Origin of the sequence: Paraburkholderia sp. Ac-20340 (genome assembly GCF_017104965.1) — a bacterium.
GTDB lineage: Bacteria > Pseudomonadota > Gammaproteobacteria > Burkholderiales > Burkholderiaceae > Paraburkholderia.
Window position 1 is genome coordinate 1 of record NZ_JAAGPR010000027.1, and the last position, 115,343, is coordinate 115,343.

Below are 115,343 nucleotides of genomic sequence, written 5' to 3' on the forward strand. Positions count from 1 at the left end.
CGAGCGCCGCCGCACCGGGCCGGTCGTGCGCACGGCGCTGGCCGTCGGCCACGAAGCCGTCACCGCGAGCGGGCGCGACGCCACCACGCTCACCGCCGTGTTCGCAGCTTCGGGCGGCGACGGCCAGAACTGCCACGCGATCTGCGACACGCTCGCGGGCGACGACCGCCAGCTTTCGCCCACGCGCTTTCATAATTCCGTGCACAACGCGCCGGCGGGCTACTGGAGCATCGCGGCGCGCGCGCAGGCCGCCTCGAACGTGCTGTGCGCGCACGACGGCAGCTTCGGCGCGGGTTTGCTGGAAAGCCTCTGCCAGGTGGCCGTGGACGGCGTCCCGAGCCTCTTGATCGCCTACGACGCCGATTACCCCGAACCGCTGCACACGGAACGCCCGATCGCCGACGCATTCGGCGTGGCGCTGGTGTTCGCGCCGCTGAACGCAGGCGGCGCGCCAACGCCGGGCCTCGCGCACATCGAAGCGCAAATCACCGACGCACCGGCCACCAGGCTCGCCTCGCCGGAACTGGAGGCGTTACGCGTCGATAACCCGGCGGCGCGCGTGCTGCCGCTGCTCGAAGCAATCGCGGCGCAACGCCCGGCGAGCGTGGTGATCGACTACCTGCCGGAAACGCGCGTGCGTATCGACGTGAGTTTTCCGCACCCGGGCGCGGCGCAGACGCATCACGCGGAGCCCGCGCCATGACCGCCGCCGTGCCGCACGACCTGTTGCACGCCGCGCCGCTCGACCGCGCGTGGATCGAGGCGCACATTCCGCACAGCGGGACGATGTGTCTGCTCGACGGCGTCAATGCCTGGGACGACCTGCATATCCGCTGTACGGCCACGAGCCATCACGATCCGCACAATCCGCTGCGCTCGCGCGGGCGGCTCGCTGCGGCCTGCGGTATCGAATACGCAGCGCAGGCGATGGCCGTGCACGGCGCACTGGTCGGCGCCAATGGCCCGGACGGCGCCGTGCCGCGCGTAGGCTTTCTGGCCAGCGTGCGCGGCGTGGAAGCCCACGTCGCGCGCCTCGACACTTTCACCGCGCCGCTCGCGATCGAAGCCGATCGTCTGAGCGGCGATGCCAACACCGTCCTCTACGCCTTCACGGTGCGCTGCGGCGCCCAACTGCTGCTTTCGGGCCGCGCCGCCGTGATGCTGGACGCTTCGGCGCGGCTGCCCGGCAGCGGCGCCGAAGCCATCACCAAGGGAGCATCATCATGAAAAACCGTTCGATCGTTTTCGCCGCGCTGCTGCTCGGCCTCGTCAGCTCGGCGGCGCACGCCGATCTGCATGAAGTGAAGGAAGACATCAAGCACGATTCGAAGGAAGCCGCCCACAAGACCGGCGAGGCCGCGCGCGACTTCGGCCATGCGACCGCACATGCGGCAAAAACGGTGGGCCACGGCATCGCGCACGCCTCGCGCGAAGGCTACGACGCCACCAAACGCGCGACCAAGCGCGTGTTCCACAAGGACGAAAGCCGCGACGACGCCAAAACCGACACCCATCGCGACGATGCCTGAGGCGGTGCCGAAGTAGACGTTTGAAGGCGCGCCGGCCAGTCGCTCTGCGGACTGGCCGGTGCGCCGCTTGTTGATGATTGCGGCTGTTTTCTCCCTCATCGCGCCCGAGGCGCACCCATTGCGCGCCCAACTGGCGGGTTTTCGGGCCCGAATCCCTCTGCCGAACGGCCAATTTGCCCGTCTCGCGCTCACAACAAGGCAAAATACGGGTTTTCGAGCCCGTGCCGGCTCCTCTTTTTCCCGCCGGTTGCGCCTAAGCCCTTAGCAGACGCCGCCCGAGGACGTATCATCCGGGCCTCGACGCGCGGCCGGCCGGACCGTTGACCCGGGCTGACCCGGCGTTTTTTCCGGCGCTCCTTTCGGCGCTTTTTCCGGATTAACCGCGCGTGAGCCTCATGGAGTTGTTTTGATGACCGAACCCAAAATTTCATTCGCGGGCCGCGTTTCGCTGGCCTTCGGATCGTTTTTCGCCATTCTCGGCAATGCCGAACTGGCCGCCGACGTGCGCCGCCTGCGCAATGGCGAAACGTTCGCCGCCGCTGCGGTTGCGCCCGCTGCTGCGCCTGTTGCACCCGTTGCACCCGCACCGGCTCCCGTTGCCGCGCCGGTCGCCCCGGCGCCCGCAGCAAGCACCATCGAAGAAGCCAGCCCGCAATCGGCGCTGCAACTGCTCGGCCTGCTCCAGCGCAACGCGCGCTTCGTCGATTTCGTCGAGGAAGACATCGCAGGCTACGCGGACGCCGACATCGGCGCGGCCGCGCGCCTCGTTCACGAAGGCTGCCGCGCCACGCTGCGCGAGCACTTCACGATCCGCCCGGTGCGCACGGAAGCCGAAGGCAGCCGCGTGACCATCGCCGAAGGCTTCGACGCCACGGCCATCCGTCTGACCGGCAATGTGGTGGGCGCAGCGCCCTTCAACGGTACGATCAGCCACCGCGGCTGGCGCGTCGAAGACGTGAAACTGCCCAAGCTCGTCAAGTCGCACGACGCCAAGGTTCTCGCACCGGCCGAGGTGGAACTGTGAGCGAAGCCCGTTATTCCATCGGCGTCGATCTGGGCACCACGCATTGCGCCCTCTCTTATGTCGATCTCGCCGGCAGTGACGGCGAGAAGGCCGTGCAGGGCGTGCTGCCCGTCACGCAACTGACCGCGCCCGGCGCGATCGAATCGCCGGAACTGCTGCCCTCGTTCCTCTATCTGCCCAATGCAGGCGAGCTGACGCCGGGCGACCTGACGCTGCCGTGGACCGCCTCGCGCGAGTACGCCGTGGGCGAAATGGCGCGCAGCCGTGGCGCGGGCACGCCGATCCGTCTCGTGTCGAGCGCGAAAAGCTGGCTCTGCCACCCGGGCGTCGATCGCCGCGCGGCCATCCTGCCGAACGACGCACCGCCCGAAGTGGCGCGCGTCTCGCCGCTCGAAGCGTCGATTCGCTACCTGACGCACCTGCGCGAAGCGTGGGACCAGGCGCACCCGGACGCACCGCTGCGCGACCAGGACGTAACCGTGACGATCCCGGCCTCGTTCGACCCGGCCGCGCGCGAGTTGACCGCCGAAGCCGCGCAGGCGGCGGGCTACACGCGCATGACGCTGCTGGAAGAACCGCAGGCGGCGCTCTATAGCTGGATTCAGAAGAGCGGCGGCGGCTGGCGCAAGGACGTGAAGGTCGGCGACATCATCCTCGTGGTGGACGTGGGCGGCGGCACGACCGACCTTTCGCTGATCGCCGTGGTCGAGCGCGAAGGCAATCTCGAACTGCATCGCGTGGCCGTGGGCGAGCACATCCTGCTCGGCGGCGACAACATGGATCTGGCGCTGGCCCACGTGGTCGCGCGCAAGCTCGCGGCGCAAGGCACCCAGGCCGATCCGTGGCAACTGCGCGCGCTCACCTATGCGTGCCGTTCGGCCAAGGAAACGCTGCTGAGCGATTCCAGCGTGGACACGGTGCCGCTCGTGGTGCCCAGCCGCGGCTCGAAGCTGATCGGCGGTTCGATCCGCACCGAACTCACGCGCGCGGAACTCACGCAGATCATCCTCGAAGGCTTTTTCCCGCAGGTGGATGCGGCCGCGCGTCCGGCCGTGCGCACCCGCGCCGGTCTGACGCAACTCGGCCTGCCCTACGCGCAGGACGCGGGCGTCACGCGCCATCTCGCAGCCTTCCTCGGCCGTCAGGTCGCCGCGCTCGCGGAAGTCGAAGGTTTCGGCGCACCGCCTGAAGGCGCAAGCTTCCTGCACCCCACGGCCGTGCTGTTCAATGGCGGCGTGTTCAAGTCGGAACTGCTGGCGGGCCGCGTGCTCGACATCGTCAACGGCTGGCTGGCGGCCGAAGGCGCGCCCGCCGCACGACTGCTGGGCGGCGCGGATCTCGACCTCGCGGTCGCGCGTGGCGCGGCCTATTACGGCTATGTGAAGCAAGGCAAGGGCGTGCGCATTCGCGGCGGTACGGCGCGTGCGTACTACGTGGCGGTGGAATCGGCCATGCCTGCGGTGCCGGGTCTGGAGCCGCCGGTGTCGGCGCTGTGCGTCGCGCCGTTCGGCATGGAAGAAGGCACGGACGCGCCGCTGCCCGCGCAGGAATTCGGCCTGGTGGTGGGCGAGCCGGTGCATTTCCGCTTCTTCGGTTCGTCGGTGCGCCGTCAGGATCAGGTCGGCACGATGCTCGATTACTGGTCGGCCGAAGAACTGCAGGAACTCGAAGAAATCCAGGCCACGCTGCCCACCGAAGGCCGCACGCCCGGCGAAATCGTCCCGGTCAAGCTGCACGCGCGCGTGACGGAAGCGGGCACGCTGGAGCTCGAAGCCGTGCCGTCCGGCAGCCATGAGCGCTGGAAGGTCGAGTTCGACGTGCGCGGCGGCGCGAGCGCTTAACGCGTCGTCTGTCGCACCGGGCGCATTTGGCGCCTGTCCATTCGGGCGCCGCCGCACGGTTCGACCGGGCGGCGCCCTTCCCTTCGCCAAGCGAGTCAGCATTTGAGCGCGATGAAGCCATACGTCGTCGGCATCGACCTGGGGACGAGCAATACGGTCGTGGCCTACGCGCAAGCCGGCGGCGACGACATCCGCGTGTTCGATATCGAGCAGCTCACTGCGCCCGGCGAAGTCGGCGCGCAGCCGCTGCTGCCGTCGGCGCGCTATCACCCGGCGCCGGGCGAGTTGCCGGCGGGCGCCTTGCAGTTGCCGTGGCCCGCGCCTCAACACGCCGATCACGTCGATCACGTCGATCAAGCCGCCGCATCCGTGGTCGGCCGTCTCGCGCGCACGCTGGGCGCGCAGGTGCCGGGTCGACTGGTTGCCAGCGCCAAAAGCTGGCTCTCGCATGCCTCGGTGGACCGGCTCGCGCCGATCCTGCCCTGGGGCGCGCCCGACGACGTCGGCAAGATTTCGCCCGTGGACGCCAGCGCGAGCTATCTCGCGCATGTGCGCGCCGCGTGGAACCATCGCTTTCCGCATGCGCCGCTCGAACAGCAGGACGTGGTGCTCACCGTGCCCGCTTCGTTCGACGACGGCGCGCGCGCACTCACGCTCGAAGCCGCGCGCCGCGCGCAGTTGCCCAGGCTGCGTCTGCTCGAAGAGCCGCAGGCGGCGTTCTACGACTGGCTGTTTCATCATCGCGATTCGCTGCAGGCCGAACTCGCGCGCACGCGCCTCGTGCTCGTGTGCGACGTGGGCGGCGGCACGACCGACCTCACGCTCATCAAGGTCGAGATCGACGATCGCGGCGAGCCGCGTCTGACACGCATCGGCGTCGGCAATCATCTGATGCTCGGCGGCGACAACATGGACCTCGCGCTCGCGCATCTGGCCGAAAGCCGGCTGGCGGGCACGCAGGATCAACCGGGCAGACTGTCCGCCGCGAGCCTGTCGCAACTGGTCGAGCGCTGCCGCGTCGCGAAGGAGCAACTGCTCGACGCACAGGCGCCCGAAGCCGTGGGCGTGACGCTGCTCGGCGCGGGCTCGAAGCTGATCGGCGGCGCGCGCACCACGCAACTCACGCGCGAGGAAGCCGCACGCATCGTCGTCGACGGCTTTTTCCCCGCTGGCAGTGCCAACGATCTGCCGCGCCGCTCGCGCGCCGCCATCGTCGAATTCGGTTTGCCGTACGCCTCCGATCCGGGCATCACGCGTCATATCGCGGCCTTTCTGCAACGCTTTGCGGCGCAGTCGCGCGAGGCGCTGGCGACCGGCGAGGCCGCGCATTCAAGCGGCGAAGCGCTCCCCGTGCCCGACACGCTGCTGCTCAACGGCGGCGTATTCAACGCGCCCGCGCTGTCCGCGCGTCTGCGCGATACGCTCGGCGCGTGGCGCGACGCGCCGCTCACGGTCCTGCAAAACGATCACCCGGACGTTGCCGTCGCGCGCGGCGCCGTGGCCTTCGCGCTCGCGCGTCAAGGCCGCGCACCGCGCATCGGCGGCGGCTCGCCGCGCAGTTATTTCCTCGTGCTCGAAGAAGGCCATAACGAAAACGCCAGCGGCGACGCGCAGCAACGCGGCATCTGCCTGCTGCCGCGCGGCACCGAGGAAGGCCACGAAGTTCGGCTCGACGAACGCACCTTCGGCTTGCGGCTCGGTCATCCGGTGCAGTTCCACCTGGTCTCGACGGTCGCCGATACGCCCTGGAAAGCCGGTGAAATCGTCGATATTGGCGGCGCGCAAGGCAGCGATTTCGTGCGCCTGCCGCCGCTCGCCACCGTGGTCGCCGGTGACAAAAACGACAAGAACGGCCGCGAGCGCCCCGTCAGACTCACCGCGCAACTGACCGAAGTCGGCACGCTGGAGGTGCGCTGCATCGCCACCGACGATCCCGCGCAGCACTGGCTGCTCGAATTCCAGTTGCGCCGCGACGAACATGCGCGCCCCGACGCGGGCGCGCGCGTGCGTCATCCCGCGCTCGACGAAGCCATCGCGTTGATCGATCGCGTGTTCGGCCCGAAGTCCACCAAGGTCGATCCGAAGGAAGTGAAGCGTCTGCGCGCGCAGCTCGAACACACGCTCGGCGCGCGCCAGAATTGGGACAGCCCGCTGCTGCGCGAACTGTTCGGCGCGCTCTGGGACCGTGCCGGGCGGCGGCGGCGTTCGGCCGATCACGAGCGGCTGTGGCTCAATCTCGCCGGTTATTGCGTGCGGCCGGGCTTTGGTTATCCGCTCGACGAATGGCGCGTCGAGCAGCTATGGACCTTGTTCGACGATGGCATCCAGCATCTCAACGACAGCCAGGTCTGGTCCGAGTGGTGGACGCTCTGGCGCCGCGCGGCAGGCGGCCTGAACGGCGAGGCGCAGGCGCAGGTGATGGAAGCGATGCGCTGGCTCGAGGAAGCGGCCAGCGCGAAACAGCACAAACTGCCCTTCGATCCGTCGAAGCTCGGTCACGCGGATATGGTGCGGCTCTACGCCTCGCTCGAACAGATCGATGCGGCCAGCAAGATCGAGATCGGCACGCAACTGCTGGAGCGCCTGCAAAAGGCGTCGGAGAATCATCAAAGCTGGTGGGCGATGGGGCGCATCGGCGCGCGTCTGCCGTTCTATGGCAGCACGCACGGCGTGGTGCCGCCGGAAGTCGCGCAGCAATGGCTCGAAGCGATACTCGCGCTCGACTGGAAGAAGGTCGAACCGGCGATGTTCGCCGCCGCGCAGATCGCGCGCATGACCGGCGACCGCTCGCGCGATATCGCGCCGGCATTGCGCGAGACCGTGGTGAAGCGGCTGGAAAACGCGAACGCGCCGCATACGTGGATCGAGATGGTGCGCGAGGTCGTGGAACTCGATACCGCCGATACCGGGCGCGTGTTCGGCGAAGCGCTGCCGGCCGGGCTGACCTTGATGGGGGCGTAGCGCGCGAACGTCACAGCACGCGCGTGGGTGAATCTACGCGCCGCTGGCCAGACGCTCGTGCAGCGCCTGCGTCACCCGCTCGACAACTTCCGTCCAGTCGCCCGCGCTGCGCTGCCGGAAAAGACGCGCCGACGGATACCACGGCGAGTCGTCGCGATGTTCGAGCCAGCGCCAGCAGCCGTCGAATCGCGACAGTATCCAGACCGGGCAGTTCAGCGCACCGGCCAGATGGGCCGTCGACGTATCCACCGCGATCACCAGATCGAGACACTGGACGATGGCGGCCGTATCCGCGAAATCGGCCACCTCGCCCATCGGGTCCAGCGGACGCCATTGCGGATCGATCGCCTCGATTTGCGGCCGCGACAGGCGGCCCAGTTGCAGACTGACAAACGTTGCGCCCGCAACCTTCAGCAAGGGCGCGAAGTCATGGGCATGCAGCGATCGGCGTCGATCCACGATGCGGGCATCCGCCTGTCTGATGCGGGAATCGCCTGCCCAGACCAGGCCCACCTTGAAACCGCCGGACGGCAACCACGCTCGCCATCGCCTCAGCGCGGCTTCCGGTGCCTTCAGATAAGGGCTTGCAGCAGGAATCGACTGCAGTGTCGTGCCGAATCGCAACGGCAGGCTCATCAGCGCGCACCAGAAGTCGTGATCGACCGCATCGTGCCGATCGCTCGTGAGCACCCACGATGGCGCGCCGTCCATCGTTTCCAGCAGCCGCGTCAAGGACGCCGGGCACACGATCGTCAGTCTGGCGGGCCCAAGCCGCCACAACATGGGGAGATAACGGCAGAACTGCAACATATCGCCGAATCCCTGTTCGCAAAGCACGACGATCGACTTTCCTTGCAGCGGCTCGCCGTGCCATTCGCTCCGGTTGCCGTCGAGGGGCTGATCCACGCGCACGTCAGGCGCCAGACGCGCCTCGTAGAGACGCCAGCCTTCCTCATAGCGCCCCTCTTTGAGCAGAACAGCGCTCAGATTGAATTGTGCAATCGCGTGGCCCGCGTCCACTTCGAGCGCCGCGCGCAACGCATGCTCCGCTTCGGACAAGCGCGAGGCGTTCAACTGTATGAGTCCCTGATTCACAAGCGCATCCACGCACTGCGGATCGATTGCGAGCGCCGTCGTGCAGGCGCGCTGCGCCTCGTCGTCACGGCCCTGACTGACGAGCGCGGCGGCCAGACCCGCGTGCGTGCGGGCGTCGTCAGGTCTCAATTCGATAGCTCTGCGAATCAGCGGTTCTGCCTCGGCAAAACGGCGCTGCAGAACCAGCGATCTGCCGAGATGCCGATACGACCCGGCGCGCGCCGGGTCGAGCGCAAGCGCATGCCGCAGCAGCGCTTCACCCTCGTCCCAGCGGCGCGCATTCGTGAGCAGCACGCCGAGCTTGAGGTTTGCATCGACATCATCCGGGTTCAGTTCGATGACCCGGCGATAGGCTGCTTCGGCTCCGGCGGCATCGTCCATCGCCGAGAGAACGTTGCCGAGGCTGCCCAGAAACATCGGCGAGGGATGGATGTCGATGGCCTGTCGAATCCATTGCGCGGCACTGTCAGCCTTGCCGCGTTTGAATTCGATCAGTCCGAGCAGATACAGGGCATCGGCATGGTGCGGCTCATGCTCGAGCACACGCCGATATCCGAGCGCGGCCTCGTCGAGCCGCCCCGCCCGGTGGTCATCCAACGCGCGCTCGAACCACTGCATAGAGGACATTGCCCAAGTGAGGAAACTTGACTGGCGCACCGTTGAGGCGGCCGAAATTCATTCGGTTTACAAAGGAATGGGCTGGCGCGGCCAGACCGTAACAAGCATAGTCGATCTTGAAAAATCACGAAGTCGGAATGGGGCGCGATCGCACCTGGATGGGCGAAATCTGTCGCACATCAAGGAATCAAGCCGTCCGGCCAATGTGTCTGTCGCAACGATTTCATAATCGCCGCTTTTCTGGAGACGAGCATGTCTAGCCGAATTTCAGCCTCAGTCCCAGCCTCAGTCTCATTCTCAGTCGCCGTCGCCACGCCATCGCATCGCGGGCTTTTCTCCACCGCTTATGTGCGCAGCGTCTGGGGGCTGCAGAGCGCCTGCATCGCGCGCGGCGTGCCGGTCGAATTGCTGACGTTACCGAACCAGAGTCTCGTCGATCGCGCGCGCAATCTGCTCGCGAGTTTCTTTCTGCACAAGACTTCGCTGAGCCACATGCTGTTCGTCGACGACGATATGGGTTTCGACGTCCCCGACATCATGCGCATGCTCGACTGGCACGCTTACGACGTGGTCGCGGCCATGTATCCGCGCAAGGAAATCGACTGGGCGCAGGTCAAGCGCGCCGTGCTCGCGCATCCCGATATCGATCCTTCGACGTTACCGCAGGTGGCCGGCCAATATGGCGGCATGCAGACCTTTTTGCACGAAGCCGATACACCGGCGGCGGCGCTGCAAGCGCCCATGCCGGTCGCGGAAACCGGCACCGGCATCATGTTGATCGCGCGCGACTGCCTGCAACGTCTCGTGGATGCCGGCGTGCCGCGCGCCATGCCCGATGGCGCAGCGGACTTTCCCATCTACGAATTCTTTTCGCAGCGCGTGATCGATGGCCGCATGCTCGGCGAGGATTTTTACTTCTGCAATCTCGTGCGCAAGCATGGCGGCGAGGTGTATGGCTGCGCGTGGCCGGGCGTGGTGCACAGCGGTCAATACGATTTCATCGGCAATCTTGCGGCCGTTCAGGCGTTGAAATAAATCGTCGGCAAAGCTCGTGCGCGCTGCAGTACGCGCGCGCACGAGAGTCATCCGAATCGATTCAGCGCCCCGCTTCCACTGCCTGCGAGATCGGCTGAACCGCGGGCTGCAACACCGGCTGGGGCATCAGCGCTTCCTGCGGCAGCGCCCATTCCAGCCAGCGCGTGCGATGCACCACCACGAGGCCGAACGCCACGGCCGCCAGCACGCCAAAGGTGGCAAAACCCATCTGATAGCTGCCCGTGCTTTCCTTCGCAATCCCCATGATCACCGGCAGATAGAAACCGCCGATGCCGCCCGCCGCACCCACGATGCCCGACATCAGGCCCGTGCGCCCTTGCCAGCGGCGCGGCACCAGCTGGAACGTCGCGCCGTTACCCAGACCGAAGCACACATACGTCAGCGCGAGCAGCGCGATACCGGCGGCGAACGGCGGCATCCACGCCGCGAACGCAAAGTCGCACAGCGAGATCGCGGCCAGCAGCAGCACCAGCGCACGCACACCCGAAATACGATCGGCGACCAGACCGCCAATCGGACGCACCATCGCTCCCGTGAGCGCCAGCAGCGACATGATCACGCCCGCTTCGAGCTTGGGCACCTGATAAAGCGACACCAGCAGCGTCGTCACATACGAAGACATGCCGACAAAACCGCCGAACGTAATGCTGTACACCAGCATGACGACCCACGTATCGCCTTCCGCCAGCACGCCGCGATAATGACGCGGCAGCACCGCGATCGCCAGCAGCGCGCCCATCACCGGCAGCAGCAGCACGCCGGTCTTGCCCGCGCCGAACACGCCCGCATGCACGGCCAGCACCAGCGCGATCAGCCCGGCCAGCGTGATGAAGAATGCGCGCAAGGCCTTCGGCGCGCTGCCCGACTTCTGGCCGAGATCGCGTGCCCAGAAACTCACGGCCACCGCCGCGATGCCGAGCAGCGGCAAGGCTGCAGCGGTGGCACGCGCCCAGCCGTAACTATTGGCGAGCCCCGGAAACAGGAAGCCGTCGAGCACCGCACCGATATTGCCGGCCGCCGCGAGGCCCAGCACCAGACCTTGCACCTTCGGCGGATAGTTGCTGCCCGCCATCGGCAGCGCCACCGCGAAGCTTGCGCCGCCCACGCCCAGCAACACGCCCAGCACGAGCAGCAGCGTGTAGGACGGTGCGCCCGGCATCAGCAGCAGCACGACCGCCGGAATCGCCGAAAGCGCGATGCCCATCAGCGCGACCTTGCGGCCGTCGCAGGCCTGATAGAGATTGCCGAGCGTCACGCGCAGAATCGCCGCGCCCAGCACCGGCACGGCGACGAGCAGGCCGAGTTCGGCTGGCGACATGTGGATGTCCTTCTGGATGAACGGCGCGAGCGGGCCGAACATCACCCAGACCGTGAAGCCAGTGTCGAAATACAGGAAACACGCCAGCAGCGCGCGCCAGTTGCCGCTCTTCAGCGAACTCAAAAGGTCTTTCACGAGGCACTCCCCAGGTAATGGATCGAATACGCGGATACCGCTCGCGCTTCCCTTCCGTTTAACTTCGCACTCCGATTTATTCGGCAAACCTTGATTCGAACCGGCGCGGCCGCCCTTTTGCATCGATGCAGCCCACAAACGAAAAAGCGTCCCGAAGCGCTTCCGCATGAAGCCATCCGCTCCATGTGGGAAACACGCTTCGGGACGCCGTTGCCCCGCTTCGCCAGGTTCGATCGTCCCGCCCGAAAGCGTGACGACGTTAATTCGTCGAGGCCGTCATTGGCCTCGCTGCTCTATAAGCAATAGGTATGCCATTCGTAATCGGCGTGGGCGGAAATTGGCTGCAAGGCCTTGAAATACAGGGCTCGCGCAGTCGGCCCCGTTTTCGTCGAGACAAAAAGACGGGGCGCATGCTCGCGCATGCGCCCCACCATTCGTGTGCCTTCGTGTCAGCGTCTGGTGCACCGCAGCGAGACGGCGCACCAGACGCGGGCGCACTTAGAAACGGTGCCGCAAGCCCACGCCCACGACGGTCTGCTGATCGCCCGAGGCCACCGACTGGCCGCTCACGTCCGCGGTCAGGCCCGAGCCATCGGCGGAAATATGCTGCCAGCTCACCTGCGTGTAGACGTCGGTGCGCTTCGAGAGGAAGTAATCGGCCTGCACCGACACTTCATGCCATTGCGGATGATGCTCGCCGGTCGACGTCGACAGCGCGCCCTGGGTGTAGGTGTATTCGCCCGTCACGCTGAACGACGGCGTGAAGTGATACGCCACGTTCGCCTCGTAGTTCGAGAAGCTCGCGCCCTGGCCGTTCTGCGTGAGGCCGAGGCTGTTCGCGCCGTTGATCGTGTCGAGGCCGCCCAGCTGCGTGCGCGTCCACACGAGGCCGAAGCGCGCCTTGCCCGCCAGCCAGTTCACGCCCGCGCCGTAGACGCGCTGCTGCGAAGCGATGAAGGTGCGCTCGGTGAGCGTGATCGCGCCGCTGGTGTTGCTGCTGCCGCCGTTATTCGCCTGCAGATAACCGGCGCCGAAAATCAGCGGCCCAGTTTCGTACGATGCGCCCATGCTGTACACGCGGTTGTCGTCGAAGCCGCCGGCTTCGTTCGAGAGGCCGTAGAGCGCGCCGAACTTGAGCCCCGCGTAGTTCGTGCTCGCGAACTTGACCGCGTTGTTGACGCGGAACGAGTTGTTGAGGTTGTCGTTGTCGTATGGATGCGCGCTCAGGTTATTGCCGCCCGGGTGGCGTCCCGTGAAGCTCAGCGGCGCGAGATAGTCGACCACCGAGTCGTACTGGCGGCCGAACGTCAGCGTGCCGTACTGCTGGTTGGTCAGACCGACCCACGACTGGAAGCCGAACAGGCGTCCGCCCTGGCGCAAGGTGCCGTTCATCACCGAAAAGCCGTTTTCGAGCTGGAAGATCGCCGCGGTGCCACCGCCCAGATCTTCGCGGCCGATCAAGCCCCAGTGGCTGCCCGTTACGTTGCCGCTGCCGGCCTGCCACGCTTTTGCGCCGCCGGAATTACTGTTGAAGGAGAGGCCGGCGTCGATGATGCCGTACAGCGTCACGCTGTTCTGCGCATGCGCGCCGCACGCCCATGCGGCCGCGCACGCGGCGACCAGGAAAGTCTTCTTCATGGTTCCCTGCTTGTTTCGTCTGATTTCGAGTTGTTTTGGCGTCACGCGGGCGCGCGCGGGCGCACGGCGCTGCGCGCGAGGCGCGGCGTCGTGTTCCCGGCGCGAACCGGTGCGTGACGGAATGACGGGCGTGGCTGGGACGCGCTACTGGCGGCTGGCTGGGCCCTTCCGATCGGCGAGACCGTCGATCAGAACCTGATGGAAGCCGCGCGAGCATGGCTCGATGCGCGCGCGGACTCCGAATACCTCGGCGAGGCTGGCGGGCGTCACGACTTCGGCGGGGATGCCGAAGTGCGCAATGCGCCCGTCGTGCAGCAGCATGGCGCGATCGCACGCGCGCATGGCTGCGTTGATGTCGTGCAGCACGACCACGGTGGCGATGCCGCGCTCGCGCGTGATCTCGCGCAGCACGGCCATCACGTGATACTGGTGATTGAGGTCGAGCGCGGAAAGCGGTTCGTCGAGCAGCAGCACTTGCGGCTCGCGCACCAGCGCCTGGGCGATGCCCACGAGCTGACGCTGGCCGCCCGAGAGTTCGTCGAGCGAGCGATTCGCCAGCGCGCCGATGTCGAGACGTTCGAGCGCGGCGTGGGCCGCGGCAAGCTGATTTCCGCTCGCCTGCCCCCGCAGCGCCGGATCGCGCCCGGCGCGCGCCGCCACCAGCACCGATTCGAGCACCTGCAAACGCACGCCCGCAGGCAAGGCTTGCGGCAGATACACGACGCTATGCGAACGCGCGCTCGCCACGCCCAGCGCCAGCGGCGCGCCGTCGAGCGTGAGCGAACCCGCGCTGGGCTTCGCGAGGCCCGCGAGCGTGCGCAGCAGCGTGGACTTGCCGCTGCCGTTCGGCCCGAGCAGCGCGGTGATTTCGCCGCGCGGCAACGGTCCTGCACTCAGACCGCGCAGCACTTCGCGGCGGCCGTAACGCACGCCCAGATCGTGAATCGCCAGACCGGGTTTGGGCAAACTCATTGCGATGCCCCCTGCGAACGCACCACGATCGCCAGAAACAGCGGAATCCCCACCAGCGCCGTGACGATGCCCACCGGAATCAGCACGCCCGGCACGATCAGCTTCGAAGCGATCGACGCCAGCGACAGCATCAGCGCGCCCAGCAACAGGCTGCCCGGCAGATAGAAGCGGTGATCCTCGCCGAACAGCGCACGCGCGAGATGCGGCGCGATCAGCCCGACAAAACCGATGGTGCCGACAAACGACACCGCCAGCGCCGAGAGCACCGCCACGCGCAGCAGCGTGGTCAGACGCAGGCGCTTGATATCGATGCCGAAGCTCGCCGCGCGGTCTTCGCCCAGACGCAGCGCCGTGAGCGCCCACGCGTTGCGCATCGACAGCGGCAAGGCAATCGCCAGCGCCGCCACGAGCACGCCGATCTTGGTCCAGTCGGCGCGCGCGAGCGAACCGAGCGTCCAGAACACGAGGCCCTGCAGCGCGTCGGCGGAGGCGATGAACTGCATCAGCTCGACCAGCGCGTGAAACGAGAACACCAGCGCGATGCCCATCAGCACCACGCCGGCCGTGCTCATGCCGCGCCAGCGCGCGACCAGATCGAGCGTCAAGGCCGATGCAAACGCGAACACGAACGCATTGGCCGAGACCACCCACGTCTGCGCCACGCCCGGAATCGCCAGATCGAGCACGATCGCAAGCGACGCCCCGAACGCCGCCGCCGCCGACACGCCCAGCGTGTACGGGCTCGCCAGCGGATTGTTGAGGATGGTCTGCATCTCCGCGCCCGACAGGCCGAGCGACGCGCCCACCGCCAGCGCCATCACCGCATACGGCAGGCGGATCTGCCAGACGATCACCACATTGGCGGGATCGGCGTGCGCGCGGTCGAACAGCGTGTGCAGCAGCGTCGCGAGCGGCAGGCCCGACGGGCCCGAACTCGCGTCGAACAGCAGCGAGAGCGCGATCAGCAAGGCCACCGCCACGAGCAGCAGCGCGCGGCGGCGCGTGAGACGCGCGTAGGCGCGCATCTGCTCCTGCGCCTGCTCATCGCCGGCGCCGGCCAGCGACGCCTGCGCCTCGCCTGCACGCCAGCCGGACCCGGCCGGCATGCGCACATCGTTCATCGCGCGGCCTCTTTCTGCGCCGGCTGCGGCAGCGGCGAGTCGACCCATTCGGTGCCGCTATCCGGCACGGCGAGGAAGCGTCGATCCAGCTCGTCCTGGGTCGCCTGCACGTTCAGCGACTTGAACTGCTGCGGATAGAACCACTTCGCGAACGCCTCGATCGCCACGATGTTGTACGGCGAGTCGTAGTAGTTGTGCGAGATGCCATGCACGCGGCCATCGTGAATCGCCTTGATGGTGTCGAAGCCCGGACGCTCGACCAGTTGCGCGAGGCTCGCCTGCGCATCGTGTTCGCTCGTCAGCGCGCCCACGCGCAGCGAGGCGAGACCCGGCTTGGTGCGGCTGCCGGTGGCGATATACACATCCGGTTGCGAAGCGATCAACTGCTCCATGCTGATGTCGCCGAGCACGCCCGGCAGCAGACCGGCGGCGATATTGCGCCCGCCCGCCGCATCGACGAATTCGCCGAAGTTGCCCTTGCCCGCAGTGTGGCAGCAGCCTGCGTCCCACACACCCGCCAGCATGTCGACGAACACCTTCGGACGCTGGTTTTCAGGAATCGTCTTGACGACGTTTTCGACCGCCGCCAGATGCTGCTGATAGAACTGGATGTACGCGTTCGCCTGCGGCTCGCGATGCAGCACTTCGCCCAGCAGCTTGATGCTCGGCAACGTGTTCTGCATCGGATGCACGCGGAAGTCGATGAACACCACCGTCGTGCCGGTCGCTTCGAGTTGCTTCACGAGCGCGTTGTAGCGGCTCGGGCCGTGACCGGCCACGCTGAAGATCGCCACATCGGGCTTGAGCGCCAGCGCTTTTTCGTCGCTGATGCTGTCTTCGGTGGCCTTGCCGATCAGCGGAATCGTGCGGATTTCGGGGAATTTGCGCGCGTAGGCGTCGTAGGTCTGCGGGTCCATCGTCGGCAGATCGCCTTGCCAGCCGACGATGCGCGCGAGCGGCTTTTGCCCTTCGAGCAGCGCCACGGCGGACAACAGACGGCTTTCGCCCAGCAGGATACGGTGCGGGTTGGCGGGAATCTTGACGGTGCGGCCCGCGAGGTCGGTGACCGTCAGCGGCGCGGCCGGCGCACTTGTTGCGGCAGCGGCCGACGTGGCAACATGCGGCGCGCCCGGAGTTTCAGCGTGGGCGGAAACCGAAGCAGCGGCGGCGAAAGCGAACGCGCCAGCCACAGCGGCGGCACGCGTCAGGTGCGAAGAAAAACGACCCATCGACATGATAGAATTCATAAATGAGAACGATTGCTATTTGCAGCCGACACTTTAGCGGCGCGATGTAATGGCAATGTGTTGAGAAGCGGCCCTTTTGTAATGGAATGTGTTGGCAGGGCCGGAGCAGCAGAGAACAACCTACGATGGACCACATCCTCGTCGTCGACGACGACCCCAATATCCGCCAGCTTTTGCGCGACTATCTGCGCGACATGGGCTACGAGGCGAGCGCCGCCAGCAACGGCGCGCAGATGAAACAGGCGCTGCGCCAGGCGGAACTGCGTCAGTCGCCGATCGACCTGATCGTGCTCGACCTGATGCTCGACGGCGAAGACGGCCTCGACCTCACGCGCGAACTGCGCCGCGAAAACGCCGTGCCGATCATCATGCTTTCCGCGCGCGGCGGCCTGCTCGACCGCATCCTCGGCCTCGAAATGGGCGCCGACGACTATCTGCCCAAGCCCTTCGATCCGCGCGAACTGGTCGCCAAGATCAAGGTGGTGCTGCGGCGCACGCGCGCGGTGCCGGAAGCGGCGAACGCCACCGGCACCGGCCCGCGCGGCCGTCATGCGGATGCCAGCGCCTTCGTCAGCTTCGCGGGCTGGCGTCTGGACACGCGCATGAAGCAGATGCTGTCGCCCGAAGGCGTGGTGGTCTCGCTCGGCGGCTCGGACTACCGCACGCTGCGCACCCTGCTCGATCACCCGAACCGGCCGCTGTCGCGCGAATATCTGCTCGATCAGGTCTTCGATAAAGGCCACACGCCGCTCGACCGCTCCATCGACGTCTGCGTGAGCCGGTTGCGCCATCACCTCAAGGATTCGGCGCGCAATGCCGCGCTGATCCGCACCGTGCGCAACGAAGGCTATATGCTCGTCGCCGACGTCGACCACGAAGCGTGACGATGCCGCGCGTGCTTACCCGCTTGATCGCGCCCGTGCGGCGCCTCTTCTGGCCCGACACGCTGTTCGGCCGTCTCGTGCTGATCCTCGCGGCGGGCCTGTTCGCGGGTCAGTTGCTCACCAGCACGATCTGGTTCGACACGCACGACAACCGCACGCTGGAAATTCCCGCGCGCCTGTTCGCGAGCCGTCTCGCCGATACCGTGCGCCTGCTCCAGCACGCCCCCGACGCCGCCACGCGCGACACCATCCTCGACGAACTGAGCGACGCGCGTTACACGCTGCGCTGGATGGTCAGCCCGCCGCCGGCCTCGCCCGACACGCCGCACTCGCTCACCTTGCGCGCGACGAGCGGGCTGATTTCGGGCGTGATCGAAAAACGGCTTGCCGAGCCCGTCGATGTGCGCCTGCTCGATGCGCAACTACGCGACGACAGCGGCCGCCATCGCGGCATCCTGAGTCTGTTCGACTCGCGCATGCCCACCGGCAACTTCCACGTACTCCTGAACGTTCCGGGGCAAGGCTGGCTCGACGTGCATTCGGCCGAAGGCCAGGCGGGCATGCATTCCGAGCGCGGCGAACTCGTTTTCGACTATCTGTTGCGGATTTATCTGCTGCGTTTTGCGGCCGTCTGTGCGATTGCGTTCGTCGCGGTGCGCTTCGCGCTCGCGCCCTTGCGTCAACTCACGCGCGCCGCCGAAGCGCTGGGCCGCAACATCCATCGCGCGCCGCTGCCCGAAACCGGCCCGCAGGAAGTGCGCAGCGCGGCGCAGTCCTTCAACGCGATGCAGCAGCAACTGATCGACAATTTCACCGAGCGTTCGCGCTTTCTCGCCGCCGTCTCGCACGACTTGCGCTCGCCGCTCACGCGGCTGCGTCTACGCGCCGAAATGCTGCCCGACGCCAGCTGGCGCGAGCGTCTGCGCGGCGATCTCGACGATATGGAAGCGATGGTGCGCGCGACGCTCGACGTCGTGCAGGGCGTGGAGATTACCGAGGCGCGCCAGAAGATCGATCTCGATTCGATGCTCGAAGGCCTCGTTGAAGACGCGCGCGAAGCGGGCCACGAAGCCAGCGTCACGGGCAACACGCGTGCGCCGGTGAAGGGCTTTGCGCGCAATCTCAAGCGCTGTTTGCAGAACCTCGTCGATAACGCGATCCACTATGGCGGCGCGGCGCACATCACCGTGCGCGACGACGGCAGCCTGGTGCGCGTGAGCGTGAGCGACAACGGCCCCGGTATCGCCGATGCCGCGCTGCTCGAACGCGTATTCGAGCCTTATTTCCGCATCGCTTCTGCAAGCGGCGCGCAAACAGGCAGCGGCACGGGTCTGGGCCTGACGATCGCGCGCAGCGTGGCCGCCGCGCATGGCGGCACGCTCACGCTGGTGAATCGTGTGGAAAACGGCCGCATCGCGGGCCTCGACGCCGAACTCGTGCTGCCGCGCGACGATTGAACCCCGCTTACACCTCTTGCCGGCCCGATGCGCGCTCGCGCATCAAACTCCAGCGCACGCCGATATCGCGCAGCGGACGCGGCGGGATATAGCTCGCCGTGCCTTCAATCAGGAAGTCTTCGGCGAGTTCGCTCTGCACGCCCAGCGCATGTTCCGCGATCAGGCGCCCCGCAGCGGTGTGCCGCACGATGCCCGAGCCGTTGCAGCAGGCCGCCGCATAAACGTTCCTGCCGACCTCGCCGAATGCCGGCGCATGGTTGTGCGAGATGCCGAGCCAGCCCATCCAGAAATGCTCGATCGTCAGTTCGCCCAGATGGCCGAAGCGGCCCGCGAGCAGTTGCGCATGCTGGGCGCGCGCGGCGCGGCGGCGTTCGTCGTTGGTGCGCAGCGAAGGCGAATACTCGAAGCCCTGGCGGATCAGCAGACGCTTGTCCGGCGTGAGACGCAGCGTCGATCCCGCCACGCCGTGCGCGGGCGTGATGCCCCAGCTTGGGTCCGCGCCAAGCTTTGCCTGCTGCGCGGGCGTGAGCGGCTGCGTGAGGCTCGCGAACAGCAGCATCGGAATCTGACGGCTTCGGAACACGCCAAACGACTGCGCGAACGGATTGACCGCCAGAATCAGCTTGCCGTAGCGGATGCGCCCGCGTTCGGTGCGCACATACGGCGCCGCGCCATTCGTTTCGATTTCGATGACGGCCGAATGCTCGAAGCGCGCGACTTGCGACGGCAGGCTGTCGGCCAGACCGCGCACGAGCGCGGCGGGATTCATCAGGCAGGTGCCCGGCGTGTAGACGGCCGAGTGGTAATAGCGCGTGCCCAGACGCGCGCTGAGCGCATCGCGCGCGAGCATTTCGTACGGTTCGCCCCAGGCATCGAGGTTGGCCGCGTAGGTGTCGAGCGCGCTCGCCGCCACGCCTTCGGTCACGGCCGCGTGATAGCGCCCGCGCCGCTCCCAGCCGCAATCGATGCCGTGCGCCGCGATCTGCTGCTCCAGATCGGCCATCACGAAACGGTTCACGCGGGTGGCGCGGCGGCCCTGCTCCATCGACGCCGCCGAATCGCCGGGCACGTGCGGCAAGTCGATCGCGAAGCCGGAATTGCGCCCCGAGGCGTTCTCGCCCACCGCACCGCTGTCGAGCAGCGCGATCGCATCGTCGGGACGCAGTTCGGCCAGCCGACGCGCAGCCGCGATGCCCGCATAACCCGAGCCGACGATCACCCAGTCGAACGTATGCTCGCCTTCCAGCGGCGGGCGCGGCGTGCGTTGGGGCAACAAGGCGCTCCAGCCGTTGGTGCGGTCGTCGGCGGGCAGGCGCGTGATCAGGCGGGGCATGGCGAATCCGGAAAGTATGAGGATTGACGGCGAGATCGCTCATGCGGACGCGCCATCGCAGCCCAGACTATACAACAACAATAATTTATTATTGTTAAAGTTAGCGCCAGGCGGGCTTGCCCGCTGCCGGAAGGCTTTATGATGGTTGCCCTATGACCGCCCACGCCAAGCCCAAAACCTCGCCCTCGCGCCGCGCCGGCACACGCGTGCCGCAGGCCGAACGCATCGAAGCCACGCAACGCAAGATCATCGAATCGGCCCAGCGGCTGTTGCGCGAAGAAGGCTTCAAGAGCGCCACACTGCAGGCCATCGCACGCGGCGCGCAGGTGTCGATGGGCGCGCTCCAGCATCATTTCGAAAGCCGCGACGCGCTGATGGAACGGCTCGTCGACGAAGCCCTTGCGCCGCTGGGCGGCCGCGATGGCGCGGGCAATGTCTGGCCCGATCCCGCCCTGCCGCTGCGCGAGCGCGCGCAATTTTTCGTCGAGCAGTCCTGGGCGCACATCTACGGCGCGACAAGCTATGTGACCGCGTGGAGCCTGTTTTTCGGCTGCAAAGGCACACCGTCGATCTTCGATCGCATCGAAACCAAGCGCACCGTGGAAGACGCGCGCTACTTCACGATGTTCGTCGAGGCGTTTCCCGAATTGCGCGCGCATCATCCCTATCCCAAGGGTTTCGCGACTTCGGTGTTCGCGACCTTGCGCGGTGCGGGCGTGTTCGAACTGTTCGATGTGTCGATCACCGAGCGGCACGAAGAATTGCAGGCGCTGGTGGAAACCATCGTGCGCGCGTGTCTGCCGGTTGCTGCGGAATCACGCCCGGCGCCGGCGCGCAAACGCGCCAGCCGCAAGACGACGACGCCCGCTTGAGCGGCGGCTATTCGCGAATTCCGCATAGAGACCGACGGGTTCCGCGTTTGATGAAACGCAAACCTTATTCACAGCGCGAAACCTTACGCCACGCGCTGTGATAGCGCTTTTCGCGCGCCGTCTGCCATCGCGCTCGCGCGCTCGAAAATAAAGAATTCAATATCAACGGCTTAGGCGCGGGCACGATTTTTACGCCTTATCCGCAGCACGCGTCGCCATCAGACAAGTCCGATTTCATCGGCTCCACTCCCCTGATTGACAAGCTCTGGAAGCGATTCCAATAATCGCCCCCGTTCGCCAGATCGGGCTAATTCCAGCGGTCGCTTAAAGCAGCGATCGGAAAATTATTTAATCAGGAGACCACATGAAAACCTTCGCGACTCGTTTCGGAAAATGGAGATCCACACGCTTGATCGAGGCGAGCGGTCTCGCTGCGTTGATTGCGATCCAGGCAGTGCCTGCGCAAGCCGTCGCCATTCCGGCAGGCACACAACTCGCGCCGAAGCAGGAAATCACGCGTCAAATTCAGGCGGAAATCGAATCGCTCGATCCTGCGCGTATCGAATCGACCAATGCAAATCTCGTCGGCCTCGATATCTTTGAAGGTCTCACGCGTATTGACGCCGCAGGCAAAGTCACGCCCGGCGTCGCCGCCTCCTGGACGCGCAGCGCGCCCGACACCTGGGTTTTCACACTGCGCCGCGACGCGAAGTGGAGCGATGGCCATCCTGTCACAGCAGGCGATTTCGTCTACGCATGGCAGCGCGTGGCCGATCCCAAAACGGCTTCGCCCTATACCGTTACGGTTGAATTTCTCAAGAACGCCAAGGCCGTGATCGCGGGCAAGCAGCCCGTTTCGAACCTGGGCGTGCGCGCAATCGACCCGTACACGCTCGAAGTCAAAACCGAAGCGCCCACGCCCTTCTTCACCGAACTCATGGCCAATTCCTCGCTCGCGCCCGTGGATCGCGCAACGGTTGCGAAATACGGCGCAACGTGGACGCGTCCCGGCAATCTGGTGAGCAACGGTCCCTACATGCTCGCCGACTGGCGCCCGAACGACCGCATCGTGCTGGTGCGCAATCCGCATTACTGGAACAACGCGCATGTGCCGATCACCAAGGTCACATGGATCCCGATCGAAAGCGACGAAACCGCCATGCGGATGTTCCAGTCCGGCCAGATCGACATGACGTATCAATTGCCGTCGGGGCAGTATCCGCAACTCGTCAAGCAATTCGGCGCGGAATTGCGGCCCAGCCTGCAGATCGGCACGGTGTATTACGCACTCAACAATACCGATCCCGCACTGCGCGATGTGCGCGTTCGCCAGGCGCTTTCGATGGTGCTCGATCGCGATCTGCTGACCGCGAAAATCACGCAGAACGGCGAAAAGCCCGCTTACGGGCTGATTGTCGAAGGCACGAAGGGCGCGCAGCCGTTCACGCCGGAATGGGCAGCCTGGCCGATGAGCAAACGCGTGGAAACCGCGCGCGGCCTGTTGAAATCGGCGGGTTATTCGGACACCAAACCACTTGCTTTCACGCTGACCTACAACACCAACGAACTCTATAAAAAGACCGCATTGTTCGCGTTGAGCGAATGGCGCACGAAACTCGGCGTCAACGCAAAGATCGAGAATATCGAATTCAAGGTGCTGCTCAAGCAGCGTCACGACGGCGCGTATCAGATCGCGCGCGACGGCTGGTATGCCGATTACAACGACGCAATGACGTTCTTCGCGCTGATCCAATGCGGCAGCCCGCAAAACGACCAGCGTTCCTGCAATCCGAAAGTGGACGATCAGGTTGCCGAAGCCAACCGTCAAGCCGATGACGCACAGCGCAACGCCACGCTCACGCAAGCGTTCGCGCTGGCGATGCGCGACACGCCGCTGTTGCCGCTTTATCAATACTCGGGTGCGCGACTCGTGAAATCGTACGTGGGCGGCTATACGCCCACGAACAATATCGATCAGCGCGCTTCGCAGGACATGTACATCATCAAGCACTGACATGTTCGCCTATACCCTGCGCCGTGTGCTCTGGGCCGTGCCCACCGTGCTCGCCGTCGTGACCGCCTGCTTCCTGCTGCTGCACCTGACGCCAGGCGGTCCGTTCGACACCGAACGAGCGCTGTCGCCCGCCGCGCTCGCCAACCTCAACGCGCGCTATCACCTGAACGAGCCTTTGTGGCAGCAGTATCTGCGCTATCTGGGTGCGCTGCTGCAGGGCGATCTGGGCAGTTCGTTCCGCTACGCCGACTGGTCCGTCAACGAACTCGTGAAAAAGGCGCTGCCCGTGAGTCTCGGGATTGGCGGCGTGGCGATTCCGCTGGCGGTGCTGTGCGGCGTGGCGCTCGGCGCGCTGGCTGCCGTGCGCCGCAACAGTCTGCTCGATCATGCCGTGATGCTGCTCGGCAATCTCGGCAATGTGGTGCCGCCTTTCGTGCTTGGCCCCGTTCTGGTGCTGGTGTTTGCGGTGACGCTCAAGACCCGCGCAGGCGCGGGCTGGCTGCCCGCCGGCGGCTGGGGCGAAGGCGACTGGACGCATCGCGTGCTGCCCGTCGCGCTGCTCGTCATCATCAATATGGCCTCGATTGCGCGGGTGATGCGCGGCAGTCTGATCGAAGTGCTTGCGGGCAACTTCATTCGCACTGCGCGCGCCAAGGGCCTGCCCGCACACACGATCGTGCTGCGCCACGCGCTGCGGCCCGCGTTGATGCCAGTGGTTTCGTTGCTCGGCCCCGTGTGCATTTCGTCGATCACGGCGGCGGTGGTGACGGAATCCGTGTTCGCGCTGCCCGGCATCGGGCAACTGGTCGTGAACGGCGCGGTGAATCGCGACTACACGCTCGTGCTCGGTCTGGTCGTGCTGACCACCGTATGCGCCGTGCTGTTCAACCTGCTCGTCGACCTCGCCTATGCGTGGCTCGATCCGCGCATCCGCTACTGAAGCCCCGGCTAGCTCATGACTACTTTTTCCACCCTGCCGCCGCATGCAGCACCGGGACGGCGCATGCCGCCCGCGCTCGCGCGTTTCGTGCGCCATCGCGCGGCGCTCGCGAGCTTCGCGATGCTCGTGCTGATCGCGCTGGCCTGCTTTATCGGCCCGTTTTTACTGCCGAATTCGCCCACCGATAACGACTGGAGCGCCATCAGCCTTGCGCCTACGCTGCAAGGCGCACACTGGTTCGGCACCGACGAACTGGGCCGCGATCTGCTGGTACGCACGCTCGTGGGCGGACGCGTCTCGCTCGAAGTGGGCTTGCTGGGCACGCTGGTTTCCACGCTCGTGGGCGTGATATACGGCGCGAGTGCGGGCTATCTGGGCGGACGCACGGACGCCATCCTCATGCGTATCGTCGACATGATGTACGCGATCCCGTACATGCTGATCGCCATTCTCATGGTCACGCTGTTTGGTCGCGCATTTTATCTCGTTGTCCTTACTATCAGCGCATTTTCATGGCTCGATATGGCGCGTGTGGTGCGTGGGCAAACGCTCTCGCTACGCACGCGTGAATTCGTCGATGCCGCACGCGCCATCGGCGTGCGGCCCGCCGCGATTATCGCGCGGCATATCGTGCCGAATCTCGCGGGCATCGTCGCGATCTATGCGACGGTCACCGTGCCTGGCATCGTGCTGACCGAATCAGTGCTGTCGTTTCTCGGCCTCGGCGTGCAGGAGCCGATGACCAGCTGGGGCGTGCTGATCCAGGACGGCGCGCAGAAACTCGACGCCATGCCGTGGCTGCTCATCGGTCCTGCCTGCATGCTGTGCGCGACGCTCTACTGCGTGAACTTCGTGGGCGACGGCCTGCGCGACGCGCTCGATCCCAAGGAGCGCTGAAATGGCCCTGCTCGAAGTCAACCACTTGGGCGTGCGCTTCGCGCGCCGCGACGGGCCGCCCGTGACCGTGGTGCATGACGTGTCGTTCGCGCTAGAAGCGGGCGGCACGCTTGGCATCGTCGGCGAATCGGGGTCGGGCAAAAGCCAGACCGTGATGGCGATGCTCGGCCTGCTGGCGTCGAACGGCCGGACCTTCGGTCAGGCGCGCCTGCGCGGCGAAGATCTGCTCGCGATGAAACCCGCCGCGCTCAACCGCATTCGCGGCGACCGCATCGCCATGATCTTCCAGGACCCGATGACCTCGCTCAATCCGTTCCTGACGATCGAACGGCAAATGACCGAGGCCTTGCAGCAACATCGCCGCCTCACGCGCCGCGAGGCACGCACGCGCGCCATCGAGGCGCTCGAACGCGTGCGCATTCCCGATGCCGCGCGCCGTATCGGCATGTATCCGCATGAGTTTTCGGGCGGCATGCGCCAGCGCGTGCTGATCGCCACGGCGCTGATGATGGAGCCCGACGTGCTGATCGCCGACGAACCCACCACCGCGCTCGACGTTACCGTGCAGGCGCAGATCATGGCCTTGCTGCGCGAGATGAACCGCGAGCGCGGCACCGCGATTCTTCTGATTACGCACGACATGGGCGTGGTCGCCGAACTCTGCGACGACGTCATGGTGATGTACGCGGGCCGCGCTGTCGAAAAAGCCCGCGCCGATGCGCTCTTCGCGCGGCCGCAGCATCCGTACACCGTAGGTTTGCTGGGCGCGTTGCCGCGCCTCGATGCGCCCATCGGCGCGCCGCTGCGCACGATTCCCGGCAATCCGCCCTTGCCTGGCGGCGCAGGCATGGGCTGCGCCTTCGCACCGCGTTGCGTGCATGCCTTCGAGCGTTGCCAGCGCGAAGTACCGCCGCTGCACGCCGATGGCGCACGCGCGCGCGCCTGCCATCTGGACGCCGAAATCCTGCTGCAATCCACGCCTGGAGTCGGCCTATGAGCGATTTCACCCTCCCCGCCGTGAGCGAACACACCGATTCGTCTCACGCGCAAACGCTCCTGAGCGTGCGCGATCTCAGCGTGAATTTTCAGGTCGCGCGCGGCGGCTGGCCCTGGCAAAAGGCCACGCTGCACGCGGTCAACGGCGTGTCGTTCGACGTGAGACGCGGCGAAACGCTGGGACTCGTCGGCGAATCGGGCTGCGGTAAATCCACGCTCGCGCGTGCACTGATTGGCCTCGCGCCCGTCGCGGCCGGTAGCGTGAACTGGCGCGGCGCGGAAACGGTATCGGGCACACAACGCCAGCTCGACACGCTACGCCGCGACGTGCAGATGATCTTTCAGGACCCGCTGGCGTCGCTCGATCCGCGCATGTCGATTGGCGAGATCGTTGCGGAACCGTTGCGCACGCATGCATCTCAACTGGGCCGCAAGGAGATCGAGCGGCGAGTGCTGACGATGCTCGAACGCGTCGGCCTCAATGCGCAGCACGCGGGGCGGCGCGCGCACGAATTCTCGGGTGGACAGTGCCAGCGCGTGGGCATCGCGCGGGCATTGATCGGCGATCCGGGTCTGGTGATCTGCGACGAACCGGTTTCCGCGCTCGACGTGTCGATCCAGGCGCAGATCGTCAATCTCTTGCGCGATCTGCAGCGCGAACGCGCGCTTTCGCTGCTGTTTGTCGCGCACGACCTTGCGGTGGTGAAAACCATCAGCCATCGCGTGATGGTGATGTATCTGGGCCGCGTAATGGAGATCGGCGATTGCGAGGCCGTGTATGGCGGTGCGCGTCATCCCTATACGCGCGCGCTGCTCGACGCGGTGCCGGTGCCCGATCCCGCACTGGCGCGCACGCGGCGCAGCGCGGCGTTGACGTTGAGCGGCGAGATTCCCTCGCCGCTCAATCCGCCATCGGGTTGTGCATTCCGCACGCGTTGCCCGCGCGCCAGCGAGACCTGCGCCACGCGCACGCCGCCGCTGCTCCGTGCGAGCGAGGAACAGACGCTGGCCGCCTGCTGGCATCCGCACGGGCGCGGCCTGACCGACTAACCGATTGACTGAAGCGTCCGCGTTTTTCGTCATGCGGACATTCAAACCACCTGGCAATCCTTATCGAATGAATCGATTGCCCATTCTAACGACAACATGAGACGAGACCGACGATGAAGCATTCCCCGATCAACCGCAAGAGCGCCATGGCGCTCGCCACGCTTGCACTGGCCGCGTCGCTGGGCGCGACATCCGCTTGCGCCGACGATACGAAGCCCAGCGCTGCCGCGACCGTTGCGCCCGCAACGACACCCATCGCTACGACGCCTCCAGCATCGAAGCCTGCAACTCGCCACACGCGCAAGAGCAAGCGCAAAACCACACAAAACGCGCAAAAAGCTCAATCGCAAGCCTCGGCCGCCGTCAACAACGTGCAAACGCCGCCGCCCGTATCGAGCGTCGATCCGCTGCTCGCGCCCAACGCCGCTGAAACGCTCGCCTCCGGCATGCCGCAGGAAAGCGCCAACGAGACCGTGCGCGCCGACAATCCGCCGGGCACGCAATCGGGCCAGGCCGCCAGCAAAGGCTTTATCGGCGATAGTCATCTCGCGCTCAATTTGCGCAATTACGCCGATGTGCAGGACGTCGCGGGCGGCCCGCATCGCCACGCGTGGGTGCAAGGCGCGATGCTCGATTACACCTCGGGCTTCACGCAAGGGCCCGTTGGCTTTGGCGTCGACGCGTCGCTCTATGGCGCGTTCAAGCTCGACGGGGGCCAGGGCGCGGGCAATATGGTGCACGTGGGCAAGGATGGCGGCGGCGCGAACCAGCTTGCGTGGGCCTATCCGGGCATTTACGACGTGAAGGCGCGCGTCGCGGATACGGTCGTCAAATACGGCCTGCAGATGACGGACAACAATCCGTTCTTCGAGCCGCACGACAATCGCGCGTTGCCGCCGACGTTTCTCGGCGTCTCGATCGTGAGCAAGGACATCGCCAATATGGTGCTGCAAGGCGGCAGTTTCACGAAAGTCGACCCGCGCGGCCACACCAATCTCGTCGATCTCTCGACGTCTTATGGCGGCGTGACCTTCAAGCGTTTCAGTTTCGCGGGCGGCAGTTGGGATTACAGCCCGAATGGCAGCGTGTCGCTGTACGCGAATCAGGCCGATAGCGTCTGGCGGCAGTTTTATGGATCGGTGCAGCACAGCATCGGCGATCCTTCGACGCTCAAATGGACCGGCTTCGCCAATCTCTATTCGACGCATAGCGTGGGCGGCGGTCTCGAAGGCCATATCAACAATAACGCGTACAGCCTGTCACTGGCGGCGCAGCACGGCGCGCATTCGCTGCTGCTCGGCTATCAGCAGATTCTGGGCGACCAGTTCTTCGATTACGTGAACGAGACCAACGGCATTTATCTCGTGAATTCGATGGACGTGGATTACAACGCGCCGCACGAAAAGTCATTCCAGGTGCGCTATGGATTCGACGGTAAATATTCAGGATTGCCAGGCGCCAAGGCGATGCTCTGGTATGCGCTGGGCTGGGGCGCGGATGGTTCGGCGGGCGCGGCGGCGAATCCCGCTGGCAGCGCGCTGTATGGGCTCTACTGGCGCGACGGTCAGCCCGTGCACGGCTCGCATCATGAATTCGGCTTTATTCCTTCGTACACGATCCAGAGCGGGCGTTTCAAGGATACGAAGATCGCGCTTTCGGCGATGTGGCATCACGGTTCGAAGTACTACTCGGACCCGAACAATATGGAATATCGCCTCGTGATCGGCATGCCGTTCAATCTGTTCTGAAACTGGCGGGCGTAAGGCAGGGTTGGCGTTACTCCAGCCACGCCTTCGCCCGCTCCTCCAGAAAGCGTACGAAGCTGCGGATTTTCGGCAGCGGCTGCCGGTCCTGCCGATACAGCGCATGCACCGGCCGCCCAACCGGCGTCGCCTCTTGCAGCACGCTCACGAGGCGCCCGGCCGCCAGATCGTCGGCGACGAGAATCGCCGGTTGCAGCAGCAAACCCGCGCCGTAAAGCGCCGCCTGGCGCAGCGCGAGGCCATCGTTGCAGAGGAACGTGGTGTCTTCGGGCCAGCGGTTTTCTCCGGCGAGGCCTGCAAGCCGCCAGCCATTGCGCCGGTCCCAGATCGAATGACCGATGCAGCGATGCGCGGCCAGATCGTCGAGCGTGCGCGGCGTGCCGTGGCGCGCCAGATAATCGGGCGAGGCGCAGATCGCCATGCGGTACTGCCCGATCGGCCGCGCCACGAGATTCAGATCCGCGCCCAGATCGCCGATGCGTACCGCCACATCGAAGCCCTCATCGACGAGATCGACCACGCTATTGCTCAGATCGAGGTCGATGCGTACCTGCGGATGCGCGTTCTGATATTCGGCCGCCAGCGGCGCGATCACGCACGCGCCCACCGTGGTCGCCGCGGTGATGCGCAGGCGGCCGCGCGGCTCGGCGCGCAGGCTTTCCACCGAGGCCTCCGCCAGCGCCAGTTGCTCCAGCACCTTGCGGCTTTCCTCGTAAAAGCGCCGGCCCGCGTCGGTCAGGCTCTGCACGCGCGTGTTGCGCTGGAGCAGTTGCGCGCCCAGATGCGTTTCCAGTTGCCGCACGTACTTGCCCACCATCACCGGGCTCAGGTCGAGCTCGCGCGCGGCGGCGCTGAAACTGCCGCGCTCCACGGCGCTCACGAAGACTTCCAGGCTGCGCAGACGATCCATGATTACGAACCCGTAGTTTTAAGTGAACGAAATTATCGTCCATTTATTCTTTCTGGTGTCAGGCGGATAGTGAAGCCCTTCCCTATCCGTTCATGGAGAACATGCAGATGAAGATCATCGTGGTGGGCGCCAGCGGCGCCGTCGGGCGCGCGGTCGTGGAAACCCTCGGCGCAGGCCATACGGTCGTGACCGTCGGCCGTAACAGCGGCGATTTTCGCGCCGATATCACGCGCGACGACAGCGTCGAGGCGCTGTTTCGCGAAGTCGGCAAGGTGGATGCGATCGTGTCGGCGGCAGGACAACTGCATTTCGGGCCGTTCGCGCAGATGAGCACCGCGCAGTTCAATATCGGCCTGCAGGACAAGCTGCTGGGTCAGGTGCGGCTCGCGCTGATCGGCCAGCACTATCTCAACGACGGCGGCTCGATCACGCTGACGAGCGGCATCGTCGGCGAGGAGCCGATTGCGCAGGGTGTGAACGCCACCGCCGTCAACGCGGCGCTCGAAGGCTTCGTGCGCGCGGCGGCGACCGAGCTGCGCGGCGATCGCCGTATCAACGTGGTGAGCCCGACCGTGCTGACGGAATCGCTGCCGTCGTATGGGCCGTTCTTTCCGGGCTTCGAAAGCGTGAGTGCGAAGCGTGCTGCGCTGGCCTACCAGCGCAGCGTCGAAGGCGTGCAGACGGGCCGCGTGTTCAAGGTGTATTGAGCGCGGGCTTACGCCGAAACCCGCACCTCGGCATCCGCGCGCGCGAGCAGGCCACTGCAACGCGGAGACAGATTCGCGAACGCAACGTGTTTGCCCGCGCGCTCGTAGCGCGCCTGCACCGCTTCCAGCGCGGCAATCGCCGAGTGATCGGCCACATGCAGATGCGCGCAGTCGAGGCGCACCTGCTGCGGATCGCGCGCCGGATCGAACAGCGTCTGGAACTGCGCCGCCGAAGCGAAGAACAGGGTGCCGCGCAGCGTGTAGACGCGTTCGCCCGAAGCCTCATCGCGCATGTCGCAGCGGAATTCGCGCGCGTGCTGCCACGCGAAATTCAGCGAGGCGATCACGATGCCGCACATCACGGCCGTCGCGAGATCGGTACAGACGGTGATGACCGTGACCGCGATAATCACCAGCGCGTCGTTGCGCGGCACCTTATGCAGCACGCGCAGCGAACCCCACGCGAAGGTCTGCCCCGCCACCACGAACATCACGCCCACCAGCGCCGCAAGCGGAATCCGCTCGATCAGCGGCGAAAGGCACAGGATGAACAGCAGGATCATCACGCCGCTCGTCACGCCCGAAAGACGGCCGCGGCCGCCCGAACCCAGGTTGATGACGGTCTGGCCGATCATCGCGCAACCGCCCATCGCACCGAACATGCCCGCAGCGATATTGGCCGCGCCCAGCGCCACGCATTCGCGATTGGGCTGACCGGTCGAGTTCGTCACATCGTCGGTGAGATTGAGCGTGAGCAGCGTTTCCAGCACGCCGACCAGCGACATCAGCACCGCATACGGCAGCACGATGCGCAGCGTCTCCAGGTTCATCGGCACGGCCGGCAGGCTGAACGCGGGCAGGCCGCCCGCGATGTGCGCCATGTCGCCGAGCGTGCGCGCAGGCAGGTGCAGCAGCGCCGCCGCCGCGCCCACGCCGACGATCGCCACCAGCGCGGGCGGCAGCGCCTTCGTCAAACGCGGCATGACGAACACGATCGCCATGGTCAGCGCAACGAGACCCACCATCAGCGCGAGCGCCTGGCCGTGCATCCATTCCATGCCGTTCGGACCGGGCGCCTTGAAATGCTCGAATTGCGCGCGCGCGATGATGATCGCCAGGCCATTGACGAAGCCCAGCATCACCGGATGCGGCACCATACGGATCAGTTTGCCCAGACGCAGCGCGCCGAACAGGATCATCAGCAGACCGCCGAGCACGACCGTTGCGAACAGGTATTGCGCGCCGTGCTGCACCACCAGCGCGACGATCACCACCGCCATCGAGCCGGCCGCGCCGGAAATCATCCCGGGCCGGCCGCCGAACAGCGCCGTGATCGTGCAGATAAAGAACGCGCCGTAGAGACCCATCAGCGGATTCAGATGCGCAACGAGCGCGAAGGCGATGCACTCGGGCACGAGCGCGAACGACGAGGTGATGCCGGCGAGCAATTCGCTGCGCAGCGTAGACAGGCGGCTCAGGCCGGAACGGGCGGATTCCATGGTGCGAGTCGGTTGGCAAATAAGGGTCGATTGCGCGGATCGCAAGCAGGCGCAAGCGCGGTGGCGTGAGCCAACGCGAGCGGTAGCAGGCGGGCGAACCGGAAACGACGAGGAGAACCGGAAGAACAGGCGGCGCAGACGGCATCGGCAATGCGTGCGCGGCCTGGACGGACGAAAGCGCGGATGCTACCAGATTCCAGCCTGGCGCGCCGCGCGGCCCGCCGCTCGGGCGCATCAAGTGGCTACCTCGAATAGCCGTGGATTGGTCATTTGACATAGCCGCATCGACGCCTACTATGCATTCCATCGCGCCACGCGGCGCACTCACCGAAAAGGAATCGCCATGCAACAGCGTCTGGACTTCTATCGCGCCAACCCGCACGCCATCAAGGCCATGCTCGCACTGGAAGAGCGCATCGAGAAAAGCAGCATCGAAAAGCCGCTCGCCGAACTCGTGCGCCTGCGCGCTTCGCAGATCAACGGCTGCGCCTACTGCGTCGATATGCACACGACGGATGCGCGCAAAGGCGGCGAAACCGAGCGCCGCCTGGCGACCGTGGTGGTCTGGCGCGAAACGCCCTTCTTCACGGAACGCGAACGCGCGGCGCTCGCCTGGACCGAAGCGCTCACGCTGGTCTCGCACGATCACGTGCCCGACGACGTCTGGGAAACCGTGCAGCCGCATTTCAGCGAAGCCGAGATCGTCGATCTCACGCTGCTGATCAGCGCAATCAATAGCTGGAACCGTTTTGCGATCGCGTTTCGCAAGATGCCGGCGTGAAGGAGCGTGTCATGAAATCACGTTCGATAGTCGTGCGCGCCGCTGCGGCGGCGTTCGGGCTGGCCGCGCTGGCCGGCGGCGGGATCGTGCAGGCGCACGATAGCGACGCGTCGTCGGCCGCTGGCGAGAAAATCACGCCGGTGCTCAAGCAGGCGATTCCAGAGGCGCCAGGCAAGAACGTGCTGATGGCGACCGTGACCTTCGCGCCGGGGCAGAATTCGGACCCGCATATGCACCCGGGCTCGATCTTCGCGTATGTGACGCAAGGTCATATCGAATCGCAACTCGAAGGCTCGCCCGCGCATGTGTATGGCCCGGGTGAGGCGTGGTACGAGCCGCCGGGCGCGCATCATATCGTCGCGCGTAACGCGAGCGCGACCGAACCCGCGCAGATTCTCGTGTTCGCGATCGCCGGCGAACACGATCCGATCAAGAAGCCGCTGCCGCGTTGAGGGGCGGGAGGTTGAGCGCGCGTGCTTCCTGCACGCGCGCTGCTTCGAACAGCCGCTCGCACATGAAGTCGACAAACGCACGCAGGCGCGGCGACGGATGGCGGCTGGACGGCCAGACGATCGAGAACTGGCCGACGGTCGTTGCGTACGCATCGAGTACGCTGGCAAGCTGCCCCGTCGCCAGCGCATCACGCACCAGAAAATCCGGCATATAAGCAATGCCGAAACCCGCCACCACCGCTTGCATCAGCGCTTCCATGTTGTTGCAGACCAGCGCGCTACGCAGCGCGGGCAGCGTTTCTCCGTGCGTCGCGAGCTCCCAAAGCTGCAACTTGCCCGAATCGGGGAAGCGATAACGCACACAGGCGTGTGCTGCGAGATCGCCGAGAATTTGCGGTGTGCCCGCACGCACAAGATAGGCAGGCGAAGCGCACAATACGTGCCGAAACGGCCCCAGACGCCGCGCCACGAGACTCGAATCGCCAAGCGTGCCGCTGCGGATCACCGCGTCGAAACCGCCTTCGACCACATCGACCATGCGGTCATTAAAGTCGAGATCGAGTTCGATCTCGGGATAGCGCGCAGCAAAATCCGGCAGCGCAGGCAACAGAAAGCGATAGCCGATCGCAGGCAGACTCACGCGCAACCGGCCGCGCGGCGTCTGCGCCGACGCCGTGAGCACGGCCTGCGCATCGCTGAGTTCCGTGAGGATATGACTGCAACGCTCGTAGAAGAGCCGCCCTTCTTCGGTAAGCGCGATCTTGCGCGTGGTGCGATGAAAGAGCCGCACGCCCAGCGAGGCTTCGAGCTTCGCAATGGCCTTGCCGACCGCCGATGCCGATATACCCAGCGCGCGCCCCGCCGCCACGAAACTGAGCGCCTGCGCGACCCGCACAAAAGCGACGATTGCGTTGAGATTGTCCATAAGCCTTATTTTCCCGGCCCATCCAGGAATTCGATTCCGCAATGAACGGAACGCTGCCCTGTTTTTCGGGCCGCGCATCGGCATTATCGTTCTTCGCTCCCATGGCGCGCACGCAGCGCGTCACTCACTGACGCGGCCCGCATGCGCCGCGCCTTTCAGGAGCCGTAATGGATCGTTTCGTCGGTCACACTGGCACGCGACACCGTTTTGCCATTCTCGCAGCCGTTTGCGTGGCGGCGCTCGCGCTGCCGCTGGCGTTTTCGGGCGGCGCGGTGGCTACGCCCGCCATTGGCCGCGCGCTCGGATCAAGCGCCAATCCCACAGCGCTCAATTGGATCACCAACGCTTTCATGTTGAGCTTCGGCAGCCTGCTGATGGCGGCGGGCACACTTGCCGATCGGTACGGCCGCAAGCGCGTGTTCATCTGGGGGCTCGCGGCCTTCGTGTTGTGTTCACTGGGTCTTGCCTGTGCGCCCACCTTGCTGGCCGTTGACCTCCTGCGCGGCGTGCAAGGTGCGGCGGCGGCCGCCGCCCTCGCAGGCGGCACGGCGGCGCTTGCGCAGGAATTCGAAGGCCACGCGCGCACGCGCGCCTTCGGCACACTGGGCGCGACGTTCGGGCTCGGTCTGGCGTTCGGCCCGCTGATCGCCGGCGTGCTGATCGAATATGCAAGCTGGCGCGCGATATTTGTGAGTGGCGCGCTCACCTGCATTCTGTCGCTGGTTTTTGGCGCGCGTTATCTGCGCGAATCGCGCGATCCGCACGCACGCGGCACCGACTGGCCCGGCACGCTGACCTTTACACTCGCACTATCAAGCTTCACCTTCGGTGTGATCGAAGCGCCCCTCCACGGCTGGACGAGTTCAATCGTCCTTACGCTGCTTACGGCAAGCGTCGTACTGGCCAGCGCGTTCGTCGTCGTGGAATCGCGCAGCACAAAGCCCATGCTCGACCTGTCGCTATTTCGCTATCCGCGCTTCGTGGGCGTGCAGGTGTTGCCGATCGCCACCTGCTACTGCTATATCGTGCTGCTCGTCGTGCTGCCGCTGCGCATGATCGGCGTGGATGGACTGCGCGAGATCGACGCGGGCTGCCTGATGATCGCGCTATCCGCGCCGATGCTGGTGGTGCCGTTTGTGGCGGCCACGCTCACGCGCTGGTTGTCGATGGGCGTGATTTGCGCAGCGGGGCTCGTGCTGGCCGCCGTCGGTCTGGTCTGGCTTGCCATCGCGCTGCAGGCTGGGCCTTACGCAGCAATGGCGCCGATGATCCTGATCGGTATCGGCGCGGCCTTGCCGTGGGGCTTAATGGATGGTCTATCGGTCAGTGTGGTGCCGAAAGAACGTGCGGGCATGGCAACAGGCATCTTCAGCACGACGCGCGTTGCCGGCGAAGGCGTGGCCCTTGCAACCGTGAACGCCGTGCTGGCAGTGCTAACGGAAACCCATCTGGCGCAGCGCATTCCCGCTGATCGAGCGTCGTTGAATGAAGCCGCCGCGCGACTCGCCAGCGGCGATCTCACACAAGCAGCGCATTGGCTTCCCATTGCGAGCACAACGATACTGCAGCACGCCTACGCAGACGCATTCGCGACCGTGTTAAAAGGCCTCGCAGCGATCACCTTGTTGTGTGCCGCGATCATACTGGTCTTTCTCGGCCCACGCAGGCGAGACACGGAATCTGAAACGGAACACGGCACGCTAGCGCGGCAGCGCCAGCGCGCGTGAAGTTCGCGTGCGCGTACGAAGATTACGCAGGCTGCACTTCCCGCTCCCGCTCCAGTTCACGCACGAGCGGCAACACCTTCTTGCCGAAGTATTCGACCTCTTCGATAAAGTGCAGAAAACCCGTGAGCACGAGATCGACGCCCACGTCTTTCAGCGCGACGATACGCTGCGCGATCTGCTCCGGCGTGCCGATCAGATTGGTGCGAAAGCCATCGTTGTACTGCACGAGATCCTCGAACGTCGACTTCGCCCAGTTGCCCTCGCCTTCGGGCGAGGCCTTGCCCGCCTCCTTCACCGCACTGCCGAACGCCTGCACGGCTTCGACATGCGCATTGCGCACGATATCGTCGAGCACCGCGCGCGCCTCTTCTTCGGTATCGCGCGCAATCACGAAAGCATTCACGCCGATGCGAACCCGGTGATTGTTCTGTGCCGCTTTTGCACGAATATCGTCGATCTGCGCCTTGATGTTCTCGACCGTATTGCCGTTCGTGAAATACCAGTCGGACACGCTCGCGGCATTGTCACGCGCAGCGCGCGAACTCCCGCCCTGGAATATTTCCGGGTGCGGCTTCTGCACTGGCTTCGGGCTCAGCGTGTACTGGTTGAAGCGGTAGAAGTCGCCCTTGAAGGTGTAATCGTCCTGGGTCCAGATGCCGCGCAGCGCGCGAATAAACTCATTCGACCGGCGATAACGTTCGTCATGCTCCAGCCACGGTTCGCCTATCGAGGTGAATTCGTCCTTGAACCATCCGCTCACGATATTGACTGCAATACGCCCGTTGGAAATATGGTCGATAGTCGAAATCTGCTTGGCCACCACGGCTGGATTCCACGGCCCCGGCAGAATCGCGGCGATCACCTTGAGCTTTTCCGTGGCGTGCAATAACGCCTGACTAAACGAAACCGATTCGTGCTGATATTGCGCGCCATAACCGGCGGTAAAGCGAATCTGGCTCAACGCGTATTCGAAACCCGCCGCCTCGGCCGTGCGCGCAAGTTTCTGGTTGTATTCGAGGCTCCAGTCGGTGCGCTGCTCGATCTTGCTGACGACGAGCCCGCCGCTCACATTGGGCACCCAGTAGGCGAACTTGATGGCGTCGGCAGATGCGGCGGCGTTCTGGCTCATGATCGTTTCCCGTGAAAAATGACGAAGTATCGATCACGTCATCTTTCGGGATTTAGCCGCCAGGCTGAACGATTTTGTTCTGCTATGGAAAGCTCGATTTCTGCTATGCAGTGTTAAAGCAGTGACGCCATCGTGACCGCACCATAACATCCGCTTTCTCAATAATCATGCCTGCCTTCGTTCATCGCACAGAAATGTCCTGATTTTCCTGATCGAAACACCGGTTTCGTTGCGCGCTCGGTTGACTAACTATCGCAAAATTTGCACGATGCTTTCGTATTCATCACGCAGTCCTTACTGCATGAATCGCCCGCATGCATCGGTTGCATGAACACAAAAGCATTAGCACGTTTCAGGCAACGGCAAGCGGGGAAAGAAGAGAAGTCGGCTCGACTTTCTCACGGAGTCAACATGTCGTATGCGAAGAAAAATTTCATCATGCTGGTGGCGGCCATCGCCTGCCTGAGTCTTGTTCCGTTTGTGCGCTACGTGGGTCACCCGAACCTGTCGCCGCCCAAAACTGAACTCGTTTGGCCTGTGGGTTTCGATACCGAAAGCGAACACGGCGAACTTTATCAACCCGCCATCGAGCAATGGACCGACAAGCGCATTCAGGCGCATGCCGCCGTTGCAATGAATGCCAAAAACGAAGCCCCCACTTACGGCGACGTGCGATTTTCGGCCCGCACGCAAAGCGATAAGAAAAGCGGCAACGTTCATCTGAGCCAGATCGCCATCGAAGGCGTGGACGTGCCCACCGATCCCAACGCCGCCAGCCGCATCCGCTCCGCGCTGCAAAGGCGCATTCCGCCAGCCGGCCTCACGCTGAGTCAGGACGAACTCATCGCTCAACAACGCATTGCGCAATCGGAACATGTGCCCACGCAAAACGCCGTGCCACAAATCCTGTTCGCCAGTTCGCCGACCTTGCTCGTACTCGTGGATGGCGATCCTGCATGGCGCAAGATCGGCAGCAGTGGGATCGAGCGCGCCATCAACGCGCGCGCGATGTTGTTGCGCGATTCCAATGGCGCGTTCTATCTGCACGCAGCCGGTTACTGGTATCGATCCGATACGGCCGGTTCAAGCTGGGCGCAAAGCGCACACACGCCGCAACCGGTGATCGAAGCCGCCAGCGAAACGGCCACCACCACTGCCGCCGATCCCATGTTGCCCAGCGACGGCGTCACGCCCGCACGCGCGCCAGCCATCCTCATGACGACACAATCTGCCGAATTGATTGTGACGAACGGCGCTCCGCAGTTTGTCGCGCTCGAAGGCACGAAGCTGCTGACGCTCGCGAACGCAGATCATGCGGTGTTTCTCGATCCCGTCACACACACTAACTATCTGCTGCTTTCAGGACGCTGGTTCAGCGCGCCGCAATTATCCGGCCCCTGGCAATATGTGCCCGGCAGCGAGTTGCCGCCGGATTTCGCGAAGATCGCGCAGCAGGATTCCCAGGCGGATGTGCTCGCCGCCGTGCCGGGCACGCCGCAAGCCCGAGCATCGGCGATCGCTGCGACGATACCTAAAACCGCGACCGTTTCGCGAAGCAAAGCGACACTGACCGTGCATTACGACGGCAAACCGGCGTTCGCGCCCATCGCGGGCACGTCGCTTCAATACGCGGTCAACAGCGCAACGCCCATCATCAGGACTGCTGGAGGTTCTTATTACGCTGTGAGTAACGGCGTATGGTTCGTCTCGCCGACGCCTACGGGTATGTGGACGGTAGCCATCTCCGTTCCCGCCGCGATCTATACGATTCCGCCTGGCTCACCGCTCTACTATGTGACTTTCGTGCGTATTTATAAGGTCACGCCTGATGTCGTCGTTATGGGCTATACGCCGGGCTATCTCGGTGTCGTGGTCAGCGCCGATGGCACGGTCGTCTACGGCACCGGTTATGTCTATACGCCTTACGTTGGCGCGGTGTACTACGGCTATCCCGTCACCTATGGATACGGCGCGAGCGTCGCCTGGAGCGCGGTTGAAGGCTTCGCATTCGGTTTCGCAGCAGGCGCGATCTGGGGCGCAGCCGCGCCGTATTGGGGCCCTTACTGGCACTACGGCCCCTACTGCTGGAACTACGCCAATATCAGCCACGCGAACTTCTACGGCCGTTGGGGCGAGGCCAGCGTCACGCACGCAGCGGGATGGAATCCGTGGACCGGCACAAGTTGGGCCGCATCACGCGGATATGGCTTTAATCCGCACACCGGCGCACGTTATTACGGCGGCCGCGCGGGCGCGTACAACCCTTATAGCGGCGATTACGCAGCAGGCCGCCGGGGCGCTTTCTACAATCCGTCGACCGGCATGTCAGGCGTCGCGCGCGGCGGCATCACCGGCAATCGCTACAGCGGCGACTACACAGCCGGCAGACAGGTGGCCGGTTATAACGCGCGAACCGGCCGCGCGGGCGTGGCCGAATTCGACATCAGCGGCAACATTCATAACGGCGACTTCAGCACGAACAGCAAGGGCATTGTGGTGAACCGGCGCACGAATAGTGGTGTGGCGTGGGACAACGGCAAGATCGTCGTCGATCACGACGGCCATATCCATACGCACACGCCTGGCGGCAGCACGGCGCCTGCGCTCAGCGAACAACGCAAAACAGCGTCGGCCAGTTTGCAGCGGCTGGGACAATCGGCGCAACGCAGCCCGGCTCATACGGCTGTCGCCTCAAGCGATCAACGCCGTGCAACCGCCTCGGCCAGCCTGACGCAACTCAGCCACAACCAGCTCAGCCACGATCAGCTCAGCCACAATCCGCCGCGCGCAACAAACGCGGATAACGTGCAACGCCTCGCAGGATCGGCCCAGCATCAGCCGGTTAGAACATCCTTCGATTCGCGCCCCGCTCCGCAAGCCTTTCACGGCTGGCGTCGATAACCCGTGCCGCGCGCCGCACGCTTATTCGCACCCTTGCGGCTTCGCGTTCCAGCGCCGGATCGCGCGGTTTTCGCGATCGAAACCCAGCATGCTGATCGACGCCGTATCCAGATAGAGATGCGCGCCCAGCAACGCCGAATTGCCGATCCAGCAGCCCGCCAGCACGCGCAGAAAATGCGCGTGCGAAAACACCGCAATCCGGCCGCTGTCGCCAAGTATCGTCAGCAGCGCATCGACGACACCACGCGCACGCGCTTGAATCTGCGCGAGATTTTCGCCTTGCGGTATCGGCGATTGCCAGACGCTCCAGTCGGGTTCGGTCTCGCGAATCTCGGCCGTTTTGCGGCCTTCGTAAATGCCGTAATCCCATTCGTGCAGGTCAGCCGACACCACCAGTTGCTCGCCCAGCCCCGCCAGCTTGCAGGTTTCGATCGCGCGCGACATCGGGCTCGTGAGCACCGCGTCGAAATGCTGCGCGCCCAGCGGCGTCGCCAGCGCGCGCGCCTGTTCGCGACCATGTTCGGTGAGTCCGATATCGGTGCGGCCCGTGTGCTGCCCGCTGCGGCTCCACTCGGTTTCGCCGTGGCGGATCAGCCAGATTTCGCGGGTCGTGGAAGGGGCTTTCGATGCTACGGACATGGATGCGCTCCGTGATGGGCAAGGTCGTGCGAAAGCACGCCGTAAGGCCCAACGACATTAACAGGGGAACTCATTCTAAGGCAGGCGCGCGCGGGCTGCGGCCGGCATCGACGTTTTCTGCAGACGAAAAAAACCGGCCCTAAGGTCGATGCCTCAAGGCCGGTACGGAGAGGTTCCATGGCCATGTTGCCGGCGCATGGAACAGAGAGAACCGCTTTTTTACTGCGTAGCGTGTAGTTTTACAGGGTTCTTTGTATCGCTCGGCACGCGCCGGGCTCAGGCCGCCAGCGCCTTGCGGATCGCCGCCGACAATTCCGCCGGCGCGAACTTCGTCACATAGCCATTCGCGCCGGCATTGCGCGCATGCGTTTCGTTTGCCGCGCCCGTGAGCGACGAATGAATGATCACGGGAATATGCTTCAGGCGCGCATCGGATTTGATCTTGCGCGTGAGCATGAAGCCGTCCATTTCCGGCATTTCCAGGTCGGTGATGACGAGGGAAATCTTCTGGCGAACCGGCACGTTTTCATGCGCGGCTTCATCGGCGATCTTCAGCAGCATTTGCCACGCCATTTCGCCGTTCGAGGCGATCACGTGCGGCGCGTCGAGTGCGGTCAGCGCCTGGCCCAGCAGCGCGCGCGCAAAGCCCGAATCGTCGGCGGCGAGAATCCGGCCGCCTTCCGTGCGCAGCGCGTCGCCCACGGCTTCCGGCTTGACGTCCTCGTGCTGCTCGGGGAACACATCGCGCATCACCTGCTCGACGTCGAGCACTTGCGCAAGACGCGTTTGACCGTCGCCCGCGTCGATGCGCGCGATACCCGTCACATAGCCCGACGTACCGCTCGATTCCGCGCTCAGCACTTCCTTCCATTCGAGACGGATGATGTCTTCCACTTCATCGACGGCGAACGCCTGCGTGCCGCGCGAGAACTCGGTCACCAGCAGGATCGCGGGCGGCTTGTCCGAAGGCGAGCCGATCAGCGATGCAATGTCGATCACCGGAATGATCTGCCCGCGAATATCCACGGCGCCCACCAGATGCGCGGGGGAACCGGCGATCGGCGTGACTTCGGGCATCGTCACGATCTCGCGGATCTTGAACACATTGATGCCGTACAGGCCACGCCCGGCGCCGGGACGCGCCTCGCCAAGACGAAACAGAAGGAGTTCTAATCGGTTGTTGCTGGTCAGCGTGGTGCGTTCGTCAACGCCTGGTTGAATCGTCTTCATGGGTTTTGTCTGGTGATTTGCGTCGTCTTGCGCGAGTTTTCCTGTGCGCCTGCGCTCGGCCGCGCCTGAAAGCTGCGCGATCCGTCCCCGTTCAAACTGCGCCCGCTTTCATGCTGCCTCAATTGTGATAACGGCCGGGCGCGGCGAAGCTTGAACGGGATGAACCCTGGTTGCCGCTATTCAGTGCGGCATCAGCCCAGACTGGGCTGCAGGCGCTGGCCGGGCTGGCCATGCGGCGCGCCCGCGAAGGCCTGGCGCGCGGCCTGCGCGAAGCTGAAGACACCCACGGCGCGCTTGAGCGTGTCCGCCTGCTGTTCGAGCGACTGCGCCGCCGCGGCCGCCTGTTCGACGAGCGCGGCGTTCTGCTGCGTGACCTCGTCCATCTGCGTGACCGCCTGGCTGACCTGCTCGATGCCCTTGCTCTGCTCCTCCGAAGCCGACGAAATTTCCGCGACGATATCCGACACGCGCTTGATCGCCTCGCGCACCTGGCCCATCGTGTCGCTCACGCGCCCGGCCTGCTGCGCGCCGCCCTCGATCATCGTCACCGACGAATTGATCAGCTCCTTGATCTCGCGCGCCGCCGTGGCCGAGCGCTGCGCGAGGCTGCGCACTTCGCTCGCGACCACCGCGAAGCCGCGGCCCTGCTCTCCCGCACGCGCCGCCTCCACCGCGGCGTTGAGCGCCAGGATATTGGTCTGGAACGCAATGCCTTCGATCACGCCCGTGATCTCCGAAATCTTGTGCGAGCTGCCGCTGATCTGCCGGATCGTGCCGACCATCTCCTGCACGGCCGAATCGCCGCCGCTGGCCAGCTCGTTGGCATTGCCGGCGAGGCCGTTGGCGGCGCGGGCGTTATCGGCGTTCTGCTTCACGGTCTCGGTGATTTCGGTCATGCTCGCGGCCGTTTCTTCGAGCGAAGCGGCCTGCTCTTCGGTGCGCGCCGACAGGTCGAGGTTGCCGGCCGCGATCTCGCGCGCCGCCAGCGCCACCGATTCGGTCGAATCCTGAATGCCGCGCACGATGCCCGCAAGCTGGCCGTCCATGCGCTTGAGCGCACGCAGCAACTCGCCGAATTCACCGCCCGCGCTGGCGTCGATCTCGCTTTCGAGGCAGCCGCCCGCGATCGTATTCGCCACCGTGATCGCGCCGTTCAGCGGACGCATGATCACGCGCAGCAGGAATACCGAAGCGGCAAAAGCCACCGCGAGGCCCGCAAGCACGAGCGCGACCGCCACCATCAGCGCCACATGGGCGTGGTGCTCGGAGCCGGCGGCGAAAGCCTGCGCTTCGTCGTCGTTGATGGCGATGTCCTGGTTCAACAGATCCTGCAGGTTTTGCGCGAGCGCGGTGTGATCCTTTTCCAGCTGCAGGCCGCCGTCGTAGTCGCCCGCGTTGTAGCGCTGCATGCTCTGGTTCGAGCCGTCGCGGAACGGCGCCATGGCCGCGTCGATCTTGTCCGCAATCGCCCGCTCGTCCGCGCCGCTCACGCGCGCCGGATAGTAGTCCGTCCATGCCTTGCTCATCTGCGCGAGGTCGCGGTCGACGGCCTGGGCCGCCGTGCGGGTCTGCGCCGCATCACGGTTCATGGCGATGCGCGTCAGTTGCAGACGCGCATCGATCGCCGAGGCGCGCACGTCGCCCAGATCGCGGATCGGCACGACCGTGCCGGAATACTCGTCGAGCACCGTCTGATTCAGCCCCGAAATCGTCGAGGCGCTAAAAGCGCCGATGAGCGCGATGATGACGACGCAAGTGGCCATCGCCGCGATGATCTTGAAGCGTACCGTTTGCAGCAAACCGTTCATATTCCTCGCCCTTATTCCGGCAACGTTGCGCCGGTTGTCGACGCACTCCAGCGCTTTATCGACACTTTGGGCGAAACAATTAGGCCTTTTCTTCGAATTTTTATTGCGGCTTTCGGCAGAAGATTACGTTGCTTTCAGAATTAAAAATTAATTTTATTGAAAGCATTTATTAATCAATTGCACAAGCGCGAAGACATTCATTTAATTAGCATTTCGAACTATATAGCGATAAAAAAACGCCACCCCGGAAGGTGGCGTCTATGTGGGCATCACGCGAAGCTCAGGCGGCCAGCGCTTCTGCCTTCGCGGTGGTTTGCCCCGTGCCCGCCAGGCGGCGATAACGCGACAGCGCCCAGAGCGGGAAGTACGCGGTATAGCCGTGATACTTCAGGTAATAGATGCGCGGGAAACCCGGCGCATTGTGCGAGCGATGCCACCAGAAGCCTTCGCCATCCTGCACGGAAAGCAGATAGGCAATCCCGCGCTGCACGGAATCCGACTCGAAATCGCCGAACGCCATCTGCGCGAGCAGCGCCCATGCGGTGAAATTCGACGTGCTTTCGCCGCCGTTCGTGCCGGCGAGGCTGGCATCGATATAGCTGTCGTTGGTTTCGCCCCAGCCGCCATCCGCGTGCTGGCGCGCGCGCAGCCAGGCCAGCGCGCGGGCGATATACGGCTGCGACGGATCTTCGCCAGCCAGCGCGAGGCCCGCCAGCACGCTCCACGTACCGTAGATATAGTTAGTGCCCCAACGGCCCCACCAGCTACCGTCCGGGCGCTGCGTCGTCTTGATGTAATCGATGCAGCGCGCGAGCGACGCCTTGTCCTCTTCGCGGCCGGTCACGCCAAAGCACAGCAGCACGCGGCCCGAAACGTCTTCGGTCGGCGGATCGAGCAGCGCGCCGTGATCGGCGAACGGAATCGCATTCAGATACAGACGGTCGCAATCCGCGTCGAAGGCGGCGAAACCGCCGTTGCGCGATTGCAGGCCGCGCATCCAGTCGAGCGCGAGCGTCACGCGCGCGGCATACGGGTCCGCGCCCGTGATCTGCTTCTGCAGACGGCCACGGCGATGCAGCATCGCCACCACCACGGCGCTATCGTCGATGTCCGGGTAATAAGGGTTCTCGTACTGGAAAGCCCAGCCGCCCGGCGGCACGTCGGGCTTCACGTTTTCGATCCAGTCGCCCTTGATGTCGTCCACCTGGCGCTCGGCGAGCCAGTCGTAGGCCTGACCGATCCTGCGCTCCAGTTCCGCGCGCGCGAGCAGCGGTTGAGCGGCATCGGCGGCGCTTTCGTTCGCCTCGGCATCGGGCACGATCATCGACTGTTCGAGCGCCATCGTGCTCCACGCGGTATCCCACACGGGCGAGAGGCACGGCTGGCAATACACGCTGCCATCCGGGCGCGTCACCAGCAGCTTTTCCAGCGCGTTTTCGCAATCGCGGCGCAGCGGATGATCTTCAGGATACCCAAGCACTTCCATCATCTGGTAGCTATACACGATGGGCGGAAAAATGCCGCCCATGCCGTCTTCGCCGTTCATGCGCTCGGCGCACCAGGCTTCGGCGTGCTTGATCGCGCGCTTGCGCAGTGCGCCCGGAATCAGCGGATCGACATGGCGCAGCAGGCGGTCCATCGCCAGAAACATGCGACGCACGCCCTTGCCGGGCGCGAAATACTGCGTTTCTTCTTCGGGCGGCGTGACGAACAGCTCGGTGATCGACACGTTATGCGGATTCTTCGCGCGCGCCTTGAGCGAGCACAGCACCAGCAGCGGCACCATGGTCGTGCGCGCCCAGTAGGCGACCTTGTACATCGAGATCGGCACCCACTTGGGGAACAGCACGAATTCGATGGGCATGAACGGCGTGGCGCGCCACGGCACCTGGCCGAAGGTCGCCAGCAGAATACGCGTGAATACGTTGGACTTCGCCGCGCCGCCCAGCTTGAGGATCGCTTCGCGCGCACGCACCATATGCGGCGCGGTCACGGGGTCGCCGGCGGCCTTGAGTGCGAAGTACGCCTTCACGCTCGCCGAAACATCGGGCGCGCCGTCCACGTACAGATCCCATGCGCCGTGCGTTTCCAGACGCTGGATCGCGCGCAGATAGCGCGCCATTTTTTGCTGGCGCACGGTATCGATTTTCCCCATGAAATGCATCATGAGGATGTATTCAGCGGTAATCGTCGAATCGGATTCCAGCTCGAAACACCAGCTCCCTTCGGGCTGTTGCCGGCGCGCGAGTGCGTCGCGTCCCCGGACGATAGCGGCGTCGAGCAGCGCCGCGAATGGCAGGTCGGATTTCTTCATGGCGCGAATAATACCATCCGTACGGAATGTTTAGCGCCGACGCCCGCAATGGTAAGATCCCGTTATGAAGAACACTTCCGCCAAAGCCCCAGCCGACGCGGCTGGCCACGCCGAGGCGACGCCGCCGCAGCCTTCGCAAGGCGCCACGCCGGGCAACCCGAGTGCCTCTGAAACGGCCCAAAGGCGGGCTGCGCGGCTGCGAGCCAGCACGCCGGAAACCGGGGCCGCACCCTCCGCTCCCGCATCGGGCACGCGCCGTAAAAAGGCGCCGGTTCAGGTGCGTGCGCAACTATTGCAGGCGGCTTCCGAGATCGCCACGGATCAGGGCGTCCCCGCCGTCACGCTCGACGCCGTGGCCGAACGCGCGGGCGTAACCAAGGGCGCATTGCAATATCACTTCGCCAACAAGCAAGGACTCCTTGACGCCTTGTTCGAGCAGACGCTCGAACGTTTCGAAGGCCAGATGGAAGCGCGTCTTGCGGCAGAAGAAGACAACGCGCACGGCGCGCGGGCGCGGGCCTATCTGCATTCGAGCATCGACGAAATGAGCCCTGCCGCCAGCACCAATGTGCTGCGCGTACTGGTCGCAGCGATGATGACCGACCCGGACATTCGCGAACGTTACGCCGCGCCCATGCGCAAGTGGACGCGCCCCGACCCGCTGCCGCTCGACCAGGCGGCGCGCCTCATGATCTGCCGCCTCGCCGCCGACGGTTTATGGATTTCCGATCTGCTCGGCTATCAGGATATGTCGCCGGAAATGCGCGAAGAAGTCGTGCGCCAGATCGAGAAAATGACCTTGAATGCGGCCTGAAATCAGTTTTGCACGCGCGCAGTCGATGCGCGCACAACCAGATACGGCTCTGAAGCCACGCAGACTTTTGGTTCGCGCTGGCCGTGATCCGCAGTCCTTGCCGCACTCGCAATCAATTCACGCAGCAGCGCCACGCCAAGCTCCGCGGCTTCGACGGTTGGCACCGCAACGGTAGTCAAGGCGGGACGCGATTCGCTCGCCAGTTGAATATCCGTAATGCCGACGACCGAAAGCCGGTTCGGCACATCGAAACCCAGATCGGCCGCGGCCTGCATGGCGCCCAGCGCGGGCAGATCGTTGGTTGTGAACAGCGCCGTGAGATCGGGGTGACGCGTGAGCAGCTCGCGCGCCGCCGCGTAGCCGCCCTGCGATGTATCGATTGCATGCACCACGGGCGCGGCCTGCGCGTCGAGCCCCGCCGCTTCCATCGCCGAAACAAAACCGTCGTAGCGCGCCGCGTGAATGCCATACGCCTTGCTGCCGACAATCGCGCCAATCCGCCGATGCCCCAACTCGATCAGATGCCGCGCCGCCAGTTCGCCCGCGAGATGAAAATCGACCGCCACGCACGGCAAGCCCGGCGGTTCATGCGGCTTTTCCCACATGCAGAGCACCACCGGCGCGCCGCGTAATTCGGTCAGACGCAGATCGTCGAAATCGAGGTTCGCATTCATCACCAGCACGCCGGCGGAGAGCGTGCCCGCCAGTTGTTCGAGGTAGGCGCGGCCCGTTTGCGGATCGCCGTCCGTATTGCAGATGATGAGGAACTGGCCGCTGCTGCGCAGCGCATTTTCGACCGCGAGCGCGAACTCGGGATAGAACGGATTGGCGATGCTCGCCACCATCAGCGCAATCGTGGGCGCACGTCCTTCCGCGAGCGCGCGGGCCGGCAAATGCGGCCGGTAACCCAGCGCCGCAATCGCTTCGAGCACACGTTCGCGCGTGGCCGAACCCACGCGGCCACGGCCGCGCAGCACGTTCGAAACCGTTGCGGGCGTCACGCCCGCATGCCGCGCGACTTCCGCGAGCGTGGGTGTTGAGGAGGATGTGGGCATGGTGTCTCGACATCTCATTATTTGGGAACACGTTTCAACATTTGCCTGATCGGCACATGCAGCGGCACCATTGGCCTCGCATTCCAGCGTTGCGCCCGACACCACGAGCCAACGCCATTAATCTAACGAAATCGGAGACACGCCTTCTGGTAGCCAGCGATCGCGCCCACGATCGCATTTATTTTGGCTACCTGATTAAGCGCTTAATCTCCGCTTCGTGCCGATTAGAACATGGAGACGGGACGAATGGCGAGCATTTCCTTGCGAGCTGTGCAGAAGGCCTACGGCGATAACGCGCCGGTCATACGCAATGTCGATCTGGAGATCGGCAAGAATGAGTTCTGCGTATTTCTCGGGCCTTCGGGTTGCGGCAAATCTACCCTTTTGCGCATGATCGCGGGCCTCGAAGATGTCAGCGACGGCGATGTGTCGATCGGCGGCAAACTGGTCAACGACGTGCCGGCCGCGCAACGCGGCGTGGCGATGGTGTTTCAGAGCTACGCGCTGTTTCCGCACATGACGGTGTACGAGAACATGGCCTTCGGCCTGAAGCTCGCGAAAACGCCGAAAGCCGATATCGATCGAAAAGTACGCGAAGCGGCGCGCATTCTTCAGCTTGAAGCCTTGCTGGAGCGTCATCCCAAGGCGCTTTCGGGCGGCCAGCGTCAACGCGTGGCGATTGGCCGAGCGATCGTGCGCGAGCCTGGCGTGTTTCTGTTCGACGAACCGCTTTCCAATCTCGACGCCACCTTGCGCGGCCAGACCCGCATTGAAATCGCGCGGCTGCACAAGCAGTTCGCCGATGCGAGCGTGGTCTACGTCACGCACGACCAGATCGAGGCGATGACGCTCGCCGACAAGATCGTGTTACTGCACAGTGGTCAGGATACCGAACGATATGGCAGCATCGCCCAGGTCGGCGCGCCGCTCGAACTCTATCACCGGCCTGCGAGCCGTTTCGTGGCGGGCTTTATCGGCTCGCCGCGCATGAATTTCCTGCCTGCCACGGTGACTTCGGTGGACGCGCAAGGCGTAAGCATCACGCTCGACGGCAGTGGCGAATCGCTTCGCTTGCCCTTGCAAGGGCGCACGCTCGCAGCGGGTTCGCCGGTCACGTTTGGCGTGCGGCCGGAACATCTCGAACTGATCACTTCGGGCGAGAACGCTGCGCGCAGCGGCGATTCGCTCACGCTTGCCCGCAAGGTCACGCTGGTGGAAGCGCTCGGCGAACACAGCTATGTGCACCTCGATCAACCGGGCGGCACCGTGCTGATCGCCAAGGCGCCCGGCGACGCGCACTTCTCGCCCGGCGACACGGCGCAGTTTCGCGCTCACGCGGCCCAGTGCCATCTTTTCGCGCAGGACGGCTTTGCAGTCGCGCCGCTCGATGCGCAATCGCAGGAATTCGCCGCGCAACGCGCGTAACCCATGAACGAGGAAACAGGCATGCGTCTTGGAGTCTGCTATTACCCGGAGCACTGGCAGGAAGCGATGTGGAAGGACGACGCCGCGCGTATGAAAGCGCTTGGCATCGAGCAGGTCCGCATCGGCGAATTCGCGTGGAGCCGTATTGAGCCGTCGCCGGGCGAATTCGATTGGGCCTGGCTCGATCGCGCCATCGACACGCTGGGCGAGGCGGGTTTGAAAGTGGTGATGTGCACGCCCACCGCCACGCCGCCGAAGTGGCTCATCGACCGTCACCCCGATATCCTGCCGATTGGCGCCGATGGACGCGAGCGCGCCTTCGGCTCGCGTCGTCATTACGATTTTTCTTCGCCTGCGTGGTACGAGGCTTCGCAGCGCATCTGTGAAGCAATCGCGCAGCGCTATGGCCAGCACCCGGCCGTCGCTTACTGGCAGACCGATAACGAATACGGTTGCCACAATACGGTAGTGAGTTATTCGCCGGCCGCCGTGAAGCGCTTTCGCGAATGGCTTGCGGCGCGCTATGGCAGCATCGGCGCATTGAATGCGGCGTGGGGCACGGTGTTCTGGAGCATGGAATACCGCAGCTTCGACGAAATCGATGCACCCAATGCCACGGTCACGGAAGCGCATCCTTCGCACCGCCTCGACTATCGGCGCTTTGCTTCGGACGAAGTGCGCCGCTATAACCTGATGCAGGTCGAGATCATCCGCAAGCATTCGCCGGGCCGGCCGATCGCGCACAACTTCATGCAGTTGTTCACGGAGTTCGATCACTACAAGGTCGCCGCCGATCTGGATGTGGCGACGTGGGACAGCTATCCGCTCGGCGCGCTCGAAGAACAGTGGTATGCGCCGGAAATCAAGGCGCGTTATCTGCGCACGGGTCATCCCGACTTTGCGTCGTTCAATCACGACGTTTATCGCGGCATGTCGAAACTGCCGTTCTGGGTCATGGAGCAGCAACCTGGCCCGGTGAACTGGGCGCAATGGAATCCCGCGCCGCTGCCCGGCATGGTGCGGCTCTGGAGCTGGGAAGCCTTTGCGCACGGCGCGGGTTGCGTGTCGTATTTCCGCTGGCGTCAGGCGCCGTTCGCGCAGGAACAGATGCACGCAGGACTGAACACGCCCGATAACCGGCTCGATATTGGCGGCAGCGAAGCCGCGCGCGTGGCGGAAGAAATCCGCACCGTGCTGGCCGATTCGCAAGCCGATGCCGATGCACGCGTCACAAGCCGCGTTGCGCTGGTGTTCGACTACGAAGCGAAGTGGCTGTTCGAAGTGCATCCGCAAGGCGCCGATTTCCACTATCCGCGCTTTGCCGTCGAATATTATTCGGCGCTGCGCTCGCTCGGTTTCGATGTCGATATCGTGCCAGTGAATGCGCCGCTCGACGGTTATCAATTGATTGTCGTGCCGCCCTTGCCCGTCGTACCCGACGACTTCGCACAACGGCTGGCCGAATCGGGCGCGCAAGTGATCCTCGGGCCGCGCACCGCTTCCAAGACCGTCGATCTGCAAATCCCCGCGAATCTCCCGCCGGGCCCGCTCGCGGCATTGCTGCCGCTGCGCGTATGGCGTGTGGAATCGCTGCGGCCGAATATCGCCGAAACCGTGACTGTTTCGTCGGACGTCGTGTTCCAGGGCCAGGCGCGTCACTGGCGCGATCTGATCGAAGTCGATGCGGGCGCAACGGAAATTCGCGCGAGCTTCAGCGACGGTCACCCGGCCTGGCTCACGCATGGCAAGGTGCATTACTTCGCCAGCCTGTTCGACGATGCCACGACGGCCGCTCTCTTCGCGCAGGTCGCGCGCGCCGCGGGCCTCGAACCCACGCCGCTCGGCGACGCGTTGCGCGTGAGCCGTCGTGGCGGTCTTACCTGGGTGTTCAACTACGGCCCCGGCTCGCATCGTCTTGCCGCCAGCATCCCCGATTCGGCTATGGTGGTTGGCCAGCGCGAAATCGAGGCGCAGGGCGTCGCCGCTTACCGCACGCAGCACTGATAACGACGTAAAAACGACGTAAAACACAGGAGACAGGTCATGAAAACGAAACCCCGCACCCTGCTCGCCGCTGCCGCGCTCGCGGCGGCTACGCTCACGGGTACGCTCGCCACCACCGCACAAGCCGGTACACTCGAAATCAATATCGCGTTCAAGGGCGCGAGCCAGCGTGCGGTGTGGACGCAGGTTATCGACGAGTTCAAGAAAACGCATCCGGGCACGGACGTCAAGGTTTCGTTCGTCGACGAAGAAGCCTATAAGGTGCAATTGCCCAACTGGCTCACCACCGCGCCGCCCGATATCGTGAACTGGCACAACGGCGAGCGCATGGCCTATTACGCGCAGCGCGGCCTGTTTGAAGACCTGTCGGGCGACTGGAAGAAGAACAACTGGGACAATATGTATGCCTCGACGAAGGAAGCTTCGTCGTACAAGGGCAAACAATACGCAGCGCCCACGGTCTATTACTCGTGGGGCATGTTCTATCGCAAGGACCTGTTCCAGAAAGTGGGGATTAGCAGCGAACCCAAAACGTGGAATGAGTTTCTCGACGACTGCAAGAAGCTCAAGGCCGCGGGCATCGCGCCGATCACCGTGGGCGGCCGCGACGCGTGGACGCTGGCCGGCTGGTTCGATTATCTCGACCTGCGCGTGAACGGCAACAAGTTCCATCAGCAATTGATGGCCGGCGACGTGCCCTACACCGACCCGCGCGTGAAGAAGGTCTACACGACGTGGAAGCAGCTGATCGACGCGGGTTACTTTATCGATAATTCGCTATCCTACGATCTTGATTCGGCACAGCCTTTCCTGTTCCAGGGCAAGGCCGCGATGATGCTGATGGGCACCTTCATCACCGGCGGTTTCAGCCCCACGGTGAAGCAGCAGATGGGCTATTTCCAGTTCCCGATCATCGAGCCGAATGTGCCGACGGCCGAAGACGGTCCGGTGGAATCGCTGCATATTCCGTCGAAGGCGAAGAACAAGGCCGACGCCCATGCCTTCCTCGCTTTCGCGGAAACGCCTGATGTGGGCGCGCAGCTTGCCAAGGGACTCGGTTCGCTTTCCGCCAATAGCAAATCGCCGGAACCGGAAGACGCGATTTCGAAAATCGGCTTCCAGATTCTCGCGAATACGAAGGGTGGGATTGCGCAGTTCTACGACCGCGACATGACCAAGGAAATGGCCGATGAAGGCATGAAGGGCATGCAGCAGTTCATCGCCGATCCGACCAAGATCGACTCGATTCTCGCGCAGCTCGAAGAGACGCGTAAGCGCATCTACAAGAAGTAATCCTGCGTGCGGCGCGATGTTTCGGGCATCGCGCCGCGGATCGCTCTGGAGGTAAGCAGTGACGCCCTCAACGACTCATCCCTCGACCGATCGCAGCGCGGCGCTCGCGGCTCAGGCCGTGGCGCATCGTGCGGATAACGCATCGGGCAACGGCGCGAACCCCGCCAACGATGGCCGCGCCAGCACGCCACGCACCACGCAACCGCACGGCAAACCGCGCCGGCGCGTCACGCCCACGGCGCGCCGCCAGCGCCGCGCCGCCGCGCTCTTTCTCGCGCCCGCCTGCATCATGGTGGCGATCTACGTAGTCTGGCCGATTCTCTCGACCATTCGCCTCTCGTTCTATAACTGGGACGGCATGAGCGACGCGAGTTTTATCGGCTTCGCCAATTACGTCGAACTCTTTCACGCGGCCACGTTTTATACCGCGCTAAAAAATAACGTTATCTGGCTGCTGCTATTTCTGCTTGCGCCGCCGATGGGACTTGCCATCGCGCTGTATCTGAATCAGGCGGTGGCGGGCATTCGCATCGTGAAGTCGCTGTTTTTCGCGCCTTTCGTGCTGTCGGGCGTGGTGGTCGGCCTGATCTATTCGTGGTTCTACGACCCGACTTTCGGCCTGCTTGCCTTGCTATTGGGTCACGGTATTCCGGTGCTGGGCGATCCGCATTACGCCACGCCCGGCATCATTTTCGCCGCGCTGTGGCCGCAGACAGCCTATTGCATGATCCTTTATCTGACCGGCCTGACGACGCTCAACAGCGAGCAGATCGAAGCCGCGCGCATGGAAGGCGCAAAAGGCTGGACGCTGCTCTGGCATGTGATCCTGCCGCAACTTCGGCCCGTGACGTTCATGGCCGTGGTGGTGACGATCATTGGCGCGCTGCGCAGTTTCGATCTGATTTCCGTGATGACCGGCGGCGGCCCATTCGAAAGCTCGACCGTGCTCGCCTATTACATGTACGACCAGGCGATCAAGTATTACCGGCTCGGTTATTCGGCGGCGATTGCGGTTGTGCTGTTCGCGATCATGCTGCTGTATATCGTCTATCACCTGCGTCGCCTGTTGCGCAACGAGCATTGAGGCCATCGACATGTTTCCGATTCCCATCGACAAATGGAAGCCCGCGCCGCGGCGTCTTTACAAGCTCTCGCTGCCGGTTGCGCTGCTGATCTGGCTGCTGCCGTTGATCGCCGTGCTGGTGACATCGATCCGCTCCACCGACGAACTCAGCGAAGGCAATTACTGGGGCTGGCCGAAGCACTTCGCGCTGATCGAAAACTATCGCGAAGCGCTGACCACTTCGCCCATGCTCCACTATTTCTGGAACAGCGTGCTGATCACCGTGCCTTCGGTGGCGTGCGCGATTGCACTTGCGGCGATGGCGGGCTTCGCGCTGGCGATCTATCGCTTTCCGGGCAACTCGGCATTATTCGCGGCTTTCGTCGCGGGCAATTTCGTGCCGATCCAGGTGCTGATGATTCCCGTGCGCGATCTCACGCTCAAGCTCGGGCTGTATAACTCGGTGGGCGGTCTGATCCTGTTTCATCTGTCGTTTCAGACGGGTTTTTGCGCGCTGTTTCTGCGCAACTTCATCAAGCAGTTGCCGTTCGAACTGGTGGAGGCGGCGCGCATCGAAGGCGCGAACGAGTGGACGGTGTTCTTCCGCATCATCCTGCCGCTGATCCGCCCCGCGCTCGCGGCGCTGGCGATTCTGGTGTTCACCTTCGTCTGGAACGATTACTTCTGGGCGCTGTGTCTCACGCAAGGCGATGACGCCGCGCCGATCACCGTGGGCGTGGCCGCGCTCAAGGGCCAATGGACGACGGCGTGGAATCTGGTGTCGGCGGGATCGATCCTGGCCGCGCTGCCGTCAGTCGCGATGTTCTTCGCGATGCAGAAGCATTTTGTCGCCGGGCTGACGTTTGGGGCGACGAAGGGGTGAGGGTTCGGGATTCGGCCCGAGTTCGACCATCACCCTGATGTGAGCGATGCCCGTCCTGGCAGGCGGGCATCGCTCTTTTGTTTTACCCCCGGTTTACCCGCAGCGATCATCTCTAAAGCTGTCAATCTGCATCATCCCCACCCCCACCCCACATAAAAACCCCCTCCCGCGATCTCAAAACCGCGATTCCAGCCGCTGCGCCGTGTAAACTGCTGCCTTTTTTATCTCTTGTGGTATGGTCCATCCCCCGCAGCGGACGGCCCTGACCGGTCCGGCCCTCGTTCGTTTGCTTGCGCGCCTCGGCGAGACCGACGTGCAGGCCTCGCAGCAGCCGCTCGCCGACCGGCTGAGCCAGTGGCTCGGCTGGACGGACGCGATCGCGCTCTCGACGGTGCTCAGCGCGCCTGCGCCCGCCGTGGGCCGCGTGACGCGCAGCGACGGCGAGGATGAAGCGCAGCGCTGCCTGAGCCTGCGCTCGGCGCTCTCGAAGGCCATCGTCACGGACGCCGTGCTGGCCCCGCCGCGCCCGAGCGCGCGTTACGCGCGTGGCCAGCAAGGCGCGCCGGTGCCGGAAGCGCCCGAATTGCCCGCCGACTTCGCCGTCTTCCGCCAGTGCTATCTCGCGCTCCAGCAGAAGATGGAAGCCGATATCGGCGATATGCGCACGCGCTTGCGCAACCGGCTCGCGGGCCAGTCGCCGGAAATGGCGAAGCTCGCCGCGCTGGATGCGTTGATGGAACGCTCGCTTTCCGTGCGCGAGCGCAATCTGCTGAGCACGGTGCCTGGCCTGCTGGCCAGGCGTTTCGCGGCTCTGCGCAAGGCCACGCAGGCGGCCGAAGCCGAAGCTCAGGCTCAAACAACGCAAGCCGAAGCCCAGGCAGAGGCCCAACCCGAAGCCCCGCCCGCAGCAAACACGGAAAATACACCCGGCTCGTGGCTTGCCACGTTCCGCAAGGATATGCAGAGCCTGTTGCTCGCCGAACTGGATGTTCGGTTTCAACCGGTCGAAGGGCTGCTCGCCGCTCTTCGCACCCGCTAACGCAGACACTATGTCCAGACTTCGCATCGATCTCGTGGTTTTCATCGCCGGCCTGCTCGCGGTTTGCTGGATCGGCGCCGCCTATGTCGGCTCCAGTCCGCTCGCGCTCGCCGTCACGGTCCTGATTGGCGCCTGCTATGTGGCCGGCGCGCTCGAACTGCGCCGCTACCGGCAGACGACCGGCAGCCTCGCGCAAGCCGTCGACGCCCTCACGAGCCAGCCCGCCTCGCTCAATGCCTGGCTCGACCGCCTGCACCCGAGCCTGCGCAGCGCCGTGCGCGCGCGCATCGAAGGCGAGCGCGCCGCGCTGCCCGGCCCGGCGCTCACGCCCTATCTGGTCGGCATGCTGGTGCTGCTCGGCATGCTCGGCACGCTGCTCGGCATGGTGACGACGCTGCGCGGCACCGGCATCGCGCTCGACGGCGCGACCGATCTCGACGGTATTCGCACGGCCCTGGCCGGTCCGATCCGCGGGCTCGGCTTCGCGTTCGGCACCTCGATCGCCGGTGTGGCCAGCTCGGCGATGCTCGGTCTGCTGTCGGCGCTGTGCCGCCGCGAGCGCATCGAAGCCGCCCAGCGCCTCGACGCCCAGATCACCACCACGCTGCGTCCGTTCTCGCACGCCCATCAACGCGAGGCCAGCTTCGCGCTGATGCAGCGTCAGGCCGAAGCGCTGCCGCTGCTGGCCGAACGTCTGCAGTCGATGATGACCGTCATCGAGCGCCAGAGCGCCACCATGGGCGAGCGTCAGATCGCCAGCCAGGAAGCCTTCCTCGGCAATGCCGAAGCCACCTACGCGCGCCTCGCCACCACGGTGGGCGATTCGCTGAAGGCCAGCGCCGCCGAAAGCGCGCGCGCGGCAGGCGCGGCTTTCGCGCCGGTCGTCGAAGCGACGATGGCGGGTCTCGCGCGCGAAAGCAGCACGCTGCACAACACGCTCACGCAAGCCGTGGAGCGTCAGCTCGACGGCCTCACGGCGGGCTTCGAGGCCAATGCGACGCGCGTCGCGGGCATCTGGAACGAAGCGCTCGACGAACAGCGCCGCGCAGGCGAAGCGCTCGCCGACGATCTGCAAGGCGCGCTGGAGCGCTTCAGCGCGACCTTCGAAACGCGTTCGGCGCATCTGGTGCGCGATGTCGATGCGCGTCTCGCGGCTTCGGCGGCGGGCGTTTCGCAGTCGTGGCAGGACGCGCTGGCGCGTCAGGAACAGGCGGGCGAAAAGCTCGCGGGCGACAACCAGCGGGCGCTGGCCGCCGCGGCCGCCACGTTCGAACAGCACGCCGCCGCGCTAGTGCGCGCGGTGGGTGAGGCGCAGGCCGATCTGCAGACGCAGCTTGCCGCGCGCGACGAAACGCGCCTTGCGACCTGGCGCGACTCGCTGGACGCGATGAGCACCTCGCTGCGCGACGAATGGCGCACGGCGGGCACGCAAGCGGCCGAACAGCAACAGGCGATCTGCACGACGCTCGCGCAGACGGCCGAGTCGGTCGTCGCGCGCGCCGAAGCGCACGCGAACAGCACGCTCGCCGAAATCACCCGCGCCGCCGAAACCGCGAGCGCCGCGTGGCAGGACGCCAGCACGCAGGCCGCACAGCGTCAGCAAGCCGTGTGCGAAACGCTCGAAAGCACCGCGGGCAAGGTTGCCGCGCACGCCGAAGCGCATACGAACAGCACCATCGCCGAAATTACGCGTGTGGCCGAGGCCTCCTCGGCGGCATGGCAAGCGGCCAGCGCGCTCGCGGCAGAACGTCAGCAGACGATTTGCGATGCGCTTGCGCAAACGGCCACGGATATCTCGAAGCAGACCGAAGCGCACGCGAACGGCACCATCGCCGAAATCGCCCGCGCGGCGCAAGAGAACGCCAGCGCCTGGCAAGCCGCCAGCACGCACGCGGCGGAGCGTCAGCAAGCAATCTGCGACGCGCTCGCGCAGACGGCCACGGATATCTCGAAGCAGACCGAAGCGCACGCGAACGGCACCATCGCCGAAATCGCCCGCGCGGCGCAAGAGAACGCCACCGCCTGGCAAGCGGCCAGCACGCAGGCGGCGGAGCGTCAGCAAGCGATCTGCGATGCCCTGGCGCAAACGGCCACCGCAATTTCGATGCAAACCGAAGCGCACGCCAGCGGCACCATCGCCGAAATCGCGCGCGCCGCCGAAGCGAACGCCACCGCATGGCAAGCCGCGAGCACACACGCCGCAGAACGCCAGCAAGCGATCTGCGACGCACTCGCGCAAACCGCCACGGATATCTCGAAGCAAACCGAAGCGCACGCCAGCGGCACCATCAGCGAAATCGCGCGCGCAGCGCAAGAAAACGCCGCCGCATGGCAAGCCGCCAGCACGCAAGCCGCAGAACGCCAGCAGGCGATCTGCGACGCGCTCGCGCAAACCGCCACGGATATCTCGGCGCAAACCGAAGCGCACGCGAACAGCACCATCGCCGAAATCGCTCACGCCGCCGAAGCAAACGCGGCCTCGTGGCAAGCGGCCAGCACAGAAGCGGCCGAGCGCCAGCAAGCGATCTGCGACGCGCTCACGCAAACCGCCAACGCGATCTCCGCGCAAACCGAAACGCATGCCGTCGGCACCATCGCCGAAATCGCCCGCGCCGCCGAAGCGAACGCAAGCGCCTGGCAAACCGCCAGCACGCACGCCGCCGAACGCCAGCAGGCCATCTGCGACGCGCTCACGCAAACCGCCAGCGCCATCTCCGCGCAGACCGAAGCACATGCCAACGGCACCATCGCCGAAATCGCGCGCCTCGTCGAAGCCGCTTCGGAAGCGCCGCGCGTGGCCGCCGAAGTCGTCGCGGAACTGCGCCAGAAGCTCCACGAAAGCATGGTGCAGGACACCGCGATGCTCGAAGAGCGCGGCCGTCTGCTCGCCACCGTCACCACGCTGCTCGACGCCGTGAATCACGCGAGCACCGAACAGCGCGAGGCGATCGGCGCGCTCGTCGATACTTCGGCGGGTCTGCTCGAACGCGTCGGCACGCGTTTCGACCAGCAGGTCGAAGCCGGTGCGCAGACGCTCGAAGGCGCCGCGGCGCAGATCACCGGCAGCGCCGTCGAAGTGGCCAGCCTGGGCGATGCCTTCGGCGTGGCCGTGCAGCACTTCGGCGCGTCGAACGACAAGCTCATGACGCAGCTCGAACGCATCGAAGCCGCGCTCGACAAGTCGCTCTCCCGCAGCGACGACCAGCTCGCCTACTACGTCGCGCAGGCGCGCGAAGTGGTCGATCTGAGCCTGCTGTCGCAAAAGCAGATCATCGATAGCCTGCAACGTCTGGCCGGAAGCGAAGCCGCATGAACGACGAGATCGACGGCGGCGTAGAGCCCACCGCACCGGTCTGGGCGGCATTCGGCGACCTGATGGCGGCGCTGCTGGGCGCGTTCGTGCTGATTCTGGTCGGCGTGATCGGCATGCAGATGGAGGCGTCCTCGCGCCTCGCGCATGAGGTCAAGGCGCGCCAGCTCGAAGCCAAACGGCGCCAGACGCTCGAACAGGCGCTTGCCGGGCCGCTTGCGGCCGGGCGCGTGACGCTCGTGAACGGGCGCATCGGCATTAGCGGCAGCGTGCTGTTCGCGCTCAACTCCGACCAGTTGCAGCCCGAGGGGCGCGACCTGCTCAAGAGCCTTGCGGGTCCGCTCACGGCGTATCTGCACGATCGCGACGAAATCCTCATGGTCAGCGGTTTCGCCGACGATCAGCAGGTTCACGCGGGCAATCGGCGTTTCGCCGATAACTGGGAACTGTCCGCCGAACGCGCGCTGACGGTGACGCGCGCATTTATCGATGCGGGTGTGCCGGCGGCTTCGGTGTTCGCGGCGGCGTTCGGTTCGGAACAGCCGGTCAGTTCGAACGCCGACGAAGCGGGCCGCGCGAAGAATCGCCGCGTGGAAATCGCGCCCGTGCCGCGTTCGTCGAGCATGAGCAGCGCGGCCGCCAAGGCGCCGAACGCCCATGAGTGACGGCGCGCAAAACGTTGCGGACGCATCGACTGCGCTGAACGCGGCGACGTGCAGCGCGGCGCGTTCGACGCTCGACGCGTGGCGCGCACAAGGCGCGAACAGCATCGACCCCGTGCGCTTCGCCACGCTCGATGCGCTGGAGCGGCGCGCCCAGGCGCAAACGGGCGCGGCGCGCAAGGTGCTGGACGCGCGCATCGAAACCCTGCTGGCAAGCTACGCAAAGCAGATCGATGCCGATGCAACCATCGCCACGCATACGCAAGCACAAGCCCAAACGCCCGCCAGCAACGCATTCGAAGCACTGATCGAAACGATGTCGCGCGACGAACGCGATGGCGCGCCCGCTACGCTGCTCGATTATTTCCGCGACGTCTGGCAAAAGGTCAGCGCCGATCAGCAGGTGCAACAATCGCAGGATCAGGTGCCGAAAAACGCAGGCCCGCTCAATTCGAGCGCCCTCGTGCATCGCGCGCTCTTTCTCATGCGCGATCTGTCGCCCGGTTATCTGCGCCAGTTTCTGACTTACGCCGATAGCCTCGCCTGGCTCGAAGACCTGCACGCCAACGCCGCGCCGCCAGCCGCTCCCGCGCCGCGCGCCAGCGCCGCAAAGAAGCCGCGCCGCACGCGCGCGCAATAGCGCCACGCGCACACCTCCACGACGTCTACCGCGCCTTCCGTGGCATGATCGCAGCGTCCTGCTGCATCTCTCCCGCCATGGTTTTATCGGAGCGCGCAACATGTCACGATCCCCGTCACGCTTCATCGCTGTCTGCGCAGGCGCGCTCGCGCTTGCCGCGCTATTCACCGCCTCGCTCGCCTACGCCTGCACGCGCGCACTGTATGTGGGCGACAGCGGCCTCGTCATCACGGGCCGCACGATGGACTGGTCGGAAGACATGCGCTCGAATCTCTGGGTGTTTCCCGCCGGTATCGAGCGCGACGGCAACGCCGGCCCGAAATCGCCGCGCTGGCGCTCGAAATACGGCAGCGTGATCGTCTCGGGCTACGACATCGGCAGCGTGGACGGCATGAACGAACGCGGGCTCGTGGCCAACGCGCTGTATCTGGCCGAAACCGATTACGGCAAGCCCGACTCGGGCCGCCCGCCGATGTCGATCAGCCTCTGGGCGCAATACGTGCTCGACAACTTCGCGAACGTGAGCGACGCCGTGAAAGCGCTCGGCAAGGAGCCGTTCCAGATCATCGCGCCGCCGCTGCCCAACGGCAAGCCGATCACCATCCATCTCTCGCTATCGGACGCCAGCGGCGACTCGGCGATCCTCGAATACCTCGACGGCAAGCTCGTGATTCATCACGGCAAGCCGTACCGCATCATGACGAATTCGCCGATCTACAGCGAACAGCTCGCGCTCGATGCGTACTGGAAAGGCATTGGCGGGCTCAGTTTCCTGCCGGGCACGAACCGCGCCGCCGACCGCTTCGTGCGCGCCTCGTTCCTGCTCGACGCGATTCCGAAAAGCCCCGATCCGAACTATATGGCCGGCGTGCCGATGCAAAACGGCGCGTATCAGCAGGTCGCGAGCGTGATGAGCGTGATGCGCTCCGTCAGCGTGCCGCTTGGCATTCGCACACCCGAAACGCCGAATCTTTCGTCGACGATCTGGCGCACCGTGGCCGATCAGACCAATCTGGTCTATTACTTCGATTCGGCCACGCGGCCCGATACGTTCTGGGTCTCGCTGCGCAAGCTCGATCTGAAACCGGGCGCGCCCGTGATGAAACTCACGATCGAAGCGGGGCAGATGTTCTCGGGCGAAACCGCCGATAAATTCGTTGCCACGCCGTCGTTCAAGTTTATGCCCGCGCCCGCGCCTTGATCGCCATTTAATTCGGCATCCCAATCATTTTCCTGCGAACGCGTCACCCGAAGCCCGCGCCGCCGCTGCGGGCTTCGGCACTTTATAGACGTCTTTCAGGCTGCGCGCGTATTGCTTGGGCGCCATGCCCGACCAGCGGCGAAACGCGCGAATAAAAGCCTTTTCCGACGCATAGCCCACGCTGGTGGCAATTTCGATCAGCCTGCGCCGCGAATCGCGCAACGCGCCGCTCGCCACGTACATGCGATAGGCCGTCAAATGGCCGATGGGCGTTTCCTCCACCAGTTCGACGAAGCGCGCGCTGAAACGCGATCGCGACATGCCGGCCGTGGCCGCGAGCGATTCCACGGTCCATTCGCGCTCCGGGTAACGATGCAACTGCGCGATGGCGCGGCCAATCTGCGGGTCCATGAGACCGCGCAACCAGCCCGTGTGACTGATCGCCGACGATAGATGCGCGCGCAACAACTGCACGAAAAGCACATCGGCCAGGCGCGCGGCCGCCACGGCCCAGCCAGGCTGGCAGGCCATCGATTCGCGGATAAACGCCATCAACGTATCCGCGAGCCAGGGACCGACGGCCGGGTCGTTGGCGCGCACGTGAATCAGCGGCGGCAGCACGGAGAAAAGCGGGTTGCGCATCGGCTCGCGGTAAAAAATGATGCCGGTGTACAACTCGTTCGCCGCGGCGGCCCCGCCTCCCACCGTGAGCCGCAAAGGCGTATCGAATCGCGGGCTGATGCCCTCGCCCGCCACGAGATCGTCGAATGGCACCGGCTCGACGCCAGGCGCCGATGCCAGCACGTGCGCGTGCCCGTGCGGCAGCAACACGAAGTCGCCGACTTCGACGCGCAACGGTTCCATGTCCTCCACGGCGATATAGAACGGGCCGCCGAAGCCCGTTCTGAACGCCGCGCCTTCGACCGCCGGTTTAGCGATCGCCCACGGCGCGCTGAGCGAAAAGTGCCCGGTCACCACCGCGTCTGCGCGCAGGTCGGCGAGCGCGGCGCTCAAGAGGTCCATCGCCATGTTGTCTCCGTTTTACGTATTGGGGCGATGCGGGCAGCCTGCCCGCCGTGTTCGGACTCAGAAGCCGGCCTGAGAAGCCGGCCTCAGAAGCGCTGCTGGATGCCCATCATCGCTCCGAACTGGTTCGCGCCCGTCGCCACCGTGCCCGCCGCTGCCACGGCGTTGGCCGCGAGCGCGCTATTCATCATGTAACCAAGCGAAGCATAAAGCGTGGTGCGCTTGGAAATGAAATAATTCGCGCGCCCAACCAGCAGGGTCGAATTCGAATGATCGCGCAGGATGTAGCGCAGCGCCTGCGCGTCGAGCGAGAACGTGGGCCGGACGTACCAGTTTGCGCCGAGGAAAAAGATATCGGATTGCGCGTGTTCGGCCGCCGACGTATTGCGCCTGATCCAGCCGCCGCCCAGCTTCGCCGGGCCGTATTTCACGTAGGCATCGACGATGGTGCGCTTGTCCACGTCCGCGCTGCTCGTCAGCGGCGCTGTCGCGCCGGCGCCGCCGTACATCACGTCATACGAAGCCGCCGCGCCGCCCCACGCGTTGTCGTAGGCGAGCATCATCGTGTACTGGCGGCAGGCCACGGCGTCGCCCGCAATCTGGCCCGCGCAGTTGGTCGCCGACGGACCGGCGGGGCCTGCGGCATCGCGCCCGAAGCTATACGTACCGCCCACCGTGAAGCCCTGGAATTTGCCCATATAACCCACGGCGTTGTCGCTGCGCGCGTTGGGCAGATAGCTGTCGAAGCTCGCCATCGAATGAATCGACGGGCCGATCACATCCGCGTTGAGCAGCACATACATCGACATATTCATTTGCCGGCCCAGCGTGAGCGTGCCGAAACTGCTGCTCACGCCCAGGTTCGCCTGACGTCCGAACAGGCGGCCGCCATAATTGAGCGCGCCGCTATTCGATGCAAAGCCGCTTTCCAGCACGAAAAAGGTCTTGTAGCCGCCGCCCAGATCCTCCTGGCCACGCAAACCGAAGCGCGACGGCACCTCGCCCGTGAGCGTGGGCATGCCCGCGAACGAGCCGCCCTTCGCGGCGTTGTTGTAGTACTCGACGCCGGTATCGACGATGCCGTACAGCGTCACATTGCTTTGTCCCCACGCCAGCGCCGATGCGGCAGCCAGCGCTGCAGCCACGAGAGTTTTCTTCATTGCAATCTCCGAACCATTAATCAGTCATGCTTAGTTATTGAAATACCTGCCGATCCGGCAAAGCGGTCCGGCAGGATACTGCGGGGATCAGGTTCAGTCGGTCTTGCTGCCGGCCAGAATCCATTGCACGACGATTTGCGCATCGCCCGCGCTGATGGCGTTAGGCGGCATCGGCACCGCGCCCCAGACACCCGAGCTGCCGTTCTGGATATGCGCCACCAGCGTGGCCGCTGCATTGGGTTTGCCGTTGTAGCGCGTGGCCACGTCTCGATAGGCGGGGCCAACGAGTTTCTTGTCGACGGCGTGACAGCCGAAGCACGCGTGCTGGGTGGCGATCTGGCGGGCGCGCGCAGCGTCCAGTGCAGGTTCGGCGAGTGCATGGGTCGCGCCCGTGATTGCGGCAAGCGCGCCGAAAGCAGCCAGCAACTGGCGAAGTGGGATCATGTTCGATTCCTGTTTTTGTGGGGAATTTGCGGAGAAATAAAGGGATCGCCAGAGACCTGCGTTCAAGCGAGTTCCTGTTCGAGCGGCATCGTGCGCAGGCGCGTGCCGGTCGCCTCGAATAACGCGGCCGCCACCGCGGGCGCAACAGACGGCAACGACACCTCGCCGCAGCCCTGCGGCGAGCGTTCGCTATCGACGATCTCGACTTCGATCTTCGGCATCTGCGCGAGATAGAGCAGCGGGTAATCGGCGAAATTCTGCTGCATCACCGCGCCATCCTTGAACGTGATCTCGCTCTTGAAGGTGTTGGTCAGTGCGAAGCCGATCCCGCCTTCCACCATCTCGCGAATCAACATCGGATTGACGGCCCGGCCGCAATCGATACCGCACACGATGCGTTCGAGTTTTGCCTTGCCGTCCACCATGCGCAGCTCGACGATCGTCGCCACATAGGTCGTGAACGCGCCGCCGCGCCCGGTATAGAGGCAATACGCGAGGCCGCGATAAAGACCCGCTGAAGGCTTGCGCGACCAGCCCGCGCGCGCAGCGGTGCGTTCGAGCACGCGCACCGCCAGCGGATCGCCGCGCAGCAGCGTGCGCCGATATTCGAGCGGATCGATCCGTGCCGCGTGCGCAAGTTCGTTCACGAAACTCTCCAGAAAGAACACGCTGGACGTGCTGCCCACGCTGCGCATGAAGCTCACGGGAATGTGCTGATCGACGCTCACCGAATCGACCAGCAGGTTCGGCACCGCGTAGCCAAGATCGTAGAGACCGTCGAGCATGGTCTCGTCCCAGCCGCCCGCTTTCTCGAAGTAATCGCGCTTGATCGCCCAGTAAAGCGATTGCCCCACCACGCGCAGATGCATCGCGCGCGGATAGCCGTCCGCACCCAGCACCGCGCGCATCCGTGCCGAGGCCGCTGGCCGATAGAAACCGTGCGCAATATCGTCTTCGCGCGAGCGGATCACCTTGACCGGACGACCCACGGCTTTCGAGGCCACCGCCGCATGAATCACGAAATCGGGCACGTATTTGCGCCCGAAACTGCCGCCCAGAAACGTTGTGTTCACAATCACTTTTTCGGGCGGCAGCTTGAAGATGCTGCCGAGCGTCCAGCGCACCTTGTCCTGCCCCTGGATCGGCCCCCACACCTCGATCTCGTGCTCGCGCACGTGGACGGTCGCGTTCACGGGCTCCATCGTCGCGTGGACGATATAGGGCGTGTGGTAATCGGCTTCGATCACCCGGCCCGCCGATGCAAACTGCGCGGGCGCATCGCCGATACGCGTCGCCACGACGGCCTGCTGCGTCATCAGCGCGGCCTTGTTCCGGGCGCGTATCGTCGCGCTGTCCGCGGGCGGCGCAGCGTCCTGCCATTGCACGTCGAGCGCATCGGCCGCCTTTTTTGCCTGCCAGTACGTTTTGGCCACGACGATCACGGCGTCCTTCGCCAGCACCACATCGACCACGCCGGGCAGCGCCCGCACGGTATCGCGATTGCGCACCGCCAGCGGTTTGCCGTTGAGCGTCGGCGCCATCTTCACGAAGCCCGCGAGCATCTCCGGCACCTTGACGTCGATGCCGAACACCGCGCTGCCATTCACCTTGGCGGGCACGTCGAGCTTATGCAGCGGCTGGCCAATCAGATTGCGCGCCGATTCGGGCTTCAGGCGCGGCTGCGGATCGAGCGGCAATTGCACGGCATCGGCCAGCAGTTCACCGTAGCCGAACGAGCGGCCGGTCTGCATGTGAATCACGCGCCCGCTCTTTGTCGTGCATTGCGTGGGCCGCACGCCCAGCTTGCGCGCGCCCGCCGCGAGAAACGCTTCGCGCGCCTGTGCGCCCGCCACGCGCAGACGCGCATGGAACATCGTGATCGACATCGATGCGCCCACGAATTGCTGCGGATGTTCGTTGGCCGCGCTGATGCGATAAGCGTCGCGGCCCGTGACGAATTCCACGCTCACGAGGCGCCAGTCGGCGTCCATTTCATCGGCGAGAATCTGCGGCAGACCGGTATAGACGCCCTGCCCGACTTCGGCTTGCGAAAGCCCGATGATGGTGCGGCCGTCCGGGTCCACGCGCACCCAGTCATTGATCTCGCGATACGGCGAGCCGTCCTGCGCGGCCTGCACGTGCTCGCTCAAGGACAGTGGCAAGACGAAACTGCCCGCCAGCGCGAGGCCGGTTTTCAGAAAGGCGCGACGGTCCGCGCGATGCGGCGCGAGCGCGCGCTCAGTGGTCGGCTGCGACATGCACGGCCTCGCGAATACGGTGATAGGTCGCGCAGCGGCACAGGTTCGTCACGCCCTGATCGATCTGCGCATCGGTGGGATGCGGATGCTGCTGCAACAGCGCGGCCACGGCCATCACCATGCCCGACTGGCAATAACCACATTGCGGCACGTCTTTCGCGATCCACGCGCGTTGCACCGGATGCGAAGTCTCGGGCGCGAGTCCTTCGATCGTGGTGATACGGCGCCCTGCTACCGCCGAAACCGGCAGCACGCACGAGCGCGTGGCCTCGGCTTCCAGATGCACGGTACAAGCGCCGCACGCGCCAATACCACAGCCGTATTTGGTGCCGGTCAGACCGGCCGTTTCGCGGATCACCCAAAGCAAAGGGGTATCCGGGTCGCCATCGAAATCGAATGGCTGGCCGTTCAGTGTGAATTGCATGAGATGTCTCCTCTCGAATCGCCTGGGCACGCGGCGTTAAAACCACCTGCAATGGCTGGCATTCTTGGCCTGGACAAAAAGCCCGGCAATGGCATGGAGACCCAAAAAGGTTGCCGATCGTCTCTTTTGAATAATGTGTTGCGAGAGCGGGTTTGACCGGCTTGATTTTCTTTACACCCTTGTATTTGCTGGATATTTCTCTCTTTGCATGCAACTTTATGGTGTGATAATTCGTTCACATACGATGTTCTGTTTCATGTATGGAATGAAAATGGGATACCTGATGGCGCTGTTTCGCCAAACGTTTGCGCAGCGCAAGCCTCTAAAAAACGCATTCAAGACACGCAATCGATATTCAGGTTTCCCCAATAACAGCCGTTAACCAGCGGCAAGTGCAATCGGCCCAAAACCTGCGCGATAAATTGTTTCGTACGATTAATTGAATCGCAAAGAAAGCCAGCCGAAAGCCAATATTAAAGCTCGCAATTGAAGCGCCTGTTTAAAGCACCTTTTGGCGAGCCAGAAGATTCGACGGTGCAACGTCGGCCGTCATCAAAAATGCGTCCCCGTTCGGTATAAATCGTCCGCCGGTTTTGTCCTGGCCATTGTCGAGGCACGTTTAGCGCGCTCGCGTGGGGAAGGCATGGGATCGGCCAGGCGCTTCGACTCATTAAAACTAAACAGCAACACACACCGCATGCATCCGCAGAACCAACACCCGACTCCGCCCGCGACTGGCGCAGACCGCATCGATCCGTCTTCGCCTGCCGCCACAACGGCGAAACTCTCGCGCGGACAACGCGCCATGTGGTTTCTGTGGAGCCTCAACCCGGCCGGCGCGGAGTACGGCCTGCCGATGGCGTGGACGATACACAGCGCGCTCGATCTGGACGCGTTTCGCGCCGCCTTGCAGGATCTGGTCGATCGGCATCCGGTGTTGCGCACGACTTACGCGGCGCACGGCGGCGAGCCCGTGCAACTGATTCACGCGCAGGGTCAGGCGGATTTCGCGCATCACGACGCATCGCAATGGGATGCGGCTGCGCTGCATGCACGCCTCGCACAAGAGGCCGATACGGGATTCGATCTGAAGCACGGGCCGGTATTTCGCGCGCGCCTTTTCTCGCGCGCGGCCGACACGCACGTGCTGTTTCTGAACAGCCATCACATTGCCGCGGACACATGGTCGCTCATCGTGATGATGGAGGAACTGGGGCTTTGCTATCGCGCGCGCGTTGAAGGCAAAGCGGCGGATTTGCCTTCGACCGGGCTCGCCTATGTCGATTACGTCGAGTGGCAGCAGAACCTGCTGGCGTCGTCCACTGGCGAGAACCATGCGGCCTACTGGAAGCAGCAACTGCAACGCCCGCCGGTACTCGATCTGCCCACCGACCGGCCGCGTCCGCCCGTGCAGACGCATGTTGGCGCGGGCCATGCGTTCGAACTGGATCGCACGCTCACGCAGCAGATCCGCGCGCTTGCGCGTCAGCACGATGTCACGTTCTACACGGTGCTGATGGCCGCGCTTTACGTGCTGCTCCATCGCTATACCGGACAGGACGATATCGTGGTCGGCTCGCCGCGTTTCGGGCGGCCGCCACAAGGTTATGCGCGCACCGTCGGTTACTTCGCGAGCCCCTGCGCGCTGCGCGCGAACGTGAATGGCGAAAGCACTTTCGAAGCGTTCTTGCAGCACATGCGAGCGGTGCTGGTGGGCGCGAAAGAACATCAGGACTATCCGTTCCCGCTGCTGGTGGAACAACTGGGCATTGCGCGCGACGCCAGCCGCAGCCCTGTTTTTCAGGTTTCCTTTACGTATCAGAAGGCCCATCTCGACAATATGCGCGGCGTCGCGGCAGCGCGTATGGGTTTAGGCGGCGCGACGCTCGACCTCGCCGGTTTGCCGCTCGCGTCGTATCCGCTCGAACAGCATGGCGTGAAATTCGATCTCGACTTCGTCGTTGAAGAAGTCGATGGCCGTCTGCGCGCGGTGTGCTGGTACAACACGGCGCTGTGGGACGCGCAAAGCATCGGCTATCTGGTCGATCACTACCGCACCTTGATCGCGGGTGCAGTCGAAGCGCCGCAAACGGCGCTCAGACATCTGCCGATGCTGACCGCACGAGAAAGCACCGATTACGCCGCGTGGAATGCCACCGAAAGCCGCTTTCCGCAATCGCCCGCACACCGGCTCGTCGAAGACTGGGCGCAACGTCAGCCGCACGCCGCTGCGCTTGTCTGCGATTCGCAGACAGTCTCCTATGCCGAACTCAATGCGCGCGCCAACCAGCTCGCGCATCATCTGCGCCGTCTCGACCTGAAATCAGGCCAGTTGGTGGGCGTCAGCATGGAACGCGGCCCCGGTCTGGTGATTGCGATTCTCGCGGTGTTGAAAGCAGGCGGCGCCTATCTGCCGCTCGATCCGGGCTATCCCGCAGACCGTCTTGCATACATGCAGGACGACTCGGGTTTGAATCTGCTGCTGACGGACCGTGGCGCGAATGCCAGCGTGTCCTCGGCGAGCGTGCGCCGCCTGTGTGTCGATACGGACGCCGCCGCCATCGCGGACGAATCCACGCACAACCTGGATCTGGCCTCGAAACCGGACGATCTCGCCTACGTGATCTACACCTCCGGTTCGACCGGCCGTCCGAAGGGCGTGATGCTCGAGCATTACGGCCTGTCGAACATGGTGCATACGATGGCCGAGCGCTTCGCCATCGGCACCGAAAGCCGCCTGCTGCAATTCGCATCGGCGAGCTTCGATTCGTCGGTCGCGGAAATTTTCAGCACGCTCTGCGCGGGCGCGGCGCTGTGCCTCGCCTCGAAGGCGGACATGATGCCGGGATCGGCGCTGATCGGCACCATCGCGCGCCTTGCCGTGACGGTCATCACCTTGCCGCCTTCGGTACTCGCGCTGATGCAGCCCGACGATGTGCCGACGCTGCGCACCGTCGCGGCCGCCGGTGAAGCGTGCAGCCTCGACATCGTCAAACGCTGGGCGCCCGGCCGACGCTTCCTCAACGCCTATGGCCCGACCGAAGCCACCGTTTGCGCGACCGTCGCGCCTCTGACTGCGGATTCGCGACGCGTGTCGCTTGGCCGCCCCATCGCGAACACGCGCATCTATTTGCTCGACGCGCAACTGCAGCGCGTGCCGGTGGGCATCGCCGGTGAAATTCATATAGCAGGCGTTGGCCTCGCGCGCGGCTATCTGAACCGCCCCGACCTCACGGCCGAGCGCTTTATCGCCAATCCGTTCGAAGGCGCGCAGGCGCGCATGTATAAAACCGGCGACCTCGCGCGCTTTCTGCCCGACGGCAGCCTCGAATATCTGGGGCGTATCGATCATCAGGTGAAGATTCGCGGCTTTCGCATCGAACTGGGCGAAGTCGAAGCAGTGATCGCCGCTTGCGCCGGCGTTCGCGAAGCGCTGGTGATTGCGCGCGCAACGAATGGCGGCGCGCCTTCGCTGCTCGCCTATGCGATCGCCAGCGAGAAAGACAGCATTAGCGTTAGCGACATTCGCGCCCACGCGCAAGACAAGTTGCCCGAATTCATGCTGCCCTCGGCGATCATGTTGCTGGACGCCTGGCCGCTCACGCCGAACGGCAAAATCGATCGCGCGGCCTTGCCCGATGCCAGCGAACGCGTGACAACACACAACGTCCTCGCACCGCGCGACACGCTCGAACAGCAGATCGCCGATGTCTGGAAAACCGTGCTGAAACTCGACGTCGTCGGTATCGACGATAACTTCTTCGAAGTGGGCGGCCATTCGCTCGATCTCGTGCGTGTCGAGATCGAACTCGAGCAGGTTCTGGGGCGACATGTGCCAACCATGGACCTGTTCCGCTTTCCGAATATCCGCGCGCTGGCCGCGCATCTGCGTGGCGCTCAGGCATCACCGGCCGATGCGTCGCCCAACGCCCAGCGGCAAGCCGCGCCCAAAGTAGCGCCCATACCTGGCAATACTGATCATTCCGATACCGACATCGCCATCATCGGCATGGCGGGCCGCTTTCCCGGCGCGCAAAACGTCGACGATCTGTGGCGCAATCTGGTCGCGGGCGTCGAATCCGTGCAGGATCTCAGCGATAGCGAACTGCTCGCGGCCGGTGTCGATCCCGCCCTGCTCGCCGATCCGCGTTACGTGAAGCGCAAAGGCCTGCTCGACAACGTCGATCAATTCGACGCCGCGTTCTTCGGCTATCCGCCGCGCGAAGCCTTATTGATGGACCCGCAGCAGCGCCTCTTCCTCGAAACCGGCTGGCAGGCGCTCGAACATGCGGGCTATGCGAACGCCAGCTACGCGGGCCGGATTGGCGTGGTGGGCGGCGTGGGCCGCTCCGCCTATCTGCTGCATTACCTCGATACGCACCCCGAAAGCGCGGCCGAGTTGTTCCAGACCACCATCCTCAACGAGAAAGATTTTCTTTCCACGCGACTGGCCTACAAACTCAATCTGCGCGGCCCGGCGCTGACCGTGCAGACGGCCTGCTCGACGTCGCTCGTGGCCGTGCATCTGGCCTGCCAGCAACTGCTGCTCGACGAATGCGAGATCGCGCTGGCCGGCGGCGTGTCGATCGAAATCCCGCACGGCACCGGTTATCTGCATCAGGAAGGCCATATTCTTTCGTCCGATGGCCGTTGCCGTCCGTTCGATAGCCGCGCGCAAGGCACGGTGCGCGGCAGCGGCGGCGCAATTGTCGTGCTCAAACGGCTCGCCGCTGCGCTCGCCGATGGCGATCACGTCTGGGCCGTCATCAAGGGTTCGGCGATCAACAACGACGGCAACGCGAAGGTGGGCTTCACCGCGCCCGCCGCCGACGGCCAGGCCGATGTGATCGATCAGGCGTTGCAGCGCGCGGGCGTCGCGCCGGACAGCATTGGTTTCGTCGAGGCGCACGGCACGGCCACGCCGCTGGGCGATCCGATCGAAGTGCACGCGCTCACGCGCGCGTGGCGCCGTTATACCGGCGAGCGCCAGTTCTGCGCGCTCGGCTCGTTGAAGTCGAACGTCGGTCACCTCGACGCGGCCGCGGGCGTCGCCGGTCTGATCAAGGCCGCGCTCGCGCTGCATCACGGCAAGATTCCGGCGACGCTGCATTTCGCATCCGCCAATCCCAGGCTCGAACTGGAAAGCAGCCCTTTCTGGGTCAACAACACGCTCACCGACTGGCCCAGTGCCGCGACGCCGCGCCGCGCGGCCGTCAGTTCGTTCGGTATCGGCGGCACCAATGCGCATGTGATCCTGCAGGAAGCGCCGCCAGCCGCTGCGCGATCGGGCGAAAGCGATCAGGCGTTTCAGGTGCTGACCTTGTCGGCGAAATCGGCAAGCGCACTCGATGCGATGACGAACAATCTGGCCAGCTATCTGCGCGATCATCCTGACGCGCGACTCGCCGATATCGCCTGCACGCTGCAACTCGGCCGCACGGATTTCCCGCATCGACGCGTGGTGGTGAGCGACCGCGTCGCCGGCGCGCTCGAAGCGCTGACGACGCTGCCCGCCACGCGCAGCAGCACTGGCATGCCCGCACCGGCCGCGCGCATCAACTATCTGTTCCCCGGCCAGGGCCTGCAGCAAGTGAACATGGGCCGCGATCTCTACGAGTCCGAAGCCGTGTTCCGCGATTGCGTCGATCACTGCGCGCGTCTGCTGGAGCCGCTGATGGCGCTCGACGTTCGCATGGTGCTGTATCCGCACGCCGATAACACCGATGCCGCGCGCGAGCGTTTGATGCAGACGTCCGTGACGCAACCCGCGCTCTTCGTCGTGGAATATGCATTGGTGCAGCAACTGGCGCATTGGGGCGTGCGTCCGCATGCCATGATGGGCCACAGTCTTGGCGAATACGTCGCGGCCTGCGTGGCCGGTGTCATGTCGCTGCCCGACGCGCTGAAGCTGGTCTGCATGCGCGGTCAGTTGATCCAGGCATTGCCCGGCGGTTCGATGCTGGCAGTCGAAGCTTCCGCACAGGAACTGGCGCCGTACCTCGCGGGCGCGGTCGATCTTGCCGTTGTCAACGCGGCACGCGCGTGCGTGCTTGCGGGCCCGGCCGAACACATCGACGCCGTGCAAACGACACTGGAAAACAAGGGCTTGCGTTGCAAACGCGTAGCCACTTCGCACGCGTTTCATTCGGCCATGCTCGACCCGGTGCTCGATCGCTTCTTGGCGACGGTGAGCCAGGTCGAACTGCGTGCGCCGCAGATTCCGTACATCACCAACGTCACCGGTACGTGGGTCACGCACGCGCAGGCGACCGATCCCGCGCATTGGGTGCGCCATATGCGTCAGACCGTGCGATTCGCCGAAGGCCTCGACACCTTGCTGCAAACGCCGGATGGGCTGTTTGTCGAAGTGGGTCCGGGCCACACGTTCACGTCCATCATCCGCAGGCATGCCGATAACGCCCATGCACGCGTCGCCACGGCGACGCTTTCGGGTGCTGCGGGATGGTCCGATTGCGGCGCGCTGGCGCTGGCCGTGGGGCGCCTGTGGGTTGCGGGCGTCACGCCGGCTTGGGCGATGCTGCACGAAGACGCCACGCGCCAGCGTGCTCCGTTGCCGGGTTATCCGTTCGAGCGCCAGCGTTTCTGGCCACAGGCGCGCAACGTCGTGCGCGCCGCGACTACGCACGCCGATCAAACCGCAATTGAACCGGCTCAAACTCATTCTGGCGACGCATCGGCAGTCAGCTCGCACGACACCATCGAAGCGAAACTGGCTGCGATCTTCGCGGAAGTGCTGGGACTGCCCTCGGTAGCGCTCACGGATAACTTCTTCGAACTCGGCGGCAGTTCGCTATCGGCGTTGAGCGTGATCCTGCAGGTGGAACAGATGCTCGGCCAGAAGCTGCCCACCTCGGCGATGCTCGAAAGCCCCACCGTGGCAACGCTCGCCGCCGCGCTGCGAACGATGCGCGACCCGCGCAGCCAGCAACTCGTGGGCATGCGAACCACGGGCGCGCTGCCGCCGCTGATCTGCATTCATCCGTATGGCGGCCATACGACCAACTACGTCGAACTCACACGCAGCCTGGGCGGCGAGCAACCCGTCTACGGTATTCAGGCGGGCGGTTTGCAAGGCGAATCGACGCCGCTGCGCACGATCGAAGCGATGGCGTCCGACTACATCGACCTGATGAAAACGGTGCAGCCGCAAGGCCCGTATCGCTTGATCGGCCATTCGATGGGTGGATGTATCGCGTACGAAATGGCGCAGCAGCTTCAGCAGCGCGGCGAAAGCGTTGCACTGCTGGCCCTGCTCGATTCGCGCGCGCAGAACGCCAGCGTGCAACCGTTGTACCGCAACGGCACCTACGGCAAGATGGCGGCCCGCGCATGGCTGAGCGACGAAGCCGTGATGCTCGGCATCCTGATGCCGAAGCTCGCATTCGATTGGGAAAGCCTGCGCGACGTGCCCACCGACGTGCACTGGCGCCACGTGCTCGAAGCGGCAACGCAGCAAGGCCTGCTGCCTGCCGGAACCGGCGAGCGGCAGATCCGGCAGGTGCTGGCCGTGATCGATGCGAATGACGAAGCGCTGCGCACCTATCGCCCCGCGCCTTATTCGGGACGCGTGCTGCTGTGCTGTGGCGAAGACGGTTTCGCGCAGCAGTTCGGCGAACCGGATCTCGGTTGGGGCGTGCTCGCGGCCTCGCTGGATCTCGTGCGCGTGGCGGGCGATCACCACAGCATCATGAGCCGCGAAAACGCTGCAACTATCGCCCAGCATCTGGAACGGCACGCACAACCACGCAGCGCCTGAGCCCACAACATTGCAAGGACGGACTGTGTCCACATCGAAAAAAGTGCGCTTTAGCCGCGACGAACTGACGATCGTCGCGGTGGTGACCGCGTTATTGCTGATTGGTCTGCTGGGCACCGACATTCATCTTTCGTCGTTGCCCGCCATCATGAAAGCGATGCACGCCTCGCAGCAATATGTGCAGGCGTCGATCTCCGTGTTTCTGTTCGGCACGGGGGCCGGTGCACTGGTCTATGGGCCAGTCAGCGATAAATACGGCCGCAAGCCGGTGATCTTGCTGGGCCTGGCCGTGGCGATCGTCGGTAATCTCTGGGCTGTGGCCGCTGCGAAAATCACGGGCTTTCTGCTCGCGCGTTTTATCCAGGGGCTGGGCAGCGGCGTGTGTCTTGCGCTGTCGCGCATCGTGCTGGCCGATATCGTGCAGGGCGAACGCTATGCGATCGCCAGTTCGTATATCACCTTGTTTACCGGCCTTTCCTTCGTGCTGGGCCCGCTGCTGGGAAGTTTCGTGCAGACCTGGTTCGGCTGGCGCGCCAACTTTGTTTTTATGGCGCTATTGCTCGCTGCGATCTTCGCGATATATCTGCGATGCCGCGAAACGAATCAATACAAGAACCGCTCGATTACGGCGCGCGAGGTGTTTGCTTCGTATCGGGTGGTGTTGTCGGACGCGACGTTCGTTTCGTCGACGATGGTGGCCGGTATCGGCATGACCTGCTTTGTCATGTACACGAGTTCGAGTCCGTTCGTGCTGCAGCAGCAGTTTGGATTGACCGCCACGCAATACGGCGCGGTGAGCGCGCTGGTCGGGATCGGCTTGATCGTCAGCCGTTTGTTGTTGCCACGGTTGATCGGCCGGTTCGGTATGTTGCCGACCATGCGCGCCGGGCTCGTCATCGCCATGCTGTGCGGCGTGGCGTTGCTGGCGCTTTCGAAGCTGGGTGCGATGAGCGCGCCAGGCTTTCTGCTCAGCGTCGCGGGCGTGTCGTTCAGTTACTCGTTTATCGTGCTTTGCGCTTCGGCGATTTGCATGGATCGCTTTCCCGCGCGGCGCGGGGCGGCCGGCGCCATCTATTGCTGCTCGCAGATGGGGCTGGCGTTCGGCGTGAATAGCCTTGTTTCTTCGGTGTCGAACGATGTGGTGACGCTGCTCGGCGTGAGTTATGTCGTGCTGCCTGCGCTGGGTCTGATGCTTTGCGCGAGGCAATCGGCTGCGCGCCGGCGTGAAGCGAAGCAGGCCGGTTACGATCCGTCGCGCGCGCCGGCTGCAGAGTAAAAGAGTATGGGACTAAAGGCGTAAAAACGTAAAAGCGTTAAAGCGCGCCCAGGTTGGACCGGTAGCACGCTACCGGTCTGCCTGCCTTAAAACCGGTGCGAGATCCCCACGCGCAACGCAAGCTGGTTCGCACTGGAGGAAGGGCTCGCATAAAGCAGTTGCGCGACTTGCCCCGCGCCCGTCACGTGCGCGAAATCGGCGCTGACATAAACCGTCGTGCGCTTCGACAGCAGGTAATCGAGCATCGCGTTATACACGTGCCAGCGCCCGCCCAGCCCGACCGAATAGCCGTAATCCGCCGCTGCGATCAGATCGGGATAGATGTTGTAACTCATGCCGACGTCGACGGTTTGCAGCCGGTCCGTCGCGCCTTCCGTGGTTTCAAAATGCGTGTGCGAATACGACGCCATGACACGCGCCGAACCCAGTTGATACGCCGCGCCCACCGTGGCCGTCGTGAGGTTATGGAGTGCGATTCCGCTATCGGCCGTCGATGCGGTCGATTCTCCAAATGCGTAGGCAAGACCAATGGAAGCCGGGTTGATCGTCGTGCCGTTCAGGTCGGTCAACGACCCGCCCACGGCAAAGGGCCCATTCTGATACTTCAGCTTCAGGCTGAATGCGCGGCCCGTGTTGGTCGCAGTGCCGGAGGTCGAGCCGAAGCTATACATCGCGCCGCCCTGAAATCCCATCACCGTGGGGCTGTCGTACTTGATCGAGTTGTTCAGGAATTCGCCGGTAATGCGGTCGTAGTCGCCCGGGTGGTAACCGTAAATCGGCCCCACGATGCCCGCGTATTGCAGCATCTCGTTGGCGAAATCGTTTTGCCGCCCCAGCGTGAGTTTCCCGTAGGTATCGCTTTCGAGGCCGACAAAGCTGTCCTGGCCGAACGCGAGGCCCGAGCTTAGCGCCTTGCCATTGGTCGACTGAAACGATTGCACCAGCCGGAAGACCGCGCGCAAATCGCCGCCCAGTTCCTCCTTGCCGGAAAGGCCGATGAAGTTTGGCGAATTCACATAGCCATCTTCAATCACACTCGAATGACCGCCTTGATTGCTGAAATACGTAATACCCGTATCCATCATGCCGAACAAGGTCACGCTCGACTGGGCGTGCGCCGCGTTGACAGTCAATATCGATGCTACAGCCGCGATCGATCGCAATGCGATGTATTTCATCGTGTCTCCAGATTTTTTGTGGACTCGTTCTTGCTGGCACGACGACATGCACAGCAAGCCGGTTTGCACGGATTCTAGATGACACCTACCTGGCTGGAGACGTCTTATTTGGCGATACCTGATATCGCAAAACGCGTGCGCTCGATTGAATTAGATTGATTACGTATCTTGTGCGTTATTTCTTTTTATTAATTACAAAAGCTTTCTTGCGGGAATATTATTTCCCGCCCGAGCATTCAATACTACATAAGATTAGACGTTTGCCGAAGCCGCACGCGGGCGCACATCGGCACGCAGGGTTTCATCCGTGTGAAACGACATCGTGACGACCAGACCGCCACCCGGTGCGTTCGAGAGATTCATCGATCCACCGGCACTCGTCACGAGCCGCTTCACGATCGACAATCCCAGCCCACAACGCGCATGACCGCCGCGCGCAGGATCGAGCCGGACAAATGGCAACAGCATCGACGCCATATCGTCCTGCGATACCCCTTCACCCTGATCGCTCACACGCAGAATGAAGCGGCCGCGCTCTCTGCGCGTGGTGATCTCGATGGGCGGCGATCCATGAATAAAGGCATTTTCGACAAGATTCGACAGACTGCGCTCCACCACGTTGAGCGGCAAGCGAAAGCCCGCTCCCGCGCAGAGATCGAGTCGCATGAGATCCGGTTCGACATCGCCCATCGTGCGCGCCTCATCGTTCACGCCGCCATATTCGCGCTGGCAAAAGGTATCCACGCTAACCAGCGGCGAAGGTTCGAAGGTACCGCGCGCGAAGTCGAGAAACTGATCGACGATTCTCGACATCGCTTCCGTGTCACGCAAGAACGCGTTGCGATCTTTACGGCTTTCGATCTGATCGGCGCGCACCTGAATGCGTGTGATCGGTGCACGCAAATCGTGTGCTAGTCCACCCAGCATCACTGCGCGTTCTTTTTCCAATTCCGAAAGCGTGGTGACGGTCTGATTGAAGTCTTCCGTCAAATCGCGAATTTCGGTCGGCCCGCGCAACGGCAGTGCAACCGACCGGCCTTGATTGCGAAACAGACGCGATGCATCGGCAAGACGGCGAATAGGCTGTTGCAGATACCACGAAAAAACCAGCGCGGCGATCACGCCAAACGCCAGCATCAGAAACGTCGCGCTCAAATAACGGCTTGCCGGCAACAGGGCCTGCGGTACGACGATGGTGAATGCCGTACCGCTCACGTTGACGAAAATATCGCCGCTAGTGGCAACGCGCACGCTGCTGCCCGCCGGCAAATGTTCGCGCAGCGCTTCTTCAGCGGGAAAGAAACCGCTTGTGTGGCCGGTATGGCCAGCCGCCAGTTTGATATCGGGCACGTAGACCAGGCCCAGATTCGCGGCGACGGTGGGCATCAACGCAGGATCCTCCTCATGCACGGCGGCCACGGTCATGACCGCATGCGCGATGTGCAGCACATCGAGTTCGCCTCGGTCGCGTTCGATCAGCACGATACTCGTTGCATGCAGCAGGCAGATAAGGCCCACGGTCATCAACGCCAACCGTACGAAAAGCGTGTTAAGCAATCTTTTCATCGGCGGCCTGCTCGGGTACGAACATATAACCGCGCGTACGCACGGTCTGAATAAGACGCGGTTTGTCGGGATCGATTTCGACGATGCGCCTGAGCCGCAGAATCGCGACGTAAATGCTCTTGTTGCAGGCGCTGCCGCCACGCCCTTCCAGCAACTGGCGCAATGCGTCGCCGCTGATGACTTCCATGGGGCGCGCCGCCAGACGCGCGAGTATCTGCAGTTCGCCAGGACCGATCTTCACGCGCTCGCCCGCTTTCGTCAGCGCCGGGCGCGAGAGCGTGAGCGCGAAATCGCCGAAGCGGATGCAATCTCCAGCAGGACCGGTTGGCCGCACGGTCTGTGCCCCGCTATAGCGCAGCACGGCATGAATTCGCGCGAGGAGTTCGCGCGGCAGGAAAGGCTTGGAAACGTAATCGTCCGCGCCCATTTCAAGGCCGATGATCCGTTCGGTTTCATCGGTGAGCGCGGTGAGCAAAATGACGGGCGTGGCGGCGTCGTGCTCGCGCAGACGTTTGAGCGCCGTGAGACCGTCGACGCCCGGCAGCATGAGGTCGAGCACCACGATCGAGGGCCGCAGCGTCTCGATCGTGCTATCCAGATGATCGGCGCAATGCACCGCGGTGAATGCCACGCCGCGCGATGCAAAGAAACTGCCCAGCATATGGCACAGCGCTTCGTCGTCGTCGACAAGCAGAACGTGTAAGCCGGACTTTGTCAGTGGCACGGAATGAAGCATGGAGCGGGCAGGCAATAGCGCGATCAAAAAAGCAGATGATGCGATAAAGCCCGCTACGCTGGCTTACTGATTATTTCCGTAATACACGATGACTGCGCCCGGCGTTGGCGCTTCCCGTCAGTGGCAGGCGACCGCGCAATAGATGCCCGCTACCGTTGCTGTGGCACCCAGCCCCGCTCCGAGCGCGATAGTGCCGATGGTTGAGGCGCAGCCCTGAATGAACACCACGCAGGCCAGTGCGGCAACCGTCATTGCCGAGCGTGCCACGCGGCCGAGTTTGACACCAGAGCGCATCGATTACCCCTTACACAAGCTATTGGAATTTGCGGCGCATTCTGCCATGAAATCTGGCGGACTCGCATGCGCTCAATTCGTCAAGTTATTACGAACTATTCCCGCGTAATCGGTGCGTGCGGAGCACGTGGCTGCCCCGTATCTCGACGCCGCTGCTCCAACTAAATCAATTCAATCGCATTCCTGACGATTCACTTCATTGCTTAACGTGTTTCAACCACACCATCCCGAGAACGATTCGCCCCTGTTTTAAGCACTATTTCTCAATGTAGTGAGTCGTTAAATGTGTGCATTGCACCAATCCATTCGACCGACGAACAGGAGAAAAATAGCCGTATTTGTAAGGGAATTTACCGAGTGGTTATAGATTGGAGTTCGTGCCAGTCTATATCCCAGTGCCATTCCCTATGGAGCCAGGCATGCAAACTGAAACGCTCAAGAATGCAAGGGTCGCCGTTTTTCTGAACCGGTCGGCGTTGTGTCTGCTGCTGTTACCAGTTGCCTGCATGACATGGGCACTCAATGTCTATCCACCCAAAGATGCGTTCCTGTTCTGCTTCGTTTTAGGAACGTACTCCTGGTCTTTCGCGGGTGTCCTGTATGTTGTATCCGCAGGATTCCACGTCCGCACCCGCAATCAGCGCCCTGAAGCGGATGCCGGATTTCGCGAGGCTCACGGCCACTAAGCCGCGGGCAACCAGCGCTGGTCTGCTGCAGTTGCACGACGGCAAGCCTCCTGGCAACGGGAGGCTTGTGAGCCGCGCCTGAGCGCCTTGACTGGACTTGTCGAGCGGTTCACCTGTGCGGCCGCTTGCGAGTCAGCGTGGTGTTTCTGCGGCGATGCAACAGCCGGTCTGCTGGTGCTGCGAATCTGCATCGCTCGACGCGCTCGTTCGCCGGAAACGGCGTTCGCGTGAGGCGTATGCGATTGGCGGTTCGTTGCCACCATGAATGCAAATTCACGCATTCACGCTCATGATCGCGCCCTATGCGACGTGACTGATCGATCCTGCGCTGGGAAATCGTCCAATGCTTTTGGGCGCTCACCGTGCTCAAAGCCTGCCGCGCGCAATTAAGCAGACTGCGCGAAAAAGCCCTGCCGCACTGCGGCATCGTCGATTTCCCCGTTCAGGGGCAACCGACTACCGATTGCGACGCTTTTCTGCATGCCGTGCAAACGCATGCAGACGATGCGCTTCAATATCTGGCGGTGGGTCTGATCGGGCAGGCTGTTCGTCTTTTCATCATGAAAGCGCCCTCGCCCACCCGCTGACCAAGCTCTGGCACGCGCCCGACGTCATGGACGCCGACAAAGCGCAGATGAATGAGCGGCGGCCAAACGGCCGCCGCATTGCACGCACTCAGCGCACTCAGCGCATCTTCGCAACCTTATCCGCCGTGATCGTCGCGGACGGATTGCCGAATTGCGTGGTGACGAAGTTCACGAGCGTCGCCACTTCGCTGTCGCTCAACTCGCCCGCGAATGCAGGCATCGACATATGGCCGTTGTTGGTCTGACGGCTGACGCCATGCAGCACGACCATCGTGAGGTTATCGGCATTCGACGCACCCACGCTGGTGTTATGCATCAGCGAAGGATAAGCGCCCGAATCCTTGCCGCCCACGCCCGTACCTTGCCAGCCGTGGCAGCTTGCGCAATTGGCGTTGAACAGCGTGCGACCGTCGGCGGCCCCGCCTGCGCCCAGCACCGTAAGCGGTTGATTGCGCAGCGCAGTGACGCTCTCGATCGACGAGCCCCAGCCAAAGCGCGATTTGGTCGAACCATCCGCGCCATGCGTCTGCGCGGGCACCGTGCGCAGATACGTCACCATCGACTTCAGATCCTGATCCGAGAGAAAGCGCGTGCTGTTCTCGACCACTTCGGCCATCGGCCCCGCAGCGTTCGCCACGCCAGGCGCCGCGCCATCACGCAGATACGCGATCAACTCGGCATCGCTCCATCCGCCAATGCCGGCAATGGGGTCCGGCGTGATGTTATACGCGCTCCAGTTACCGAGTTGCGCGCCGGCAAGCGACTTGCCCGATAGACCTTGCATGAAGTTACGCGGCGTGTGGCACTCCTGACAATGTGCAAGCGCGCCCACCAGATACGCACCGCGATTCCATTCCGCACTCTTCGAAGGATCGGACTGGAAACGGCCCGAATCGAAATTGAAGAGATTCCAGAACACCATCGCCCAGCGCTGGTTGAACGGGAAACCCAGCGTATTCGCAGGCGCCGCCTTGCCAACCGGCGCGATCGTGCGCAGATACGCGCGAATCGCGAGGATGTCGTCGTCGGTGAGTTGCGTATAGGACGTATAAGGCATCGCCGGATAAAGGCGTTTGCCGTCCTTCGACTTGCCTTCGCGTACCGCGCCGATGAAATCCGCGTCGCTCAGATTGCCGATGCCATAGGTTTTATCGGGCGTGATATTGGTCGAATAGATCGTGCCGAAGGGCAGATCGAAGGGCACGCCACCCGCATAAGGTTGCGCTTTATTCGACGTGTGGCAGGCAATACAGTCCGCCGCACGCGCGAGATATTCACCGCGTTTGACGAGCGCGGCATCGGCGTTCGCATTGGCGGCGTGCGCCAGCGTGCCCGCAAACATGCCGCTCAAGGCGATAGCGCTGGCCGGCAGCCATTTACGCAGCGCGCCAAAGCGGCGACGCGTTGTGTTCTTGTTGATTGTGGTCATCGCAGGCGCCTCAAGCATGTTTCATTTCGTCGATCAGCTTGTCGGCGAGACGCATCGACAACGCGCAAAGCGTCAGCGTGCAATTCACCGTACCCGCGCTCGCCATCGTGCCGCTCGACGCGATGAAGAGATTCTCGTGATCGTGCGAACGCAAATCCTTGTCGACAACCGAATCGCGCGGATCGTCGCCCATGATGAGCGTGCCCATGATGTGATTGTTGTTGAAGTACTTATCGTCAAAACGCACTTCGGTGCCACCGAACAGGTCCGCGATATGGGCGTAATGGCCGCGCGCGACCTTTGCCGCCTTGTTAATGTAATCGTCGATGCGGTAATGCACTTCAGGACGCGCAATGCCCAGCTTGTCCTTGAATTCCGTGCTCGCCGTAATGCGGTTTTCCGGGTCCGGCAGAATATCGAAGAAGCTGTTCACCACGACCCAGCGCGACGCGTATTCACGAATCTTCTCGTCGAGTTCCGCGCCGTAGACGCCCTTCGAAATCAGATAATCGGTGACGCCGCGCATCGGCGAATAATTGCCGACGTTCAGTTTCATCGCCGAATATTCCGAGCGGAACGCACCGTCACGCAGATTGTTGATGCACGAAAGACGCATCGGGCCGCGGCCAGGCCACATCGGTTCGGCGGACAGGAAAGTGACCGTCGTGCCCGGGTGATCCATCAGATTGCGGCCCACCTGGTCCGAGCTATTGCCGATACCGTTCTGGAATTTGTCGCTCTTCGAGATCAGCATGAGCTTGGGCGTTTCGATGGCGTTCGAAGCCAGCACGAAGATCTTGCCGGTCACGCGCTGCGTGTTGCCGTCCGGGTCCTTATAGTGCACCGCGACGATACGGCCGCGCTCGTCGTGCTCGATGCGATAGACCACGGCATTGGGCAGCAGACGCGCCTTCGCGGCTTCGGCCTTGCGAATCGCCGTTTCGCCCGTGTATTGTGCTTCGATCGGGCAGATCGGCATGCAGTTGCTATTGCCGCAACAAGCCGGACGACCATCGAACGGCGCGGTATTGCGCGCGGCCGGTTCGGTCACGTGCTTGTAACCCGCTTTCTCCACGACGTCCTTGAACTTCTGGTCGAAGTCGGAGAGCGGCAGCGGCGGATGCGGATAAGGTTTCGAGCGCGGCGAACCGAGATCCTCGGGACCGCCCACGCCCATTTCGACTTCGGCCTCGTAATAATACGGCTCGAGATCGTCATAGCTGATGGGCCAGTCGCGGCCCACGCCGTAGAGCGTTTTCAGCTTCATGTCGTTGGGCAGCAGTCGCCACGATTGCGCCGACCAATGCCACGTCGTCCCGCCCACCATGCGCAGATAACCGGCCTTGTACTGCTCCGGCCCGCGCTGCACGAGATAATCGTTGCTCGGCGAATACTGCGGATGCGGCGCGTGCTCCGTGGGCGGATACGGCGACTGGAAATCCGACTTAAATGGACTATTCCGGTAATTTTCGACGATGCGCCAGCGCTCGATGCGCGGGCCTGCTTCGAGCATGAGAACGTCGATACCCGCCTTGGCGAGCTTCTGTGCGATCTGACCGGACGCAATGCCGGCGCCGACGATCACGACGTCGGCGGATTGATTCGTTGCCATAGGAATGCGGGGATCAGGAGTGGGACAGCACTGGGGGCTTGGCCCAGTAACCAGGCACGCCGCGCGCGTAGCTCGGCATGACGATGACGTCCGCGATGGGCGGATACATGAGCGCCTGTTCATAGGCGACCGTGCGGGCATGCTTGCCCGTGCCGACCACACCCAGATACCACGCCGTCACCACTTTCTTCGGCAGCTTCGCCAGCGCCGGCTGCGAGGCGTCCAGCACCGATTGCAGCGTGTTTGCAGGGGTATTCGTGCTCGCCACGAAGTCGTTGAGTTGCGCGATCGTGGTGCTGGCGCTGGCGTCGTCGCCGCGCAACCCTGCAAGAATCGCCCGGCCGATTTCGACGTCGAGCGTGCTCTTGCCGGTCAGATACTGCGAAAGCTTCATGAAAGCAGCGAAGTCTGCGGCGGCGCCTGCATCGGCAGTCGCGGCGGCTTGCGCGTGCGCGACCCCAAGGGCGCCGAGGCCCGCCACGCTAAGCGTCGCGAGCACGGTCGTGCCGATGAGAAATTGCCGCCGCGAAGGCGCGAACGGCTGAGACGGTGGTTGTTGTGAGGACGTCATGGCGTTTCCAGGTTTTGCTCACGGAGCGCCTTGCAGCGCGCCCGCCTGTCCAGCAAACTCTGTACTAACTAGTTAAAAACGGCGCCAGTGTACTTGATGTGGCGAATTGGCGCACGCCCGCTTACCAGAAAGCCTAGGTCAAATCTGGAAAACCGCCACCGTAGAGCGCAAACGCGTCGCCTGCTCGTCGAGCGCCGCCGCGGCCGCCGCCGCCTGTTCCACCAGCGCCGCGTTCTGCTGCGTGACCGTATCCATCTGCGAGACCGCCTGATTCACCTGCTCGATGCCGGTGCTCTGCTCGACCGAAGCCGCCTCGATTTCGCCCATGATGTCGCTCACACGCGTAATCGACTGCACGATCTCCCTCATGCGCTCGCCGGCCACTGCCACCTGCCCCGAGCCCACATCCACGCGCTCCACCGACGAGCCGATCAACGCTTTAATGTCCTTCGCCGCCGAGGCGCTACGCTGCGCGAGCGCCCGCACTTCGCCCGCCACCACCGCAAAGCCGCGCCCTTCATCGCCCGCACGCGCGGCTTCCACTGCCGCGTTCAGCGCCAGAATATTGGTCTGAAACGCAATCCCCTCGATCGTGCCAATAATCTCGCCGATACGATTCGACTCGTTGGCGATACCGCGCATGGTCTCGATCACCTCGTTGACGGCGCTGCCGCCGCGCCCCGTCGCGTCCGAGGCGAGCACCGCAAGCTGTCGCGCCTGGCGCGCATTTTCGGCATTCTGTTTAACGGTGGCGGTCAATTGCTCCATGCTCGCCGCCGTTTCTTCGAGCGAGGCGGCCTGCTCTTCGGTGCGTTGCGACAGATCGGCATTACCCTGGGCAATTTCCGATGAGCCCGTCGCAATCGAATCGCTCGAATACTGAATGCCCTGCACGAGTTCGCTGAGTTTGCCGCGCATTTCGTGAAGCGCATACATGAGGCTCGATCGATCGTCGGCGGCCAGTCGTACGTGCGTATTGAGGTTGCCGGCGGCGATCTGCGCGGCCAGCTCCGCGGCGTCGGCCGGCTCGCCGCCCAGCGCGCGGCGGATACTGCGCGTCATGAGCCACGCCATCGTGCCCACCGCCGCAAAAATCAGCACGGCAATCGCAATCATCGTGCGCGCGACACGCCAGAACGCGGCATTGATATCGTCGTAGAAAAAGCCGGTGCCGATCCACCAGTTCCAGCCAGGAATGGCCACCACGCCCTGCAATTTCGGCTCCAGCGGGCTATCGGGCGAGCGGTGGATCAACACGTCCACCAGCGCGATGTGCTCGCGCGACAGCCCTTGTGCGTAAGCCTGGGTGTCGGTGAGATCGCCCATCGTCGTGCGATTGCCCCCCGTTTTCGTGCCGATCAGGCCCGGATTCGGATGCACGAGGTTGATGCTGTCCGTCGTGGTGATCCAGAAATAGCTTTTGCTGTCCGCATTCAACTGGCTGACCGCAGCCTTCGCGGCCGTCTGCGCGGCATCGCGCGAGAGTTTGCCCTGCGCTTCCTGTCCCTGGTAATACAGCACCAGATGTTCGGCTTTCAGCAGAAGATTGGTGATCTGCTGCTGCCGGCTTTCGACGAGCGACGCCTTGAGCTGCGACAGGGTAATAGCGGCAATGCAGACAACGCCGACCAGCGCGGTGCCGACAAGAACGATCAGCTTGGTTGAGACTTTCATATCGAATCGCAGATAACGGACAGGAAACGGGGGAAAGACGTTAGGCCAGACGGAAAAAATTAACCATTTGGTTAATCTATAACGGCAAAGCGGCCGCGTTCTTTAGCGGGTTTCCCAACACACTACTCACCAGCTATTCACCCGGCATCGACTCCGCGCCAGCCGGGCACGTTCGATGCGACATCACGTCGACAGAAACGCTCGTTCACTTCTCGCTCCCCCGTTCCGAGGCCCGCGCATGCCGACCCTCGCCCTGCTCGCCGTGATTGTGCTGACCGTTGCGCTGACGCTAATCGTCGTGCTGGTGATCGCGAATCTCACCAGCGGCGAGAAGAAAATCGAGCACAAGATCGAACGACTGTACGCAAGCGACAATCCGCAATTCGCCCGTTCGATGGGTCTGCTGCTCGGACCACCGATCATCGGCGGCAACCGGTTTGCGGTGCTCGTGAACGGCGACGAGATTTTTCCGGCCATGCTGGAAGGCATCCGCAATGCCCGGCACAGCATCACCTTCGAGACGTTTATCTACTGGTCCGGCGCGATCGGCGAAAAGGTTGCGCAAGCGCTCTCGGACAAGGCGCGCGCAGGCGTGGCCGTGCATGTGCTGCTCGATTGGGTCGGTTCGTCGAAGATGGATAAGCGCTATCTGCGCATGCTGCGCGAGGCGGGCGCGGAAGTGGTTCAGTATCACAAGCCGCACTGGACCGGCCTTGGCCGCATGAACGATCGTACGCACCGCAAATTGCTGGTGATCGACGGCAAGCTGGGTTTCACCGGCGGCGTGGGTATTGCCGAAGAATGGACCGGCCACGCGCAGGACGAAAAGCATTGGCGCGATACGCACTTTCGTATCGAAGGTCCGGCCGTCGGCCATATGCAGGCGGTCTTCATGGACAACTGGGTCAAGGCTACCGGCAATGTCTTACACGGCCCGCAATATTTCCCGCAGATCGACGCCGCCGGCGATGGCTTCGCGCACATGTTCAGCAGTTCGCCCTCGGGCGGCAGCGACGACATGCAACTCATGTACCTCATGGCCATTACGGCCGCGACGCACTCCATTCATCTCGCGAGCGCCTATTTCGTGCCCGACAAACTGACGATCAACGCCATCGTCGAAGCCGCCAAACGCGGGGTGAAAGTGCAGATCATCACGCCGGGACAACGCATCGACACGCATACCGTGCGCGAAGCATCGCGTGCTTGCTGGGGCGATCTGCTTGCAGCCGGCGTGCAAATGTACGAGTATCAACCGACGATGTTCCATTGCAAGCTGATGGTGGTCGACGAATATCTGGTGTCGGTGGGTTCGACGAATTTCGACAGCCGTTCATTCAAACTCAACGACGAAGCCAATCTCAACATTTACGATCGCGATTTCGCGCGCGAGCAAACGGCGCTATTCGACCAGGACATCGGCCACGCAAAACGCATCACGCTTGAAGACTGGCGCCGCCGTTCGCCTGCGGAAAAGCTGCTGGAACGCGCGGTTGCGCTGCTTGACTCGCAGCTCTGAGGCTGTGAGGTTCCGACCGCAATCCGGCGGCAGTCGCGGGCCTGAAAAATGCTGGACGCCAGCGAATAATGGCTGTGCAACAATGCCGGAAGAACGTCTGGACGGATGCCGTGTAATCCTCCCGCAAGGTCAAGGTATGTCTGAGTTGCACAACAAGCCGCATAAAATCGTGAAGTACCCTGCCATTGGCGTCGCTATCGTTACGCGCGACGACCGTGGAGCCTGCATTGTCATTTCGGGCAACCCATCGTTCTTCGAGCAGATTCAATCAGTCATTCGGCCTTTGCCTGTACCCGTCGATACGCTATTGGCCGATGCCAGATGGGATCAGTGCCGCAATGAGTTTGGCGAAGCGCTGCGCATGGTTTTTTCGGCTGCGAATGAATCCAGCCGCACGGAACCGGTCTGCATCCGCAATCACGCATTGCGCATCACACTCACGCCGTTCCAATTCGCCAACGATGGCCGGACGGTCACTGAAGTGCTCGTCACAACCGAAACTACCGCCGCGCAACCCGAATCGACGCATCAACAAACGATTAACGCTTCGCGCTATCGCGCCGTAGTCGACTCTGCCTATGACGCGATCGTCACCATCGATCAGCAGCACTGCATCACGTTATTCAATCGCGCGGCAGAAAATCTATTCGGCTATTCCTCCACCGAGATAATCGGCAAACGCATCGAGACCTTGCTGCCGGAACAGTTCCGCGCGAACCATTCCAATAACGTGCGCAAGTTCGCCGATTCGCCCCTCATGGAAATGCGCGCCATGACGCCGCCGCGTATGGACGAAAGCAATAGCGTGTACGGGCGCCATCGCAACGGCTCGATTATTCCGGTGGAGATCGCCATTTCGCGTATCGACGTCGATGGCGAAACGGAATTCACTGCGGTGGTACGCGACATTACCGATCGCGCGCAATTGCTGGACCGCCTGAAGAAACAGGCCGTCACCGACCCGCTCACCGGTTTGCCGAATCGCCGCGAATGTCTGGAGTTTGTTGCCCGCATGCTGGGCACGTCGGATGCCTTTTCGATGTTTATTCTCGACATCGATTATTTCAAGGAGATCAACGATACCTACGGACACCCGGTTGGCGACGAAGTGCTGTGCGTGCTGGCGAAAGTCGGCATGAGCGTGACCAATGAGCCGATTCTTTTCGCACGCTGGGGCGGCGAGGAATTTGTCGCGGCGCTGCCCGGCGCGGATGCCACGCGCGCCTATACGGTGGCGCAAACATTGCGGCAGCGCATCGAAGCGCAGGATTTCGAACACACCTGGCTGCTCAAACCCATTCCGTTTTCCGTGAGCATCGGCGTGGTCACGCGCGAGCCCAATGAGCACGATATCGAAGCGTTGATCAAACGTGCCGATCGCGCGCTCTATCGCGCCAAGAAAGCGGGCCGCAATCGCGTTGAGGCGGCTTGAAAAAGCGGCGCGCACGCACTTCAGGCAAGCCTGCGATTTCAGCCCTCACCGGCCGGGTCCGGCACGAAGCGATAACCTTCGCCGCGCACGGTGCGAATCCAGTGCGGCTGCGAAGGATCGCAGGGCAATAATTCGCGCAGCCGCGTAATGGCCACATTCACACTGCTTTCGCGGATGCCGCCTTGCATCAGCACCGCCAGGCGATTGCGCGTGAGCGTCACCAGCGGCCGTTGCGCAAACACCGCGAGCAGCGAAAACTGGCTTTCCGTGAGACGTTGCGGCACCCCGTCGCGCAGCAACGTGCGCGAAGAAAACACCACGCGATAAGGCCCAAAACTGAGATCCGGCTGCCTCGCGTGCACGTAAGCGCTCGCGCACGATGCATCGGATAGCGCGCCCGCCAGCGTGCGCCGCAACACCGCGCGAATGCGCGCAAGCAGTTCGGAGGGCACGAAAGGCTTGGCCAGATAATCGTCTGCGCCCAGTTCGAGTCCGATCACGCGATCGATCGCATCCGCAAGCGTCGACATCACGATCACCGGCGTCGCGTCGCCATGGCCGCGCAACTGCTTGAGCGCCGTGAAACCGTCGAGATCGGGAAAGCGCCGCTCCATCAGCACGAGGTCGGGCAAGGTCGAGCGGATATCGGCCGCCAATTGCCCAGCCATATGCTGCACCGTCACGCGAAAGCCCGCGTCGCCGAGAAAACCCTCGAGCATTTCGCAGACCGCGCGATCGGAATCGACCACGAGAATGCGCTGCGAGCGCGCCGTGGTTTCGGCGCGCGCTTTCGTGCCCACACGCATGTCTTGCACGCCGATCATCAACGCTGCGCCTGCTTCGTGTCCTGCAGACGCGACGCGTCCCAGCCGCCGCCCAGCGCCTTGATCAGGCTTGCGCTGGCAATCAGCCGGTTCGAACGCACCTGCAATGCGGTCTCTTCGTTCGAGAGCGCCGTCGCCTGCGCGGTCACCACCGTGGTGTAGGTGACCGTGCCCGCTTCGTATTCGTCGAGCGAAATCTGCACCGACTGGCGCGCGAGTTTCACGGCTTCGTCCTGCGCCACCGCCTGGTCGCCCAGCACGCGCAGGTTCGACAATTCGTCTTCGACATCGTGGAATGCGGTCAACACCGTCTGCCGGTAATTGGCGACGCTCTGGTCATAAGTCGCGCGCGCCGAATCGACCGCCGCCGAACGCGAACCGCCATCGATCAGCGTTTCGCTGCCGCTCGCCGCGAGCGACCACAGCGTATTGGCCGCCGTCAGCAAGGGCGCCGCGCCCGAAAAGCCCGCCACGCCCGAAAGCGAAATGGTCGGATAGTACGCGGCCACGGCCACGCCGATCAGCGCATTTTCCTGCGCCATCGTGCGTTCCGCTTCGGCGATATCCGGGCGACGTTCGAGCAGCGCCGACGGCACCACCAGCGGCACATCGGGCACGCTCTGCGCGAGTTCCGCGGGTGCAATCGTCAATGCCGATGGCGGCTTGCCGATCAGCAGCGCAATCGCGTGCTCGTACTGATCGCGCAACTCTTCCGCCGCAATCGCCGAGGCACGCGCGGTCGCCAAGGTGGTCTGCGCGGTCACGACGTCCGAGCGTGCCGCCACGCCCGCTTCGTACTGGTTACGCGTGATCTCCAGGCTGCGTTCGTAGGCCTTCACGGTGTCGTTCAGCAAACGCGTGAGCGAGTCCTGGTAACGCATCGAAAAGTAGTCCGAAACAAGCTCTTCCTGGGCGGAAAGCGTCAGGTCCGCAAGCTGCGCGGCGCTCGACTGCGCGCTCGCCTTGTCGCTTTCGATCTGGCGGCGCACCTTGCCCCACAGATCGAGATCCCACGAGCCGCTGGCTTCCAGCGAACCGGTGGTCGACGTGACGTTGCTGCTGCGCGCGCGCGTAACACCGGGCGCGAGCGAAACAGTCGGCGCGAGCGAGGCGCGCGCTTCGCGCACCACCGCCAGCGCCTGACGATACGCCGCCTCGTAGGCCTTCAGGTTCTGATTGTTGATGGCCACTTGCGGCACGAGCGAATCGAGCACGGGATCGTTGTAGACGCTCCACCAGTCGCCGCGTGCGGCGCCATCGGCGGGCGCAGCGTTTTTCCAGCCTTGCGGCGCTTCCTTGAAAGCGACCGGCGTCACCACATCGGGACGGCGATATTCGGGGCCAACGGTACAGCCCTGCAACGCGAGCAGCGTCGCGCCCAGCGCAATCGCCGTGCAAAGAGTCGTGCTGATACGGATAGGAAGCTTCATGATGAGGTGTCCGTCATCGCGCCGCCGGACGAACCGGGGAACACGCGGCGCCACAGGGCGCGCGCGCGATGGCGCAGGCGATCGAGATAGAGGTAGACGACAGGCGTGGTGTAGAGCGTGAGCAACTGGCTCACGATCAGCCCGCCGATGATGGCGATGCCCAGCGGCCGGCGCAGTTCCGCGCCCATACCCTGATCGAGCACGAGCGGCACCGCGCCGAACAGCGCCGCGCAGGTCGTCATCATGATCGGGCGAAAGCGCATCACGCAGGCCGCGCGAATCGCCTCGGCGGGCGAGAGGTTTTGCGTGCGCTGCGCGTCGAGCGCGAAGTCGACCATCATGATCGCGTTCTTCTTGACGATGCCGATCAGCAGAAACACGCCGATCAACGCAATCACCGAGAATTCCGTGTTGGTCGCCAGCAGCGCGATCACCGCGCCCACGCCTGCGGAAGGCAGCGTCGAGAGAATCGTCAGCGGATGCACATAGCTTTCGTACAGCATGCCGAGCACGGCATACACCGCCAGCAGCGCCGCGCCGATCAACAAGGGCATGGTGGACGCCGCCGCAAGCGCGCTGCCTGCCGTGCCGGCAAACGCGCCGTGCACGGAGTTCGGCATGTTGAGGTCCTTCACGGTCTGCTCGACGGCGGCGGTGGCATCGGCCAGCTGATAGCCGTTGGCGAGATTGAACGAAATCGTCGCGGCGACGGCCTGGCCCTGGTGATTCACCGAAACCGGCGTGTGCGCCTCCACCAGTTTCGAGAACGCGGAGAGCGGCACCATCGTGCTGCTCGACGTGCTCACGGCCTGCCCGGTCGACACGCTGCCGCCGGTGCTGGTCGCGATCGAATTGGTGGCCGCGTTCGTGCTCGCGCTCGATGTCGAACTGCTGGTGCTCGACGACGATGACGAAGAGGACGACGATGACGACGAACTCGTCACCGTGCCAGACACCGCATTCGTCGACGACGTGCCGCTCGCCGAAGCGCCCGACGTGCTCACATAGATATCGTTGAGCGAGGACGGGTCTTGCAGCCACTTCGGTGCGATTTCCATCACCACGTGATACTGGTTCTGCTCCTTGTAGATGGTCGACACTTCGCGCTCGCCGAACGCGTCATAGAGCGTGGCGTCGATCGTGTCGGGCGTGAGGCCGAAGCGCATCGCCGTCGCGCGGTCGACCACGACCTTCGCCGAAAGGCCGCCATTCTGCTGGTCGGAGCTGACATCGGCGAGCGCGGGCACGCGCTTGAGCGCTTCCGTCAGGCGCGTGCCCCATTGCTGGACCTGCGCGGTGTCGTCGCCTTGCAGCGTGTACTGGAACTGCGCAAAACTCTGGCGCCCGCCCACCATCAGATCCTGGCGCGGGAACATCATCAGTTGCGCGCCCGGAATCGTCGCGAGCTTCTTGCGCAAACGCGCCATCACGGTAAACGCCGAATCCTTGCGTTCGTCGAGCGGCTTGAGCGTGACGCTGGTAAAGGCCTGATTCGTGCCGTGACCGCCCGTGAAACCCACCACCGTCTGCACGGCGGGATCAGCCTTGACGATGGCGAGCGCCTGCTTCACTTTCACGCTCATCGCCTGGAACGAGATGCTTTGATCGGCCATCATGCCGCCGCCCATCAGCCCGCTATCCTGCTGCGGAAAGAGACTTTTGGGCACCACGGCATAGAGCATGACGTTGAGCGCAATGGTTGCGAGCAGCGTCGCCAGCACGAGCAGCGGATGACGCAGCGCGGCGCCCAGCGTGCGCGCGTAGACGCGCTCCGCTGCGTCGAACCAGCGGCCAAAGGTATCGCCCACACGCGTGAAAAAGCGCATAAAGCGATTGCTGCTACGCGGCTTCGCAGCAGCGTCGTGTTCATCGCGCAGGAACAGCGCGCATAGCGTGGGCGTCGTGGTGAGCGCGAGCAGCATCGAAACGGCGATCGAAATCGACAGCACGATTGCGAATTCGCGGAAGATGCGGCCCACCAGCCCACCCATCAGCAGGATCGGCAGAAACACGGCGATCAGCGAAACGCTCATCGAAATCACCGTGAAGCTCACTTCCTTCGCACCGGCGAGTGCCGCTTCGAAACGCGATGCGCCGCGCTCGCGGTGGCGCGAGATGTTCTCCAGCACAACGATCGCATCGTCCACGACAAAGCCGGTGGCGATGGTCAGCGCCATCAGCGAGAGATTGTCGAGGCTGTAGCCGAACAGCTTCATCGCGCCGAAAGTGCCGAGGATCGAAACCGGCACGGTCACGGCGGGAATCAGCGTTGCGCGCACGTTGCGCAGGAAGGCCAATACCACCAGCACGACCAGCACCACGGCGATCACCAGCGTGCGCTCGGTATGCGAGAGCGAAGCGCGAATCGTGCTGCTGCGGTCGTCGGACAGCGTGACTTCGGTGCCCGGCGGCAACGCGGCCTGCAATTGCGGCAGCACCGCTTTCACGCGATCGACCACATCGACGATATTGCCGCCCGGCTGCTTGAAGATCCACAGCATCACCGCAGGCTTGCCGTTCACATAGCCGACGTTGCGCAGGCTTTCCACCGAGTCGTTGACCTGCGCCACATCGCGCAGGAACACCGGCCGGCTGTTGCGCCACGCGACCACGAGATTGCGGTATTCGTCGGCGCGTTCGGCCTGATCGTTGGCGTAAAGCTGCCAGCGCAGTTTGCCGTCGCTGACCATGCCCTTCGCGCTATCCGCATTCGCGCCCGAAAGCGCCGCGCGCACGTCTTCAAGGCCAATGCCGTATTTGAAAAGCGCGCCCGCGTTCAGCTCGACGCGCACGGCGGGCAGCGAACTGCCGTTCAGATCGACATTGCCGATCCCGTCGATCTGCATGAGCCGCTGTTGCAGCACGGTCGCCGCGCTGTCGTAAAGCTGGCCCGGCGTGAGCGTCTTCGAGGTCAGCGAGACGATCAGGATCGGCGCATCGGCGGGATTGAACTTGCGATAGCTCGGGTTCGCTTTGAGCGCGCTCGGCAGGTCCGCGCGCGCTGCGTTGATGGCGGCCTGCACGTCGCGCGCTGCGCCGTTGATATCGCGGTCGAGGCCGAATTGCAGAATGACGTCGGTGGAGCCGACGCTGCTTTGCGAGGTCATTTCCGTGACGTCGGCAATCTGGCCCAGATGGCGTTCGAGCGGCGCGGCCACCGTGGCCGCCATGGTTTCGGGGCTCGCGCCGGACATCTGCGCCTGCACGCGGATGGTCGGAAAATCCACCGCGGGCAGCGGCGCGACCGGCAGATGGCCGAACGCCAGCGCGCCGGCCACCGCAATCGCGATCGTCATCAGGATCGTCGCGACCGGCCGGCGAATGAAGATCGCGCTCAGGTTCATGATGCGCCTCGCTGCGCGTCATTCAGCGTCCAGCCGCGCGCGCGCAGCCAGGCCGCCATGCGCTCCATCGCCAGATAAACGGCCGGCGTGGTAAACAGCGTGAGCGCCTGGCTGAACACCAGACCGCCGATCATCGCGATACCCAGCGGATGACGCAGCTCCGAACCGCTGCCGGTGCCCAGGGCGAGCGGCACGGCGGCGATCAGCGCGGCCATCGTCGTCATCAGAATCGGGCGCAGGCGCAGCAGGCAGGCCTGATGAATCGCTTCGCGCGGCGTGAGGCCTTCGTCGCGTTCGGCGGCAAGGGCGAAGTCGATCATCATGATCGCGTTCTTCTTGACGATACCGATCAGCAACACAATGCCGATCACGCCGATGATGTCGAGATCCGCGCCCGTCATCGCCATTGCCAGCAGCGCGCCAATGCCCGCTGAAGGCAGCGTGGAGAGAATCGTGAGCGGATGCACGAAGCTCTCATAGAGCACGCCCAGCACGACGTACATCACGAGCACGGCCGCCAGCACCAGATAGAGTTCGCTCGACAGCGACGACTGGAACGCTTCCGTCGCGCCCTGGAAGCGCGTTTCGAAACTGTCCGGCAAGGCCACGGCGGCTTGCGCGCGCTTGACGGCCTTGACCGCCGCGCCCAGCGAAGCGCCCTTGGCGAGATTGAACGAGATCGTCGTGGCCGGGAACTGGCCCAGATGCGAAATCTGGATCGGCTTCTTGCTGGTGACGATCTGCGCGACCGCCGAAAGCGGCACCTGGCCGTCCGTCGCCGTGGACGAAGGCAGATAGATCGAATCGAACGCGCCGAGCCCGCGCGCGAGCTTCGGATCGATTTCCATGATCACGCGCTTCTGGTCCGACTGCGTGAAGATGGTGCTGACGATACGTTGTCCGAAGTTGTCGTAGAGCGCATTGTCGATGGTCGCGAGCGTAATGCCGAAGCGCGCCGCCGTCGCGCGATCGACCTGTACGGTGGCCGCAAGGCCCGCGTCCTGGAGATCGCTCGTGACATCGGTGAGTTCGGGTTGCTTGCGCAGTTCCGCCAGCAGTTTCGGGGTCCACGTGCTCAACGTGTCCATCGACGGGTTGTCGAGCATGAACTGATACTGCGTCGCGCTGACCTGCGTATCCACGCTCAGGTCCTGCACCGGCTGCATATGCAAGGCGATGCCGGTCACATCGGCGGTTTCGGTTTGCAGGCGGCGAATGATCTCGCTGGCCGAGGCGCTGCGTTCGTCCTTCGGCTTCAGGTTGATCTGCATGCGGCCCATATTGAGCGTCATGTTGCTGCCGTCCACGCCCACCGACGACGAAAGGCTCATCACATCCGGGTCCTTGAGCACCACATCGGCGAGTTGCGTTTGCAGCGCACTCATGCGCTCGAACGAGATCGATTGCGAGGCTTCGGTGATGCCCTGAATCACGCCCGTATCCTGGGTCGGGAAAAAGCCCTTGGGGATCAGCACATACAGCGCGGCGGTCAGCGCGAACGTGCCCACCGCAACCGCGAGCGTGGCCTTTTCGTGGTCGAGCGCGAACGTGAGCGCACGCTCATATTGCCGCATGACCGGGGCGAACCAGTCGCGGCCTTTGTGTTCACGCTGCTTCGCGTGCATGCCAGGGCGCAGCAGACGCGCGCACAGCATCGGCACCAGCGTGAGCGAAACGACCGCCGAAATCACGATCGCCACCGCCAGCGTCACCGCGAACTCGTAGAACAGACGCCCGATCACATCGCCCATGAACAGCAGCGGAATCAGCACCGCGAGCAGCGAAACCGTCAGCGAAATAATCGTGAAGCCAATCTCGCGCGAGCCTTTGAGCGCGGCGTCCATCGGCGTCATGCCCGCTTCCACGTGACGGCTGATGTTCTCGATCACGACGATGGCGTCGTCCACCACGAAGCCGGTCGCGATGGTCAGCGCCATCAGCGAAAGATTGTCGAGGCTGAAACCCCACAGATACATCGCCGCAAACGTGCCCACCAGCGAGAGCGGCACGGACAGGCTCGGAATCAGCGTGGCCGGCACGTTGCGCAGGAACACGAAGATCACCATCACCACCAGCGCAACAGCCAGCGCCAGTTCGAACTGCACGTCCTTGACCGAAGCGCGAATCGTGGTCGTGCGGTCCGTCAGCAGCGAAACGTGCACGGACGAAGGCAGATCGCGCGTGAGCGCGGGCAGCATCGCCTTGATCGAATCGGCCACCTTGATGACGTTCGCGCCGGGCTGGCGCTGCACGTTGAGCAGGATCGCGGGCGTGTCGTTGCTCCACGCCGCCAGTTGCGTGTTCTCCGCGCCCGCCACCACTTCGGCGACATCGCGCAGACGCACGGGACGGCCGCTGCGATACGCAATCACGGTATCCAGATACTGCTCGGGATCTTCGATCTGGTCGTTCGAGTCGATCGTCCACGCGCGATGCGGGCCGTCGAGCGAACCCTTGGGCGCGTTCGTGTTGACGTTGGTGAGCGTGGTGCGAAGATCGTCCACGTTCAGGCCGTACGCAGCCAGCGCGCGAATGTTCGGACGCACGCGCACAGCCGGCTTGTGGCCGCCCGACAGCGTGACGAGACCCACGCCCGACATCTGCGAAATCTTCTGCGCGATGCGCGTGTTGGTGAGCGCCTGCACATCGGTCAGCGGCATCGTCGGCGAGGTGACGGCGAGCGTGAGGATGGGGGCGTCGGCGGGATTGACCTTGGCGTAGACGGGCGGCGCGGGCAGATCGCTCGGCAGCAGGCTGTCGGCGGCGTTGATGGCAGCCTGCACTTCCTGCTCGGCCACGTCCATCGACACGGCCAGATCGAATTGCAGCGTGATGACCGATGCGCCCGCCGACGAATGCGAAGCCATCTGCTTGAGGCCCGCCATTTCGCCGAGCTGCTGTTCGAGCGGCGCGGTGACGGCGGAGGTCATCACGTCCGGGCTCGCGCCCGGGTAGAAGGTCTGCACCTGGATCGTCGTGTACTCGACCGAGGGCAGCGCGGAAAGCGGCAGGAAGCGCCACGCCACCATGCCGACGACGAGCAGCGCCGCCATCAGCAAGGTAGTCGCGACGGGCCGCAGAATAAAGAGGCGCGACGGATTCATGACTGCGGGCGGGCCTTGGCTTCGGCGGCGGTCTTCGTGGCGTTCTTATCGGCGTTTTTATCCGCATTTTTAGCGGCGCCCTGCTGCGGCTCGCGGATCTTCGCGCCGTCGCTCAGATGGTCGGCGCCGTCGATCACGATGCGATCGCCCGCCGCGAGACCGGCGAGCACAGCCGTTTTGCCATCGGCAGCAGCGCCCGTGCGGATCTTGCGCAGCGACACCGTCTGGTTGTCGTTGACGCGATAGACGAAGGTGCCGGGCGTGCCCGTCTGCACGGCTTCGGACGGAATCGTCACCGCATCGTGCAGCGTGTCGAGCAGCAGCGAGATATTCACGAACTGGTTAGGGAACAGCGCGCCGTCGGCGTTCTTGAAGAGCGCGCGCAGCTTCACGGTGCCGGTCGTGGTGTCGATCTGGTTATCGACGGTATCGAGCACGCCGTCCGCGAGCTTTTCATCGCCCGCGCGGTCGTAGGCCACGACCTGCAGACGCGCGCCGCTCGCCAGACGCTTGTTCAGGCGGCGCAGATCGTCCTCGGGCAGCGTGAACACGACCGAGATCGGATCGGTTTCGGTCACGACGACCACGCCGTCCGTGTCCGATGCCGTCACGTAATTGCCCACGTCGACCTGACGCAGACCCACGCGCCCGTCCACCGGCGAGACGATGCGGCAGTACGTGAGATTGAGCTTTTCCGCATCCACCTGGGCCTGATCCGTGAGCACCGTGCCTTCGTATTCGCGCACGGTGGCTTCGGCGGTGTCGAGCGTCTGCTGCGAGACCGAATCCGTTTTGGCGAGGCGCTGGTAGCGCGCGAGGTCGAGGCGCGCGTTATCGAGCAGCGCCTTGTCCTTCACAACCTGTCCCTGATACTGCTTGAGCAGCACTTCGTACTGGCGCGGATCGACCTGCGCAAGCAGATCGCCCTTTTTCACCTGCTGGCCTTCGCGGAAATCGATCGCCTGCAGATAGCCGCTGATCTGCGACTTGACGGTGACGGTCGCCAGCGACGTCACGGTGCCGAGCGAGCTCAGACGCACCGGCACATCGCCGGTTGCCGCCGCCGCCACGCCCACCGATTGCGCCTGGCCGCCCATCATGCCGCCGGGTCCACCGGGGCCGCCAGGACCGCCCGGCCCACCCGGAAATCCCGGCGGGCCGCCAGCGGGCGCGCCATGCGGGCGCAGCGCGAACAATGCGCCCGCGCTGACCGCGAGCACCAGCAGCGCCCACGGCCAGACGCGGCGGCGCCGTGCCTGGCTGCTTTCGTGCGGCTCGCGCACACCGGTTTCATCAGGAGTTTTGGGAGGCTCTACTCGCTTGTCCATGCCGTTCGCGATACGTGAATGAAGCCGCGAACGATACGGCATGACGCGCTTATCTTGTTGATTTTTAATGGAATCAACACAATGTATCCAGATTGACACACGATATGCAGCCCCAGCGCCGGCGAATTATCGGACAATGAAAGGGACTTTTCTGTGCGCTTTCTGCGCCGTCCTTCTCTTGAACAACGCCCCCATTCTCATCGTCGAAGACGACCCGGACATCAGTGCTCCCCTCGCCCAGTTTCTGAGCGGCAAAGGCTATCGCACGCGCATCGCCGGCAGCGCCGAGCAGGCGCTGGCGTTGCTCGCGCAGGAAAGCGTGGAACTGGTGTTGCTCGACGTGATGCTGCCGGGCATGGACGGGCTCGAACTGTGCCGCCGCCTGCGCGCCTCGGGCGGGCCGCGCATCATCATGCTGACCGCGCTGGTCGAGACCACCGACAAAGTAATCGGCCTCGAACTGGGCGCCGACGATTACGTCTCCAAGCCCTTCGATCTGCGCGAGCTGCTAGCGCGTATGCGCTCCGCGCTGCGTCGTCCGCCCAGCGGCGCGGAACCCGGCGCCGCGTCATCCGCACAATCGGGCAGCGAAGCCGCGCGCGACCCGGGCGCCGAACTGATCATCGCGTTTTCGGGCTATACGTTCTATCCGTACCGGCGTTTCGTGCGCTCGCCCGCGGGCCTGCGCATCCCGCTCACCGGTGCGGAAACCGATCTGCTGCTGGTGTTCTGCCGCCAGCCGCGCCAGGTGCTGTCGCGCGAAGAACTGATCGCGCTCACCCGCGGCAAGAACTTTCCGATCGCCTCGCGCTCGATCGACCTGCTGGTGAGCCGGCTGCGCCGCAAGCTCAGCGGCGACGATCCGCTCGAAGAAACCATCCGCACGGTGCGGGCGGACGGCTATGCCTTCCAGCCCGACGTCGTATTCGAGTGATGCACGCCTGATGCGCCGCTTCCTCTCCAACTTCTTCTCCACCACGCTCGGGCAGATTCTCGCCATCATCGCGTGTTCGTCGACCATCACGTTCGGCCTGTTCATCCTGCTGCTGTTCTATCCGGGCGGGCCGCCCACGCCGCCGTGGCCCTGGGTGCCGACCTATCGGATCGCCAGCGCCGCGCGCGTGCTGGCGAACACGCCCGCCGCCGCGCGCGCGCAAACGGCACTCGCGCTGCAAACGCCGCAACTCACGCTGGGCATGACGCGCACGCCCTCGCGCTGCACCGTCAACACGCTCGATAACGGCGAACTGCGCCGCACGCTGCGCAACGAGTTGAGCGATATCGGCGCGACGGTGAGCGTGCATTCCTGCGATCCGCTCAATCCGAACGGCACGATCCAGGTGGTCGTGCACCTGCGCGACGACGATGCAACCGTGCTCGAAGCGCGCACGCAGCGCATCGGCCCCGAGCCGCCGCGTCTCACGTTTCCCTTTGTCGGCGCCTTGCTGTTCATGTTCGTGGGCATTGCGGCGATGTCCGCCTGGGCGGTGTCGCGCGTGGTCCGGCCGCTGCGCCGTCTCGCCGATAAAGCCGATGCCTTTGGACGCGAGATTGCGCTTGCGCCGATCGAAGAAGAAGGACCGCTCGAAATCCGCCGCGCCGCGCACGCCTTCAATATGATGCAGGAGCGCATCACGCATTCGCTGCACAACCGCACGCGCATGCTGGCGGCGGTCAGCCACGATCTGCGCACGCCGCTGACGCGCATGCGCCTGCAACTGGACACCAACGAAAGCGAAACCGTGCGCGACAAACTGCGCAAGGACATCGACCTGATGCAGACGATGGTGTCGTCGGCGCTATCGTTTTTAAGCTCGGGAAATAGCGACGAAAACAAGGAATGGCTCGATCTGAGCGCGCTGATCGCGACCGTCTGCGACGAATACGAAGAAGCGGGCGCGGCGATCCGCTATGAAGGACCGCACCAGATCCGTTGCTTCTGCCGCCCCGATGGCATGCAACGCGTGCTGGCGAATCTGATCGACAATGCGCTGCGTTTTGGCGAAACGGTGGTGGTGGTGGCGTCGGTGCGCGGCGAGACGATTCTGATCGACGTCAGCGACGACGGACCCGGCATCCCCGAAACGCGGCTGCGCGATGTGCTGGAACCGTTCGTGCGACTCGATCCTTCGCGACGCGGCCAGCCGGGCAGCGTGGGACTCGGGCTCGCGATCGTGCGCGACATCGTGCGCGCGCACGGCGGCGAGTTGACGCTGATCAATCGTCGCCCGAGTGGGCTGACCGCGCGGATCGTGTTGAGTCAGTCGACGCGGGCAAGAGTGGTTGAGGGTGAGGTGCAGGGATAGATACGGGTGTCAATCTGTGCCGGGCCCGATGTCACGGCGTTGATCCATGACGAAGCGGCGGGTGCGGATCGGCCGTTGCGTTTGCGCCCCGATCAACACGCGCAATGCCCAGGTAACGCAGATTCGTAGCCTGGCGCACGATGCTTAAGTCCCACGGTCCTGTCTCACGGACCAACTCGGCAAGATAGTTGAACGCCGCGTAGATATCGTAGGGCGAGTTTTTGGGCACAGGTAGCCGATACCAGAACGAGACCGAATTGATCGGTATGGAATGCGAGAGGTCTCCGACACCGACCGGAACAAAGAAGTCGCGCCGCTCGATTCTGGCTTCGTCGATTTTTTCGCCATAGACAACGCGCTGCAATCCCATTCGATCGAATTGCTCGTAGGGAATATGCGTTTCTATCTCGTCACCGGCTTCAATACGGAATCCCGCCACTGAAGAGGTTCCGCCCGGCGCTTCGCTAACGCGATTGAAAATGAAGTACACCGCCATCGCGTCGTCAACGTAATAGCAGTATTGCGTTTTTCCAGGCTGATCCAGTTTGAGTTCTGGCTCGCCCATCACATCCGTGACGTCTTCGAACGAGATGTCACCTTTTATCCAGCGAAGTCCGAGTTCGGTGTAGTGAAGAAGTGCGGTTTGCTGCGCCGTCGACAGGGTTCTGGTCGGCATGTTAGGGCTCCCTGCCTGCGCCGCCGCGCCGGTCATGAGCATAGTCAAACTCATAAGCGCGACTACACTCGTCGGGTGGATGAGTCTTGAGAAGGAGGCCCATTCCTTCCTCCCAATAAGCAGTCGCCATGTCACCGCAGAAAAACGCATCGTTTTCCCACGGGCGCTGCGTGTAATCACAGCGGCAACGCCAAGGCTCTTCAACCATCGCATCATGGGGTCGATCAATGTGTTGTCGTACTACAGCAGGCAATACCGCCTACACGCGACACAATGATCTTGTCAGGGATAGATTCATATACGAAGAATCCGAAAGTGAGCGCTGTTGGACGCCCCGGTCACTCCCCAATCCACGACCCACGCAAATCGCTGTCGTGCAGCAATTGAAGCAGCGTCTGCGCCGGACGGCTCAGGCGCTTCGCCGCCAGCGCGATGAATTCCACGTCGGGCAACACAGGCAGACTCGCGCCGTTGACCGGCGGCGCAAGTCCGCGCGCGGCCAGATATTGCGGGCGCACCGTAATCCCCAACCCGCCGCGCGCCGCCGCCACACAACCCGAATGACTGCTGCTCGTGCACACCACCTGCCAGCGAAAATCGGTCTGCGCCAACGCGTCGAGCACCACGGCGCGCGTCACGCTGGGTTCGGCGACCAGAATCAGCGGCAGTGGCTGCGTGAGATCCACGCTCGTGCCCGCGCGCGCGAGCCATTCGAGCCGGCCCGTAAATAGCGCGGTGCCGCGTTTGTCGCCCAGACGCCGTTTGCCCACCATCAGCTCGATCGCGCCCGAATCCAGCAGTTCGTATAGCTGCCCCGTCATGCCGATGGTGATTTCGAGTTCCACGTCCGGATGCGCGTTACGAAACGCCGTAAGCACCGTGGGTAGCGGGCCGAGCGCGATATCGTCGGAGCAGCCAAGGCGCACGCGCCCGCGCAGACGCGGCGCGCGGAATTGCGATTCGGCGCGGTTGATCGCCTGAAGGATCGCGCCCGCATGCGCGAGCATCGCCTCGCCGTCGGGCGTGATCGCGAGCGAATGCGTGTCGCGCACGAAGAGACGCCGGCCGATTTCCTGCTCGAGACGGCGCACGTGCTCACTGACACTCGACTGCGTGAGATCGAGTTGACGCGCCGCCTCGGTGAAGCTGTGGCAAGCCGCGACGGTCGCGAAGGATTTTAGCCAGATGGGATTGAGCATGGACTGAATGTCTTATTTGTTATCGTCAAACTGACTACATACATACGCTAATTGCAATCACTCAATGCACTGCCAACCGGGCTTGCGACCCACCCTATGACGTCACGCGCCTGATTGAAATCAAAGGGGCTCGACGTCGATCCCGAACACTCTGCGCTGACCATCACACGCACTCCTTTCCAAATATTTCAACGTGGTAATATCGCCCGGACATGGAATCCCGAGAGGACGCATGGAAACGATCACGACGATCGAAGGGCTCGATCAGAAAATCGCCGAGTGTCACCGCGCAGCTGCCATCTCTGACGCCGCGCTAAGAGACATGTTTCAGTCTTTTAACATGGCTCCCGTAGGTGTCGATCTCGATCCTTTCAGCGAGAAGTATCTGCTGGAACAAATGAATCTCTACCAGCAGATTGCGGGTAAGCCCTATAAGACGGAAAACGAGGCTTATCCCGTCGATGCAACAACGCTCGAAAAAGTCTTTCCTTACAGCACCCAATCACCTCGATTAATCGGATCGCAATACGCCGCAATTGCCGCGCTATTGAGCCGGATGCATATTGCCCCGCCCGCCCGCGTGATCGAATTCGGCGCCGGCTGGGGAAACATGGCGCTCGCCCTCGCACAGTCGGGCTACGACGTCACGACCGTTGATATTGAAGAAAGCTTTTGCCGGCTCGTTCAGAAACGTGCTGCGCAACTCGACGTGAAGATTCGCTCGATCAATGACGACTTCCTGCTCTCGGAAAGGTTGGACGAAAAATTCGACGCTGCGATTTTCTTTGAATGCTTTCATCATTGCGCAGATCATCGCCGGTTGCTTCGCGCGCTGCACCGCATCATAAAACCGGGCGGCCACCTTTATTTCATCGCCGAACCTATTACCCAGAAATTCCCCGTGCCGTGGGGCGTTCGCCTCGATGGCGAATCGCTATGGGCTATCCGGCACCACGGCTGGCTCGAATTGGGATTTCAGGAAGATTACTTCCGCGAAGCGCTTCGCCGCAGCGGCTGGCAAGTGACGCATCATCCCACCGGCAACCTCACCACGACGATCTGGGACGCACAGGTCGGCAGCGGCACCAGCAACGCCATCGTCGAGACTGTGCGCCCGAAGCGCAATATCCTCGACCATCTGCGCGCGAAACTCTTTAGCTAACAGAACGCGTCTGTCTGGCACGAGGCTTCAACGGCTCAGCGTCACTGGAATCGTATCTCTATGGCCTTGTTATCGCCATCCCCGATAACAGTCAGCGTCCTTAGTGGGGTTCCCGATTTCAGGCGATGACAATATCATGACGGGATTGCAGATCATTGCGCCGCGGGGCCGGGTGCGGCACGCACGCCGGGCACGACAAACCGCTCGCCGGCGCTCAGGAAGTCCCGATGAACAAGGATTCAAGCCAGACGGCGTTGCTGTGGATCGTCGCCGCAGGCTTTTTCATGCAGGCGCTCGACACCACGATCGTCAACACCGCGCTGCCCTCCATGGCGCACAGCCTCGGCGTCCAACCGCTCGTGATGCAGCCGGTGATCGTCGCCTACACGCTCACCATGGCGATGCTCACGCCCGCCTCTGGCTGGCTCGCCGACCGCTTCGGCACCCGCCGCGTCTACTTCGCCGCCATCCTCATTTTCGTGCTCGGCTCAGTGTGCTGCGCGAGTTCGCACACGCTCGGCCAGCTCGTGATCGCGCGCGTGCTGCAAGGCATCGGCGGGTCGATGTTGATGCCGATCGGCCGCCTCGCCGTGCTGCGCGCCGTGAGCGGCGAGCAATATGTCTCCGCGCTCGCGCTGATTTCGGTGGCCGGCCAGGTGGGCCCGATCGTCGGCCCGACGCTCGGCGGCTGGTTCGTGCAGGCCATCACGTGGCACTGGATCTTCCTGATCAACGTGCCGATCGGTCTTGCCGGCATGGCCGCGGTGCAACGTTATCTGCCGCGTGCGTCGGGCAGCGTCGCGCCGCCTTTCGATGTGGTGGGTTGTGCGCTGGTATCGCTGTGCATGATCGCGTTTTCGCTCGCCTTCGATGCGCCGGTGCAAACGCATCGCGCGGCGTGGTCGGCGGGACTTTTCGCGCTGGGACTCGCTTCCGCGCTCGTCTATGTGCCGTATGCGCGCCGCCGCCGCGAGCCGCTGTTCAGACTCGCGCTGTTTGGCGAGCCTAATTTCAGTGTCGGTTTGATCGGCAATCTGGTGTGCCGGGTCGGGTCGAGCGCGGTGCCGTTTCTCGTGCCGTTGCTGATGCAACTCGAACTCGGCTATACGCCGCTGCACTCGGGTCTCATGATGCTGCCTGCCGCACTCGCGGGCACGGTGGCCAAGCGCTGGATCGCGCCGTTGATCCGCCGCTACGGCTACGACATGTTCCTGCTCGTGAATACCTTGATTGTGGGCGGCTCGATCGTTGCGTTCGCACTCATTTCACGCGACACGCCGGTGATCGTCGAAATTATCGTGCTGGCCATCTTCGGCGCGGCCAATTCGATGCAGTTCGCGGCGATGAACAGCGTCACGCTCAAGGGCCTCTCCCACGAAGACGCGGGCAGCGGCAACAGTCTCTTTTCGATGGTGCAGATGCTGGCGATGGGACTGGGCGTGACGATCGGCGGTGCGCTCGTGAGCCTCGTTGAACAACATGGCGGGACGATGGCGCTCGGCTTTCGCGCGAGCTTCGCGGTGGTGGGCGCGATCACGCTGATTTCCGCGCTGATTTTCCGGCGCATTGAAGCCGAGCCAGGCGTCGCACCCGCCGCCGCCGCAGCAGGCGTGACGCCCGCAACCGTGCCGACGTCATCAGGCCGTTCTTGAACGGGCGAGCGGTTTTCAGCGCACCGGCGCGTCCGGCTGCGCAGCGAGCCGGGTGAGCTTCAGAAAACGGTAATAGACGGTTTCGGCGTTATACACCGCGATGATGAGCCCCGCGCGGCCATCGAGAAAACCGCGCCGCAGCACATAGGTGCGAATAAACGCCCAAGCACCGCGCCCGAGCGCCTTTCTCACGCTGCTTTTCTTGCCGCCCGAGCGACGCTGTTCGGCGCCCAGCGTCGAATACGCGTCCATCTTGCGCAGCACGGTTTCGTAGCTGTCGTACGAGTAATGCAGCAGTTTGCCTTCGAGGCGTTTGCACGGCACGTCGTACACCAGACGCTCGTGCACGAGATCGCTCGAAAAGCGCGCGAGTTCGCGCGGAAACAGGCGCGGAATCCAGTCCGGATACCAGCCCGAGTGATAAATCCATTCGCCGCAGAAACTCGACAGCCGGTCCACCGCATAGGTCGCCAGTTCCGGCGCCATGACGGCCGTGCGGATCGAGTGCGCCAGTTCGGGCGTGACGATTTCGTCGGCGTCGAGCGAGAGTATCCACGGCGTGGACAACGCGGCAATCGCGCGATTCTTCTGCTCGCCGAAGCCGGGCCAGTCTGCGCTTTCGATCACGCGTGCGCCGTGCTGGCGCGCGATCTCGACGGTGTTGTCGGTGCTGCCGCTATCGAGCACGACGATCTCGCCGGCAAAACGCACGGACTGCAGGCATTCCGCCAGATGCTGCGCGGCGTTCATCGTGATGATCGCGACGCCTAGCTGCGCTACTTTCAAATCATCCTCGCTTGGTCGTACTGCCGCGCAGCGGAACAGGTTCACGTGCGCGGCGCGGATCAGCCGCTGCGACGGCCAGGACACATCGCAGCGCTTCCTGCCAACTCAGTGCCGCTCAGGCACGCGATCGGGCAACCAATCAGGCCAGCGTCGATGCGTGCGGCACGATCACTGCGCCCTGCGGGCCGCCACCGCCGCCGTGGCCACCAGGACCGCCACCACCGCCGCCACCGCCAGGACCCCAGCTACCGGGGCCGCCCGGGCCGCAGAAAGGAAACAGGCAACAACCGCTGAGCGCCGTCGCCAGCGCAACTACACCCGCAAGGGCGATCAATCGTTTCATGCTCATACTCTTCGTCAAACAGTGTGTGTCGTGCGAACGCGGCGCGGGGGACAAAGCCTCGCGCCAACGATCCACATCATGATGGGGCCTATGCTTGCAGACCAGGGCGGATTCGTGGTTACCCACGGTTACGCAGCCTTTCCTTACCTTGCCGCGCAGCCCCGCTTTTCGCGCTCGATCGACGCTCGCCAGAAGGCTGTCGAGCCACGGCAAGTTTCGCCGCGTGACGCTTATGCACGCCGGATAGTGCTCGCGGCGCGGGCTCGATCAGATGCTTAGCAATGCAGAATGCTCAAGATCGCCACCGATCTCGTGCGCGCCGCCGGCTGCCGCGGAGGAAAGATTGAGAAAGGCATCGTCGGGGCAGAAGACGTAGCCATCGCGATATCGCGTCTGGATGTACTGGCGTCCGCAAGGCGACAGACCCAGCAGTTTGCGCAACCGGAACACCACCACATCGAGGCTGCGCGCGTGCAGTTTCGAATTGCGGTCGAGCATGCTCAGAATGCGCTCGCGCGAAAGCGGACGCATGCGGTTCGCCGCGAACACGGTCAGCACGGCCAGCGCCAGCGGCGGCGCGGCAATGCGCGAGCCGTTCTTGAACAACTGATTGCCGACCGCGTCGATTTCGAAGCCGTCGAACGCATAGCGCGCTTCCTTGCGCGGCGAATTCGGCAGATCGATCTTGCAGCGCAGCGCGTGGCGCATGCGGGCGAGCAGTTCACGCGGATCGTACGGATCGACGAGGAAATCGTTGGCGCCCAGTTCGAACGCCAGCACCTTGTCGGCTACATCGTTGGAGCGGCTGACGATGATGACGGGCACCGCATAACCTGCTTCGCGCAGGCTGCGCAATGCGCCGATACCGTCGATCTCGCATGCTTCATGACGAAGAATGATGAGCGACGGCATTTCGCGCGCGAGCCGCTGTTCCAGCCCTTGTGCGCCATAGAGCACAGACATGTCGATCTGCTGGCGCTGCAGATAGCTGCGCAGGTTGTCACGAGACACCTGATCCGGCTCGACAACAAGCACATGAATATCCATCGATCTGTCCCTCGCCAGGTAATTGCAGGCCATCGCTCGTGCCTCGCGCCCTGGACGCAGCGGTCGATTCGATGTGCGACGGATGATACGGAACAACCGTGGAGGAAAAAGAGGTGAAAACTGGAGAAAATGTGGATTCGTACCGCGCATGCGACCCTGAAGCGCCGCTTCGGGTGAAAATAACGCTTGATTCATCACATTTATTATTCCGGCCCTGCGCCTCATGAAAGCCAGCATTACGTCCAAACTCTTTCTCGCGATTCTGTCCGCGTGCGTCATCGCGGCCGTCGCCATGGGCGTGGCCATTCGCGCGAGTTTCGAATTCGGCTTTGTGGATTTTCTGCAGGAGCAGGCAAAGACCGAACGCGCCTCGCTCGAACAGGAGCTGGAAGCGTCCTATGCCAAGCACGGCAACTGGGATGCGATCCGCGAGCAGACGCAGGGGGCGCCGCCGTTTGGTGGCGGCCCGTTTGGCGAAGGTCCGCCGCCGGGCGACATGCCGGGCCTCAATGCTCCCGGTGCGCCGAATAATGTGACCATGCCGGGCGCGCCCGGCGGCATGCCTGGGGCGAACGGTCCGGGTGTTCCTGGCGCGCCGGGTGTTCCTGGTGCTCCGGCTGGCCCTGGCGCGCCAGGCGCTCCGGGTGGTCCCAGCAGCCCCGGCGGCCCGGCCGCGCCCAACGGCACGGGCGGCAGCATGCCCTTCTTCGGCCCCACCGACCCGGCCAATCCGTGGCGTCCGCACCGCCCGCCGTTTACGCTCTACGACGCGCAGATGAACCAGGTGACGAAGGCGGGACCGCCTGCGCCGCCCGATTCCGTGCGCCATCCGCTCAAGGTCAACGGACAGATCGTCGGCTGGATTGCCGTCTCCGGGCCCGCCGAACTCATCAGCCAGGCCGAGGTGCGCTTCAAGAACCGCCAGATGCAGGCCACCTGGATCATCGTGGGCTTCACCGCGCTCCTCTCGGCCGTGATGGCGATCGTGCTCGCGCGCACCCTGCTCACGCCGATCAAGCGCATCGTCACGGCCACGCACCGGCTTGCGGGCGGCGACTACGCCACGCGCATCCCCGCCAAAGGCCGCGACGAACTGCAGATGCTCGCGAACGACTTCAACCGTCTCGCGGCCTCGCTGGAGAAAGCCGAAGGCGACCGCCGCGACTTTATCGCCGATGTCTCGCACGAATTGCGCACGCCGCTTTCGGTGCTGCGCGGCGAACTCGAAGCCATCGAAGACGGCGTGCGCCGCCCCGACGCGGCCACCATCACCTCGCTGCAGGCGGAAGTGGCCATGCTCAGCCAGTTGATCGACGATCTCTACGAACTCTCGCTCGCCGATATCGGGCAACTGTCGTTCGAGAAAGTGCCGCTCGATCTCGCGCCGATTGTGGAAGCCTCGTGCGACGCGTTTCGCGAGCGCCTCGCGGCCAAGCAGATCGCCCTCGAATTCGAGTCCGGCGACGAACACGTCACGCTCTCGGGCGACCCGTACCGTCTCACGCAGCTCTGGAAAAACCTGCTGGAAAACGCCCTGCGTTACACCAACGCAGGCGGGCGCGTACACGTCGCGATCACGTCCGACGATGACGCACTCTACGTCGATGTTCAGGATTCCTTTCCGCCTGTTCCGGCACCGCTGTTACCGCATCTATTCGACCGCTTTTTCCGCGTCGACCCGTCCCGTAGCCGCCAGAGCGGCGGCGCGGGGCTCGGACTTGCGCTGTGCAAGCGCATCGTGGAAAAACACGGCGGCACCATCGAGGCATCGCGCTCGCCGCTCGGAGGCCTGCGCATCCTCGTCCAACTTCCACGTCTACACCAACAATGATTGATCCGACCACCCGGCCTTCCATCCTGATCGTCGAAGACGAGCCCAAGCTCGCGGCGCTGCTTGCCGACTATCTGGCCAAGGAAGATTTTGCAACCACCATTCTCGCGGACGGCCGCGAAGTCGTGCCCTACGTGCGCGAGCATGCGCCCTCGATGGTGCTGCTCGACCTGATGCTGCCGGGACGCAGCGGTCTGGAAGTGTGCCGCGAATTGCGTACGTTTTCTGCCGTGCCGGTGATGATCATCACCGCGCGCGTGGACGAAATCGATCGCCTGCTCGGCCTCGAACTGGGCGCCGACGACTACGTCTGCAAACCGTTCAGCCCGCGCGAAGTGGTCGCGCGCGTCAAGGCGATCCTGCGCCGCGCCGAACTGCTGTCGCGCGCGCATCAGGAAGCGGAAGGCAACATGCCCACGCCGTTTGCCATTGACGTGCCGCATCACGCCGCGCGTCTGGACGGCCGCGACCTGCACCTCACGCCGATTGAATTCCGCCTGCTCGCGCTGCTGCACGCAGGCGCGGGCCGCATCTACGCGCGCGATTATCTGTTGCGCGCGCTGTACGACGACCATCGCGTGGTCGCCGATCGCACCATCGATTCGCACGTCAAAAACCTGCGCCGCAAGATCCAGGCGATCCGCCCGGATCAGGACATGATCCGCTCGATCTATGGCGTCGGTTATCGGCTGGAAATGGAGCCGATCGAAGAATGAGGCCAGCGCCAGCGCCAGCGCCAGCATATTGAACGCCGGCGCCAGACTTACTCTTCGGTCATCCGCGCGAACGCGGAAAGCACGCGCGAGCACGTCAAGGTCTCGCGCCAGAAGCGCTCCTTCAGCGATGCGCCCGGCAACCATTGCCACGGCAGCACCACTTGCGCATTGCCCCAGGCCGGACGCCAGCGCTGCGCCACCGCGCGGCGCCGGAACAGGCTCAGCGTGGGAACGCCGAGATTCGCGGCCAGATGACCCACACCCGAATCGTTGCCGATAAACCAGCCCGATTCGTACAGCCAGCCTGCCAGCCCGTCCAGGCTCGAAAACGTATGGACTGCAAAGCGACTCAGCAGCAGCGAATTCCAGCGCGGCAACTCGTCGGGCGCCATGACGAAAGCCACCTCATAGCCCCAACGTTCGAGATTGCGCGCAAGGCTCAGGAAGCGCTGCGGCAGCCAGCGCTTGTCCGGCGTGCTGGCTTCGGGGTGAATCACCACGCGCCGCGTATAGCGGCGATGCTGCAAACCGGCGCGCGGCGCAATGCCGTTTTCGGTGTGGACGGCAGGCAGATTGAATTCCGCGCGACAGAATTCCGTGAAGCGCGTCACCATGGGCGGATTGCTCACATCGTCCGTGAGCGGATCGAGAATCCGCACGTTGTGATGCAACGAAGCGAGATCGCGCACCGGCTGGTGAACGTGCATCTGCAGCACGGTATCCCACGGCGCGAGCGTCTCGCGCCATTGCGCATCGGCGGGCAGCGGGCGGATATCGACATCGGGAAACCACGCGCGCAACGCCCAGGACGCGCGCCCGAACACGGCGACTTCGGCGCCCTGATCGAGCAGATTGCGCGCGATCACCATCAACAGCAACGTATCGCCGAGCGCGTGCGACGTGATGATCGCGACACGGCGGTCAAGCTTGACAAACCCCTCCTTCACGCAAGCGCCTCCTGCAACTGCTGGAAGGCCCGCGCGACGCGCGACACCGAAAGCGTGTATTTCCAGTAGCGCTCGCGCAGACGCGCCGTCGGCAGATAGCCGCCGATCACCACGCGCCCGATGCCCCAGCCCGGTTGCCAGGTGCGCGCGAGACCGCGCCGCATGAACAGCGAGAGCGTCGGCACCTGCAGACACGACGCCAGATGACCGATGCCGGAATCGTTGCCGATAAACCAGCCCGATTCGTAGATCCACGCGGCGACGTTATCGAGCGAGCCCAGCTCCGGCAGCCCGATCCCATACGATTCGACATGCGTCCAGGCCGCGCGCTCCTGCGGCGCGACCACGAATTGCGGTTGGAAACCCAGCTTGCGCAGACGCAGCGCGAGCCGGATAAAGCGCGACGGCAGCCAGCACTTGTCGTGCGTGCTCGCAGTCGGATGAATGGCAATGCGATTGTGAAAGCGGCGCGGCTGCAAGCCGGCCGGCGCGGTCATGCCGTTGTGCTTGACGGCGTCGGCGAGGCCGAGTTCATCGCGGCAGAAATGCATGAGACGATCGGCCATCGATTTCGTCGAACGCGCGCGGCAGGCCGGTTCGAGCAGGATCAGATCGGTCAGCGGCAAGGCGGAATCGGCGATGGGCCCGTTGCGGCGCATTGCGATCACGTGATCGAAGCCGGGCAACAAGGTGCGGGCGGTGTCGCTCGTGAGTTCAGGCTGGATGTCGATGCCGGGAAACCAGGCCGCCAGCGTGACGGCATTTCTGCCGAATACGCTGACCGTCATGCCGTTTTCGCGCAGATTGCGCACGACAATCATCATCAACAAAGAGTCGCCCAGCGCGGACGACAAAACCACGGCCACGCGGGAGGCCGGCTGCAAAGGTCGCATCGTAATTCCATTCAGAGCGGCCTTCGGCGAGCTGGACCATCATCTGCCGTACGACGCTCACGAGTTACTCAAAACATTGGATGAGAATGAGCGGCAGCTTAGCGCGCGAATAATTTCAGTCGGTTACCCTTGCGTTACAGTGAGTAACGCTGCAAACAGGCGAAATTCGCGCGCAGAGCCGCAAAAAACGCATTAAACGCAGCGCGCGAATATCGCGCAGAAATATGCGTTAATAAGAGGCGCTAGCGCAGTAACCCATTTGCAGCAGCATTCGACTATCGTGGCGTCATCGCAACCTGCCACCGACCCGCCATGACCACGCACCGTTTCTTTTTCTGCGAACGCGTCACACACGCGGGAGTGCCTGCGCATGGCTGAAGGTGTAACTGCCGTTGTGCGCCAGATCAGCTCGGCCGACCTGAGCGCGGACGGCGAATTCCTGCTGATCCACGACGGCGACGCCACGGCGGCGCTGCACCGCTCGGTCTTCAACGACCTGCTGGTTGCGTTGCCGAATGCAATGGAAAAGATCCAGCGCATCGACAACAGTCCCGCTCCCTCGTTCACGCTGATGCAGGCGCGTGGTTGCGAAGTCGGCCGGCTCGACGGCACGCGCCAGCTCGTGATCCGTTTCCGTTTATCGAGAACCGCCAGCCTGTCGTTTACGGTGCCGTGCGAACAGATTCCCGGCATTGTCGAAGCGCTCGAGACCGCCGCACACCACGAGGCCACGCGGCCCACTCCCGCCACATGGCTGCAGTGACGCCGCGCGCATTCCCCGGTTTTACCGCAATCCCCTGCTGACCTCGCCCACCTTGATCCTGCGTCACGTAGTGCGCGGCTTTCGTTTGAAGCCCCTGATTTCCCTGTTGCTCGTCGCGCCCGGATTCGCGCCGCCGCTGGCACACGCGCAACTCGCGGGCGCGGCCGCACAGCCGGCGGCGTTGCCCGACGCCGCGAGCGACGCCTACGCCCTGCGGGTCGATCCGCAATTGCAGGAACATCCGCTGCAATCGGGCCAGAAAAGCGGCACGACCGCGCTCGGCGATTCGATGACCGGCACCGAGAATAACGATTACTCGCTGCACGGCAACGCGGAATTGCGCCGCTACGACTCGGTCATCAAAGGCGACTATCTTCACTACTTCGAAGACAGCGACACTGCCGACGCCTACGGCCACGTGGGCCTGACCGAAGGCGGCGCGACCTTCTTCGGCCCGTACGCGCACATGCGCATCGAAGCGAATCAAGGCTACATCAGTACACCTCACTATCAATTCGTGATCAACGGCGGCTGGGGCACCGCCGCGCGCGCGGATGTGCTCGACAACGAACGCGCCGAAATCCACGACGGCACCTATTCGACCTGCCACTGCAGCGGCGAACCCGCGTGGTATCTGCGCGCCTCGCGCTTCGACATGGACAGCGGCACGGACACCGGCGTCGCGCACAATGCGGTGCTGTTTTTTCAGGGCTTTCCGCTATTCGCGAGCCCATGGCTCTCGTTCCCGCTTTCGGACGACCGGCGCAGCGGCCTGTTGCCGCCGACGTTCTCGTTCAGTTCATCGAGCGGCTTCGATCTGTCGACGCCGATCTACGTCAACATCGCGCCGAACTACGACCTGACGCTGACGCCGCGCATCATCAGCCGCCGCGGCGAAGTGATGAGTGCCGATTTCCGCTACCTGGGCAGCGACTACAGCGGCGAATTCTCCGGCCTGATCCTGCCGCACGACGCGCTGACGAAAACCGACCGCTACTCGCTGTCGATCAAGCACGACTGGCAGATTGGCTCGGGCTTTTCGGCCTATGTGAATTACAACCGCGTATCGGACGCGAGCGTCAACACGGACCTCATCTCCGCCGGCCAAACCTTCCTGGGCTCGACCACGCTATACGACCAGGAAGCGGGCTTGCGCTACGCGAACGGCCCGTGGTCGGTTCTGCTGCGCGAACAGCACTGGCAATCGTATTCGGGCGACACGATCTACAACCGCGAACCGCAGATCAACGTGAATTACGCGCGTTACAACGTGGGCGGCCTGGACTTTGGCGCGGAAGCGGACGCCTCGCGCTTCACGATGTCGAGTGGCGACGTGGCGCAGGGCAACCGCTTCGTGTTCAACCCGTACGTATCGATGCCGATCGTGCGGCCCTCGTGGTACATCACGCCGAAGGTGCAATGGCACTTTGCGGCTTACGACCTCTCATCGCTGGGCAGCGACCCGGTGGCGGGCCAACCGCGCAACTTCTCGGTCAACGTGCCGACGGTCAGCCTGGACTCGGGCATGACATTCGAGCGCAGCGTCACGCTATTCGGCCGCTCCTATATCCAGACGCTGGAGCCGAGGCTCTACTACGTCTACACGCCCTATCGCAACCAGAACTACGCGCCGCTATTCGACACGGCGCAAAGCGACTTCGGCCTGGCGGAGATATTCAGCACCAATAGTTTCGTAGGCAACGACCGTATCGCGGACGCGAACCGCATCACGGCGGCGATCACGACACGCTTCGTGGACGCCGCGACGGGCTCGGAAGCCGCGCGCTTCGTGCTGGCACAGCAATACAACTTCACGACGCCGCGCGTGACCTTGATTGCGGACGGCAGCACCACGGACCTGACGCGTACGGGGGTGATTGCGGGCGGATCGTTGAATATCGGCAACCACTTCAAAGCCGAACAGGCATTCGAGTACAACGAATCGAATTCCTCGCTATCGCACACGAGCACAGGGGTCTCCTGGGCGCCGGCGCGAGGCGAAGTCGTGAACGTGGCGTACCGCTACACGCGCCCGGACTCGACTGATTCGAGCGACGACTACGAACCGGTGAGCCAGTTCATCGTCTCGGGCCAATGGCCGTTGAGCCGACACCTGTCGAGCGTTGCGCGGGTGAATTACGACATGCACGTACACCGCCTGATAGCGGGCC

At 63.8% G+C, this 115,343-nt stretch carries 86 protein-coding genes and 1 pseudogene (1 of these 87 running past the window's edge); 46 read left to right on the forward strand and 41 right to left on the reverse strand.

Annotation, left to right across the window (positions count from 1 at the left end; genetic code table 11):
* From G3N59_RS26940 to G3N59_RS26965, 6 genes are all read left to right on the forward strand, one after another.
* On the forward strand, window positions 1-703 hold a 703-nt coding region (locus tag G3N59_RS26940; protein ID WP_205985870.1), incomplete at its 5' end, for a beta-ketoacyl synthase chain length factor.
* The gene (locus tag G3N59_RS26945; protein ID WP_205985871.1) at window positions 700-1,227 is read left to right on the forward strand and encodes a hotdog family protein; all 528 of its coding nucleotides are present in this window, start codon (window positions 700-702) and stop codon (window positions 1,225-1,227) included. The genes G3N59_RS26940 and G3N59_RS26945, both read left to right, overlap by 4 nt.
* Window positions 1,224-1,529, forward strand: a complete 306-nt coding sequence (locus G3N59_RS26950; protein WP_205985872.1) for a hypothetical protein — start codon at window positions 1,224-1,226, stop codon at window positions 1,527-1,529. Before G3N59_RS26945 ends, G3N59_RS26950 begins: the two co-directional genes overlap by 4 nt.
* Window positions 1,530-1,938: 409 nt before the next feature.
* Window positions 1,939-2,553 (forward strand): DUF2760 domain-containing protein, encoded by a 615-nt coding sequence (locus G3N59_RS26955; protein WP_205985873.1) that lies wholly within the window; start codon window positions 1,939-1,941, stop codon window positions 2,551-2,553.
* Window positions 2,550-4,394, forward strand: coding sequence for an Hsp70 family protein (locus tag G3N59_RS26960; protein ID WP_205985874.1), 1,845 nt, complete (start codon window positions 2,550-2,552; stop codon window positions 4,392-4,394). The genes G3N59_RS26955 and G3N59_RS26960 overlap by 4 nt, the downstream gene beginning before the upstream one ends.
* Window positions 4,395-4,505: 111 nt before the next feature.
* A complete protein-coding gene (locus G3N59_RS26965; RefSeq protein WP_205985875.1) occupies window positions 4,506-7,355 on the forward strand; it encodes an Hsp70 family protein in 2,850 nt (949 codons plus the stop codon).
* Window positions 7,356-7,388: 33 nt separating this feature from the next.
* Here G3N59_RS26965 and G3N59_RS26970 read toward each other — a convergent pair whose 3' ends face one another.
* Complete coding sequence (locus tag G3N59_RS26970) at window positions 7,389-9,047, reverse strand: tetratricopeptide repeat protein (protein ID WP_205985876.1); 1,659 nt, start codon at window positions 9,045-9,047, stop codon at window positions 7,389-7,391.
* A 273-nt stretch (window positions 9,048-9,320) separates the two neighbouring features.
* Between G3N59_RS26970 and G3N59_RS26975 the strand changes: the two genes are divergently transcribed.
* Window positions 9,321-10,103 (forward strand): hypothetical protein, encoded by a 783-nt coding sequence (locus G3N59_RS26975; RefSeq protein ID WP_241024206.1) that lies wholly within the window; start codon window positions 9,321-9,323, stop codon window positions 10,101-10,103.
* 61 nt (window positions 10,104-10,164) lie between these two features.
* Here G3N59_RS26975 and G3N59_RS26980 read toward each other — a convergent pair whose 3' ends face one another.
* The 5 genes from G3N59_RS26980 to G3N59_RS27000 form a co-directional block, all read right to left on the reverse strand.
* Window positions 10,165-11,577, reverse strand: a complete 1,413-nt coding sequence (locus tag G3N59_RS26980) for an MFS transporter (RefSeq protein ID WP_205985877.1) — start codon at window positions 11,575-11,577, stop codon at window positions 10,165-10,167.
* Between the two features lie 498 nt (window positions 11,578-12,075).
* A complete protein-coding gene (locus G3N59_RS26985; RefSeq protein WP_205985878.1) occupies window positions 12,076-13,215 on the reverse strand; it encodes a porin in 1,140 nt (379 codons plus the stop codon).
* Between the two features lie 144 nt (window positions 13,216-13,359).
* Window positions 13,360-14,187 (reverse strand): ABC transporter ATP-binding protein, encoded by an 828-nt coding sequence (locus tag G3N59_RS26990; protein ID WP_205985879.1) that lies wholly within the window; start codon window positions 14,185-14,187, stop codon window positions 13,360-13,362.
* A complete protein-coding gene (locus G3N59_RS26995) occupies window positions 14,184-15,212 on the reverse strand; it encodes an iron ABC transporter permease (protein WP_205985944.1) in 1,029 nt (342 codons plus the stop codon). The genes G3N59_RS26990 and G3N59_RS26995 overlap by 4 nt, the downstream gene beginning before the upstream one ends.
* Window positions 15,213-15,304: 92 nt before the next feature.
* On the reverse strand, window positions 15,305-16,543 hold the full coding sequence (locus G3N59_RS27000; RefSeq protein WP_241024214.1) for an ABC transporter substrate-binding protein: 1,239 nt from the start codon (window positions 16,541-16,543) through the stop codon (window positions 15,305-15,307).
* A 137-nt stretch (window positions 16,544-16,680) separates the two neighbouring features.
* On the opposite strand from G3N59_RS27000, the gene G3N59_RS27005 reads away from it, so the two are divergent.
* Together G3N59_RS27005 and G3N59_RS27010 are read left to right on the forward strand one after the other, a co-directional pair.
* Window positions 16,681-17,439, forward strand: coding sequence for a response regulator transcription factor (locus tag G3N59_RS27005; RefSeq protein ID WP_205985880.1), 759 nt, complete (start codon window positions 16,681-16,683; stop codon window positions 17,437-17,439).
* Between the two features lie 11 nt (window positions 17,440-17,450).
* Window positions 17,451-18,896, forward strand: coding sequence for an ATP-binding protein (locus G3N59_RS27010; protein WP_346777940.1), 1,446 nt, complete (start codon window positions 17,451-17,453; stop codon window positions 18,894-18,896).
* 7 nt (window positions 18,897-18,903) lie between these two features.
* On the opposite strand, the gene G3N59_RS27015 is transcribed toward G3N59_RS27010, so the two are convergent.
* Entirely contained in the window at window positions 18,904-20,229 is a 1,326-nt protein-coding gene (locus G3N59_RS27015; RefSeq protein ID WP_205985882.1) for an FAD-binding oxidoreductase, read from the reverse strand.
* A 152-nt stretch (window positions 20,230-20,381) separates the two neighbouring features.
* Between G3N59_RS27015 and G3N59_RS27020 the strand changes: the two genes are divergently transcribed.
* The 7 genes from G3N59_RS27020 to G3N59_RS27050 all read left to right on the forward strand — a co-directional run bounded on the left by G3N59_RS27020 (window position 20,382) and on the right by G3N59_RS27050 (window position 28,746).
* Complete coding sequence (locus G3N59_RS27020) at window positions 20,382-21,101, forward strand: TetR/AcrR family transcriptional regulator (RefSeq protein ID WP_205985883.1); 720 nt, start codon at window positions 20,382-20,384, stop codon at window positions 21,099-21,101.
* Window positions 21,102-21,537: 436 nt separating this feature from the next.
* Window positions 21,538-23,115: a peptide ABC transporter substrate-binding protein gene (locus tag G3N59_RS27025; protein WP_241024268.1), complete on the forward strand. Its 1,578-nt coding sequence runs from the start codon at window positions 21,538-21,540 to the stop codon at window positions 23,113-23,115.
* A gap of 1 nt (window position 23,116) precedes the next feature.
* The gene (locus tag G3N59_RS27030) at window positions 23,117-24,055 is read left to right on the forward strand and encodes an ABC transporter permease subunit (protein WP_205985885.1); all 939 of its coding nucleotides are present in this window, start codon (window positions 23,117-23,119) and stop codon (window positions 24,053-24,055) included.
* A 63-nt stretch (window positions 24,056-24,118) separates the two neighbouring features.
* Entirely contained in the window at window positions 24,119-24,952 is an 834-nt protein-coding gene (locus G3N59_RS27035; RefSeq protein WP_241024270.1) for an ABC transporter permease subunit, read from the forward strand.
* Window position 24,953: 1 nt separating this feature from the next.
* Window positions 24,954-25,949: an ABC transporter ATP-binding protein gene (locus G3N59_RS27040; protein ID WP_205985887.1), complete on the forward strand. Its 996-nt coding sequence runs from the start codon at window positions 24,954-24,956 to the stop codon at window positions 25,947-25,949.
* Window positions 25,946-26,998 (forward strand): oligopeptide/dipeptide ABC transporter ATP-binding protein, encoded by a 1,053-nt coding sequence (locus tag G3N59_RS27045; protein ID WP_205985888.1) that lies wholly within the window; start codon window positions 25,946-25,948, stop codon window positions 26,996-26,998. The genes G3N59_RS27040 and G3N59_RS27045 overlap by 4 nt, the downstream gene beginning before the upstream one ends.
* Window positions 26,999-27,111: 113 nt before the next feature.
* Entirely contained in the window at window positions 27,112-28,746 is a 1,635-nt protein-coding gene (locus tag G3N59_RS27050) for an OprD family outer membrane porin (RefSeq protein ID WP_241024217.1), read from the forward strand.
* A gap of 28 nt (window positions 28,747-28,774) precedes the next feature.
* On the opposite strand, the gene G3N59_RS27055 is transcribed toward G3N59_RS27050, so the two are convergent.
* Window positions 28,775-29,671, reverse strand: a complete 897-nt coding sequence (locus tag G3N59_RS27055) for a LysR family transcriptional regulator (RefSeq protein WP_205985889.1) — start codon at window positions 29,669-29,671, stop codon at window positions 28,775-28,777.
* A 107-nt stretch (window positions 29,672-29,778) separates the two neighbouring features.
* On the opposite strand from G3N59_RS27055, the gene G3N59_RS27060 reads away from it, so the two are divergent.
* On the forward strand, window positions 29,779-30,378 hold the full coding sequence (locus G3N59_RS27060) for a short chain dehydrogenase (protein WP_205985890.1): 600 nt from the start codon (window positions 29,779-29,781) through the stop codon (window positions 30,376-30,378).
* Window positions 30,379-30,386: 8 nt separating this feature from the next.
* On the opposite strand, the gene G3N59_RS27065 is transcribed toward G3N59_RS27060, so the two are convergent.
* On the reverse strand, window positions 30,387-31,877 hold the full coding sequence (locus G3N59_RS27065; protein ID WP_205985891.1) for a SulP family inorganic anion transporter: 1,491 nt from the start codon (window positions 31,875-31,877) through the stop codon (window positions 30,387-30,389).
* Between the two features lie 343 nt (window positions 31,878-32,220).
* Between G3N59_RS27065 and G3N59_RS27070 the strand changes: the two genes are divergently transcribed.
* Window positions 32,221-32,658 (forward strand): carboxymuconolactone decarboxylase family protein, encoded by a 438-nt coding sequence (locus tag G3N59_RS27070; RefSeq protein WP_205985892.1) that lies wholly within the window; start codon window positions 32,221-32,223, stop codon window positions 32,656-32,658.
* An 11-nt stretch (window positions 32,659-32,669) separates the two neighbouring features.
* The gene (locus tag G3N59_RS27075) at window positions 32,670-33,110 is read left to right on the forward strand and encodes a cupin domain-containing protein (RefSeq protein ID WP_205985893.1); all 441 of its coding nucleotides are present in this window, start codon (window positions 32,670-32,672) and stop codon (window positions 33,108-33,110) included.
* 43 nt (window positions 33,111-33,153) lie between these two features.
* Here the strand turns inward: G3N59_RS27075 and G3N59_RS27080 are convergent.
* Window positions 33,154-34,035 (reverse strand): annotated as a pseudogene (locus tag G3N59_RS27080) (LysR family transcriptional regulator); the annotation flags it as partial.
* A 167-nt stretch (window positions 34,036-34,202) separates the two neighbouring features.
* On the opposite strand from G3N59_RS27080, the gene G3N59_RS27085 reads away from it, so the two are divergent.
* A complete protein-coding gene (locus G3N59_RS27085; protein ID WP_205985895.1) occupies window positions 34,203-35,762 on the forward strand; it encodes an MFS transporter in 1,560 nt (519 codons plus the stop codon).
* Window positions 35,763-35,784: 22 nt separating this feature from the next.
* Here G3N59_RS27085 and sfnG read toward each other — a convergent pair whose 3' ends face one another.
* On the reverse strand, window positions 35,785-36,891 hold the full coding sequence (gene sfnG, locus G3N59_RS27090; protein WP_205985896.1) for a dimethylsulfone monooxygenase SfnG: 1,107 nt from the start codon (window positions 36,889-36,891) through the stop codon (window positions 35,785-35,787).
* A gap of 411 nt (window positions 36,892-37,302) precedes the next feature.
* Here sfnG and G3N59_RS27095 point away from each other — a divergent pair, with 411 nt between their 5' ends.
* On the forward strand, window positions 37,303-39,792 hold the full coding sequence (locus G3N59_RS27095) for a carbohydrate-binding family V/XII (protein ID WP_205985897.1): 2,490 nt from the start codon (window positions 37,303-37,305) through the stop codon (window positions 39,790-39,792).
* A gap of 21 nt (window positions 39,793-39,813) precedes the next feature.
* Here the strand turns inward: G3N59_RS27095 and G3N59_RS27100 are convergent, their stop codons facing one another.
* The 4 genes from G3N59_RS27100 to shc all read right to left on the reverse strand — a co-directional run bounded on the left by G3N59_RS27100 (window position 39,814) and on the right by shc (window position 45,795).
* The gene (locus tag G3N59_RS27100) at window positions 39,814-40,431 is read right to left on the reverse strand and encodes a histidine phosphatase family protein (RefSeq protein WP_205985898.1); all 618 of its coding nucleotides are present in this window, start codon (window positions 40,429-40,431) and stop codon (window positions 39,814-39,816) included.
* 276 nt (window positions 40,432-40,707) lie between these two features.
* Window positions 40,708-41,661, reverse strand: a complete 954-nt coding sequence (locus tag G3N59_RS27105; protein ID WP_205985899.1) for a chemotaxis protein — start codon at window positions 41,659-41,661, stop codon at window positions 40,708-40,710.
* Window positions 41,662-41,852: 191 nt separating this feature from the next.
* The gene (locus G3N59_RS27110) at window positions 41,853-43,469 is read right to left on the reverse strand and encodes a methyl-accepting chemotaxis protein (protein ID WP_205985900.1); all 1,617 of its coding nucleotides are present in this window, start codon (window positions 43,467-43,469) and stop codon (window positions 41,853-41,855) included.
* A 280-nt stretch (window positions 43,470-43,749) separates the two neighbouring features.
* The gene (shc, locus tag G3N59_RS27115; protein WP_205985947.1) at window positions 43,750-45,795 is read right to left on the reverse strand and encodes a squalene--hopene cyclase; all 2,046 of its coding nucleotides are present in this window, start codon (window positions 45,793-45,795) and stop codon (window positions 43,750-43,752) included.
* 52 nt (window positions 45,796-45,847) lie between these two features.
* Between shc and G3N59_RS27120 the strand changes: the two genes are divergently transcribed.
* Complete coding sequence (locus tag G3N59_RS27120; protein ID WP_205985901.1) at window positions 45,848-46,597, forward strand: TetR/AcrR family transcriptional regulator; 750 nt, start codon at window positions 45,848-45,850, stop codon at window positions 46,595-46,597.
* Window positions 46,598-46,599: 2 nt separating this feature from the next.
* Here G3N59_RS27120 and G3N59_RS27125 read toward each other — a convergent pair whose 3' ends face one another.
* Entirely contained in the window at window positions 46,600-47,652 is a 1,053-nt protein-coding gene (locus G3N59_RS27125) for a LacI family DNA-binding transcriptional regulator (protein ID WP_205985902.1), read from the reverse strand.
* A gap of 246 nt (window positions 47,653-47,898) precedes the next feature.
* On the opposite strand from G3N59_RS27125, the gene ugpC reads away from it, so the two are divergent.
* The 10 genes from ugpC (at window position 47,899) to G3N59_RS27175 (ending at window position 61,172) form a co-directional block, all read left to right on the forward strand.
* Window positions 47,899-49,077 carry a sn-glycerol-3-phosphate ABC transporter ATP-binding protein UgpC gene (gene ugpC, locus G3N59_RS27130; RefSeq protein ID WP_205985903.1) on the forward strand — a complete coding sequence of 393 codons (1,179 nt, stop codon included), beginning with the start codon at window positions 47,899-47,901 and terminating at the stop codon, window positions 49,075-49,077.
* Window positions 49,078-49,098: 21 nt separating this feature from the next.
* Window positions 49,099-51,081 carry a beta-galactosidase gene (locus G3N59_RS27135; protein ID WP_205985948.1) on the forward strand — a complete coding sequence of 661 codons (1,983 nt, stop codon included), beginning with the start codon at window positions 49,099-49,101 and terminating at the stop codon, window positions 51,079-51,081.
* A 39-nt stretch (window positions 51,082-51,120) separates the two neighbouring features.
* Entirely contained in the window at window positions 51,121-52,374 is a 1,254-nt protein-coding gene (locus G3N59_RS27140; RefSeq protein WP_205985904.1) for an extracellular solute-binding protein, read from the forward strand.
* Between the two features lie 58 nt (window positions 52,375-52,432).
* The gene (locus tag G3N59_RS27145) at window positions 52,433-53,458 is read left to right on the forward strand and encodes a sugar ABC transporter permease (RefSeq protein ID WP_346777941.1); all 1,026 of its coding nucleotides are present in this window, start codon (window positions 52,433-52,435) and stop codon (window positions 53,456-53,458) included.
* Between the two features lie 10 nt (window positions 53,459-53,468).
* Complete coding sequence (locus G3N59_RS27150) at window positions 53,469-54,320, forward strand: carbohydrate ABC transporter permease (protein WP_205985905.1); 852 nt, start codon at window positions 53,469-53,471, stop codon at window positions 54,318-54,320.
* A gap of 286 nt (window positions 54,321-54,606) precedes the next feature.
* Window positions 54,607-55,359 carry a DUF3348 domain-containing protein gene (locus tag G3N59_RS27155; protein WP_346777942.1) on the forward strand — a complete coding sequence of 251 codons (753 nt, stop codon included), beginning with the start codon at window positions 54,607-54,609 and terminating at the stop codon, window positions 55,357-55,359.
* 10 nt (window positions 55,360-55,369) lie between these two features.
* Window positions 55,370-58,672 carry a DUF802 domain-containing protein gene (locus G3N59_RS27160; RefSeq protein ID WP_205985907.1) on the forward strand — a complete coding sequence of 1,101 codons (3,303 nt, stop codon included), beginning with the start codon at window positions 55,370-55,372 and terminating at the stop codon, window positions 58,670-58,672.
* Window positions 58,669-59,334, forward strand: coding sequence for an OmpA family protein (locus G3N59_RS27165; RefSeq protein ID WP_205985908.1), 666 nt, complete (start codon window positions 58,669-58,671; stop codon window positions 59,332-59,334). The genes G3N59_RS27160 and G3N59_RS27165 overlap by 4 nt, the downstream gene beginning before the upstream one ends.
* Window positions 59,327-59,971, forward strand: a complete 645-nt coding sequence (locus tag G3N59_RS27170; RefSeq protein WP_205985909.1) for a DUF2894 domain-containing protein — start codon at window positions 59,327-59,329, stop codon at window positions 59,969-59,971. The genes G3N59_RS27165 and G3N59_RS27170 overlap by 8 nt, the downstream gene beginning before the upstream one ends.
* A 100-nt stretch (window positions 59,972-60,071) precedes the next feature.
* Window positions 60,072-61,172 (forward strand): linear amide C-N hydrolase, encoded by a 1,101-nt coding sequence (locus G3N59_RS27175; RefSeq protein WP_205985910.1) that lies wholly within the window; start codon window positions 60,072-60,074, stop codon window positions 61,170-61,172.
* A 24-nt stretch (window positions 61,173-61,196) separates the two neighbouring features.
* On the opposite strand, the gene G3N59_RS27180 is transcribed toward G3N59_RS27175, so the two are convergent.
* The 5 genes from G3N59_RS27180 to G3N59_RS27200 form a co-directional block, all read right to left on the reverse strand.
* The gene (locus G3N59_RS27180) at window positions 61,197-62,201 is read right to left on the reverse strand and encodes an AraC family transcriptional regulator (protein ID WP_205985911.1); all 1,005 of its coding nucleotides are present in this window, start codon (window positions 62,199-62,201) and stop codon (window positions 61,197-61,199) included.
* Window positions 62,202-62,284: 83 nt separating this feature from the next.
* Window positions 62,285-63,358, reverse strand: coding sequence for a porin (locus G3N59_RS27185; protein ID WP_205985912.1), 1,074 nt, complete (start codon window positions 63,356-63,358; stop codon window positions 62,285-62,287).
* Between the two features lie 93 nt (window positions 63,359-63,451).
* On the reverse strand, window positions 63,452-63,802 hold the full coding sequence (locus G3N59_RS27190; protein ID WP_241024222.1) for a c-type cytochrome: 351 nt from the start codon (window positions 63,800-63,802) through the stop codon (window positions 63,452-63,454).
* Window positions 63,803-63,864: 62 nt separating this feature from the next.
* Window positions 63,865-66,060, reverse strand: a complete 2,196-nt coding sequence (locus G3N59_RS27195; protein WP_205985913.1) for a molybdopterin cofactor-binding domain-containing protein — start codon at window positions 66,058-66,060, stop codon at window positions 63,865-63,867.
* Entirely contained in the window at window positions 66,041-66,484 is a 444-nt protein-coding gene (locus G3N59_RS27200; protein ID WP_205985914.1) for a (2Fe-2S)-binding protein, read from the reverse strand. The genes G3N59_RS27195 and G3N59_RS27200 overlap by 20 nt, the downstream gene beginning before the upstream one ends.
* A gap of 697 nt (window positions 66,485-67,181) precedes the next feature.
* Between G3N59_RS27200 and G3N59_RS27205 the strand changes: the two genes are divergently transcribed.
* Window positions 67,182-74,261 carry a non-ribosomal peptide synthetase/type I polyketide synthase gene (locus G3N59_RS27205; protein WP_277397938.1) on the forward strand — a complete coding sequence of 2,360 codons (7,080 nt, stop codon included), beginning with the start codon at window positions 67,182-67,184 and terminating at the stop codon, window positions 74,259-74,261.
* Between the two features lie 25 nt (window positions 74,262-74,286).
* The gene (locus G3N59_RS27210; protein WP_205985916.1) at window positions 74,287-75,537 is read left to right on the forward strand and encodes a multidrug effflux MFS transporter; all 1,251 of its coding nucleotides are present in this window, start codon (window positions 74,287-74,289) and stop codon (window positions 75,535-75,537) included.
* Between the two features lie 86 nt (window positions 75,538-75,623).
* Here the strand turns inward: G3N59_RS27210 and G3N59_RS27215 are convergent, their stop codons facing one another.
* From G3N59_RS27215 to G3N59_RS27230, 4 genes are all read right to left on the reverse strand, one after another.
* Window positions 75,624-76,715, reverse strand: coding sequence for a porin (locus tag G3N59_RS27215; protein ID WP_205985917.1), 1,092 nt, complete (start codon window positions 76,713-76,715; stop codon window positions 75,624-75,626).
* 252 nt (window positions 76,716-76,967) lie between these two features.
* Window positions 76,968-78,281: an ATP-binding protein gene (locus tag G3N59_RS27220; protein WP_205985918.1), complete on the reverse strand. Its 1,314-nt coding sequence runs from the start codon at window positions 78,279-78,281 to the stop codon at window positions 76,968-76,970.
* A complete protein-coding gene (locus tag G3N59_RS27225; RefSeq protein WP_205985919.1) occupies window positions 78,265-79,005 on the reverse strand; it encodes a response regulator in 741 nt (246 codons plus the stop codon). The genes G3N59_RS27220 and G3N59_RS27225 overlap by 17 nt, the downstream gene beginning before the upstream one ends.
* Before the next feature lie 129 nt (window positions 79,006-79,134).
* The gene (locus G3N59_RS27230) at window positions 79,135-79,311 is read right to left on the reverse strand and encodes a hypothetical protein (protein ID WP_205985920.1); all 177 of its coding nucleotides are present in this window, start codon (window positions 79,309-79,311) and stop codon (window positions 79,135-79,137) included.
* A gap of 419 nt (window positions 79,312-79,730) precedes the next feature.
* On the opposite strand from G3N59_RS27230, the gene G3N59_RS27235 reads away from it, so the two are divergent.
* Both G3N59_RS27235 and G3N59_RS27240 read left to right on the forward strand, forming a co-directional pair.
* On the forward strand, window positions 79,731-79,997 hold the full coding sequence (locus G3N59_RS27235) for a hypothetical protein (protein WP_205985921.1): 267 nt from the start codon (window positions 79,731-79,733) through the stop codon (window positions 79,995-79,997).
* A gap of 362 nt (window positions 79,998-80,359) precedes the next feature.
* A complete protein-coding gene (locus tag G3N59_RS27240; RefSeq protein WP_346777943.1) occupies window positions 80,360-80,584 on the forward strand; it encodes a DUF2000 family protein in 225 nt (74 codons plus the stop codon).
* Between the two features lie 97 nt (window positions 80,585-80,681).
* Here G3N59_RS27240 and G3N59_RS27245 read toward each other — a convergent pair whose 3' ends face one another.
* The 4 genes from G3N59_RS27245 to G3N59_RS27260 form a co-directional block, all read right to left on the reverse strand.
* The gene (locus G3N59_RS27245; RefSeq protein ID WP_205985922.1) at window positions 80,682-82,013 is read right to left on the reverse strand and encodes a cytochrome c; all 1,332 of its coding nucleotides are present in this window, start codon (window positions 82,011-82,013) and stop codon (window positions 80,682-80,684) included.
* 10 nt (window positions 82,014-82,023) lie between these two features.
* Window positions 82,024-83,625 (reverse strand): GMC family oxidoreductase, encoded by a 1,602-nt coding sequence (locus tag G3N59_RS27250; protein ID WP_205985923.1) that lies wholly within the window; start codon window positions 83,623-83,625, stop codon window positions 82,024-82,026.
* A 13-nt stretch (window positions 83,626-83,638) separates the two neighbouring features.
* Entirely contained in the window at window positions 83,639-84,196 is a 558-nt protein-coding gene (locus tag G3N59_RS27255; protein WP_205985924.1) for a sugar dehydrogenase complex small subunit, read from the reverse strand.
* A gap of 138 nt (window positions 84,197-84,334) precedes the next feature.
* Window positions 84,335-85,870 carry a methyl-accepting chemotaxis protein gene (locus G3N59_RS27260; RefSeq protein ID WP_205985925.1) on the reverse strand — a complete coding sequence of 512 codons (1,536 nt, stop codon included), beginning with the start codon at window positions 85,868-85,870 and terminating at the stop codon, window positions 84,335-84,337.
* A 238-nt stretch (window positions 85,871-86,108) separates the two neighbouring features.
* On the opposite strand from G3N59_RS27260, the gene cls reads away from it, so the two are divergent.
* Window positions 86,109-87,389, forward strand: a complete 1,281-nt coding sequence (gene cls / locus G3N59_RS27265; RefSeq protein ID WP_205985926.1) for a cardiolipin synthase — start codon at window positions 86,109-86,111, stop codon at window positions 87,387-87,389.
* Window positions 87,390-87,525: 136 nt separating this feature from the next.
* Window positions 87,526-88,821, forward strand: coding sequence for a diguanylate cyclase (locus G3N59_RS27270; protein ID WP_205985952.1), 1,296 nt, complete (start codon window positions 87,526-87,528; stop codon window positions 88,819-88,821).
* A 38-nt stretch (window positions 88,822-88,859) separates the two neighbouring features.
* Here G3N59_RS27270 and G3N59_RS27275 read toward each other — a convergent pair whose 3' ends face one another.
* From G3N59_RS27275 to G3N59_RS27295, 5 genes are read right to left on the reverse strand one after another with little or no spacing between them, the layout of a single operon-like run.
* Complete coding sequence (locus tag G3N59_RS27275) at window positions 88,860-89,645, reverse strand: response regulator transcription factor (protein WP_205985927.1); 786 nt, start codon at window positions 89,643-89,645, stop codon at window positions 88,860-88,862.
* Complete coding sequence (locus tag G3N59_RS27280; protein WP_205985928.1) at window positions 89,645-91,075, reverse strand: efflux transporter outer membrane subunit; 1,431 nt, start codon at window positions 91,073-91,075, stop codon at window positions 89,645-89,647. The genes G3N59_RS27275 and G3N59_RS27280 overlap by 1 nt, the downstream gene beginning before the upstream one ends.
* Window positions 91,072-94,419, reverse strand: a complete 3,348-nt coding sequence (locus tag G3N59_RS27285) for an efflux RND transporter permease subunit (RefSeq protein ID WP_205985929.1) — start codon at window positions 94,417-94,419, stop codon at window positions 91,072-91,074. Before G3N59_RS27285 ends, G3N59_RS27280 begins: the two co-directional genes overlap by 4 nt.
* Complete coding sequence (locus G3N59_RS27290; RefSeq protein ID WP_205985930.1) at window positions 94,416-97,523, reverse strand: multidrug efflux RND transporter permease subunit; 3,108 nt, start codon at window positions 97,521-97,523, stop codon at window positions 94,416-94,418. The genes G3N59_RS27285 and G3N59_RS27290 overlap by 4 nt, the downstream gene beginning before the upstream one ends.
* Window positions 97,520-98,851 (reverse strand): MdtA/MuxA family multidrug efflux RND transporter periplasmic adaptor subunit, encoded by a 1,332-nt coding sequence (locus G3N59_RS27295; RefSeq protein ID WP_205985931.1) that lies wholly within the window; start codon window positions 98,849-98,851, stop codon window positions 97,520-97,522. The genes G3N59_RS27290 and G3N59_RS27295 overlap by 4 nt, the downstream gene beginning before the upstream one ends.
* A 178-nt stretch (window positions 98,852-99,029) precedes the next feature.
* Here G3N59_RS27295 and G3N59_RS27300 point away from each other — a divergent pair, with 178 nt between their 5' ends.
* Together G3N59_RS27300 and G3N59_RS27305 are read left to right on the forward strand one after the other, a co-directional pair.
* Window positions 99,030-99,785 carry a response regulator transcription factor gene (locus G3N59_RS27300; protein WP_241024224.1) on the forward strand — a complete coding sequence of 252 codons (756 nt, stop codon included), beginning with the start codon at window positions 99,030-99,032 and terminating at the stop codon, window positions 99,783-99,785.
* Entirely contained in the window at window positions 99,754-101,157 is a 1,404-nt protein-coding gene (locus tag G3N59_RS27305) for an ATP-binding protein (RefSeq protein WP_241024242.1), read from the forward strand. The genes G3N59_RS27300 and G3N59_RS27305 overlap by 32 nt, the downstream gene beginning before the upstream one ends.
* A gap of 31 nt (window positions 101,158-101,188) precedes the next feature.
* Here G3N59_RS27305 and G3N59_RS27310 read toward each other — a convergent pair whose 3' ends face one another.
* Both G3N59_RS27310 and G3N59_RS27315 read right to left on the reverse strand, forming a co-directional pair.
* Window positions 101,189-101,833, reverse strand: coding sequence for a hypothetical protein (locus G3N59_RS27310; RefSeq protein WP_205985933.1), 645 nt, complete (start codon window positions 101,831-101,833; stop codon window positions 101,189-101,191).
* A gap of 338 nt (window positions 101,834-102,171) precedes the next feature.
* A complete protein-coding gene (locus tag G3N59_RS27315; protein WP_205985934.1) occupies window positions 102,172-103,032 on the reverse strand; it encodes a LysR family transcriptional regulator in 861 nt (286 codons plus the stop codon).
* Window positions 103,033-103,264: 232 nt separating this feature from the next.
* Between G3N59_RS27315 and G3N59_RS27320 the strand changes: the two genes are divergently transcribed.
* Together G3N59_RS27320 and G3N59_RS27325 are read left to right on the forward strand one after the other, a co-directional pair.
* A complete protein-coding gene (locus tag G3N59_RS27320) occupies window positions 103,265-104,194 on the forward strand; it encodes a class I SAM-dependent methyltransferase (protein WP_205985935.1) in 930 nt (309 codons plus the stop codon).
* A 155-nt stretch (window positions 104,195-104,349) separates the two neighbouring features.
* Window positions 104,350-105,846, forward strand: coding sequence for a DHA2 family efflux MFS transporter permease subunit (locus G3N59_RS27325; RefSeq protein ID WP_277397940.1), 1,497 nt, complete (start codon window positions 104,350-104,352; stop codon window positions 105,844-105,846).
* A 15-nt stretch (window positions 105,847-105,861) separates the two neighbouring features.
* Here G3N59_RS27325 and G3N59_RS27330 read toward each other — a convergent pair whose 3' ends face one another.
* The 3 genes from G3N59_RS27330 to G3N59_RS27340 all read right to left on the reverse strand — a co-directional run bounded on the left by G3N59_RS27330 (window position 105,862) and on the right by G3N59_RS27340 (window position 108,259).
* Entirely contained in the window at window positions 105,862-106,632 is a 771-nt protein-coding gene (locus G3N59_RS27330) for a glycosyltransferase family 2 protein (RefSeq protein WP_205985954.1), read from the reverse strand.
* Between the two features lie 139 nt (window positions 106,633-106,771).
* Window positions 106,772-106,975, reverse strand: a complete 204-nt coding sequence (locus G3N59_RS27335) for a hypothetical protein (protein WP_205985937.1) — start codon at window positions 106,973-106,975, stop codon at window positions 106,772-106,774.
* Window positions 106,976-107,242: 267 nt separating this feature from the next.
* Window positions 107,243-108,259, reverse strand: coding sequence for a response regulator transcription factor (locus G3N59_RS27340; RefSeq protein ID WP_205985938.1), 1,017 nt, complete (start codon window positions 108,257-108,259; stop codon window positions 107,243-107,245).
* Between G3N59_RS27340 and G3N59_RS27345 the strand changes: the two genes are divergently transcribed.
* On the forward strand, window positions 108,246-109,853 hold the full coding sequence (locus G3N59_RS27345; RefSeq protein ID WP_205985939.1) for an ATP-binding protein: 1,608 nt from the start codon (window positions 108,246-108,248) through the stop codon (window positions 109,851-109,853). The genes G3N59_RS27340 and G3N59_RS27345 overlap by 14 nt on opposite strands.
* Window positions 109,850-110,569 (forward strand): response regulator, encoded by a 720-nt coding sequence (locus G3N59_RS27350; RefSeq protein WP_205985940.1) that lies wholly within the window; start codon window positions 109,850-109,852, stop codon window positions 110,567-110,569. Before G3N59_RS27345 ends, G3N59_RS27350 begins: the two co-directional genes overlap by 4 nt.
* Window positions 110,570-110,616: 47 nt before the next feature.
* Here the strand turns inward: G3N59_RS27350 and G3N59_RS27355 are convergent, their stop codons facing one another.
* Both G3N59_RS27355 and G3N59_RS27360 read right to left on the reverse strand, forming a co-directional pair.
* Window positions 110,617-111,516 carry a glycosyltransferase family 9 protein gene (locus G3N59_RS27355; protein WP_346777944.1) on the reverse strand — a complete coding sequence of 300 codons (900 nt, stop codon included), beginning with the start codon at window positions 111,514-111,516 and terminating at the stop codon, window positions 110,617-110,619.
* Window positions 111,513-112,409 carry a glycosyltransferase family 9 protein gene (locus tag G3N59_RS27360; RefSeq protein WP_205985941.1) on the reverse strand — a complete coding sequence of 299 codons (897 nt, stop codon included), beginning with the start codon at window positions 112,407-112,409 and terminating at the stop codon, window positions 111,513-111,515. The genes G3N59_RS27355 and G3N59_RS27360 overlap by 4 nt, the downstream gene beginning before the upstream one ends.
* A gap of 370 nt (window positions 112,410-112,779) precedes the next feature.
* Here G3N59_RS27360 and G3N59_RS27365 point away from each other — a divergent pair, with 370 nt between their 5' ends.
* Together G3N59_RS27365 and lptD are read left to right on the forward strand one after the other, a co-directional pair.
* Window positions 112,780-113,172: a hypothetical protein gene (locus G3N59_RS27365; RefSeq protein WP_205985942.1), complete on the forward strand. Its 393-nt coding sequence runs from the start codon at window positions 112,780-112,782 to the stop codon at window positions 113,170-113,172.
* An 85-nt stretch (window positions 113,173-113,257) separates the two neighbouring features.
* Window positions 113,258-115,343, forward strand: partial view of an LPS assembly protein LptD gene (lptD, locus tag G3N59_RS27370; protein ID WP_241024256.1) — the 5' portion only. Its footprint extends 242 nt past the window's final position; 2,086 of the gene's 2,328 nt are visible here — the first part of the coding sequence; it begins with the start codon at window positions 113,258-113,260; its stop codon lies off the right edge, out of view.

Excerpts from the sequence above, each read along its gene's own strand:
- G3N59_RS26945 (WP_205985871.1), top strand. The coding sequence starts at position 700 with ATGACCGCCGCCGTGCCGCACGACCTGTTGCACGCCGCGCCGCTCGAC.
- G3N59_RS26950 (WP_205985872.1), top strand. The coding sequence starts at position 1,224 with ATGAAAAACCGTTCGATCGTTTTCGCCGCGCTGCTGCTCGGCCTCGTC.
- G3N59_RS26955 (WP_205985873.1), top strand. The coding sequence starts at position 1,939 with ATGACCGAACCCAAAATTTCATTCGCGGGCCGCGTTTCGCTGGCCTTC.
- G3N59_RS26965 (WP_205985875.1), top strand. The coding sequence starts at position 4,506 with ATGAAGCCATACGTCGTCGGCATCGACCTGGGGACGAGCAATACGGTC.
- G3N59_RS26975 (WP_241024206.1), top strand. The coding sequence starts at position 9,321 with ATGTCTAGCCGAATTTCAGCCTCAGTCCCAGCCTCAGTCTCATTCTCA.
- G3N59_RS26985 (WP_205985878.1), bottom strand. The coding sequence starts at position 13,215 with ATGAAGAAGACTTTCCTGGTCGCCGCGTGCGCGGCCGCATGGGCGTGC.
- G3N59_RS26990 (WP_205985879.1), bottom strand. The coding sequence starts at position 14,187 with ATGAGTTTGCCCAAACCCGGTCTGGCGATTCACGATCTGGGCGTGCGT.
- G3N59_RS26995 (WP_205985944.1), bottom strand. The coding sequence starts at position 15,212 with ATGCGCGCCTACGCGCGTCTCACGCGCCGCCGCGCGCTGCTGCTCGTG.
- G3N59_RS27000 (WP_241024214.1), bottom strand. The coding sequence starts at position 16,543 with ATGTCGATGGGTCGTTTTTCTTCGCACCTGACGCGTGCCGCCGCTGTG.
- G3N59_RS27005 (WP_205985880.1), top strand. The coding sequence starts at position 16,681 with ATGGACCACATCCTCGTCGTCGACGACGACCCCAATATCCGCCAGCTT.
- G3N59_RS27015 (WP_205985882.1), bottom strand. The coding sequence starts at position 20,229 with ATGCCCCGCCTGATCACGCGCCTGCCCGCCGACGACCGCACCAACGGC.
- G3N59_RS27020 (WP_205985883.1), top strand. The coding sequence starts at position 20,382 with ATGACCGCCCACGCCAAGCCCAAAACCTCGCCCTCGCGCCGCGCCGGC.
- G3N59_RS27030 (WP_205985885.1), top strand. The coding sequence starts at position 23,117 with ATGTTCGCCTATACCCTGCGCCGTGTGCTCTGGGCCGTGCCCACCGTG.
- G3N59_RS27035 (WP_241024270.1), top strand. The coding sequence starts at position 24,119 with ATGCCGCCCGCGCTCGCGCGTTTCGTGCGCCATCGCGCGGCGCTCGCG.
- G3N59_RS27040 (WP_205985887.1), top strand. The coding sequence starts at position 24,954 with ATGGCCCTGCTCGAAGTCAACCACTTGGGCGTGCGCTTCGCGCGCCGC.
- G3N59_RS27045 (WP_205985888.1), top strand. The coding sequence starts at position 25,946 with ATGAGCGATTTCACCCTCCCCGCCGTGAGCGAACACACCGATTCGTCT.
- G3N59_RS27050 (WP_241024217.1), top strand. The coding sequence starts at position 27,112 with ATGAAGCATTCCCCGATCAACCGCAAGAGCGCCATGGCGCTCGCCACG.
- G3N59_RS27055 (WP_205985889.1), bottom strand. The coding sequence starts at position 29,671 with ATGGATCGTCTGCGCAGCCTGGAAGTCTTCGTGAGCGCCGTGGAGCGC.
- G3N59_RS27060 (WP_205985890.1), top strand. The coding sequence starts at position 29,779 with ATGAAGATCATCGTGGTGGGCGCCAGCGGCGCCGTCGGGCGCGCGGTC.
- G3N59_RS27065 (WP_205985891.1), bottom strand. The coding sequence starts at position 31,877 with ATGGAATCCGCCCGTTCCGGCCTGAGCCGCCTGTCTACGCTGCGCAGC.
- G3N59_RS27070 (WP_205985892.1), top strand. The coding sequence starts at position 32,221 with ATGCAACAGCGTCTGGACTTCTATCGCGCCAACCCGCACGCCATCAAG.
- G3N59_RS27075 (WP_205985893.1), top strand. The coding sequence starts at position 32,670 with ATGAAATCACGTTCGATAGTCGTGCGCGCCGCTGCGGCGGCGTTCGGG.
- G3N59_RS27085 (WP_205985895.1), top strand. The coding sequence starts at position 34,203 with ATGGATCGTTTCGTCGGTCACACTGGCACGCGACACCGTTTTGCCATT.
- sfnG (WP_205985896.1), bottom strand. The coding sequence starts at position 36,891 with ATGAGCCAGAACGCCGCCGCATCTGCCGACGCCATCAAGTTCGCCTAC.
- G3N59_RS27095 (WP_205985897.1), top strand. The coding sequence starts at position 37,303 with ATGTCGTATGCGAAGAAAAATTTCATCATGCTGGTGGCGGCCATCGCC.
- G3N59_RS27100 (WP_205985898.1), bottom strand. The coding sequence starts at position 40,431 with ATGTCCGTAGCATCGAAAGCCCCTTCCACGACCCGCGAAATCTGGCTG.
- G3N59_RS27105 (WP_205985899.1), bottom strand. The coding sequence starts at position 41,661 with ATGAAGACGATTCAACCAGGCGTTGACGAACGCACCACGCTGACCAGC.
- G3N59_RS27110 (WP_205985900.1), bottom strand. The coding sequence starts at position 43,469 with ATGAACGGTTTGCTGCAAACGGTACGCTTCAAGATCATCGCGGCGATG.
- G3N59_RS27120 (WP_205985901.1), top strand. The coding sequence starts at position 45,848 with ATGAAGAACACTTCCGCCAAAGCCCCAGCCGACGCGGCTGGCCACGCC.
- G3N59_RS27125 (WP_205985902.1), bottom strand. The coding sequence starts at position 47,652 with ATGCCCACATCCTCCTCAACACCCACGCTCGCGGAAGTCGCGCGGCAT.
- ugpC (WP_205985903.1), top strand. The coding sequence starts at position 47,899 with ATGGCGAGCATTTCCTTGCGAGCTGTGCAGAAGGCCTACGGCGATAAC.
- G3N59_RS27135 (WP_205985948.1), top strand. The coding sequence starts at position 49,099 with ATGCGTCTTGGAGTCTGCTATTACCCGGAGCACTGGCAGGAAGCGATG.
- G3N59_RS27140 (WP_205985904.1), top strand. The coding sequence starts at position 51,121 with ATGAAAACGAAACCCCGCACCCTGCTCGCCGCTGCCGCGCTCGCGGCG.
- G3N59_RS27150 (WP_205985905.1), top strand. The coding sequence starts at position 53,469 with ATGTTTCCGATTCCCATCGACAAATGGAAGCCCGCGCCGCGGCGTCTT.
- G3N59_RS27160 (WP_205985907.1), top strand. The coding sequence starts at position 55,370 with ATGTCCAGACTTCGCATCGATCTCGTGGTTTTCATCGCCGGCCTGCTC.
- G3N59_RS27165 (WP_205985908.1), top strand. The coding sequence starts at position 58,669 with ATGAACGACGAGATCGACGGCGGCGTAGAGCCCACCGCACCGGTCTGG.
- G3N59_RS27170 (WP_205985909.1), top strand. The coding sequence starts at position 59,327 with ATGAGTGACGGCGCGCAAAACGTTGCGGACGCATCGACTGCGCTGAAC.
- G3N59_RS27175 (WP_205985910.1), top strand. The coding sequence starts at position 60,072 with ATGTCACGATCCCCGTCACGCTTCATCGCTGTCTGCGCAGGCGCGCTC.
- G3N59_RS27180 (WP_205985911.1), bottom strand. The coding sequence starts at position 62,201 with ATGGCGATGGACCTCTTGAGCGCCGCGCTCGCCGACCTGCGCGCAGAC.
- G3N59_RS27185 (WP_205985912.1), bottom strand. The coding sequence starts at position 63,358 with ATGAAGAAAACTCTCGTGGCTGCAGCGCTGGCTGCCGCATCGGCGCTG.
- G3N59_RS27190 (WP_241024222.1), bottom strand. The coding sequence starts at position 63,802 with ATGATCCCACTTCGCCAGTTGCTGGCTGCTTTCGGCGCGCTTGCCGCA.
- G3N59_RS27195 (WP_205985913.1), bottom strand. The coding sequence starts at position 66,060 with ATGTCGCAGCCGACCACTGAGCGCGCGCTCGCGCCGCATCGCGCGGAC.
- G3N59_RS27200 (WP_205985914.1), bottom strand. The coding sequence starts at position 66,484 with ATGCAATTCACACTGAACGGCCAGCCATTCGATTTCGATGGCGACCCG.
- G3N59_RS27205 (WP_277397938.1), top strand. The coding sequence starts at position 67,182 with ATGCATCCGCAGAACCAACACCCGACTCCGCCCGCGACTGGCGCAGAC.
- G3N59_RS27215 (WP_205985917.1), bottom strand. The coding sequence starts at position 76,715 with ATGAAATACATCGCATTGCGATCGATCGCGGCTGTAGCATCGATATTG.
- G3N59_RS27220 (WP_205985918.1), bottom strand. The coding sequence starts at position 78,281 with ATGAAAAGATTGCTTAACACGCTTTTCGTACGGTTGGCGTTGATGACC.
- G3N59_RS27230 (WP_205985920.1), bottom strand. The coding sequence starts at position 79,311 with ATGCGCTCTGGTGTCAAACTCGGCCGCGTGGCACGCTCGGCAATGACG.
- G3N59_RS27235 (WP_205985921.1), top strand. The coding sequence starts at position 79,731 with ATGCAAACTGAAACGCTCAAGAATGCAAGGGTCGCCGTTTTTCTGAAC.
- G3N59_RS27245 (WP_205985922.1), bottom strand. The coding sequence starts at position 82,013 with ATGACCACAATCAACAAGAACACAACGCGTCGCCGCTTTGGCGCGCTG.
- G3N59_RS27250 (WP_205985923.1), bottom strand. The coding sequence starts at position 83,625 with ATGGCAACGAATCAATCCGCCGACGTCGTGATCGTCGGCGCCGGCATT.
- G3N59_RS27255 (WP_205985924.1), bottom strand. The coding sequence starts at position 84,196 with ATGACGTCCTCACAACAACCACCGTCTCAGCCGTTCGCGCCTTCGCGG.
- G3N59_RS27260 (WP_205985925.1), bottom strand. The coding sequence starts at position 85,870 with ATGAAAGTCTCAACCAAGCTGATCGTTCTTGTCGGCACCGCGCTGGTC.
- cls (WP_205985926.1), top strand. The coding sequence starts at position 86,109 with ATGCCGACCCTCGCCCTGCTCGCCGTGATTGTGCTGACCGTTGCGCTG.
- G3N59_RS27270 (WP_205985952.1), top strand. The coding sequence starts at position 87,526 with ATGTCTGAGTTGCACAACAAGCCGCATAAAATCGTGAAGTACCCTGCC.
- G3N59_RS27275 (WP_205985927.1), bottom strand. The coding sequence starts at position 89,645 with ATGATCGGCGTGCAAGACATGCGTGTGGGCACGAAAGCGCGCGCCGAA.
- G3N59_RS27280 (WP_205985928.1), bottom strand. The coding sequence starts at position 91,075 with ATGAAGCTTCCTATCCGTATCAGCACGACTCTTTGCACGGCGATTGCG.
- G3N59_RS27285 (WP_205985929.1), bottom strand. The coding sequence starts at position 94,419 with ATGAACCTGAGCGCGATCTTCATTCGCCGGCCGGTCGCGACGATCCTG.
- G3N59_RS27290 (WP_205985930.1), bottom strand. The coding sequence starts at position 97,523 with ATGAATCCGTCGCGCCTCTTTATTCTGCGGCCCGTCGCGACTACCTTG.
- G3N59_RS27295 (WP_205985931.1), bottom strand. The coding sequence starts at position 98,851 with ATGGACAAGCGAGTAGAGCCTCCCAAAACTCCTGATGAAACCGGTGTG.
- G3N59_RS27305 (WP_241024242.1), top strand. The coding sequence starts at position 99,754 with ATGCCTTCCAGCCCGACGTCGTATTCGAGTGATGCACGCCTGATGCGC.
- G3N59_RS27310 (WP_205985933.1), bottom strand. The coding sequence starts at position 101,833 with ATGCCGACCAGAACCCTGTCGACGGCGCAGCAAACCGCACTTCTTCAC.
- G3N59_RS27315 (WP_205985934.1), bottom strand. The coding sequence starts at position 103,032 with ATGCTCAATCCCATCTGGCTAAAATCCTTCGCGACCGTCGCGGCTTGC.
- G3N59_RS27320 (WP_205985935.1), top strand. The coding sequence starts at position 103,265 with ATGGAAACGATCACGACGATCGAAGGGCTCGATCAGAAAATCGCCGAG.
- G3N59_RS27335 (WP_205985937.1), bottom strand. The coding sequence starts at position 106,975 with ATGAAACGATTGATCGCCCTTGCGGGTGTAGTTGCGCTGGCGACGGCG.
- G3N59_RS27345 (WP_205985939.1), top strand. The coding sequence starts at position 108,246 with ATGAAAGCCAGCATTACGTCCAAACTCTTTCTCGCGATTCTGTCCGCG.
- G3N59_RS27340 (WP_205985938.1), bottom strand. The coding sequence starts at position 108,259 with ATGCTGGCTTTCATGAGGCGCAGGGCCGGAATAATAAATGTGATGAAT.
- G3N59_RS27350 (WP_205985940.1), top strand. The coding sequence starts at position 109,850 with ATGATTGATCCGACCACCCGGCCTTCCATCCTGATCGTCGAAGACGAG.
- G3N59_RS27360 (WP_205985941.1), bottom strand. The coding sequence starts at position 112,409 with ATGCGACCTTTGCAGCCGGCCTCCCGCGTGGCCGTGGTTTTGTCGTCC.
- G3N59_RS27365 (WP_205985942.1), top strand. The coding sequence starts at position 112,780 with ATGGCTGAAGGTGTAACTGCCGTTGTGCGCCAGATCAGCTCGGCCGAC.